The sequence below is a fragment of the Blautia sp. NSJ-175 genome, from assembly GCF_022867815.1.
GTDB lineage: Bacteria > Bacillota > Clostridia > Lachnospirales > Lachnospiraceae > Blautia > Blautia celeris.
In genome coordinates this window covers 57,672-173,014 of record NZ_JALIFQ010000007.1, presented here as the reverse complement: position 1 = coordinate 173,014, position 115,343 = coordinate 57,672, and the positions used below count along the sequence as shown (strand labels likewise).

Sequence of the window (115,343 nt, the reverse complement as noted above, 5' to 3'; positions counted from 1 at the left end):
CCTGTGTATCTGCAGATCCGGGTATCTCCTGATCGGAGAGGTAAAATGGCAGTAATATCTGGCTGCCAGTCCAAAGTGCCCGCTGCAGTCAGTGGTGTATTTTGCCTGCTTCATGGAGCGCAGAAGCAGTCTGGAAAAGAAAGGTTCACAATCCATTCCCTCGATTTCATCCAGAATCCGCTGCACTTCTTTTGGATGGATCTCCTGCTTTGCCTTTTTCACTTTGATCCCCGTTCCGCGTATCATGGAAAGCACTGCCTCCATCTTCTCCGGGTCCGGATTATCGTGCGTTCTGTACACAAAGGGAATCTCCCTGAAATAATACTCCTCCGCAACCGTCTCATTCGCCAGCAGCATAAAATCTTCGATAATTTCTGTTGCCACATTCTGTTCATAGGGATATATCTCTGTAGGCCTGCCGTTTTCATCCAGCTTTATCTTGCTTTCCGGGAAATCAAAGTCAATAGCTCCCCGTTTTCCTCTTTTCTTTCTCAATATCCCTGATAATTCCTGCATAAGGAAAAACATGGGGGCCAGTTCCGCGTATTCCCCGGTAACCTCCTCATCCTCGTGGAGCAGGATTTTTTTCACATTCGTATATGTCATCCTTCTGTCCACATGAATGACAGTCTCTGCGATCTTATGCCCAATCACATTTCCCTTCTTATCAATATCCATGAGACAACTGAGTGCCAGGCGGTCTTCCCCTGCATTCAGGGAACAGATGCCATTGGACAGCTTCTTGGGGAGCATGGGAATGACACGGTCAACCAGGTAGACACTGGTTCCTCTTTTCAGTGCCTCTCTGTCAAGGGCACTGTTGTATTGTACATAATTGCTCACATCGGCAATATGCACGCCCAGATGATAGAACTCTCCCTCTTTCGTAATAGACACCGCATCATCCAGATCCTTTGCATCTTCCCCGTCAATGGTGACCATGGTCCAATCCCTCAAATCCATGCGTCCGTAATAGTCACCCTCATTGAGGGTTTCCCTGATTCTTTCCGCCTGGTTCAGCACCTTTTCCGGAAACTCCATGGGCAGGTCATAGCTTCTGGCCACAGACATGACATCCACGCCCTTTTCACCCAGATGGCCCAGAATCTCCTTCACCTTTCCCTCCGGGTTTCTGCTTCTGCTGCCGTAACTGCGGATAGCCGCCACTACTTTATCACCGCTGACAGCACCCATGGAGTGTTCCATGGGGATAAAAATATCTTTTGAAAATTTTCTGTTGTCAGGAACCAGGAAGCCAAAGCTGTCACTCTTCTCATATGTGCCGACAACCTCTTTCATTCCGTGTTCCAGTACCTTGACCACTGCGCCTTCCCTGCGCCTTCCGTCTCTTTCCTCTCTCAGGATTCTTACCTGTACGGTATCCTTGTGGAGCGCATCACCGGTGTGTTCCTCGGGGATAAAAATATCCTCGTCTTCACCTTCCACCTCCACAAAGCCGAATCCCTTGGCATTGCCCACAAAGGTTCCTGTCAGATAAAATTCACGTTTTGCTTTGTTTTTCTTCTCATATTCACGGGAAGGTTCCTTTTCCTTCTTCCCGCTCTCTTTTCTCACCGCCTCGTAGCGGCCCCGCTTGTTGATGCTTATTTTTCCTTCCTCCAGCAGCATGTCCAGAGTCTTATGAAGCTCCTCTCTTTTTCCTGCCGGAATCTGTAAGAGCACTGCAAGTTCCTTCGCCCGCATAGGCGTATACTCCTTGCAGCACATGATCTCATACAGCATCTTTTTGCGTTTCTTAACCTGCGCATTTTTTTTCAAATATTTACTCCTAACTAAAGGCGTCTTTCGCCTATAAAAATATGACACCCTTGCGTGACTGCAAGAGTGCCATCTCTTAAAATTTCAGATTCAAAACCAGTGCCAGAACAAAGAATAAAATTCCCATGATCTTAGTGGCTTTAACCAGTGCCCCTTCCATAGAACGGCCCTTGTTTTTACCCCAATAGGTATCAGCCATACCAGCAATTGTGCCAAGTCCCTGAGATTTTCCTTCCTGCATCAGAATAATAACGGTCAACCCAATACAATCAATAACGAATAAAATCGTAAGTACAATTCTCAAAATTTCCATGATTACACCTCCTAATCGTCAAACAAAATTAGTGTATCACAGTATTTCCGAGATTTCAACTGTTTTTAGCGATTTTAGCCTGTTTCTGGAAATATTATAGTTACTGTTCACTGCGTGCCCAGTATCACGCTTCGCGATGCACAGATATGGAACATTCTGCTCTGTATCGCGCCGGATGTCTCGGGATTTTATCTCTCAAATGGTGTCTCATAACAAGCCTGCGCGCCAAGAGAATCCTCAATCCTTAAAAGTCTGTTATATTTTGCTGTACGCTCTGAACGGCAGGGAGCACCTGTTTTGATCTGTCCCGCATTCACTGCAACAGCCAGATCCGCAATAAAAGTATCCTCACTCTCACCGGAGCGGTGGGATATCACTGCCCGATATCCTGCTTTCTGGGCCATTTCCACAGCATCCATAGCCTCTGTCAGAGTGCCAATCTGGTTTACTTTCACCAATATGGCATTTCCCGCGTTTAACTTAATACCGCATTTGAGTCGTTTTACGTTCGTGACAAACAGGTCATCTCCCACAAGCTGCACCTTTTCACCAAGCTCCTGCGTCATGAGCTGCCATCCGTCCCAGTCATCCTCGTGTAAGCCGTCCTCTATCGAGACAATCGGAAATTTATCCAGCAGCTCCTGGTAATATTCTACCATTTCCCTGGAATTTCTCTGTACTTCACTGCCGTTCATCTGGGATTCCCCTGGAAAGTAATAACAGTCTTTTTCCTGGTCATACAGTTCGCTTGCCGCAGCATCCATAGCATAGCAGATCTGTTCCCCCGGTGCATAACCGCACTTTTCCACAGCCTGATTCAGGATTTCAAATACTTCCCCGGCACTGCTCAGATTTGGCGCAAAGCCGCCCTCGTCCCCTACTCCTGTGGATAACTCTTTGTCCTTCAGTATCTTTTTCAGAGCCTGATAGATTTCTGTACACATGCGCAGACCTTCATGGAAGCTCTCTGTTCCCACCGGCATGATCATAAATTCCTGGAAGTCTACCGTGTTGTCCGCATGTTTTCCTCCGTTTAATATATTCATCATGGGAACCGGCATTCTCTTTGCGTGACATCCTCCGAGGTACTGATAAAGAGGAAGCTTCAGGGCTTTGGCAGCCGCTCTCGCCACAGCCAGCGACACACCCAGCACCGCATTGGCACCTATATGCTCCTTGTTGTCGGTTCCGTCTGCTTCCAGAAGGAGATTGTCAATATGACTCTGCCTCAGCGCGTTTTCTCCAAGCACAGCGTCTGCCAGCTTCACATTGACATTGTTCACAGCCTTCTGTACACCAAGGCCTCTATACCTTTTTTCTCCGTCTCTCAGCTCAACTGCCTCAAATCTTCCCGTAGATGCGCCGGAGGGTACGATCGCCCTTCCTGTCACCCCGTCTTTTCCCACTATTCCTTCACCGACTGTCACTTCCACTTCCACAGTCGGATTTCCTCTGGAGTCTAATACTTCTCTGGCGTATACCTTTCGTATTGGTAAATAACGATACATGGCATTACCTCCTGCAATTTCTTCATACAAAACTAGTATTGTCTGGCTCCGGTAAAAATATGCCTTGACAAATTATTTTACGCTGTCAGGATTTATTCTGTGTTTCAAAAATTTTCCAGACGTTTGCAGGGTCCGTCACATCCTTCTCCGTAAGATCCGTAGTCTGAATGGCAAAAGCCTTCAGATCAATATCCGTTGCTGCCTCCTCCATGGCAGTTCCATCCGGCATTTTTTCGCCCTCGATCACATTGGCAAAAGTTACGGAACTGAAAAGCTCCGGTGTTGTGATTCCTTTTGCCAGCGCGGTGCAGGCAGACTCTGTGCCGTATACATATTTGTACTCATGGGCTACCACCACATTACTCTCATTTTTAATGTCTGCCGCATTTCCCATCCTTGTCCAACCGCTGTTGACGGTCCAGGAATAAAGTTCCGTAAGTGCCTTTGGATTCCTGCTGCCGTCCTGGTTTGCAGTAATGACATCTGCCACCGGCACCTGTACTGTGACAAAGACAAAAGCGTCATTTATCCCCACATTGGTCACCTTAGGATCTTTGATCAGCTTTTTATTGGGCGTGATATCCTGCTTTTCTTTCTCAGGCACAGCGTCCCACTTCGGTTCTGTCAGGGTAATATCCACTTTACCGATGGTTAAATGGTTTTTCACCTGTTCCCTGTCCGTAAAGTACGCCGCCGCACTTCCGGCCAAAAGTATGGCTGCCAGTGCCAGACATAAAAGAAATGCTTGTTTTTTACTCTTCCGTGTTATGTTTCTCATAATACGTTCCTCCTGAAATTTTCACTGTTTTTAATAAAATAAATAAAATCACACTGCCTGTTAAAAAAAATACGGCAAACTCTTCTGCGTTTTTCATAAACGCCTTTCCCACATACGGGACGCTAAACAAAACCTTACCTTTTATCTGGTGTACTCTCACCAAAGCCGCATCCGGCACCGGATTGGCATCCCCCTTTGTCACTATTCCCGCTTCTGTTCTTCGGACGATCCGGTGCAGGACCAGTTCTCCGTCATTTCTTTCAAAAGCCAGAATGTCCCCCTGCTGCAGGTGATCGGCATCCGCGCGGAGATTTACCCAGGATATACTTCCCGTTTGAATAGCCGGTTCCATTGATCCGCTGACAACAACAAATGGACGAATACCGAAAATACATAAGATTATGTTGGCTATCAAAAGCAGACAAAGTACCCAGTACAAGATTTCCCCTATGCGGTAACATGCTTTTTTCATTGTTTTCTCCATTTCCACACCGCATAGGCCGCAGCCGCAGATCCCAGACACAGAACCGCTGTCAAAAAGAGGGCTGTATCATCACCTGTCTTCGGGGAGCGTACTGTGGCTTTTTCTTTTGTCCAGTCTCCATCTCCCACAGCCTCCACGGTTACAACAATATCCAGGCTGTTCTCCGTGTAGTATTTTATGATATTTCCACTGCTGTCATATTTTGTATCCCACGCAGAAGGAATGGTAAAAGAACGGAAGATGTCTGTTTTCTCACCTTTTTTCAGTTTCTTCTCATAGTAATACCAGCCATCCTCCCGTCGTTTCCATTCTTTTGGCATTCCCTTTATCATATCCTCTGTGACGGGCAGCTTCACCTCCTTTCCCATGGTCACTTCAATCTTAGCCCGAATCTCACATTCATTCTGCAGATTGGTGACTCTGGGAATCTTTATAATCTCCTGTCCGGGCATAACTGCCTCCAGGTCCTTCCAGGGTACTTCCCGGCCGTTTCTATCCAGGGTGAATTCTTCGAGCCTGATATCCACCTTTCCCCTGGCCTTTTCCAGACCTTCGGCCTTTTCTGCCAGGACAGGGACCGGAAGACTCAATCCTACAAACAGGAGGCAGATGCACAACAGCGGATGATATCTCTTTCTTTTCATACATTCCCCTCCTCTTTCCCTGTTTTTTTATTCCTGTCAAAATGTTTCCATGCTTCCTGCCAGGCTTCTTTTAAAAACTGGCCCTGCTGGTAAGATTCCGCATAGACACTCAGGGAAAATCCCCGCTTTAACAATTCTTCCGGTGCATCCTCTGACACGGTGATCTGTCTCAGCAGTTCTGTTGTGATCTCTCCCATCTCCAGTGCGCTTTTGTAATAATAGTATCCATCCTCTGACTTTTCCCAGTTTTCTGAATCAATTCCCAGATGCAGATAGGGCAGGATTTCCTCATCATCCATAAGAAGCCTGCACCGTATAAAACAACTGGATTTGCCTTTGTTGGCAATCTGCACGCTTTTTGCTATGACCTCCCCGGGCTTTAACTCATCCGGGGGATGAAATTCCTCTGTGATCTCCAGATTGCTGTCACCCGGTCTGATTCGGTTGCTGCGCGCGTCCTGGTCACTGAAATAAGCACTCCCCACACCCACAGCCAGACCAGCTGCTGTCAGCAGAAGAATCAGCAGCAGCAGTGCCGCGGCTTCCTTCAGCCGTTCTTTTTTTCTGACTTCACTCATGTTCTTCCTTTTCCCTCTTCAAAATAATATTTTCACAGACAGACGTATCTGACCAGTCCTGCCATTCGTCTTTATGATTGATAAAGACTGCGCGGCCGGCATCGTTTTGGATCAGGTCAAATACCACGGTATCTTCCTTCCTGGTGCCTCCTGTTATTTCTGTAATATCTTCCAGTGAATACCGCATAACTTCCATCTCATATGCCGTGTAGGTACCGGCAGGTAATTCCGAAAATGTGACAGTTTTTCGGATCGTACCATCACTGTTTTTCTCCTGTTCCGTATACTCCCTGGTAAATTCGGCAGTTCTATGCAGAATATGTGTCTTTCCTTCCAGATCCACCCCCTTAACCTCAAACAGAAAAATGGGGTTGCCGTTGGCAAAATTGATCTCATCCGCACGGATCTCTTTTTCCAGAATGAGTTTTACTTTTCTCGGTGTATTCCTGGCCGCAACCTCCAGGGTCTTTCCCGCGGATTCCTTATTTATAGAAAACGCGATCTTCTCATCGGACAGTTCGTATCCCTCCGGCGCAGTCTGCTCAATGAAGAAGTAACTGTTCCATGGTAAATTTTTGACTGTGATACATCCCTTATCATCTGTAGTGTATTCTCCTACTTTTTTGTTTTTACTTGTATAGAGATAAAAAACCGCACCTTTTAAGGTCTTGTCAGACTCTGATGATAATTTCTTCAAAGTCACATTTCCCTTTTTCACAGGCTCCTCTGAGCGGACGCTTTTCCGGTATACGGTCTGATTCAAATCCGTGTTTGTAAAGGTAACCGTATATGTATTTTTATCCAGGTTATATCCTTTTGGCGCGGTAACCTCCCTAACTATATAAGTTCCTGTAGCAAGCGGTACGCTGGTGGCTTTCCCTGATGTATTTGTGGTCATTTTGTCCACCACGGTCCCTGCTTTATTTTTCACTTCATATACCGCACCGGAAAATTCCGCATTGCCCTGTGGTTTTGTTTCTTCGGTATCCTTGTCCGCTTTTTGAAGATCAATGTAGCAGCTTACCGCCTTTTTGGGAATCTGGGCTGTAACTGTCTTTTTATGTGCCGCGGAACCGCCGCCGCCCTCCAGCATGGTCACCATCTGATATTTGGAATTACTGCTTTTATATACCCATCCCGCCAGATACAGGGAATGGTTTCCTGAGATTGTTGCTGTGACCTTGGCCCCTTTTTCCTGCAGCAGCAGATATTGTGTTTTGGGAATCCAGATCCGGAATGCGGACGCATCGCCGCTGTCCTTCCAGATCACGGTGGCACCGTTGTCCGCCGTTCCCTTTTTGGATGTGATGTACTCGCTGCAGTCTGTGAGGCCGTCCGACAGGTTCTGGCTGATCCATTTTGTTGTGAAACCGGCCTTGCCGTTATAATCCTGAGCTGTCCAGGTCACACTGGAGTCAGACAATGCGTAGTCAAAATCTCTCCATCCGTCAGCAAACGGTGTGTAATAGGGGGGATGATTTGCATCATTTACCATCTTGTTGATGATGCTGTAGAATTGTTCTTTTTTAGATCCTTTGAGATGATTATAAAGTGTGTTCAGGGAGAATTCCCCGTTGACTATGTGGACAGCATACTGGGTAGCCAGTGCATCATATTTCCATCCGTATCCTGTCCTGTAATTTGGCCACAGGCTCTCTTGGCCCCAGTAGCGGCAGCCCCAGTACATAAGATAGGCAATAGACGGTGACACACGCCCTGCTCCATCCCAGGTAATCTGCCCCTCCGGCGCATTGTGCTGATACTGCACACAGTAAAGAAGGCGCCACTTTCCCCGCATATCCTGGTTGTCAGAATCGCTGGAGTCCACATACTTGATCGAGACATTATACGGATCGTCCAGGCTTAAAAGGCCGGGGTCAATGGAACCTAAGGATTCCTGCCATCCCACCTGTATGGTACTGGTGGCCGCACTCCTCAGGTACATATCCGAGATTCTGGAATACTGTCCCGGTATCTGTTCCTCCAACAGCGGCCCGGATGTATCCTGTTCCGGCTGCACCTCCTGTTCTGGCTGTTCCTCCTGCCCTGGCTGTTCCTCTTGTTCCGGCTGCGCCTCCTGTTCTGGCTGATTACCCTGTTCCGGCTGTGCCTCCTGCCCCGACTGTTCCTCTTGTTCCGGCTGTTTTTCCTGCTCTGGCTGATTACCCTGTTCCGGCTGCTTTTCCGGGTTTTCCTTTTTGTCCTTTTCACCGGGCGTGCTGACATCCTCCGGCTGCTTCTGCGCAGAAGCAGAACCTGCAGGCTCTTCCAAACCGTCCGTCTTTTTCTGCCTGCCGAACTCTTTTGCACCTCCTTCAGCCATTAGACTGATCTCGGTTTCCTCACAGCTATCCTGCCCGTTTTTCTGTTTATATCCGGGTTCCAGGTCAGAATTTTCCTGCTCTTGTCTCTTTTGTACATATCCTTTGCCGGATATATACTGTGTTTTCGGGTGACCGGCAGCTTTGTATATTCCCCGTGCCTCCACACCTGGATCACAGGACATTTCTTTCTGTACTGCGGATGTACTACAGGCAGGCTTTTCCCCTCGCCCTGTCTCCAGACCGGAAATCTGGCCTGTTCCCGGCATCTGGCCGGATTCCATGTCTTCTTCATAGCCTGATGAGCTCTGATATTCTGTCTTTTCTCCTGTACATCCGTGTAATCCCACTTTCTTGCTGTGATCATTTTCTGCAACCTCCTTCTGAACTGCAGTTTTTTCTGCTCCTATGGACTTCTGTCCATATTCCTGTCCTCCTGACAATTTGGACGGAGGGCCTTTTCCCCCCGCTGCTGTCCCCACAGCCAAACCGTGCGCATCCGTATGCAGCATATCCCTGCCGTTTCCGGCAGAAATCGCCTGTGCACAGACAGCACAGGAAAAAAGGACTGTAAGAAGCCCTGCTGCCAGAACCTTCTTCCATTTTTTCATAAAAACAATGCCCCTTTCCGCTTCAGGGCGCAAAATTCCCCTATAAGGATCTTTTTACCCCTTCTGCTTTTACTTTACATTTGGAAACTTCGGCCGAACGGCCTTTTCAGATTTTCGGAATCGCTCCGAGATTTGATTTGTAGATAAATCATAGCATACGAAATTCATGAAAACAAGACGGAAACTTTCACAAATTCCCGTCTTGTTTTACCCTGCATTTTTGTTGAAATATTATTACCTGTCCCCGTTGAACTCCTTCACAGCCTCAATCATGGCAGCTATATTTTCAATTGGGGTATTGGCCTGTATGTTATGTATGGTATTAAACACATAGCCGCCGTCCTTTGAAAAGATCTCCAGTCTTTCCAGAACCTGTCTGCGCACTTCCTCCGGCCTGCCAAAGGGCAGTACCTGCTGTGTATCCACACCGCCGCCCCAGAATACAATGTCTTTGCCGTATGTATCTTTCAGTGTCTTAGGGTCCATTCCCTCTGCAGAACACTGCACCGGATTGATGGCGTCGAACCCGCCTTCGATCATATACGGAAGAATGGGGAAAATACCCCCGCAGCAGTGTTTCAGTGTCTTCCACGTTGTGTGCTCATGCACCCAGTCATTCATCTTTTTATAATACGGCATATACAGGTCGCGGAACACTTCCGGGCTCATAAAAGGGCCTCTCTGGGTTCCGAAATCCGTACCGCAGATAAAGAGAATATCAATATCCGAACCAAATGCATCCCAGTATTTCTTAAAACTCTCTATGGCAATATCTGTTCCCTTCTCAAAAACCTCTTCCACGTAATCCGGATAGAGAAGGGGCGCCATATACCATTCCTGAATGCTTCTGATTCCCCTGGGATTCTTCAGATTTGGTCCCGGTATATTATTGGCATCCCCAAGGCCAAAATAGCCTGGGCCTACCTGTATGGCCCTCTGTGAACCTTTCACCTGAGCCAGCACTTTTTTGTGGTAGGCGATCTGTTCATCTGTCACATGGGTATAATCCTCCACGTTGTCATCCGGATTAGCCTCGTCCTCATCAAATTCCGGCGTGCGCGTAAGATTATCAAAGTAAAATCCATTGGCGGGCATGTGGCCGGACGGGGGCAGGGAATCATCTCCCTCCGGATAGACGAAATATCCGCCTTTTCCGTCATCCTTTACCACCGCATTGGAGGGAATCAGCACAGTCTCTCCCCGGTATCTCCACTCTTTCCAGTCTGTATTGATATGTCCGTAAGTGTCCCCATAGTTATAAAGCTGCTGTACATCACATCCCAGGCAGTCTGCCAGATCCGGCTCCACAAAGGCTGTCATGGTGGACATGTCATTGATCTTCGGCGGACGGTACTCCAGCCCGTAATATGCCCGCAGATCCTTCAGCACAATGGCATTGATCATGGAACAGCACATTCCCCCAAAATCCACCGGCACTTTATCCGGCTGCCTGTGTTCAAACGCCGCGCGAACTCTCTCTCTTGATGTCATCCTTACCTCTCCTTTCCCGTACTTCAAAAAGTACGTCCCAACATGCGCAGTTTACCCATAATTAACAAATCGTGCGCATACAAAATAGTTTTCTCCCATGTCTCTGTAATTCCGTCTTGCTTGTTTCTAATTCATAATATATACTATTCTTATAGTTTTTTCACTACTCAATCATGCTCATTAATATACATTTTGTGCTGTCAGGAGGCTGCTTATGATATTGGAAAAAATACACGAGGAAGGCATGATACCGGGGGAACGGGGAATCATGAGCAAAAAAGGGATATACTTTCATTCCCCCTCCCCCTTTGCGAAGGAGCATCTCTTCTGCGTATACTGGGGAGCTGAATATCTCTGTGCACCGCCCTACCAGGTCAGCCGAAAGGGTCTGCACTCTTACCTTTTTTTCTGCATTTTGTCAGGGGAACTGCATTTTACATACAGGGATCACTCTTTCACAGCAGCTACCGGGGATATTGTTCTTTTAGACTGTATGTATCCTCACCACTATTACACACCCAAACAGGTAAGGTTCCAGTTTTTTCACTTTGACGGCAACATCACCTCTGACTACTGTGAATATCTCTACCAAAAAGACGGAGCACTGTTCCGTAATAAATCCGAGGCCGCGTTAACTTTCCAACAGCTTTTGGATCAGCTCCGTCTTCCCCAGCCTGATGACCACCGTCTTTCCGCCCTGGTCCACACCCTGTTCGGTTCTCTGGCTGCCAAAATCCGAAAACCATTAAGCCCCTCCATTCAAAAAGCCTGCCTCTATCTGGAAACCCATTTCCAGGAGCCAGTGACCGTGGAGGACGCTGCCCGCCAGACAGCTCTGAGCAAATACCACTTTTCACGGGTATTCAAGGCCGAAACCGGCTCCTCTCCCCATGAGTACCTGTCCACCCTCCGACTCCGGCGGGCCAGGGAGCTTGTTATGGAGACCACACGCTCCATAGACGCCATCGCCGTGGAATGCGGTTTTTCCAGCACCTCCCACTTTATCCGCGCCTTTAAAAAAGACCTGGATTTCACTCCTGCTGTTTACCGCAAATTCTTCGACCCCTCCGGCTTTCAGAAATCCCCCTGATCTACGTACATCCTGTCCGGAAGACTGTTCCGGTACAGCAAAAAGAGCGCTGTTCCCTCCCGGTTCCTATAACCGTTTTGGGAAACAGCGCCCTTTCTCATTCAGGCATACTGAATCATTTATTTCCTGATCAGCAGAGATTTTCCAGTCATTTCTTTCGGCTGTTCCATCCCCATCATCTCAATCAGTGTAGGTGCAATATCTGCCAGGCATCCGCCTTCTCTCAGACCATAGCAGGGGTCTGCATTGACAAGAATGAACGGCACCGGATTCGTTGTGTGGGCCGTAAAGGTTTCCCCTGTCACATAATCTTTCAACTGCTCTGCATTTCCGTGGTCCGCACAGATGAACATCTGGCCTCCCACTTCCTTCACAGCGTCCACGGCTCTGCCTACGCACTCATCCACGGCTTCCACTGCTTTGATCGCTGCCTCTTCCACTCCTGTATGGCCTACCATATCAGGGTTGGCAAAGTTGATGATGATAACATCATATTTGTCGGAGCGAATGGCCTCTGTCAGCTTGTCGCAGACTTCATAAGCGCTCATCTCCGGTTTCAGGTCATAAGTAGCAACCTTGGGTGATTTCACCAGGATTCTGTCTTCGCCCTCATTAGGCTCTTCCACACCACCGTTAAAGAAGAAGGTCACATGCGCATACTTCTCTGTCTCTGCGATACGTGCCTGTTTCATGCCATGGGCAGCCAGGAATTCACCGAATGTATTGCTGATGGCTACCTTATGGAAAGCCACGTCTTTGTTCGGGATAGTCGGGTCATACTCTGTGAAGCATACATAGGTCAGATCCAGTCTCTTCTCTCTTGCGAAACCTGTAAACTCCTCATCACAGAAGGCTCTCGTGATCTCACGCGCCCTGTCAGGACGGAAATTAAAGAAGATGACAGAATCTTTGTCCCTGATGATTCCTACCGGCTGGCCGTCTTTTACAATGGCTGTAGGCTCTACAAATTCGTCAGTCTTCTCTGCCGCATAGGAGTCCTTGACAGCGCATACAGGGCACTCTGCCTGCTTGCCCTCTCCCTTAGTCATAACATTGTAGGCTCTCTCCACACGATCCCAGCGGTTGTCACGGTCCATAGCATAGTAACGTCCCATAACGGATGCCACCTGGCCAACACCCAGCTCTTTCATCTTGTCATTGAGCTCTTTGATATATTCTTTTCCTGCTGTGGTCGGAGTGTCACGTCCGTCCAGGAAGCAGTGTACAAATACTTTGGAAAGACCTTCTCTCTTAGCCAGCTCCAGAATACCATACACATGGGTATTATGGCTGTGCACACCACCGTCAGAAAGAAGTCCGAATAAATGCAGTGCTGAGCCGTTCTCTTTGGCATTGCGTACTGCCTTCAGCAGTGCTTCGTTCCGGAAGAAATCCCCGTCTTCAATCTCTTTTGTGATTCTCGTCAGCTCCTGGTAGACAATACGTCCTGCACCCATGTTCAGGTGACCCACCTCAGAGTTGCCCATCTGTCCTTCCGGAAGGCCCACGGCCATTCCGCTTGCATTGCCTTTTACAAAGGGGCACTGGGATTTTAACTGGTCCATAACAGGAGTCTTCGCCTCGCATACAGCGTTTGCCTCACAATTATCATTCAGGCCATATCCATCGAGAATCATTAATACGGTTGGTTTTTTACTCATATTTTCTCTCCTTTATATGTCAAATTCCATTTCTGCATCTCATACCTTTTTCATTTTAACAGAAATCCAGAATTTTTCAATCCTAATTGCAAGATTTGGACGGATTTTGTTAAAAAAATGACAGGGCAGGAAGATTTGAATTTATAATACTTTTGACAAAAAGTCCCTTAATCTCTGGTTTTTCGGATTTTCAAAAAATTCCTTTGGTTTGTTTTCCTCCTGGATCTTCCCCTCATCGATGAAGATCACCCTGGAAGCCACCTCTTTGGCAAATCCCATTTCATGAGTCACCACGACCATAGTCATTCCCGACTGTGCCAGTTCCTTCATAAGCTCCAGAACCTCCCCGACCATTTCAGGATCAAGGGCTGATGTAGGCTCGTCAAACAGCATAACATCAGGATTCATTGCCAGAGCTCTTGCGATGGCGATCCTCTGCTTCTGACCTCCGGAGAGCATTTCCGGATATGTGTCAGCCTTCTCCGGCAGCCCAACTCTGGCAAGCAGCTCGTCCGCTTTCTTTGACGCCTCACTCTGTGACATGAGTTTCAGCTTCACAGGCGCAAGCATGATATTTTCCTTCACAGTCATGTTAGGGAAAAGATTAAACTGCTGAAACACCATACCGATTTTCTGGCGATGGCGGTTAATATCCACCTTGGGATCTGTAATATCCGTACCTTCAAAGAGAATCCTTCCCCCTGTAGGCACTTCCAGCAGATTCAGGGAGCGGAGAAAAGTGGATTTACCGGATCCGGAAGGTCCAATGACCGCAACCACTTCACCCTGGCGGATATCCGTGGTTATGCCGTCCAGCACTTTATTATCTCCGAAGGCTTTCTCAAGCCCCTGCACTTCCAGTAAAATGTTGTTATCGCTCATTGGTCCTCAACTTCCTTTCCAGCTTATTCATACATGCTGTTAAAATCATAACCAGTATCAAATAAATCAGCGCTGCTGCCAGCAGAGGCAGGAATGCGTTGTAGGTACGGCTCTGGATCAGCATAGCGCCCTTTGTCAAATCCATCATTCCGATGTAGCCCACAATGGAAGTCTCTTTTAAAAGCACGATCATCTCGTTGACCAGTGCCGGAAGTACATTCTTAAATGCCTGCGGCATGACAATGGACTTCATGGTCTGGGAATAATTAAGTCCCAGAGAACGCCCTGCTTCAAACTGTCCCTGATCCACTGACATAATACCGGAACGGACGATCTCCGCCACATAGGCGCCTGAGTTGATACCAAAAGCCAGGCCGCCCACCAGCACAGGGTCCAGAGAAAGGCTGCCGAAAATAACGAAGTTCATGATCAGCAGCTGGATCATGGTTGGTGTTCCGCGAATCACGGTCAGATAAATCTTAAATACGGCGTTTAAAACACCGAAGGAACCGTTTTTATCATGGCTGGAACGCACAATGGCCACCGCAAATCCGATGATGATACCGATGATCACTGCCAGAAGTGTGATGAGCAGAGTATTTTTCAAACCTTCCAGCAGCCACATATACCGGTCATCCTTGATAAAGTTGTTATAAAGCTGTTGTGAAATCCCTAATACACACATTTTTCCACCTGTCTTACTTTCTCCCGCAAGTAAAGCTGCCGGCAGGATTGTCAGCAGCTTTTCTTTTCATGGGTCATCTTTCAACTTATTTCTTTACTATGATTACCTGGCTTGCGTTTGCATACGTGTCTGTAAAATCAACGCTCTCCAGACGTTCTTCGTTTACTGTCATGCCGGCTGCACCGAAGTCTGCCTTTCCGGACTGTACTGCAGGAAGGATGGCGTCAAACTCCATATCGGACACTTCCAGCTCATAACCCAGCTTATCACAGATTGCCTGCGCGATATCCACATCGATACCTACGATAGCCTCACCGTCATGATACTCCCACGGCTCAAACTCCGCGTTGGTAGCCATCACAAGCTTTCCTTTGGAACGATCCGCATCTGCCGGTGATTCATAAGGATTTTTACCCGCCTCATCACCGATATAATTGTTTACGATATCGGAAAGAACACCTTCCTCCTCCAGCTCGCCCAGAGCTTTATTAAATGCATCTTTCAGCTCTGTGTTGCCTTTTTTCATGCTGATGGCATACTGCTCGTCTTCAAACTGGTTCTCAATCATTTTCAGGTCATCATTCAGCTCAACGAACTTCTTGGCCGGCTCTGTATCGATCACCACACAGTCGATCTGGCCTTTTTTCAGCGCCTGGATTGCCTGAGCGCCTTTGTTATAACGCTTTACCTCTTTTGCGCCGATTGACGCCTCTGATACTGTGGTATCACCTGTTGTTCCAAGCTGAACGCCGATAACGGCATCCTTTAAATCCTCTTTTGACTCAATCTTCTTTGTGCTGCTGCCGCATCCTGCCAAAGACAGTACCATGGCAGCAACTAAAGCTGCTGCTGCTAATTTTTTCATTTTTCTCTCTCCTTACGCATTCATTTTTATGCATTTTTAATGTATATTATGTATTTTTATTCAACTGATTAGCATTATATCAGCTTTGCAGGCAAATTTCAACAGAAAAACTGCAAAAACAAGATACACATTCACACCTTCCCGCGCCGCAGTGATGCTGTTACGCACACAGAGAGCACCAAATATTTCCGGATATAGCTGCGGCCGAAGCTTCCGCTCCGGCCGTCTTTCGTCAGTACACCACAATCGGTGTATTCACCTCAATATTATTATAGATCATCTGCACCGCATCTATGGGTGTATTGACACATCCGTGAGAACCATTGGACAGATAGATATCGCCTCCAAAAGCATCTCTCTTTACAAGGTCATGGATTCCCACGCCTCCGTTAAATGGCAGCCAATAGTTAACCGGCTCTTCATAGTCAATACTTCCGTCCGGTTTTTTGCCCACCAGAGTGAAAGGACTCTTTTTATCTTTCAGATTCCAGACACCCCCTGCCGGTGTTGCATGTCCTGTGTTGGGATTGCCGGTCACGACCGGGGTATCCACAATAAGACTGCCGTTTTTATAGAACCACATATGCTGCTGGGAAATGGATATCTCCACATAAGTACCGTCAATCTCATTGCCATCATGCTTCTGCGCCTTGTACAGCCAGGTCACTTCCAAGGTTGTGCTTTCCCCTGCATTGAGAGTATTCATCAGAGACTCTGTAGTCTTATCCTGCCATAACTGCCAGCCATAGTCGCCTCCGGTAAGATGGACCGTACTTCCGCCTGTAGTAACAAAGTCCCTTGCTTTGCCCTTTGTGTTGTATACTGCGGAAAGATCGATAATATACTGCTTCACAGTAGGTTCATCAAAATAATAATTGCCTGCATCGTCTTTCTTCAGCCAGGATTTCAAAAGGTCCCTTGTGATGGTTTCCTGTCCATGCCCAAAGTCCAAAACGATCTGCATGGTGGTCAATGCATTCAGTTTATCTCTTTCCTGGGTCAGCCCCGGGTCATCCTGCCGCACTGCCGGTGCCTGATAACAGCCTGACTCTTCTAAGGAGACTTCTCCTTTTCGTCCGTTAACGGCATCCTTGATGGCTTTTACTGTCTTTTCCTGATCCAGCGTATTACCTTCCACCTCAGGAACGATCTGATATGCTTCCCCTGTATCCTCCAGATAAGCATCCTGCGGCGCTGTCATATTCTCCGGCTTGAGACAGGCCAGGCTGCTGATGACCGTGTCAAGACTTGCCTCATCATAAGAATTATCCAGACTCACCTCATAATTCTTGTCTTTTGTCAGGCTGAAAATCCACAGCCAGGCGTTCTGGTCCTCCATAAGCTTTTCCAGTTCACCGTCGTCCTTATAAGTCAGCTTAATATCTGCCGCCTGGATCACATCCTGCTTATCCTCTTTCTCTTTGATCGTCAGAGAATATGTCTCCGCCTCTTTTTTAATGATCTCCTTGATGTAGTCCACAGATTTTTCACTGCAGTCATATCCGTTGATGGTAGTGCCGCTGTAGAACTTGTCCTGGTAATAATAGCCCACAGCACAATAGATACCCACCACTGCCAAAAGCAGCACGATCAGAAGCGCCAGCAGTATCCTTTTGACGACCTTGCTTTTTCCCTTATTCTTTTTTTCTGTTTTCTTTTTTTCATTCGTTTTTTTACTCATTTTCACACCCTTAATTATTAGACGCATTTCTCCCCTAAAAAGTTTCACATGAATTATTTTAACGCAAAATACGACAAAAAGGAAGAGGTTTCAGGCACACACTTGAAATTTTAGGAAATTTTCATTATGATGTTAATAAAACGAAACAGTTTTGGAAGAGATTTGAAATGTTTGGAGGAAAATCGCTGATGAACCAGCCTGACGAATATAAAAATTGTTCACTCTGCCCAAGGAACTGCCATGCAGACCGTCATTTGCGTAAAGGTTACTGTCAATGTACCGACAGGCTGACGGCCGCAAGAGCTGCCCTGCACCATTGGGAAGAGCCATGTATCAGCGGCACCAACGGCAGCGGCACTGTATTTTTTACGGGCTGTACGCTCCGCTGCTGTTTCTGCCAGAATTATTCCGTAAGCAGTGAAGGCTTTGGAAAGGAGATCACAGAGGAGAGGCTGTCCGAAATCTTCCTGGAACTGCAGGATGCCGGTGCCCACAATATCAATCTGGTGACAGCCACCCAGTACCTGCCTTCCGTCCTGCCTGCCCTTGACAGGGTAAAGGACCGCCTGCATATTCCCGTTGTGTACAACTGCGGAGGATATGAAAAACCGGAAACCCTGGCACGCCTCAGGGATTATGTGGATATTTATCTGCCGGATCTAAAATATTATGATTCCGCGCTCTCCATGCGCTACTCCATGGCCCCCGATTATTTTTCCGCCGCGTCCAATGCCATACCATATATGATAGAGCAGACAGGTGCTCCCAGATTTGACGATAACGGACTTTTGAAAAGCGGTGTCATCATCCGCCATATGGTCCTCCCCGGCTGTCGAAAAGATTCCATTCGGCTGCTGCACTGGATCAAGGAAAATCTTCCGGACAACCACTATCTCATCAGCCTGCTGAGCCAGTTTACCCCATTCTATAAAAGCAGCGGGTATCCTGAGATCAACCGCAGGATCACAACTTATGAATACGAGAGCGTACTGGAGGAGGCTGTCCGTCTTGGGCTCACAGACGGATATATGCAGGAAAAAAGCAGTGCCAAAGAGGAATACACCCCGCCCTTTAATCTGGAGGGGATATAGACAGCGTCAAAAAAGCCTTCCCCGTGTTTACCGTGGAAGGCTTTCTTTCTGCTGTTACATATTATTTGTAGTTCACAATCTGTCCGAATTCCGGTTTCAGGGAAGCGCCGCCTACTAAGCCGCCGTCAATATCGTTCTGAGCGAACAGTTCCGGAGCTGTCTTGGCATTTACGGATCCGCCGTACTGGATGCGGATAGCTTCTGCAGTCGCCTCGTCATATACTTCAGCGATGCATGCACGGATACCTGCACAAACTTCCTGTGCCTGCTCTGTGGTAGCTGTCTTACCTGTTCCGATAGCCCAGATCGGCTCGTAAGCGATCACTGCTGTCTTAGCCTGGTCTGCTGTTACGCCCTGGAATCCAACTTTCACCTGCTGACGGATGAAGTCCATGGTCACGCCCTGCTCTCTCTGCTCCAGAGTCTCGCCGCAGCACATGATCGGAGTGATTCCATGCTCAAATGCTTTCAGCATTTTTTTATTTACAGTCTCGCTTGTCTCTGCGAAGTATTCTCTTCTCTCAGAGTGGCCTAAAACAACATATTTTACACCGGCATCTGTGAGCATGCCCGGAGCGATCTCACCTGTGTAGGCACCTTTCTCCTCATAGTACATATTCTCAGCGCCAACCTGGATGTTTGTGCCTTTGCAGGCTTCTACAACCGGAAGGATATCAATTGCCGGTACACAGAATACTACGTCAACTTCCTCGTTTGCTACCAGAGGTTTTAATGTGTTTACTAATTCAACAGCTTCGCTGGGAGTCATATTCATCTTCCAGTTACCAGCAACAATTTTTCTTCTTGCCATGACTTTATTTCCTTCTTTCACTTATTCTTTATCTGCAACTGTCCAGTGTTTTCACAGTTACTTTTATTTATCATTAGCTGCTGCCACGCCCGGCAGTTCTTTGCCCTCTAAGAATTCCAGGGAAGCGCCGCCTCCTGTGGAAATGTGGGTCATCTTGTCACCATATCCCAGGATATTGACAGCCGCTGCAGAATCACCGCCGCCGATGATGGTGGTAGCGTCTGTTTCAGCCAGTGCTTTTGCAACTGCTTCTGTACCATGAGCAAAATTCGGCATCTCGAAACATCCCATCGGTCCGTTCCACACAACAGTCTTAGCATCTTTTACAGCGTCACAGAAGATTTTCTCTGTCTCAGGTCCAATATCCATGCCTTCCCAGCCGTCCGGGATCTCGCCGCGTTTTGCAACCTGGATGTTGCAGTCATTGGAGAAATCATCACCAATACGGTTGTCCACCGGCAGTAAAAGTTTCACGCCTTTTTCCTCTGCCTTTTTCATCATATCCAGTGCATACTGCAGATAATCGTCTTCACAGAGAGACACGCCAATGTGTCCGCCCAGAGCTTTTGAGAATGTGTAGGACATTCCGCCGCCGATGATCAGAGTATCTACTTTATCAAGCAGATTGTCGATCACAGAAATCTTACTGGAAACTTTAGCGCCGCCCAGAATTGCAACAAACGGTCTGTTTGGGTTGTCCACGGCATTTCCCAGGAAGTCGATCTCTTTCTGCATCAGATATCCGACAACCGCAGTATCTACAAACTGTGTCACACCGACATTGGAGCAGTGTGCTCTGTGGGCAGTACCAAATGCGTCATTTACAAATACATCGCACAGAGATGCCAGCTCTTTGCTGAATGCTTCTCCGTTCTTTGTCTCTTCTGCACGGTAACGTGTATTTTCCAGTAAAACAACATCTCCGTCTTTCATTGCCTGGACAGCAGCTTTTGCATTCGGTCCGACTACTTCCGGGTCTGCTGCAAATTTTACTTCCTGGCCCAGTAATTCTGACATTCTCTTGGCAACAGGAGCCAGAGATAACTCCGGTTTTGCTTCTCCCTTAGGTTTGCCCAGATGAGAGCACAGAATTACTTTTCCACCGTCAGCAATCAGCTTCTTGATAGTGGGAAGGGCTGCCACCAGACGGTTTTCATCTGTGATCTTACCTTCCTGAAGGGGAACGTTGAAATCACAACGGACTAAAACTTTTTTTCCTTTTACGTTGATGTCATCAACTGATTTCTTGTTGAGCATTGGATGATGCCTCCTTTAATATTTGTTCTTGTTAAATAACAGAATGGACAAAAGGAGCCCGGTCCAAAATAGACCGGACCCCTTAATGAGTCTTTATTTGTAATATTATTTCTCTAATAATTTTCCGAAGTATTTGATTGTTCTTACCATCTGGCTTGTGTAAGAATTCTCATTGTCATACCAGGAAATAACCTGAACCTCAGTTGTGCCATTGTCTAACGGCAGAACCATTGTCTGGGTTGCATCAAACAGAGAACCGTATTTCATACCGATGATATCGCTGGATACGATTTCGTCTGTGTTGTATCCGAAGGACTCTGTAGCCTGCTCTTTCATGATTGCGTTAACCTGATCTACAGTTACAGTTCCGTCAACAACTGCTGTCAGAATTGTAGTAGAACCTGTAGGGGTCGGAACACGCTGAGCAGATCCGATCAGTTTGCCGTTCAGTTCCGGAATAACCAGACCGATTGCCTTTGCAGCACCTGTGCTGTTCGGAACGATATTAACTGCAGCTGCACGAGATCTTCTTAAATCGCCTTTTCTCTGCGGTCCGTCCAGTGTCATCTGATCGCCTGTGTAAGCATGGATTGTGCACATGATACCGGATTTGATCGGAGCCAGGTCGTTTAATGCTTTTGCCATCGGAGCCAGGCAGTTTGTTGTACAGGAAGCTGCGGAGATGATGTTGTCATCTTTTGTCAGTGTCTCATGGTTTACATTGTAAACGATGGTCGGAAGGTCATTTCCAGCCGGAGCGGAGATAACAACTTTCTTAGCACCTGCTTTGATATGAGCTTCTGCTTTTGCTTTGGATGTATAGAAACCTGTACATTCCAGAACAACATCTACACCGATTTCTCCCCAAGGAAGTTCTTCAGCGTTAGCTTTTGCGTAGATTTTGATTTCTTTGCCATCAACTGTGATGGAATCTTCACCTGCTGTTACTGTATCGCCAAGTGCATATCTTCCCTGTGTAGAGTCATATTTCAGTAAGTGAGCTAACATTGTCGGAGATGTTAAGTCATTGATTGCTACAACTTCAAATCCTTCTGCTCCAAACATCTGTCTGAAAGCCAGACGTCCAATACGTCCAAATCCATTGATTGCTACTTTTACTGCCATGTTATTCATTCCTCCTAAAAGTGTTTGTATTCCGTGAGGTTTCTATTAAGATTGTTAAAGAAACATCAACCTATTTGATATTGTACCTAATCTGAGACAAAAATTCAAGCATAAAATGAAAAATCGTACCAGTTTTACATTCTCTTTATGTACAATTCCCTCTCTTTCCTATATAATTAGGGCAGCAAATGAAAAGGAGATGTCATCTATGTACGCAGATTATCACATGCACACATCATTTTCCAGCGACAGCGAAGCTCCTATGGAGCACATGATCCTCGGTGCCATTCACAGAAATGTGCCCCGGGTCTGCTTTACAGAGCATATGGATTTCGATTTTCCCACAGGAGAATTTGATTTTCTTGTGGATATGCCGGCTTACCGGGAAAAACTTCTGGAACTCAGAAAAAAGTATGAAGATAAAATAGAGATAAATTTCGGTATCGAGCTTGGACTCCAGCCCCATCTGACCGGGAAACTGCCGTCCTTCGCAGCCGGTTACCCCTTTGATTTTGTCATCGGCTCCGTGCATGTTGCGGACGGATGTGACCCCTATGACAGGATATTTTTTGAAAACCGCAGCGAGGAGGAGGCATACCGCAGCTATTTTACCTGCCTTTTGGAAAACTTAAAAGTCTTCTCCTGTTTCGATGTATGCGGTCACATTGACTATGTGGTTCGCTACGGCCCCAACCGCAACCTGTATTATACCTATGAAAAATACAGAGATATCCTGGACGAAATTCTCCGCGTTCTGGTGCAGAAGGGCATCGGACTGGAATGCAACACCGCGGGGTTCAAATACGGTCTCGGGCATCCCAATCCCACGGAAAAGATATTGAGCCGCTACCGGGAACTGGGAGGCGAAATCCTCACCCTTGGCTCTGACGCTCATGCGCCGGAACACATTGCCTATGACTTTGAGCGCGCAGGGGCATTGTTAAAGGAATGTGGTTTTCATTATTATACGGTTTTCAGGAACAGAAAACCGGAATTTCTTCCATTGTAATTGTAAGAGAAATTCCGGAATCTTACAGCCAGATCACCTGGCTGCCATATACGATCTTAGGAATGACGGTGCGGTAAATGCTGTCCAATTCCTCCCTGCAGCGTATCTGTATCTCCTCTTTTTCGGCTGCAGCGGAGGACTTTCCTAAAATTCTGTATTCCACCCCAAAGAGGCGGCAGGTGTTCCGGGAATCAAAAAATCCATTCTTTTCGTAAAAGCGGATTCTTCTTCTGCGGACCTGCAGTTCCTCTTCCCGGGCTGCAAAGGATGGGTCTTCGGTCTCTGCCATGATGATATACCCCTCGTTCTCCCGTACGGCTTCTTTATCGCTGTACATGTCTCTTTTATCTAAAATAGACTGAAGTGCCAGAAGACATGCACTCCCATACCCTCTGCCTCTCACAGACGGCAGCACTGCCAGATAATCGATCAGGTATGCCCTCCCGGAGGGTGCCTTTATCAAAAACGCATATCCTGCCAGTGCATTCCCGTCATAGAACCCATACCCATCCCCTCTGCCGCTCTCTGTCAGCGCCAGAATACTTTTCAGAGGTTTGAGTTCTGACCTTGGAAAATCTTTCTTCATGTAGGTTTTATATATGTACCGAATGCTTTCATTATCCAGTCTCTCTGCTCTCACATTCATCTAATCCTTACCTCCCGGTTAAAACCCAATATTTCGGCCGCGTGCTCTGCATACGATCTGTACCGGCCCAAAGAAAAAACTGCCCGGAAAACAGCTTCATGCAAAAACTGTCTCCCGGGCAATTTTATACTCCAAAAAAGTCATAAAATAATGCCGCCTCCGGCTACATATTCTCCGTCATAAAAGACAACTGCCTGTCCCGGAGTGATGGCCCTCTGGGGTTCATCGAAGATTACCCGAATCTTGTCTTCCTCTTCTCTGTGTATGACAGCAGAAGCACCTCTGTGGTTATACCGGATTTTAGCCATAACATGCATGTCCTCTTTCAGGTCAGGAATGGACATAAAGTTAATCCGGTTACAGATCAGTTCTCTTTGGAACAGGTCCTCATTTTCTCCGATCACCACCTCGTTGCTTTCAGGACGAATCTCTGTCACAAAGACAGGATGTCCCATTGCCAGGCCCAGGCCTTTTCTCTGACCAATGGTATAATGGGTGATTCCTTTATGGCGCCCGATCACCGTACCGTCTGCCAGCACGTAGCTGCCCTCTTCTATCTTATGCTCTGTATTCTCCTCGATAAATCCGGCATAGTCCTTGTCCGGCACAAAGCAGATTTCCTGGCTGTCCTTCTTCTTCGCCACGGGAAGGCCAATCTGTTCCGCTATTTTTCTGATCTCATCCTTCTCATAGAATCCAACAGGCATAAGCGTATGTGAAAGCTGGAACTGGGTAAGATTATAAAGGGCATAGGTCTGGTCTTTTCCTGTGGCATCCGACATTTTCAGAGAATACCTGCCGCTGTCTGTCTGCACGATCTTGGCGTAATGGCCTGTGGCAATGTAATCCGCACCGATCTCCATGCTCCTTTTTAGAAGGGATTCCCATTTTACATAACGGTTGCAGGCAATACAGGGGTTGGGTGTGCGGCCTTTTAGATATTCCTGAATGAAATAGTCAATGACATTTTCTCTGAACTCATGTTTGAAGTTCATGACGTAGTAGGGAATCTCCAGCATGTTCGCCACTCTTCTGGCATCGTCCACTGCGCTCAGGCCGCAGCAGCCGCCGTTCTCCTCCTGTGCGGCATTGTCCTCATCCTGCCAGATCTGCATGGTGACTCCAATGACATCATATCCCTGTTCCTTCAGCAGATAGGCCGCCACTGAGGAGTCCACACCGCCGGACATCCCCACAACTACCTTCTTTTTTTCCATTAATACTCTTCCTCTTCTTCCCCTTCAGAAATATCGCTTTTTGGCTTATCCAGACCCTCGATCTTAATTCCGTGCTTTTCCGCATAATCCCAGAGTGCTGCATGGATTGCTTCCTCAGCAAGCAGGGAGCAGTGTACTTTTACCGGGGGAAGGCCGTCAAGAGCCTCCATAACCGCTTTATTTGTCACCTGCAGGGCCTCCTGAATGGTTTTGCCCTTCACAAGCTCTGTAGCCATACTGCTGGTTGCCACTGCGGCGCCGCAGCCGAAGGTTTTGAATTTACAGTCCCGGATGATTCCGTCCTCATCAATATCCAGATACATTCTCATAATGTCTCCGCATTTTGCATTGCCTACGGTTCCGACACCGCTGGCGCCTTCAATCTCTCCTACATTTCTCGGGTTCTGAAAATGGTCCATTACTTTTTCGCTGTACATAATTTATTTTCCTCCATAATTTGTCTTTTTTGATCTTACGCTCTGTTCTGTTTCTGTTTTTTTATGAAATCTTCATATAACGGGGAGAGTTCACGCAGACGGTTTACAATCTCCTTGATCTGGTCCAGTGTGTAGTCCAGATCTTCTTTTGTTGTCTCCTCGCTGATGGTCATTCTGAGGGAACCATGGGCAATCTCATGAGGCAGACCGATGGCCAGCAGTACATGGGACGGGTCCAGGGATCCGGAGGTACATGCAGAACCGCTTGACGCCGCGATTCCCTTCATATCCAGCATAATGAGCAGGGACTCACCCTCAATGAACTGGAAGCTCACATTAATGTTGTTCGGCAGACGTCTTTTGGCGTCACCGTTGAGGCGGACATAGGGAATCTCATTTAAGATTCTGCCGATAAAGTAATCCCTCAGCTCTATCTCTTTCTTCGTACGCTCCTCCATGGTTCTGGCTGCTCGCTCTGCTGCCACACCGTATCCCACAATGGCCGGCACGTTCTCTGTACCTGCTCTTCTCTTTCTCTCCTGAGCACCGCCGTGTACAAAACTGCGGATCTTTACGCCTTTGCGGATATATAAGAAACCAATGCCCTTTGGTCCGTTGATCTTATGTCCGCTGGAGCTTAACATATCAATGTTCATCTCATCCACATGAATCGGGACCTGTCCGAATGCCTGTACCGCATCTGTGTGGAATAATATATTGTGTTCTTTGGCGATCATTCCGATCTCTTTGATGGGCTGGACAGCGCCGATCTCATTGTTTGCAAACATAATGGAGATCAGGATCGTCTCCGGTGTGATGGCTTCTAAGAGATCATCCAGCTTTACGATACCATTCTCATCCACATCCAGATAGGTCACCCTTGCTCCGCGTTTTTCCAGATATTCGCAGGTGTGCAGAATAGCGTGATGCTCTATCTTCGTGGTGATGATATGGTTTCCTTTGCTTTTGTATGCTTCAAATGCCGCTTTCAAAGCCCAGTTATCCGCTTCACTGCCGCCTGCTGTAAAGTAAATTTCCTCTGACTTTGCGCCCAGCACCTCTGCGATCTGTTCTCTGGCTTTTGTGATCGCCTCTTTGCTTCTCTGTCCGATCTCATAGATGCTGGATGGATTTCCGTAGCTCTCTGTGAAGTACGGAAGCATGGCATCTACAACCTCCTGTGCTGTTTTTGTTGTTGCTGCATTATCCAGATATATTGTTGTCTTCATAATTCCTCTCTCCTAATTGTCACATTTTTGCACCTGAATCTGCCCCTTATCCCGCATCCTGCGGCTTTCCTCTACGAGCTGATCCAGCATGATGGAATCTACAGTTTCTTTTATACTATTATTGATACGCTGCCATACATAGCGGGTGACGCACAAATCCGCACCCTGGCAGCTATGTTCTCCTCCTCCATTACAGGTAACGGCATCCAGACTGCCCTCCAGCGCCCGAAGGACATCCCCTACGGATATCTCACCGGCAGGTCTGGCAAGCTTATATCCGCCCTGTGCACCGCGGACGCTCACTACCAACCCGGCACTCTTTAACTTGCGCACCAGCTGTTCCAGATAACTGTCAGAAATGTTCTGGCGTGTGGCAATGCTCTGTATGGAAACAGCCTCAGATTCGCTGTATAAAGCCAAATCGATCAAGGCTCTCAAGCCGTACCTTCCTTTGGTTGATAATTTCAAATCATCACCATCCTTTTCAAATTCCGACTGTTTTACTCGGATTTGATTGTAGAATATCATTCTTATCCTGTTCTGTCAAGATACTTTTTGGAATATATTGTGAAAAAGGCTATAAAAGTTACTATTGCTCTCTCTGCGAATAGTGACTATAAAGGACTTCTTATGGATAACAAACATATTTTGCTGAAAGGAACACTCATCCTGACCCTGGCTGGTTTCCTTACAAAAATCCTTGGGTTTCTCTATAGAATATTCCTGTCGCAGACAATTGGTGCACAGGGGATGGGTATCTACCAGCTTATCTTTCCCATCCACACCCTCTGTTTTGCACTGACAGTCGGAGGAATCCAGACCGCGATCTCCCGCTTCGTGGCTGCCCGGGTAGCTTTAAAGGATGAACAGGGCGCCCGTGATATTTTTCTCATCGCCACTTCCCTGTCCATGGCCATATCTTTTGCCGTCACCTTTTTGCTGTACCGACATGCCTCCTGGTTTGCCGTACATATCCTGCTGGAGGAACAGTGTACAGACCTGCTCCGTGTCTCCTCCCTGTCAATTCCCATGGGAACTTTTCATTCCTGTGCCTACGGCTACTATCTGGCCAGGAAGAAGACAGGAATCCCGGCCTGGTCGCAGCTTGTGGAGCAGACAGCGCGCATGAGCGCAACCTACCTTCTCTACCTGGTGTGGACCGGGGAAGGGCATCCGCTCACACCCATGCTGGCTGTTGTGGGGCTTTTCGCGGGGGAACTGGTCTCCATGCTGTTCTCTCTGTTGTTCATTCTGTGGGATTACAGAAAGTATCATTACCAAATCAGCAATATCCATGCGCCGGGTAAGGATTTAAAGGACATTGTGTCTTTGTCTCTGCCCCTTACAGGAAACCGGCTCTTTATCAATATCCTGCACAGTATGGAGTCTGTGCTGATCCCCGGGCATCTGCGGCTTTTCGGCATGGACAGCGCCTCCGCACTCTCCATCTACGGGGTGTTAAACGGTATGGCACTGCCGCTCATACTGTTTCCCTCCGCGATCACCAACGCTGTCTCAGCCATGCTTCTGCCCTCTGTGGCACAGGACCAGGCAGTGGGGAATTATAAGAATATACGGAGAAGCATTTTTACCACCACCCGCTACTGCCTGCTGCTGGGTTTCCTCTCCACCGCCTTTTTTTATTTTTCCGGTGATTTTCTGGGGCTGTTTTTATTCAAAAATGAGTTCGCAGGGACTTTTATCAAAACGCTTTCCTTTATCTGCCCCTGCCTGTATCTCTCCAGCACGCTGAGCGGAATCTTAAACGGTCTGGGGGAGACGGGAAAATACTTTGCCCAGAACCTGTTAGGCCTCTCCATCCGCCTGCTCTTTGTTTTTTTCGTGATTCCGCGTTTCGGTATTCTGGGGTATCTGTGGGGGCTTTTGATCAGTGAACTGGCAATCACGCTCCTCACTTTATTTTTCTTAAAAGATTACATGAAAACAGCACCGGGTGAATAAACCCGGTGCTTTTCGCATCCGGGAAAAGATCACCCCCACAGACTCCCGTACCATGCAGTTCTAATCTTTACCGCTTAGACGCTTTAAAGCAAAAAATTATCCAAAACTGTCGACAACCGGAAAGTTTTGTATTATAATAATCAACTAGAACGTGTTTGAAAATTGCTTTCGGCAAGATGTGCGGCGTACAGACTGCCGGAATAAATTTTCAAACACGCTCTGGAAAGTCAAACAAAGGAGATAATTATGAGTTTCAAATTCGTAAAACAGCTTCCCTCTCCGGATGAGATCAAAGCACAGGCACCCGTGTCCGAAGAGTTGAAACAGATAAAAGCTAAAAGAGACAAAATGATCAGCGATGTCATCACAGGTGCTTCCGACAAATTCCTTGTCATCATCGGCCCCTGTTCTGCAGACAATGAAGATTCTGTATGTGACTACACTAACCGCCTTGCAAAGCTTCAGGATAAAGTGGAAGACCGTCTGGTGCTGGTTCCGCGTATATACACCAACAAACCGCGTACTACAGGGGAGGGCTATAAGGGTATGCTCCACCAGCCGGACCCTGAGGCAAAGCCGGACGTACTGGCAGGCATTCTGGCCATCCGCCACATGCACATCCGTTCCCTGCAGGAGACAGGGCTCAGCTCCGCGGATGAAATGCTGTACCCGGACAACTACCACTACTTATCTGACCTGCTCTCCTACGTGGCGATCGGAGCGCGTTCTGTGGAGAACCAGGAGCACCGTCTCATGGTAAGCGGCCTTGACGTTCCTGTGGGTATGAAAAATCCCACCAGCGGGGACTTCTCTGTTATGCTCAACTCTGTAGTTGCCGCACAGCAGGGACATGACTTCATCTCCAGAGGATGGGAAGTCAAGACAGAGGGCAATCCACTCACCCACACCATCCTGCGGGGTGCTGTGAACAAACACGGCAACACCCTGCCCAACTACCACTACGAGGATCTGCAGCTTCTTCTGGAAATGTACAATGACCGTGACCTGGAAAATCCGGCAGTCATCATTGACGCCAACCATGCCAACTCCGGCAAAAAATACGAACAGCAGGTCCGCATTGTCAAAGAAGTGCTGCACAGCCGCCTGGTATCCCGTGATATCCGCCATTTGGTAAAAGGTGTCATGATTGAGAGCTACCTGGTATCCGGCTGCCAGAAGATCGGCCCTGACCATATCTATGGAAAATCCATCACAGACCCCTGCCTTGGCTGGGAGGAGACAGAGAAACTCCTCTATACCATCGCGGAACTGTGTTAAATTATCGGAAAGCCACGCTTTTTGAACTTTCCGATGTTCAAAAACAAAAGGCATTTGCTTCCGAACATCACACTCGGAGGCAAATGCCTTTCCTGTTTCTCCTGCCAAAAAGAAAGAACCCGAAAACTCATATCTTTTCAGGTCCTCTATTTTCTCGGATGCGCTTTCAGATACACATCCCTGATTTTATTCACATTCATATTCAGATAAATCTGGGTGGTGGATATATCAGAATGTCCCAGCATTTCCTGTACACTTTTCAGATCCGCACCGTTCTGCACCAGATGGGCTGCAAAGGAATGCCGCAGCGTATGTGGTGTGATATCCTGCTGAATCCCGGCAGAAGAGGCATAGGTCTTCAGCACCTTCCAGAATCCCTGCCGGCTCATAGGTTTTCCGGAACAATTAACAAAGAGGCAGTCGCTTTCCTTATGGCTTAAAAGCTCCTCCCTTGCCTGCTCCAGATACTCCTTCACCGCCTTCTTCGCTGCGTTTCCGAAAGGTATTACCCTCTCCTTCTCGCTGGCCTCGCAGGTGATGTATCCCAGTTTTAAATTTATATTCTCCAGCTTCAGTCCGATCAGCTCACTGACCCGGATTCCTGTGGCATATAAAAGCTCCAGCATGGCTTTATCCCGGACACCCTTGGCTGTATTTTCCTTTGGCTGGTTCAACAACAAATCGACTTCTTCTACAGTAAGAATCCCAGGCATCTTCTTTTCGATCTTAGGCGCCTTCAATATGTCTGCCGGATTCTCCGAAAGCATTCCCTGCTGGCAGCAATACTGAAAAAAAGCGCGCATAGACGCGATACTCCTGGAAATGGTGGAAGCAGCGAACTTCTCCCGCTCCAAATACATCTCATAAGAATTCAGATTCGTGGCAGTCACATCCTGAACCCTGTCCACTCCTTCGTTCCTCAGAAACTGATCCATCTTACGCAAATCCCGCTCATAGGATACTTCTGTATTTTTGGAAGTGCCTTTGGTGTTATGTAAATAGGCTATAAACTCTTCAATCTCGCACTTCATGTATGATTATCCCTCGTTAAGTTAATTGTAAAAGGCCATACCTTTCCAAATCATAATGAAATTATATATCAACTTCCATAGAAAAAGCAAACGGATTTTTCCAAAGTTTTTCTTGTTTTTCAGGCTTTTTTTACATTTCCACAACATATCGAAAAAGCTCTATTTATGTCTACCAGATGTGGTAAATTTGAAATTGTTAATATTTTGTTAATTTTTTATAAAAACCTCTCAATTACAAAACTCAGCACATTTTGGTTGACATAACTTTCCATAAAAAGAGCCAGCAGGAATAATATACCAATCCCGGTCATAAAAAAAAGGTATGCCCTGTAGTCCGCCTTCACCCGAATCCCCTTCCCCCAATACTTCTGGCTCATCTGCACAATGAAGAAGAAAAACAGCAGCACAGAGGGCACATAAAAAAGCCCCTGAGGGAAAAAGCAGGCAAGCGCGGCCCCGATTCCGCGAATCCCATATTCCATCAAAAACACAGTCAGCAGATTCCCGCCCAGAAACCCCAGCCAAAGCAGTCCCCCAAGCACCAGCGGAATCCCAAAAGGCGTCACCCCGCTGATCAGATACAACAAAAACCAGACACCTCTTCTCTCAAACAACCGCAGAAAGATCCCGCTCCCGGAAACACTTCCCGCCGCCCTGTCTGCCAGATAGACCCCCAGCAGACTGGTCTGATACCCCGCATAACTCCTCAAAAAATTACAACAAAGCACCCCCACTACAAATCCTCCTAAGTACAGGAGGAAAAACACATTCAAATATTTTTTCATAATCTCACCCTATATATTCTATGCCCTGCCCCCTGCCATTAGTACGCTCCTGTCTGTCACATCTTTTTTCTTCCGCCGCTGCTCCCGGGCAAACAGGCCCTGCAGCCATCTTTCTCTGCAATAAAAAAGTGCAGAATCTGCAGTGATATATAAAATATCATCGCAGCATTCTGCACATCTTTCCCGGTCCAGCCTACTTTGCGTAATCTACTACGCGGCTCTCCCGAATCACATTAACCTTGATCTGTCCCGGATACTCCAGTTCAGCTTCAATCTGTTTTGAAATATTCCGTGCCAGCAGTACCATATCGGAATCTGTTACGTGTTCCGGTACTACCATCACTCGAATTTCCCTACCTGCCTGAATAGCAAAAGATTTGTCCACTCCTTTGAAAGAGTTTGTTATGTCTTCTAATTGTTTTAATCTGTTGGTATATGTTTCTAAAGTTTCTCTTCTAGCACCAGGTCTTGCCGCGCTGATCGCGTCAGCAGCCTGTACAATGCAAGCCACCAGTGATGTGGGTTCCGTGTCTCCATGATGGGATTCCACGGCATTTATTACCACCTGGGACTCTTTATATTTTCTACATAAGTCAGCACCGATCTGAATATGGGAACCTTCTACTTCATGATCGATGGATTTTCCGATGTCATGTAACAGACCTGCACGTTTAGCCATGCGAATGTCTGTCCCAACTTCACCCGCCAGAAGGCCGGCAAGCTGTGCCACCTCAATAGAATGCTTTAAAGCATTCTGGCCGTAACTGGAGCGGAATTTCATACGTCCCAGCAGACGGATCAATTCCGGATGAATACCGTGTACGCCAACTTCCAGGGCTGCGGATTCACCTTCTTCTCTCATCATGGTCTCTACTTCTTTTTGTGCCTTTTCCACCATCTCTTCGATTCTGGCCGGATGAATTCTTCCGTCCACAATCAGTTTTTCCAGCGCAATACGTGCTACTTCACGCCGGATCGGATCGAAACCGGACAATACGACTGCTTCCGGGGTATCGTCAATAATGAGATCTACGCCCGTAAGTGTTTCCAAAGTTCGGATATTGCGTCCTTCCCTACCGATAATACGGCCCTTCATTTCATCGCTTGGAAGCTGTACAACGGAAATTGTAGCTTCCGATACATGGTCTGCCGCACATTTCTGAATGGCTGTCACCACGTATTCCTTGGCCTTCTTATCGGCTTCCTCTTTTGCTTTGCTCTCCAATTCCTTGTAGAGCTTGGCAGTGTCAATTTTTACTTCGTCCTCAACAGTTTTTAACAAATAATCTTTTGCTTGTTCGGAGGTCAGGCCGGAAATTCTCTCCAGCTCTTGTACTCTCTGGTCATGTAATTCATCGACTTTCTTTTCTTTCTTTTTTAGCTCGGCTTCTTTTGCTGTATAATCTGCTTCTCGTTTTTCCAGGGCATCAGCCTTCTTGTCCACTGCTTCTTCTCTGGATAAAACACGCTTCTCATACTTCTGAAGTTCTGCCCGTCTCTCTTTTGTCTCTTTCTCCAACTCATTTTTAGTACGGAGATTTTCTTCTTTTGCTTCTAAGAGAGCTTCACGTTTCTTCGTTTCCGCAGATTTCAATGCTTCATCTATAATGCTTCTTGCTTTTACTTCTGCCGTTCCGATCGTCTCAGCATCTTTTTCAGTTTTTTTCTTAACTGAAATGTTGGCTGTAACAGGAACTGCAATCAGCAGCGTGATTACCACAGCAACAATTGCAACTATTACATAGATTGCCACAGGAGCACCTCCTTATTTAGTTTTCATTGTACAAATACAACAGTTTAATTTTATACTGTTTTTACTGAAAAGTCAACATAAAACCTATTTTTCTAAAAGACAAGTATGTGAAATCTGTCCAAGATTTTTCAGCAAAAATCCTCTTTTTCTTTTAATACGGACAAAATTTCAGAGGAGGAAAAACCTTTTCTCATTAAATAGCCGTAAATTCTCTGCCGTTCTCTGTCATCCATGGAGCCGCTACCCCTTCTTCTCTTCCTTACCAGTTCCCGGATCGTGTCCCTGCAGTCATCCAGCTCCGCCTCCTCCAGAACCTCCTCTATGATGCTTCTGTCCACACCTTTTTGGGCCAGCTCCATCTTCAGCCTTGCTTTTCCTCTGCCCTCTTTTTTACATTCCACATAATGCCGGGCATATCTTCTGTCATCCAGATATCCAAAAGATTCCACATACGCAAGTGCCGCTTCCACAGCTTCCCTGGGGTACTCACCTGCCTGCAGTTTTCTCTCAAGCTCCGCTCTGGTCCGGTCCATGCTCTCCAAAAGGTGCATGGCGCGCAGTTTGGCCCGTTTGGTGAGGACCTGTCCCACAAGCTCCTGATAAACCGGTCCTGGAATCTCCTGTCCTTCTTTTATTCCATAGCGAGACAGCTCGCCTTTGTAAATAACAAAGGCGGGCTGTCCGTCAAGTTCAATCCTGTATTTTTGTTTTGTTACAGCCTGTATTTTTGTGACAAGCATTATACAACCCCATTTTCCTTTTTCGTGCCCTGCGCTGCAGGTGCCTCCGCGGCCTTCATATCCGGTGCTTTTGTGTCAGAGGCTTTGGCGTCAGCCTTTTTCTCCTCTTTTGCACCTTTCTTGTCTTCTTCTGTATTTCCCTCAACAAGTCCGTAGTGTTCCCTGACTTTTGCTTCCACTTCTGCTGCCACGTCCGGATTTTCTTTCAGGTACTGTTTTGCATTTTCACGTCCCTGGCCGATCTTTCCGTCCTTATATGCATACCATGCGCCGCTTTTATTGATAATGCCCAGATCTGCTGCCAGATCCAGGATATCACCGGCTTTGGAGATTCCCTGGCCGAACATGATATCAAACTCTGCCTCTTTAAAAGGAGGCGCGATCTTATTCTTAACTACTTTGATCCTGGTACGGTTTCCAACGATCTCTCCGGCCTGCTTCAGAGCTTCAATCCTTCTGACATCCAGACGGATGGAGGAATAAAACTTCAGGGCACGGCCGCCTGTGGTGGTCTCCGGGTTGCCGAACATAACTCCGACTTTCTCACGGAGCTGATTGATAAAGATAACGATACAGTTGGATTTGCTGATGACAGCCGTCAGTTTACGGAGAGCCTGTGACATCAGACGCGCCTGCAGACCCACATGGGAATCACCCATATCACCCTCGATCTCCGCTCTCGGAACCAGAGCCGCAACAGAGTCCACGATCACAATGTCCACAGCACCGGAACGCACCATAGTCTCTGTGATCTCCAGGGCCTGCTCCCCGTTATCCGGCTGTGAAATATAGAGATTGTCCACATCCACGCCGATATGCTTGGCATATACCGGGTCCAGAGCATGCTCTGCATCAATAAATCCGGCAATTCCGCCTCTTTTCTGTACCTCAGCCACCATATGCAGCGCCACGGTGGTCTTACCGCTGGATTCCGGACCGTAGACCTCTACGATCCTTCCTTTCGGGATGCCTCCCAGACCCAGTGCAATGTCAAGGCTGAGAGAACCTGTAGGTACTGTCTCCACATTCATATGTACAGAGGAATCGCCCAGTTTCATAACAGAGCCTTTACCAAACTGCTTCTCAATCTGTCCCAGGGCCGCGTCCAGGGCTTTTAATTTATCTTCTTTGACCATTTGAAATCTCCTTTATTCGATTCATCTCAATAATTTCTTCTTCTGTCATTTCTACGAACTTATGTTCGTATTGCTGTTATCATAATAGTACACTTTTCGTTCCTTGTCAACTGTTATTTTCCTGCCTGCAATACGCATCACACCCTTTCTGCGCGTTCTTTTTCTATGGGAATACCGGCGCAGCGGAATGCTGCTTGAACAGATAAAAAAGGCAGAGCTGCCTTTGACGGTATGTGTTCAGTATGTAGCATCTGGCGGGATTTGTCAAGAAAAAAAGGACACCGGATGTATTCCGATGTCCCTGTGCACTGCTGTTTACTCCGTGCCCGGCAGGCCAGCGGTGTGAGATGTGTCTACTGTGCAGATAACTGTGTCAGTACGCTTTTTACATGAGAAATCTCTTCCGGTGTCGCTTTCGCAGCGGGAACGTAATAGCTCTTTGCTCTGGCGATCTGATAGATCTCTTCCTGTGACATTTCACTCTGGTTTCTCATCTGTTTTAAAGCCTGTTTTAACTGGGCATTTTCTGTCTGGGGAATCATTTCACCATAGTGTACCAGTTCACCGTTGATACCAACCAGGGTATCTACTACCATTGTCTTATCTGTCATTTTTCCTACCTCCTACTGTAAATACTGCATAAGCTGCTGTTTGCTCTCCATAGCTGACTGTGCAGCCTTCTGGAAGAACTGTTTCACCTGTGGGTCCTGTGCCTCGTGTGCATAGTCCTGCATTTTGCAGTGGGTAGTCTCAAATCCGCCGATCAGATGGCGCAGATTCTGTAAGTCAAGTACTGAAAGTTCTGTCATGACATTTTCCTCCTATTTCTGTTTTTGGTGGTTCTAACACCGTTTTGTCTACAGAAATAGTATGGCAGGTCCGGGTTTTTCTTATTCTCATTTTCCCTGAATAATTCGTTTGCTGCCCAGATATGTGGTAAGGAAATATCCGCCGTAAATAACCAGCAGAACGGCCGCTGTGGTGACAATAGAGCCGAAACGGTTCACTTCTCCTATGGTGATCATCATCTTCCTAACAAACTGCAGACCAAAGACGGAATGCACCACTGCCAAACTGAGCGGCATGAGGAAAAATATCCCAATTTGTTTGAACAGGGAGCGGTTTATCATGCTCTCATCCGCACCGATCTTGCGCAGCACATCATACCGTTCACGGTTGTCTGAACTCTCTGAAAGCTCTTTCAGGGCCAGAATGGCTGCCCCTGAGATCAGGAATATGATTCCCAGGTATATGGCTACAAATGTAATGATCGTGGAAAGCCCCATGCTGGCAGACACAATATCTGTCCTGGTATTGCTGTAAATCCCGCTCTCTCTTCGCACAGCGTTGATCTTGATATCTGTCTCCTCCACGCCCTTTTTATCCTGCACGGCATAATTGGCTGCCAGAAATCCGCCTGTCCTCCAGGCTTCCTTCACCGCATGGTCCGGAAGTATATAGATTCCCGGATTAATACGGTTGGTCATCATCATGAGAAAACCGTCCTGGCATTCCTCGTATCTGGGTGAATAGGACACGCCGTCCAGCCGGATCTTCTCCCCCTTTTTCAGCATTTTGTCTCTCTGCAGTTTCACATCATCTATATTGCAGAGCACCAGATATTCCCCATCCCCAAGCTCATACTGTTCCCTGCCGTAAAGCTTTGCAAGGCGGTTGTAATCTGACAGTTTTACAATGTCCTCCGGCAGATTCGCGTCAAGGAACATAAAATTCTTTGTCACCTCGTCTATGTTTTCCCCAATAGTCATGCCCATGGTGAGCTGGTCTGTGGCATAGATACCCATATCCACATAGTCATCCTGAAAAGCAGTAAGGTCAAATCCTTCCTCCTGCAGTTTATCCGAAACAGAAATCCCTGCGCTCTCCCCTTCAGGCGGCATATATTCCGTATTCACATCCACCGGAGTCATTTCCTCTAAAGATACCCGGAAAGAGTGGTTTATTCCGAGACCGCTTGACAGCACTGTGATCGTCATAAAAAGCATAATGCAGATGACTGTCATGGCAAACACCGTGGTATTGACCTTGCTGTTGATCTGTCTGAGAACAAAAGCGTTTAAATCCTTCAGATAATATTTTTTATTCCGCTTCACCATGTGCAGAAGAAATCCTGACAGAGACCAGAAGATCAGGAATGTAGCCAGGCAGCCCAGTAAAATGATGATCCCGTAGGAACCGGTATCCAGCTTATCCGGTGTAACAGCTACCAGATAGTAGAGCACTCCCAGAAGCGCAGCGGAAGCAAGGAACAGCAGTATGCAGACTGCCGGCTTTTTCATTTTGATCTGCTCTGTCTTCTTCCCGGCAGATAAAAGGTCTATGAGGCTGCATTTTGAGATGCTGACAGTATTGAAGACCAGGACAGCCAGGTACATGATCCCAAAGTATAAAATCGTTTTGAAGAAGGCCGTTTTGGAAAATACGAAGACATAGGACTCCATATCCACCTCAAACATTTTCACCACCAGCACGGACATGAACTGCGCTCCCAAAACACCGATGAACAGTCCAACTGCCAGGGACAGAAGACCGATGAGAAAGGTCTCTCCCACAAGGATCCTGGATATCTGCCCTTTTCCCATTCCCAGTGTCATATATACCCCAAATTCTTTTTTCCTTCTCCTGATCAGGAAATTGTTGGCGTAAACGATGAGAAACGCCAGGATACAGGAAACAAACACGGAGACCCCGCCTAACATGGTGATCATGAGCCGTATGATCTCTTTTGTGGAGGAGGACAGATCCGTCATGGCCTGCTGGGAATCCAGGGAGTTGAAAATATAAAAAATGGCAACCCCCAGTATCAGTGTCATGAAATAGATAGCATAGTCCTTCAGGCTCTTTCTGATATTCTTGACCGAAAGCTTAAATAACATCGTTCAGCTCACCTCCCAGGAGAGTAACCACCTCGATGATGCGGTTGAAAAATTCTTTTCTCGTGTCCCTTCCCCTTACCAGTTCATTGAACAGCTTTCCGTCCTTGATAAACAGAATCCTGTTGGCATAACTGGCGGTAAAGGCGTCGTGCGTGACCATAAGGATCGTGGCAGCCATCTGTTGGTTCAGATACTGGAAGCTCTCCAGCAGCATCCTGGCAGACTTGGAATCCAGAGCGCCTGTGGGCTCATCGGCCATTACGATCTGCGGATTTGTTATCATGGCTCTTGCGCAGGCCACACGCTGCTTCTGGCCTCCTGACATCTGATAGGGATATTTCTCTAAAATGTCCTCAATTCCCAGCTTATCTGCGATCTCTTTTACCGACTTATGGATTTTCGCCGGGCTGATGCGCTGAATCGTGAGTGCCAGGGAAATATTCTCATAGGCGGTCAATGTATCCAGAAGGTTGAAATCCTGGAAAATAAAACCCAGCTCCTCTCTTCTGAACTGATTAAGGTGATTTCCCCTGAGTCTTGTCACATCTATATCATTGACGATGATCTTTCCGCTGGTCACACGGTCAATCGTAGAGACACAGTTGAGCAGCGTTGTCTTACCGCTTCCCGACGCTCCCATGATCCCCACAAATTCACCCTCCTCCACGGAAAAGCTGATTCCGTCCAGGGCTTTTGTCAGGTTACTTTTATTTCCATAATATTTTTCCACATTTGCTACTTCCAATACTGTATTCATGATGGTAACTCCTTCCTTGATTGATGATTCTATCATACAACCGTTTAAAAATCCATCCCATCGATTTGACTTACATTTATCTTTCAGATTTGTAAGGTTTTCCATGCGTTTTTGATAAAAATTAGCGTTTTACTGAAAAATGTCATGTTTTTTTAAGTTTTTTTATGTATTTTCGACATATTTGTTATATAATGATATTACAAAACTTATTTGTGACAGGACAAACGTCCACGCCGGGTGAAACTCCTCCGCACCCCTGCGCAGCCAAATGTCCTCACAGGGAAAGGAAGGGAATTATATTATGGAACAACTGCTTTATCTCGTCCCTGTTATAGGGATACTGGGACTTCTCTTCGCCTTCTTTCTGACCTGCACCATAAAAAAACAGCAGGCCGGAAATGACAGGATGAAGGAGATCGCCTCCTACATTCATGAGGGGGCACAGGCTTTTTTAACGGCTGAGTACAAGATACTGATCATTTTCGTTGTGGTGTTCTTCCTGATTTTAGGTATCGCTCTGAAAAGCTGGATGACTGCAGCCGCGTTTCTTATGGGAGCGGTCTTCTCCTCCGTATCCGGCTACTGCGGCATGCAGGTTGCCACAAAGGCCAATGTGCGCACAGCAGGCGCTGCAAAGGAATCCGGCATGAAACAGGCACTTTCTATTGCCTTCTCAGGCGGTTCTGTTATGGGTATGTGTGTAACCGGCCTGGGCCTTCTGGGTGTAAGCCTGGTTTATCTTGTGACAAAGGATGCCGGAATCATCTCCGGTTTCGGCCTGGGCGCTTCCTCTATCGCGCTTTTTGCCCGTGTGGGCGGCGGTATCTATACAAAAGCGGCTGATGTGGGCGCCGATCTGGTTGGAAAGGTGGAGGCGGGGATTCCTGAGGATGACCCCAGAAATCCGGCTGTTATTGCCGATAATGTAGGTGACAATGTAGGTGATGTGGCCGGTATGGGGGCTGACCTGTTTGAATCTTATGTGGGTTCCCTGGTATCTGCCATCACGCTGGGGCTGATCTATTTTCAGGGTTCCGGTGCCGTATTCCCGCTGGTGCTGGCAGGTGTGGGGATTCTGGCTTCCATGGCTGGCACTTTCCTGGTGAAAGCCAGCAGCAGCGCAGACCCCGGTAAAGCACTGAAGGTTGGAACTTACGGTTCCAGTGTGGTGGTGCTGGTGCTCTCCCTTGTGTTAAGTCATATGTTCTTTGGAAATTTTAAGGCGGCTGTCGCCATTATCAGCGGACTGATCGTGGGACTGCTGATCGGTATCACCACAGAGTATTATACTTCCGGGGATTTTAAGCCGGTTCAGAAGATTGCATCCCAGTCTGAGACAGGTGCTGCCACTACTATTATCAGCGGACTGTCTGTGGGTATGCGTTCCACTATGCTCCCGATCCTTTTTATTGCTGTCGGAATCCTGGCTGCTTATCATTTCAGCGGACTGTACGGGATTGCTCTTTCCGCAGTGGGAATGCTTTCCACAGCCGGTATCACCATCGCCATCGATGCCTATGGGCCGATTGCGGATAATGCAGGCGGTATCGCGGAGATGGCAGGGCTTGATGAATCTGTACGGAATATTACGGATAAGCTGGATTCTGTGGGAAATACCACTGCTGCCATGGGCAAAGGATTTGCCATTGGCTCCGCGGCGTTAACGGCTTTGGCATTGTTTGTGTCTTACGCGGAGGCGGTGAATCTGGATACCATCGATATTCTGAATCCGCAGGTTATTGTGGGGCTGTTTATTGGCGGTATGCTGCCGTTTTTATTCTCTGCGCTTACCATGGATTCTGTTTCCAAGGCGGCAAATAAAATGATCGAGGAGGTGCGGAGGCAGTTTAAGACGATTCCGGGTATTATGGAAGGGACAGGGAAGCCGGATTACTCTTCCTGCGTGCAGATTTCTACCCAGGCAGCGTTAAGAGAGATGCTGGTTCCAGGTATTATGGCTGTTGTGGCTCCACTGTTTGTGGGGCTGGTTCTGGGGCCGGCAGCGCTTGGCGGGTTATTGGCCGGGGCATTGGTCACAGGAGTGCTGATGGCTGTTTTTATGGCAAATTCCGGCGGGGCATGGGATAATGCCAAGAAGTTTATTGAGGAGGGGGCTCACGGCGGTAAGGGCAGCGAGGCGCATAAGGCGGCGGTTGTCGGTGATACAGTGGGGGATCCGTTTAAGGATACTTCGGGGCCTTCGATCAATATTTTGATTAAGTTGATGACGATTGTGGCGGTGGTGTTTACGCCTTTGTTTCTTTGATGTGATATAAGGGACAGTGAAAGTGGTAGAAAAAAAGAAGTTTCCACGGTTGATATTTAAAACCGTGGAAGCTTCTTTTCTTTATGCAGAAAAATTATTTTTATTTGTTTAGGATTCGTTTTATGGTGTTGAGGTCTGCAAGATTTACGGTTTCAAAGTTTCCTTTGTAGAATATGGCCCAGTTGTTGAATACACAGGGGAGGGTTTTTGCTTTTTGTAGTGTGTCTACCTGGATGAAGGCGGAGGGGGTATTGGTGGATTCGCAGTATTTTTTTATGGTTTCTATGGTTTGGTAGGTGTAGGGGCATTGATGGTCGTAGTAGATGGTGAGGATTTTGTTCTCGATTGTTTGGGCTTTGGCGCTTTTGGTAAATTGAGGGGTGGTTCCGTCGAAGGAGAGGGCAAGAAGGTCGTAGCCGGAGTCTGTGGTGTCGACAACTTCAAAGCCGAACTTTTTGGCAAATGCCTGGTCGGAAAGCCAGGCTTTTTGTTTTTTGGAGCCGAGCATACAGATGCCGGACTTTCCTTTTGCTTTGGCGTCGGCTATGCAGTATTCCATCAGTGATCTGCCGTAACCGTTTCCTTTGTGGGCACCCGTGACCCACAGGCAGTATATATAATAGTAATTATAGCCGGTTATGGGGACCCAGGCGGTTTCCAGAGGAGCGTATTCTATGAAGACCACTGCTTTTTCGTTTAATTTTCTGAAGACATGGCCCTCTTTCAGTCGGTCAGAAAGCCATTGCCGCTTTGCCTCAACGCCGGGATGGGGCTTTTTGCTGCGGATGATGCAGCATAAATGCTCAGCGGGAAGGTTTTCGGTTGTCAGGTTAATAAAATTTGTATTCATATTTATCCTCGCTTATATATCTATCGGTTTTCCGGTCAACATTATTCTTATATCATGCGTCTTAAACTCATGTGCCGTAAAATAACACAATAATTTAACAGGCAGACGATTCATCCTCCATTGTTGTCTATTTTTCTAAGTATATAAAAGTAAGTTCATTCGAAACTTCCTGTTGTTTAAAAATTTCATATCCAACCTGTTCATACAGCTGTAAATTTTTTGCACTTTTTGAACTTGTAAACAATTCACATCGGTTATGTGGGCAAGTGTGTTCAATTTCTTTTAATAATTTTGTGCCTATCCCTTTTCCTTGCCAAAATGGGTGTACGAATAATTTTCCAATGTATAGAGTACCATTTTCTATATACCCACGTACTGAACCGATAATTCTGTTATTATCATCAAGAACTTTTAATATTGTCCCATTATCATATTCGTTTTGAACCTCTTGTAATGTCTGCTTTAGTGGCGGAATATCAAAATTATTTAATAGTTTTGCCTCGCTTTGATAAGACAAATATTGCAGTTGTAGAATTTCTGATAAGTCCTCTTTTGTAGCTTTTGTAATAATCATCAAAACACCGTCCTTTGTTCATATTAGTAGCTGCCCCTAAAATTTTTGAAATGGATTGGTGCTGCTTTTTCAGGGCTGAATTTAGTTATAGTATACAGGATTAGCAGGAGTATGACAATGTTTTTCGAACATACTTTCTGTTCTTGTATGTAAAAATATTCTGCTGAAGCTGAGGATTCCCGCACGCCAAATTCAGGTGATTCCGGAGGACAAAGAGAAACGTCCGACTCTGTAAAAAACAGATGCCGGACGTTTTGCTTATACAAACAGATTTACGTTGGACTGCTCCGCGTCGCCCAGGTAGGAGGCTACACCGGCCAGTTCTACGCCGTCTATGAGTTCCTCCGGGGTAATGCCCATGACATCCATGGACATGGTGCAGGCTACCAGCTTTACGCCGTTTTCCTGGGCCTGCCTGATGAGTTCTTCCAGAGAGGAGACATTTTTGGATTTCATGACTTTTTTCATCATTTTGGTGCCCATGCCCATCATGTTCATTTTGGAAAGCTTCAGTTTTGTGGTGCCCCGGGGCATCATGAAACCGAACATTTTCTCAATAAAAGGCTTTTTGACATGGACTTTTTCCGGTTTTCTAAGAGCGTTCAGGCCCCAGAAGGTAAAGAACATGGTGACCGGGCGGCCCATGGCAGCAGCGCCGTTGGCTATGATGAAGGAGGCCAGAACTTTGTCTAAATCACCGTCGAAGACGATAATTGTCTTTCCCTGGTCATCCCGGTCATGGGACGGCCAGGAGGCTGCGCTCAAATCATCCCGGTTGTGGGACGGGCAGGAGGCTGCGCTCAAATCATCCCGGTTGTGGGACGGACAGGAGGCTGCGTCTACAGCTGAGGAGGGCGCAGTGCCTTTTTGAATAGTCACAATGTTTTCTCTGCCCTGGCGTTCTGTGGACAATAGAGTGTTGCCGGTTCTCCGGCACCAGGCGTCTATATCCCGGGCAAATCCCATGTCTGTGGCGGACACCTGAAGTCTGGAGCCTTCGGGCATCTTCTTCAGGGTCTCATTTACTTTCATGATGGGACCGGGGCACTGAAGGCCGCTGCAGTCCAGAATCTGAAGCTTCTGCGGTGAGTCTTTGGCAGGCTCCGGCGCCGCAGGGCTTTTTTCAGCGGAAGTTAAAACCGGCGGTGTCTCACCGGATGCAGTGTGGTGATATGATTTGTAGAAGGATGTACCGCCGGCCAGGACACTTACCTTTTGAAATCCGCTCTGCATAAGGATGCGGGCCGCATTGTAGGAACGCACGCCTATGGAACAATACGCTACAATCCTCTTATCCGGATTCAGCTCCCTGAGACGGCTCCGCAGGGTGCCGAGAGGCATGTGGACAGAACCGGGAATGGAAAATACCATGCGTTCAGCCTCCTCTGTAACATCCAGGACGGTAACGCCCTCATGTTCTGCCTGCAGAAGCAGATCCAGTTCCGCGGGGGTGACAAAGGATACCATGTTGTTCCGAATATTCTCCGCCACAAAGCCCAGCATATTGACAGGATCCTTGGCTGAGGAAAAGGGCGGGGCATAGGCCAGTTCCAGTTTTGCAAGATTCTCTGTGGTTCCCTGCATGCTCATGACCGTGGCTATGGTATCTATCCTTTTATCCACTTTATCCTGGCCTACTGCCTGGGCCCCCAGTATCTTTCCCTCCTTGTCAAAAAGAAGCTTCAGAGTGATGGGTGTAGCCTGGGGATAGTAGCCGGCATGGGATTTCTGGTTGATGACAACAGTCTCATAATCTGTTCCCTTTTTCCTGCCGGATGCCAGAAGGGCTTTTTCGTTCAGACCCACTGCAGCTGCGGTCAGGTCAAAGACCTGGGCAACAGAGGTTCCCATGGAACCCTCGTATGTTTTTTGGCTGCCCGTAATGTTGTCCGCGCAGATTCTGGCCTGCTTGTTGGCAGGTCCTGCAAGGGGAATCATAGTTTTCTCACCGGTCACCAGATGGTTGACTTCTATGACATCACCTACTGCATAGATATCCGGTTCGGAAGTCCTGAGACAGGCATCCACCTGAATGCCTCCGCGGGCATTTAAGGCAAGGCCTGCGTCTTTTGCAAGTGCACTGTTGGGCCTTACGCCGATGGAGAGGAGCACCAGCTCCGCCTCCACGGTTCTGCCGCTTTTCAGATGGATTTTTGTACTGCCGTTTTGTGTCTCAAAGTGGTCGACACCGTCCTCCAGGATCAGCCTGGTGTTGTTCATGCGGATGTTTTCGTGGAGAAGCTGCGCCATTTCGTAGTCAAGAGGAGCCATGACCTGATTCTGCATCTCTATGATCGTCACGTCAAGACCTGCTCTGTGCAGATTTTCCGCCATCTCAAGGCCGATAAAACCTCCGCCGATCACGGCTGCCCTGCCCGGATGATGCTGTTCCATGTAATGCTTTATATTGTCCGTGTCCGGAATATTCCAGAGGGTGAAAATACCCTGCCCGTCAATGCCGGGGATAGGCGGTTTTAAGGGAGAGGAACCGGTGGCAAGGATAAGGCTGTCGTAGGTTTCCTCGTATTCCTCCCCGGTGGAAAGACTGCGTACCAGAACTTTGTGCTCTTTGGGGTCAATGGCGGCTGCCTCTGCTTTTGTGCGGACATCAATGTTGAATTTTTTCTTCATGGCCTCCGGTGTCTGGAGAAGAAGGGCATCTCTGCTCTTTATCACATCCCCGATATAGTAGGGAAGGCCGCAGTTGGCAAAGGATATATAGTCTCCTTTTTCCAGAACAACAATCTCCATATTCTCATCTCTTCTGCGCAGTCTGGCCGCTGCTGTGGCTCCTCCTGCTACGCCTCCGATTATCACTGTCTTTTTTGGCATATCTGAAACACTCCTTTTTTGTGGTTGGTCTGTTTTCTCATTGCCACTATCATACACAGATTCGGATGGGTTTTCCGTAACAGAGTCACATAGGCAGAAGGGATCACTCCAGAAATCCGGTCATACTGCCTTTTGGAAATTCAATAAAGACTTCACAGCCTTCCCCTTCCCTGGATGTCAGGTAGATTTTGTGTCCCATTTTCTCACAGAGTTTTCTACACAGGTAGAGGCCTATACCCGTGGACTTTTTGCCAAAACGGCCATTGGAGCCGGTAAAACCCTTGTCAAAAACACGGCCTGCATCCATGACCGGAATACCGATGCCCTTGTCCTTCATGCACAGGATGACTTTTTCCTTTTCGGCAGCAGCATACCACTCGATCCCCGCGCTGTCTTCCTTCCGGTATTTGATGCTGTTTGCCAGGATCTGGTTCAGAATAAAGGCCAGCCACTTACTGTCAGAATACACACATACATTCAGGTCATGCAGGGCTATGGAGAATTTTCCGCCTATAAGTGCTTTCTTGTTTTTGCGTATAACCTCGCGTGCCAGCTCCTCCAGATTCAGCTTTTTCAGTATATAGTCCTTTTCCACGTAATTGCTTCTGGCGTAAAAAAGTGCCTGCTCTGCAAAGTCATCGATCTTGTCCAGCTCCTCCGAAAGGCTTTCACTGCAGCTGTCCCTGTTGTTTTCCAGAATCATTTTCCCGGTGGCTATGGGGAGCTTCACCTCATGAACCCACAGTTCAATGTATTCCTTGTACTCATCGCTTTTGTGTCTGTACTCTCCCACCCGCCAGTTCATGGATTCCGCCATTTCCTGCAGGGTTTCATACATGAATTTCCCTTCCAGAAAACCCGGGCATTCCAGCAGCTCGGGAAGCAGGTATTTCTGGTCAAGATGTGCCAGATGATTTTCCACTGTCCTGTAAAAACGGCGTTTTCTCATATAATCCGTGCACCACACCGCGAACCAGATGCTGACAAAAGAGACCCCTACCAGCAGCAGGTAAAAGTTCGGTATCATGACCAGCACACCGAAAAGGATCACCACCGTGAGAACTGCCAGCAGCATAATAAACTGCAGCCATCGCTCCTTTATATATTCTCTCAGATTCATTCTAACAGATACCCCTGCCCTCTCTTGGTATGGATCACGCCCTTTCGTCCGATAGATTCCAGTTTTGCCCGAAGCCTTGTGATATTCACAGTCAGGGTATTGTCATCTACAAACAGTTCACTGTCCCACAGATCATTGATGATCACATCCCTGGACACGATCTTTCCCCTGTTTTTCGCAAGGCAGTACAGTATCCTGCTCTCTTTTTTCGTCAGGTCCGCCTCCTGCTCCCCTGCTTTTGCCACGCTCCGGGAAATATCCAGAATAAAGTCACCGCAGGATATCTCCTCTGTCTCTTGCAGGCTTCCCTGGCTTCTCTTCAGCACTGCCTCCACATGGGCCAAAAGGATCTGGGGATTAAACGGCTTCGCTATAAAATCATCTGCCCCGTAATTAAGACACAGAAGCTCATTCATCTCCGTATTCTGGCTGGTTATGATGACAATGGGAATCGCCAGACGTTTTCTCAGCTCCTTACAGATGTATTTTCCGTCTGCGTCCGGCAGGGAGAGGTCTAAAAGCAGAATATCGCCCCCTGCACGGCAGATCTCCTCCACTGCATTTTTGTAATCCGTGATCTCCCCGGTATCATATCCGTGCATTTTAAAAAACAGCGCCAGCTCTGTGCGCAGTTTGTCATCGTCTTCCGTCAAAAGAATTTTCATTTCTATCCCTTCTTTCTTCTGCAGCCGGGTAAGTGATCTTTTCTCTGCGCGGCTGCACAACCAGAAAACCGGACGCAGCCTCTGCCGCATCCGGTTCACTATCAGCTTTTTACAAGAATCCTTCCTGTCATGATCCAATCAGCCAGTTGTACATTTCTTCATACTGGTTCGCAGAATTGGACCAGGAATAATCCTTGGCCATTGCGCGGTCAATCAGTTTGTTCCACTCGCGCTTCCTATCGTAGTATACAGACTCTGCATAGCGAATCGTACTCAGCATCTCATGAGCATTGTAGTTCGTAAAGCTGAAGCCTGTTCCTGTACTTTCAAATTCATTGTATGGTTCTACTGTGTCTTTCAAACCGCCAGTCTCACGCACAATGGGAATGGTTCCGTAACGAAGGCTCATCAACTGACTCAGGCCGCATGGCTCAAACAGTGACGGCATCAGGAACGCATCACATGATGCATAGATTCTGTGAGATAACGCATTGTCATAGAAAATATTGGCGGACACCTTGCCTTGATATTTCCATGCGAAATGGCGGAACATATTCTCGTATCGTTCTTCACCAGTGCCCAGCACTACAAGCTGGATCGCATCCTGGCACAGCTCATCCATTACATAAGCGATCAAATCAAGGCCCTTCTGGTCTGTCAGACGTGACACAATACCAATCATCATAGCCTTCGGATCCTGGTTCAATCCCAGTTCGCTCTGCAGAGCTGTCTTGTTCTTTATTTTTTCTTTGCGGAACGTCTTCGCATTGTAGTTCTTCGCGATCATACGGTCAGTTTCGGGGTTGTATTCATCATAGTCAATTCCATTTACGATACCGCGCAGGTCATGGGCGCGGGCGCGAAGCAGTCCGTCCAGTTTTTCTCCGTAAAATTCAGTCTTAATCTCTTCTGCATAGGTATTACTCACAGTTGTAATGGCATCCGCATACACCAGTCCGCCTTTTAAGAGGTTGCCGTCCTTGAATGACTCCAGCTTGTCAGGGGTAAAATAATATGCCGGAAGTCCGGTCAGTTCTCGGATCGTCTTAATATCCCAGGTACCCTGGAATTTCAGGTTATGTATGGTCATGATTGTCTTAATACCCTGATAAAAGGCACCTTCCTGGAACCTGTCCTTTAAGTAAACCGGTACCAGTCCTGTCTGCCAGTCATGGCAGTGGATCACATCAGGCCTGAAATCAATTACAGGCAGGATGGACAGTGCGGCTTTTGAGAAAAACGCAAATTTCTCAATGTCAAAACGGATATCACCATATGGCTGGTATCCTGAAAAATAGTATTCGTTATCAATGAAATAGAACTGAACACCGTCATATTCCATCTGCATGATGCCCACATATTCTCTGCGGTAGCCTATGTCCATATAAAAATGTGTAACATACTGAAGCTGGTTCTTGAACTCTTCCTTCATGCACATGTATTTGGGGATAATCACCCGCACATCAAAATAATTCTTATCAAAGCACTTGGGCAGCGCGCCGACAACATCTGCCAGCCCTCCTGTTTTAATAAACGGTACGGCCTCTGAAGCCACAAACAATATCTTCTTCACTGAAATACCCTCCTTCAGCCAGGCACCTTCCTCACAAACCTCCCAAGTCTGCCATGCCTGCATATTTTAGACAGTATCTCAACCTGCCTATTATAATGATTATACCCTATTTTCAGTGCAATGAAAAGTGCTTTTTTGGCGGTGATTTTTATTTCTTGTATTCTAATCTGATTTTATCTGCAATTAAGGCAATAAATTCCGAATTGGTGGGTTTGCCTTTTCCTGTACTTACGGTATAGCCAAACAGCTCGTCGATGGTATCCATCTTTCCTCTGCTCCATGCCACTTCAATGGCGTGGCGGATTGCCCGTTCTACGCGGCTGGGTGTTGTCTGGTGTTTTTTTGCTATGGTTGGATATAAGATCTTCGTAATAGAATTGAGCATTTCCATGTCATTGACAGAGAGTATGATCGCATCTCTCAGATACTGATAGCCCTTGATGTGTGCAGGAACACCAATCTCGTGGATGATGTTGGTCACATCTGCTTCCAGATTTCTCTCGAAATAAGTACCCTTATCCTCATATGCATTGACCTTGCGCAGTTCCTTCACTCTCGTGTCCCTGGACTGCCTGATATGCTTGATGCGGGACAGAAGCATCTTGTTGTCAAACGGTTTCATAATATAATAATTTGCCCCCAGATTAAAGGCATCTTCTGTGATCTGCTCCTGTCCGACAGCGGATACCACGATAAAAGCGGGATGTTTTTTCAGATTGCCGTCCCTTCCGACACGTTCCATCACGCTCAATCCGTCCACTTTCGGCATTATGATATCTAAAAGTACTACGTCAGGTTCTTTTTCTCTGATTATATCGTATATATCGGCGCCATTGTTGGCATGACCTACCAATTCCAGCTCTTTATCTTCATTGATGAGATTCCCCAGTAAATCCAACATTTTCTCATTATCATCTGCTATAGCGACATTTAACTTTTCCATAACTCGTCCTCCATGTCATGTTGCTCTTTTTCTTCAGTAAATGACGGGCGCCCTGTTGAATCGTCATTTCTGAAGACTACTTGTATTATATTATCAGTTGTTTTCATAATCAAGCTAAATCATCTTACAACTTTCACCGTATTCTGCCACATTCATCATTTTTTCGACATCTAACCTGATTTTGCAGATATTTTTTCGCCTAATCCTCCAGCATTTTTTCAATAAAAATGCCGTAGCCTTTGGTAGAATCCTGTACAAAAACATGTGTCACAGCGCCGATCAGTTTTCCGTTCTGTACAATAGGACTTCCGCTCATGCCCTGCACGATCCCGCCTGTTGCCGCAAGCAGCTCCGGATCTGTCACCTGTATGGCAAAAGCTTTGTTCGTGTCCGCCTGGTCCCTGTAAATATCCGTGATATTTACCTGGTAAGCCTTTACCTCACCTTCCAGTTCTGCCAGTATCTGGGCTTCCCCTGTCTCCACCTCCTGTTTGTAGCCCACCTCTATGGAAGTAAGCGGAAGCTTATACATGCAGCCATCGCCCACAGAACCGAATATGCCCTTTTCCGTGTTGCTGTCAATGGTGCCGATCCTTTTGCTGTCATCATAATCAATATAGCCCGAGAGTTCCCCCGGATTTCCCTTTGTCCCTTTTAAGACAGATACGATCTGTGCCTGATACAGTTCCCCGCCGGCTATATCAAGAAGCTCACCTGTATCCGTATCGCTGATCCCATGGCCCAGCGCACCATAGCTTCCATCCTCCTCCACATAAGTGAGGGTACCGATACCCTGGGTATTGTCCCTGACCCAGATGCCCAGTTTATACTCCTGATCCTCCCCCATGACCGGGTCGATGGAGATGGGAACTTCCTCCTCGCCGCGCTTTACAAGAAGGGTGACAGGCTTTCCCCCGCAGTCATGGATCCTTGAGATCAGATCTTTTTTGGAATTGACAGCTTCTCCGTCAACCTGCAGGATGTAATCTCCTGATTTGGCAATGTTAGCGGCCGGCTCACAGGGAATTCCATCGCTGCCAATGATTTCCCCTGTATCCACGATCAAAACTCCCTGTGTGTCCATATAGAGGCCTATGGGCATGCCGCACACAGATACCCATTTCTCCTCCACAGTCTCCACTTTCACATCCTTAAGCGGAACTACTCCAAGCAGGCTGCAGGGAATCCGGTAGGTGCCGCTGTCTGCCACGTTCAGGGTTTCCGGGTAAGTGACCAGGGGATTATCCAGCATTTTGCTGATCCCATCCTCATTTCCTGAACGGACATACAGGGTGTCCGGTATGGAGTCTTTAACCTCCTTATATCCCATTGTGCCGGCTGCAATAATATCTGCTATTAAGAATACGAAAAGAAGGCGCCGATAATTACGCTTTTTCGACAAAAAATCACATCCTTTCATAATTTTTTTAAAAAGAAAAAAGGATACACTCTTGTGTACCCTTTTTAGTATGTGATGATTCATCTATTTCAATCTTGTATTTTTTTGTTGACGTGCCAAATCTTTCATTTCGGAAGCATTGGATAATACGGCGTCTGTGATCCTGTCACCGCCCAGCATCCTTGCCAGTTCTCTTACGGAGTCCTGCTTTCCAAGCTTCAATATCCTGGTCCGCGTCCCCTTATTTTCCACATTTTTTTCAATAAGGAAATGGAAATCCGCCTGGGCCGCGATCTGGGGCAGATGGGTGATGCAGAGCACCTGATGCTGCCTGCCGATGACTGCCATCTTCTCAGACACCTTCCAAGCTGTCCTGCCGCTGATTCCTGTGTCGATCTCATCGAAGATCAGGGTCTCCTTCTCATCCTTGTCAGCCAGAATAGTCTTGATGGCAAGCATGATTCTGGACAGCTCACCGCCGGATACCACTTTTGTCAGATCCTTCACCGGTTCGCCCGGATTTGTGGAGATCATAAAGCAGATACGGTCCACACCGTTTTCTCCAAAAGCTTCCTTTCTTGCAAAGTCGATACGAAATACCACTTCCAGAAAATTCAAATCCTTCAGTGCCTGGGTGATCTCACGCTCCAGCTTCTCTGCCCAGGTCTTTCTGGCTTTGGTCAGGACATCGCTTTTCCCGGTGAGTGCCTCCGCTTTCACGGACAGCTCTTTTTTCAGCCGTTCCCTGTAAAGCTCAAAGTTCTCAAGACGTTCCAGTTCTTTTTCTTTCTCTTCTTTATAAGAGAGGATATCCAGGATGGTCCTTCCATATTTTGCCTTCAGGTGGTTGATCAGGTTCAGCCTCTCCTCAAGCTGCAGAAACTCTTCCTGGGAAAAAGAAAAATCATTCAAATAGGAGGACAGTTCCCTGTTAAAATCGCTCAGAAGTGCATCCACATCACTCAGTGACGCGTACAGCCCGGACAGGTTCTCATCAAATTCTGTCACCTGGGCAAGACGCCGCACAGATCTTCCGATTCGGTCGGCGCTTCCATCCCTCTCATATCCGGTCTGCTCATGGATCTCATTTAACGCTTCCGTGATCTTTTTGCCATTGATCAGGCGGCGGTACTCTGTCTCCAGAGTTTCATCCTCGCCTTCCTTTAACTGGGCATCTTCTATCTCACCAATCTCAAATGCAAGAAAGTCCATCTCCCGCTTCCGTTGTTCCTCGTCAAGCTGGTAGGTGGAAAGTTCTTTTTTCATATCTGCATATTCTCTGTAAAGTCTGCTCACCTGTTCCCTGCAGGGAAGAATATCCTCTCTGCCGTATGCATCCAGAATATCCATTTGTTTTTCCGGATATAATAAGGACTGGTGTTCATGCTGTCCGTGGATATCAAGCAGATAGGACGCTGCTTCCTTCACAGCGGACACGGTGCAGGTCTCACCGTTAATTTTGCAGATACTTCTGCTCCCGGTAATTTTCCTGCTGATAATAATCTGCCCATCTTCAGGAAAAATATCCATGGCCTTCAAATGTGCCGCTGTTTTTTCATTCACTTCAAAGACCAGCTCCACAAAAGCAAATTCGGCGCCTTCCCGGATCATTTCTCTGGAAGCCTTCTGTCCCAGCGCCAGATTGACAGAGCCGATGAGTACGGATTTACCTGCGCCTGTCTCACCTGTAAGGATATTCAGGCCTTCCGCAAAGTCCACTTCTATCTCATCGATCAGCGCCAGATTTTTTACATGTAAATGTACCAGCATACTCTCTACCTTGTACTCTCTTCATAAGCATTGATTATTTTTTTAATTTTATCCATCAGGATGATCGTGTCATCTGTACTTCTGTTGATGCAAGCAATGGTGTCATCCCCTGCGATGCAGCCCACCACTTCACTGTAGTTCATGTTGTCCAGGGCTGCACCTGCTGCATTTGCCATACCGGAAACCGTTTTGATCACCAGAATATTCTGTGCCATCTCCATGGATAGAAAGGCATCTTTCAGAACCCTTATGTACTTCTCGCTGTTCTGGCTGTCACGCTGCCCCATAACGGTGTACCTGGAGCCGCCGTCCGGCTTGGCGATCTTCATCAGCTTCAGCTCCCGGATATCGCGTGAAACGGTGGCCTGCGTTACCGCAAAGCCGGCCTCCTGCAGTTTTGCAGCCAGTTCTTCCTGTGTCTCAATGTCATACTGGTTGATCAAATCTATGATTTTTGAATGTCTGGCAATCTTCATGGTTCCCTCCTTGTGTGAAATTTCGATTCAAGCCATTGTCAGTTCTTCATCTTCCGCCGCAGCACTTCCAGAAAGCTGATGTTGCTGATCTTCACGATCTGGGTATCCCTGACGGAGCGTCTGATGACAATCCTGTCTCCTGTGGTCATGGTCACATTGGTATCCCCGTCAAAAGATGCCACTGCCCGGGCCATACCCTTCTGCCTGCCCTCACCGATCTCCACGGTGATCTCATCATCCGCCGGGAAGATCACGCTTCTCGTATTCAGGGTATGCGGCGCTACCGGTGTCATGATCAGAATATTCGTCTCCGGGGATACGATAGGCCCTCCTGCGGAGAGGCTGTATCCTGTGGAACCTGTTGCCGTGGAAATGATAATGCCGTCTGCTGTGTAGGAATTCAGAAATTCCCCGTTTACAAAATTATGAAACCGTGTGACGCGAAGAGGTCCTTCTCTTCCGATGACGATATCATTGAGTGCCACGTCCCTGGCCATAAGCTCTCCCTGATGGAATACCCTGCCGCTGAGCATCATGCGTTTTTCAATGGTATATTCATCCAGCATCAGGTGGTTCAGGGCTGACTCAATATTTGAATGGTCAATCTCCGCCAGATATCCCAGGGTTCCCAGGTTAATGCCCAGCAGGGGAATCTGCCGGTCCACCACATCCCTGGCCGCGTGGAGCAGTGTGCCGTCCCCGCCCAGGACAATGACGCACTCCACCCCTTCCGGTATGGCAGACGCGTCCGTGTAATGGTTGTCGGCATCTCTTTCGCAGGATTTCTCTGCCCCGATGGTACACATTTTTCCTTTGCTTTTGAGATAGGCCTCCGCTTTTCTGGAAATTTTCAGTCCTTCGTCTTTTTCACAGTTGGCTATGATAAAAAATTTTTCCATTTGTCTATTTGTCCAGCTCTTTGTGCGCCTCGCTTACCACTGTATGAACATCCAGAGCGGCATCTTCTGCTGGCTCTTCTCCATCTTTTTTCTTTAAGTGCAACAGGTACTCAATATTACCTTCGGGCCCTTTGATCGGTGAAAAGTCCAGGTGCAGGGCGGCAAATCCGATGCTCTTTGCATATGCCATCACTTTTTCAATGACTTCCTCATGTACTCCCGGGTCACGGACCACGCCTTTTTTCCCCACCTTTTCTCTCCCCGCCTCAAACTGGGGCTTGATCAGGCAGACGATCTCGCCGCCTTCCAGCAGCAGCTCCCGCACAGGCAGAAGCACTTTTGTCAGGGAGATAAAGGATACGTCTATGGACGAAAATCCGGCTCTCTCCCCCAAATCCTCCGGCACCACATAGCGGATATTGGTACGCTCCATGCAGACCACACGCGCATCATTTCTGAGCTTCCAGTCAAGCTGTCCGTGCCCCACATCAATGGCATAGACTTTCACAGCTCCGTTCTGCAGCATGCAGTCCGTAAACCCTCCTGTGGAGGAGCCCACATCCATGCACACTTTGCCTTCCAGAGTTACACCGAAGCGCTCCATAGCCTTTTCAAGCTTCAGCCCGCCACGGCTTACATACTTAAGGGTACTGCCCCTTACCTCTATCTTCACGGTATCGGCGAACATAGAGCCCGCCTTATCCTCTTTCTGGTTGTCCACATAGACATTGCCTGACATAATTATAGCCTTAGCCTTCTCCCTGGAAGGCGCAAGCCCCTGTTTAACCAGCATCACATCCAGACGCTCTTTCATCCTTCGTATGCCTCCTTGATTTTCTTGTATACTGACAGAGCATCCATGCCCGCTTCTTTTTTCAGCACTTCCGGATTGCCGTGGGAAATGAATGCGTCCGGAATGGCCACAATCTCCACCCTTACCTCAGGATGGTTCTCATGCATATAGGAGAGCACAGCACTTCCGAAACCTCCGGATTTCACATTCTCCTCCATGGTCACCAGCACTTTATGGGCCTTTGCCAGGCTATCCAGCATCCTGGTATCCAGAGGCTTCACAAACCTGGCATTTACCAGAGTGGGGTCTTTGCCCTCCTCTTTCAGCATATTGTAAACTTCCTCTGCTGTCCTGACCATGCTGCCCACAGGCACCAGCGCAATGTCGCGCCCTTTATAGATCAGCTCACTTTTCCCGTACACCATAGGCTCCCTGTACTCTTCCAGGCCGTCATAGGCTTCCCCGCGGGGATAGCGCACTGCGATAGGGCCGCTGTAGCGCACCGCGAATTTCATCATATCGGAAAGCTCCCATTTGTTTTTCGGAGCCATCACGGTCATGTTGGGAATCATGGACAGATAAGATAAGTCAAAACAGCCCTGATGGGTCTCCCCATCGCTTCCCACAATGCCTGCCCGGTCCACTGCGAATATCACATGCAGATTCTGGAGGCACACATCCTCGATCACCTGGTCCACTGCCCTCTGCAGAAAAGTGGAATAAATCGCCACCACGGGAATCAATCCCCCCAGGGCAAGGCCTGCCGCAAAGGTCACGGCGTGTTCCTCGGCAATGCCCACATCAAAAAAACGTTCCGGGAACATATTGCGGAACCGTTTCAGCCCTGTTCCGTCCGGCATAGCCGCTGTGACTGCTACCACGCGTTCCTCCCTGTCGCCGAATTTCCTCATGACTGTGGAAAAAATATCCGTGTAGTTGGCCTTCCCGCTGTTGGCAAGGGGAATTCCGTGTTCCAGGTCAAATGCCGCTGTGCCGTGGAATCTGGCGGGATGCCGCATGGCAGGCTCGTATCCCCTGCCTTTTTCCGTGAGCACATGGACCAGCACCGGCCCCTCCACTTTCCTGGCCTCATTGAGTACCTGGATCATACGCCCGCAGTCGTGGCCGCTGATGGGTCCCAGATATTTGATGCCCATATCTTCAAAGAACATACCGGGAATGATCAGTTGTTTGATACTGTCCTTTGTCTTGTGTATCCTCTGCACCATGGCAGGGCCGATCCCCGGCACCTTGTTCAGCGTGCGCTTCACCTCTGTCTTGAGCCCTGTGTAGGATTCCGCTGTGCGCAGATTGCTCAGGTACTGGGAGATGCCGCCCACATTCTCGGAAATGGACATTTTATTGTCATTTAAGACAATGATAAAATTCTTTTTTAACTGCGCCGCGTTGTTGAGTGCTTCGTAGGCCAGGCCGCCTGTCAGGGCACCGTCCCCAATCACGGAGACCACCCGGTAATCCTCTTTTTTCAGATCACGCGCGCTGACATAGCCCACCCCTGCGGAAATGGAAGTGGAGCTGTGTCCTGTATCATAAGCGTCACATGAGCTCTCCGACCTTTTGGGGAAACCGCTCAGTCCGCCGAATTTTCTAAGTTCATCAAAGCCTTCCTTCCGCCCGGTCAGGATTTTATGGGTATAGGACTGATGCCCCACATCCCAGATGATCTTATCCTTGGGCAGGTCAAAGACATAGTGCAGAGCCATGGTAAGCTCCACAGCTCCCAGATTGGAAGCCAGATGTCCCCCTGTTCTGCTCAGATGTTCCAGCAGAAATTCCCTGATCTCCTGTGCAAGCTGCGGGAAATTCTCAGGCGGGATCTTCTTGATATCATTTTCTTTTTCTATCTGCTCTAACAGCATTTCTTACTGCACCTCTATTTTCTGCGGGTGCAAAGTGAGATCAGCAATTCTGTGAGAAATTCTTTTTCTCCGGGAAGCTCCTGCAGAAGCCCGATGGCTTCATCTGTCAGAATCCTGACCTTCTCTCCCGCTTTTTCGATTCCTTCCAGGGTCACGTATGTGGTTTTATGGTTTTTCTCGTCGCTGCCCACAGCTTTTCCAAGCTCCTTTGAGCTGCCTGTCACATCCAGTATATCATCCTGGATCTGGAAGGCAATGCCGATACGGCTTGCTGCCTGTTCTATTTTTTCTGTCTCTTCCCCGGATGCCCCTGCCAGCACGGCACCTATCATCATGGCACACTCGATCAGGGCTGAAGTCTTGTTCTCATAAATGTAATCAAGCATTTCCCTGGAAAGAGGTTTTCCGTCATTTTCCACGTCCACGCCCTGACCGCCCAGCATTCCGTGAATGCCTGTTTTCCTTCCCAGGATCTGAAGGGCCCGGGCGATCTCTGCCTGTCTGCCTTCCCCGCGCGCGCTTTCCATATCAAACGCGGTAAATGCCGTCTCATAGGCATAATTCAGCAAAGCATCCCCTGCCAGTATAGCCGCGGATTCCCCGTAGACCACATGTGTGGTCTTCCTTCCTCTGCGGTACTCGTCATTGTCAAGGGCCGGCAGGTCGTCATGGATCAGGGAATGTGTGTGCACCATCTCCATGGCTGCCATAAACGGTTCCACCAGTTTCTCAGTGCCTCCGAACATGCGGTATGTCTCATACATAAAGACAGGACGCAGTCTCTTTCCGCCTGCCAGCATGCTATAGTTCACCGCCTCAGCCATCTTTTTTGAAAATCCGGACTCCCGGGGCAGGTATTTTCTGATGACCTGTTCCGCCAGTTCCGTCCTCATTTGTAATTCTTCTTTAAAATTCACTTAATTCACCATTCTCATTCATCTTGAGCATCTTTTTTTCCACAGTATCAATTTTATTGCTGCACTGTTTTAAAAGCTCCATGCCCTGCTGGTACATGGTAAAGGAGTCCTCCAGGGAAATCTCCCGGCTCTCCAGCTTTTCCACAATGGTGTCCAGTTCTTTTAAGGATTCCTCGATCGTCTTTTCTTCTGCTTCTTTTTTCGCTGCCAAATGTCACACCTCTCTTAGCGTTTTCCTTCTTTGTCACGTCTGCTTTCGGTTCGATGTCGGGTCCGCCTACTGTCCGGCCTGCTTTCAGATCACTGTCCCATCTGTGCGCTGTCGGAACTGACGGGTCTGCTTTCGGTTCACTGTCCCATCTGCGCACTGTCGGAACTGACGGGTCTGCTTTCGGTTCACTGTCCCATCTGCGCGCTGTCGGAACTGCCGGGACGGTCATTTCTGCTCACAGCCTGCACGCCTGTCACTCGTGACAGTATGCAGCCGTCACTGACCTGGATACGCAGAATATCGTCTGTCTTCACATGCTCTATACTGGTCACCGCATGATGTCTTTCATCTTCCACATAAGAAAATCCCTGATTCAGCTTTTCAAGAGGTGACAGACCCTTCATCCTCTCAATATAGATGTCCAGGCTTCTTCTTGCCATATAGATCTGATTCTTCATGGCAGCCTCCATCTTATCCTCCAAATCCATCAGGTGCTGACGTTTTTCCCGAATCTGATTCTCCGGGCTTAAGAACCTAAGCTTGTTCTGATACAGGCGCAAATGCTGGCGAAGCAGTAAAATTCTGTTCTCCACGCTTCTTGACAGCTTATCCCTGTAATCCTCAAAGGTCTTCAGCAGCATGCGCACATCGCCCACTGCCAGCTCTGCCGCGGCGGAGGGCGTGGGAGCCCGCAGATCTGCTACATAGTCCGCAATGGTGGTATCTGTCTCATGCCCTACGGCTGAGATCACAGGCGTCCTGCAGTTGAAAATGGCACGTGCCACTTCCTCCTCATTAAAGGCCCACAGATCTTCAATGGAGCCTCCGCCTCTTCCCACGATCATCACGTCCACACCATAGTCATCCAGCATCTGAATCCCTTTCACAATGCTCTCCTTCGCACCTTCTCCCTGTACAAGGGCAGGGTAGAGAATGATCTGCACATAGGGATTTCTTCTGCCGGCCACATTCCTGATATCCTGCACGGCAGCCCCGGTTGGAGCTGTGACCACACCCAGGGTGCGGATGTGTTTTGGTATGGGCTGTTTATAATCCTGGGCAAACATTCCCATCTCCTCCAGCTCACGTTTCAGAGCCAGATAACGCTCATACAGAAGGCCGGCCCCTTCCAGGGTGATCTCCTTTGCGTAGAGCTGGTATTTGCCGTCTCTTTCGTATACATTCACACTGCCGCCCACGATCACCTTATCCCCGTTCTTCATCTGGAAGGCCAGGCCTTTTCTGGCTCCTGCAAACATAACGCAGGCCATGGCTCCTGTCTCGTCCTTCAGGGAAAAATAAATATGGCCGGAAGTGTGGTATTTACAATTGGATACTTCCCCTTTTATATAGATTTTATTTAGAAGGAAGTCCTGTGTGAACATATTTTTAATGTAGGTGTTCACCTGGCCTACAGAGTAGACGCTGTTCATGACAGCTCCTTGGCAATCTTTCCTAAAATACCGTTGACAAAGGAGGAGGAATCATCGCCGCCGAATTTCTTCGCCAGCTCCACTGCCTCGTTGATCGCCACCTTCACAGGCACATCCTCATCATATTTCATCTCATAGACCGCAAGACGCAGGATATTCACATCCACCTTGCTCATGCGGCTCACTTTCCATCCGGAGGATGCCTGATTCAGGACTTCGTCAATCTCAGCGAGATGTTCCAGAATCTTTCCGTATTTGTCCTGCATATAGACCTCATTCATCGGGGTCAGTTCCTCCAGAGATTCAAAATACATCCGAATCTGCTCCGGCATCTCCTCTGAAGGATTAAATTCTCTCAAAAACAGGAGCTTGAAAATGTGCTCCCTCATTTCTCTTCTACCCATGGTTATCCTCCGTTTGTGTTTGTAATCCATTCCATCTTCTATAAAGAAAAGGTGCCCTTTTTGTAAAAGACACCTTTTCATTTTTTCATTTCTAAAATGCTGTGCTTCACTTGTCAGGGTACTCTAACGGCTTTACACCTTATTTGGTCTTTTCCATCTCCACACTGGCAATCCGCACATTCACATCGGAAACATTCAGACCTGTCATATTTTCAATCGCAGATTTTACTCTTTCCTGCACCTTTTTGCTGGTTTCCAGGATATTGAAACCATATTCAATATTCAGGGCCAAATCCACACATACAACGTCCTCAAGCACGTCCACTTTGACGCCCTTGGAAAGGTTCTTCATGCCCAGCTTGCCTACCAGTTCATTGGTGATATTTCCTGCCATGGAGCCGACACCGTCAACTTCTGTAGCAGCCAGTCCGGCGATGATGGCAACCACTTCATCAGCAATCTGCACTTCACCAAGCGAACCGTTATCATGTATCTTATACGTATTTCTGTCTTCCGCCATAGTTTCAACCTCCTATAGGAAAATCTCCTGGTTGTTATTATACCAAATTCCTATAGAAAATAAAAGAGAAATTTTTTTTGTGGGAGGGGGAGGGCGGACGGAAGGGGTGAGAGGGCGGAGGAGCCGGGGGTGTGGGAAAGGTTTGGGGGAAGCGTTCCGCTGCCAGGGAGCTAACCTGCTCCCAGTTACTAAATTCATCGGCAACGGCCTCTTCATTAAGTAACTGGGGCAGGTGGATCTCCCCGGCGCTCCACTATACATCCCCCAAACCTTTCCCACACCCCCGGCCCCTCCGCCCTCTCACCCCTTCCTGTTCTCCATCCTCCCACAAGTCTGTGAAATGAAGTGAAACAAAAAACATAAACTCCCGGCTTACAGTTCTCTCATTACCTATCGGCTGAGAAAGCCAGGGCTGGCGGGGGAGGTTGTTGTGGTCTTCTGGCAGACATTGCGGTAGAGAGCCTGAAAATCCAGCGCTTACTAAGACTTAGGCGCGAAGCCTCTGCTGAGCGTCTTAGTCGCAGTTAGCGCTTAGTTGAAGGGGAACGAAGCTGGCTGCCAGAAGACCACAACAGCCTCCCCCGCCAGCCCGTCCCCCCTGCCAACTAACTAATCTTTAAATATCCCGTGCCAAACGATAAGCCGCCCGCGCCGCCTCCAACACTCTTCCTCCCGAAAAGCTGTCTCCAATATTATAAAGCTCCTTCGCCGCATGCATCCGAAGCCCTTCCAGATACAGACTCTCATCCGGCCTGCCTCCCATGGCAAATACCACCAGATCGGCGGGAAGCTCCTGTACCTCTGTCTCCGGGCCGATTTTTTTAGCCAGGGGATTGGCAATGTTTTCAGGAAGCTGTGGCTGCCAGGTATTGTAGGGGTCCGGAACCCCTTTTGAGATGTTCTTTTCTATCTGTACACTGTCCTTAGTAAATCCCGTGACTTTTGCACAGTTTAACAGCTTCACTCCCGCCTTCTCCATGTAATGGATCAGATGGTAACGGTTGGCTGTGCAGGCGCCGCTCATAATGTAGGGGAGCATCTCCACAACGGTCACGTCGCAGCCCTTTTCGTATTTGAGCCAGTATGCCGTCTCACATCCCACAACGCCGCCGCCGATGACCACGGTTCTTCTGGCATCTCCCAGTTTCTCGGGTTCGCAGAGAAGGTCTGTGGCCTGCACCCAGTCTGCCTGGTCCACGCCGGGGATTCTGGGGACTACGCTGGTGGTTCCGATGTTGTAGACAATGGCGTCAAAGTTCTGTTCTTTCAGCCACTGTGTGTCTGCCTCCACACCGGTCTGCAGGATAATGCCGCCTTTTTCCTCTGCCAGCCGGACTTCCCTTATGAGGTAATCCAGATAGTTTTTAAAGTCAAATTTTATCTTCGGTCTGCTGCCGGGAACCACCTTGCCGCCAAGCACCTTTTCCCGCTCGATCAGAGTCACCTCATGGCCGCGGGCAGATGCGGTCAGGGCAAACTGCATGCCTGAGGGGCCGGCTCCCACAACTGCGATCTTCTTTTTCTTCTCCGCTTTTGGCAGAGTCTCCGGTATCACATCCTCAAAGCCGGTTCTCGGGTTTACTGCACACTGGGGATGGCCACCCTCCACAAACTCGTTGATGCAGCCCTCCTGGCATCCGATGCAGGGACGGATCCTGTCCACCTCCCCGGCATATGCCTTTTTGCACCAGTCCGGGTCAGCCAGAAGGGGACGCCCCAGCATGACAAGGTCGCACATGCCGTCTCTTATAGCCTTTTCCGCCAGATCCGGGTATCCCAGTTTTCCCACTGCCACGATTGGTACCTCCAGGCCGGCATTGGATCTCACTTCCCTGGTCTTGAAATATTTCTTTGCGATCCTGGAAATTTCCAAAAAACAGCCTGCCGGCATACCTGCCGGGGGATGGGGCAGCCACCAGTTGTCATAGCAGCCCAGATCCACGTCAAACATATCCACGCCGGCTTTTACCAGATTTTCCATGTAGCGCAGGGTATCGTAGATGGTTCTTCCGTTTCCGAATTTCTTCAGGGATTTTACGCTCTCCATCCGCTCCTTGTACGTCTCATTGAGAGCCAGGGACAGATCGATCCTGTACATGATAGGATAAGCGTCTCCCACTCGTTTTCTGATTTCCCTTACCAGGTCCAGGCCGAAGTTCTGCCAGTAAGCATATCTCCCTGCTTTTCTCCTGTTGAACGCAGGGTTTGTGAGCTGATCCAGCAGATAACCCTCATGGCCGTGGAGGTAAACGCCGTCAAGTCCCGCTGTCTTGGCGTCGGAGGCGGCCTGGCCGCCGTTTTTAATGATTTTATGGAGAGCCAGGTCTGTCAGCGGCAGACAGGGAAGCTCCGGAATGTAGAAATTAGGGTTCAGAGAGGCGGAACAGGGCAGCTTCATCTCATTGATGACACACTGGGGCGGTCCTACCCTTCCGAGCCCCGGGGTGAGCTGGATAAAAATGCGGCTCCCGTATGCATGTACTCCCTGAGCCAGATCTCTCCACCCGGAGAAAACCGTCCGGCTTCTGTCGATCCTGGGGAAAAAGCTCAGCTTCCCGGGCTCGGTAACGGTATTGTCAATCCCGTGGCTGATGGGGATCAGGCCGGTTGTAAGAAGGCCGGTCCCTCCTTTTGCCCTGGCAAAAAAATACTGGAGCATCTTGTCATTTGGCCGTCCGTTCTCCTCACACATGTTCAGATTGCCCATGGGGGCCATGACCACCCTGTTTTTCAATGTCATGCGGTTGACCCGTATAGGTGAAAAGATCGCGTCGTAGGGGTAAAGCTTACTGCTCATGACAGCAGAGTGTCCGGGACAGTTTTCCTTCTCCTCCTGTACCCAGCTTCCGTAGCTGTCTACCAGCTTCTGAACGATTTTATCAGTTTTCAAACATGTCACCTCTTTCTGTTCTGGAAATGCAGTTTCCGAAGCCCTTCCACCTCATCGCAGATTTCCTTTAATCCGCAGGTGCTGCACTCTTTGTCTGCTTTTTCCATGATTTTATTCAGTGCTTTTGTTATCATTTTATTCTTCTCTGCCAGCCGCTTAAGCGACAAAATATCTGCTGACTCCTCGGTTATGAACAGTACCTGCACAGCTTTTACACCGGGGTATTCCAGATATTTATTTATATACAGACTGCCTACCCGGGCAAAGGACAGCCCTTCCTTAACGGCTTTTTTTCCTACTCTGACCTGTTCCCGCTCCTCCATAGAGGAGGCTCTTACCATAAATCCTTCGGGGTAGACACTGTATTTGATCAGGTCAATGTCCTTACAGATGTGATACGCCCTGTCGTCCTCCCCAATCTCCTCCGTCTCCGCAAATGTGATTCTGGCATAGGAAAGAGGCCCCCTGATCTGCCCAAGATCCGGCCCGTACAGCAGGGTTTTGCTTTCCCCCACTATGCCCGGCGTGGAGGAAACACAGGTATACGCTGCGCTCTTTTTCTCTCTGCCGCCAAGCTCAAAGGCCGTCTCTTTTAGAAGCAGCACCTGGCTGTCCTTCCGGGCGGGTGCGCAGTCCTGTGCATTATAGGGAAAACAGGCGGCAGGGATCTGCTGCAGCAGAGAACGGGTATCCCGGATGATCTGATCCTGTATATCCATTACAGTTTTCTCTCCCTGTCCATATCGTCGTAATGTTTGCCAAGCAGCTTATAGACAAAGCCGATCAGCTTCACATCCAGGTTAAAGATATATATGATGAAAAGCAGGACGGCTGCGATTCCGCTTACTGCCAGTATCTTTTTCAGGATGCATCCGTGCTTTTTGATACAGCATGTCTTTACACAGCATTCTTTCTTCATAGGGATTCCTCCTTTATCTTCTGCCCTTCTGGCGGGCATATTCCGCTGCGCCCAGGGCGCCCATAAGCTGCGGGTCCACATCCAGATCGATCACTTTTACCTTCAGAACATGCTCAATGGCCTTTTTCAGTCCTGCATTCTTGGCGCAGCCTCCGGTCAGGGTGATCCTGTCCGTGACACCGGCTTTCTTTGCCATGACAAAACAGCGTTTTGCCACTGCCAGCTCAATGCCGGCTGCGATCTCGTCCCTTGCCTTTCCCTCGCCTACCAGTGTGATCACTTCACTCTCCGCAAATACGGTGCACTGGGCAGTGATGGGAATGACATTTTTCGCGCTCAGAGACAGATTTGAAAAATCCTCCAGGGACATTTCAAAGGCATTTGCCATGGTCTCGAAAAAGCGTCCCGTTCCGGCGGCACACTTGTCATTCATGGCAAAGTTCTTGACGGTGCCGTCTGTGTCTATGGCAATTCCCTTTACATCCTGTCCGCCGATATCAATGATGGCGCGCACTTCCGGGTTCGTCACATGGACACCCATGGCATGGCAGCTTATCTCCGAGATATTTTCGTCCGCAAAGGGTACCTTGTTTCTTCCGTAGCCGGTGCCGATGAGATAAGCCAGGTCCTCCGGGCTTTTTAACTCCTCCACCTGTTTTACGGTTTCATCCATGGCGATCACGGAGCTTTCCGATGGATTGATCTTACTTTTTATTGTTGTGTGGGCAGCTATATTTCCCTCCTCATCCAGTATCACGCATTTGGTATAGGTGGAGCCCACGTCACAACCCCCATAATATTTTTTCATTGTCTGCAACCTCCTTTTCCCGGATATCTACCATTCTTTCTCATCGTCAAAATCTTCCAAAGACGGGTCCACGGGTTCCTCATGCATGACTGTGCGCATGTAGCGGTTCACGGACTCTCTCATATGGCGCCTGGAGACCGTTCTGGGGTCCATCAGATCGTGTTCCACCCAGATAAAACGGATTCCCCGCTCCCTTGCCTGATCGTCAAACAGTCCCTGAAGCCCTGCCATGGTCTTGCAGGAAATGTGGCTGTACATGATGACCATATCCGCATGGAATTCCTCACAGACCTTCCAGAGTTCATCCAGCACATTGGCATAGCCGCCGTTGGTGTGTTTTCTCATGGCCATTCGCTCATAGGTCCATGCAATATCCTTTAAAGATTCCTCTTTGTCCTCCGTATTGATGAATTTCATGGACATCATGCTCTCCATATCAATGAGCACATCAATCCCCCAGCACTGTTCTGCCCAATTTCCGAAGTTGGCGTAATAGTGGGCCGGACAGGACCATACCACAGCCCGGTGCCGCATCTCTTTTGCACAGGGGTTCTTCTCCCTGTAGGCCTTCATCATAATCTTGTTCACTCTCTCATCTGTCTTCAAAAATCTGGGATCCCGGCCTGCGTCTGCCATATAGCTCAGCTCCCGGTAGATAGCCAGGATGGAGCCTGTGATCTGCGGATACGCGGTCTGGTTTACATCCCATTTCTCCTGCTCATACTCTGTCTCCTTATTGTATCTTTCCATGGCTTCAAAATAAGCGTCCCAGTCAAATGTCTCCCCTGTATTCTCCTCGATAAAGCGGATCATACCCTTGATCTCCTCCACCGCATAGTCCACGGCCTGCTCATCCAGATAGCGCACCGGAAGAGTCAGCGGATAGGTGGGGAGCTTAAAATATCTGTCCTGGAATATATTTGTCATAACGCTTCCGTCGCAGGGCATGCTGCTGGTTATATAGCATTTTCCGAATATGGGATAATCCCCGGCGATGCCGCATCCTGCCTCCGCGGAGGGAAGGGGACATACGTCTGCCGGAAGCCCGTAGTTTTCCGTCTCATCCAGATAATGTACCTGCATCTGCTGATCCAGAAGGGAAGTGATGTACACAGGGGCCATCTGGGACGGCATGCCTATGAGGTTCGGAAAACCTGCCATGATATGTATGGGCATCATCTCGTCAAAAAGTACGATTTTATCGCTTAAGGCATTGGGTCCGTTCAGGTTCTCATCTGCCTTGAAGGTGTTTTCCAGAAGGCGGGTACAGAACCGCACGATCATCCTCATATGCTCCCTGGCAATACGGAGCTGCGGCCCGCGCAGTCCTGTGAGCTGGGCGTCAATGAACATGGGGGTCTGCAGATAGGAACTGAACCATCTGTATTTCCACAGTCCCTTTACGGAACCCACAGGATTTTTCATGATCATAAGGCTCATATCTCCCCACACCTGCAGCCATTTTGCAAAGTCGTAGGCTGTGTCCTTTACACCTCTCCACTCTCTGAAGGCGGTTGTCAGCTCACCGGTGTGGACATCTCCCTTGTGATGGTCCATGTCTTTCCAGGCATGAAAGGCTCTGGAGACTGTTTTTTTCTCCTTTTTCAGAATCTCACTGCCCTGTGTTTTCAGTTCTTTTCCCTTTTCCAGCAGTTCTTCTATTTTTTTATCCATGGAGGGCGCCTCCTCTCTGGTTCTGGATCTTCTTAATTTCCATCCGTTCCACAAAAGCCTGGATCCTGGTACGCATCTGCCCGGAGGAGCCGGCCCTGTAAGGTCTGTCCACGGACAGTACCGGAAGTTCGTATTCCTCCTGCATGATATGACTGACTAAGGCTCTTTCATATCCCCAGTAGTCACAGAATTTTAACTGCTCATATATAATGCCGTCCGCATGGTAATCCTCATAGAGTTTTCTCACAAAATCACGTCTTGCCTGGATCTTCTCGTGGCTCATATAACGGGCACACTGGCTGTCCTCCATATATCTGCGGCATACTGCCTTCAGTGCGTCCTCCTCTTCTCCAATGTGTATCTCCTGTCTTCCCGGAAAGGAGCCAAAGCAGAAACGGTCTGCTACCACAAGGGCACCGGCCTCCTCCACCAGCTTCGTAAAATCAGGGTCATCGATCTCACTGCCCGCAATGACCACCCTGGCCCGGTAATTCTTTTTTTCATCCGGTTCTCTGTTTCTGATCTCCTCCAGCGTCTCCTGCAGCCTGTCCAGGATCAGATATTTCGGACAGACATAGGTGACCAGGTTCAGAATATGGAATTCGTAGCCTGTAATGCGGGGATTCTCTTCCTTGCGGTATTCCCCGATCTCTGTGATGATACGGCAGATTTTATTGTGCTCCTCCACGGCCTTTCTGATGGCATCATCCGAAGTGTCCACCCCGTAGTTTTCCTCAAGTTTTTTAAAGACCTTTGTCCGAATCTGTTCTGCCTGGTGCTCCACCCCATGTTCCGTCACCTTATAGGGCACATCCACATGGGACATGAAAAATTTGTCTCCCGGTATCAGCTTCTGCACCAGGATATTTTCCATGGAACGGTTCATCTGGGCACAGGCATCAACCGCTGCTATACCGTCCAGGAAATTGTAGCCGCCCTCCACTGCCCGCTCCAAAAGGGCGCGGCAATACTCACAGGTATAGTTTGACATGTAATATGTGGCAATCTCCAGGGAACCTGTCCTGGGCGCCCTCATCCTGAGGGAAAAACAGTTGTCCACATTGAGCAGAACCTCCGGCATATGGAAACAGGTATATCCAATCGCCAGTTTTCCCTCCTTTTTTGCCTGCTGTACCAGTTCATTGTTAGCCTCCTGAAGCAGGTTTTCAAAGTAAAACAAGTGCTTTAAATCTTTCACCCGGTTCACACCTCCTTATACAATATGCAGTTTTTCCAGTGCCTCTCCCACGCCTGCTGCCAGCAGGGAACTGTCAGGCAGGTCTAAAATGTTCTCCCCCTTCAGATCAAACTCTGTCAGACTGCTGTCCTGTCCGATGGACCCGAGAAAAGGAATCTTCTCAAAATCCAGAAACCTCAGCATTTCCGTATCCGGCAGACGGTTCACAAGCGCACCGCAGGCTTCATACATGACCAGCTCATCCGCCACTTTTTTTATGGTTTTGATGACCTGCAGCCCTTTCTGGCTGGGATCTGTGATGAGAATCAAATGGGTCACGCGCTCCATAACACGGCGGTTGATCTGTTCAATCCCGGCCTCACCGTCAATCACCACATAGTCAAACTGCTCTGCCATCATGGTGATGACTTCCTTCAGATATGCGTTTACCGCACAGTAACATCCTGCAGCCTCCGGGCGTCCGATCGCCAGAAACGCAAATCCCTCCTGCTCTTTCAGAGCATCAAACATTAAATTTCTGGCCTCCCCCAGGCACTCCACCGCTTCCTTTTTCTGACCTTTTTGAACATTTTCAACAATTGCCTTCCGTATGTCATCCATGGTGCTCTCCACAGTAACCCCAAGTGCTGTGGCAAGCCCTACAGCCGGGTCCGCGTCGATGGCCAGGATCCTGGCATCCGGATATTTCCGTGTCAGGATACGAACGATCATGGCGGAAACCGATGTCTTTCCCACACCTCCTTTACCTGCAACGGCAATGATTTTTGCTTCTCCCATACGCCTATCCACCTCCTGTGTTCACGCTGCACTGTTACCTTTATTATAGAGATTCGACCGATTATAGTCAATGCAATTTGTTTATTTTTATTATATTTTTCTGTAAATTATATCCACATTACTTTGTATTTCAAAATATTATTTGTATCTCCGGAACAAGAATGTATTTTCATGCAATTCATCCGATAAATATCCATAATTTTTCGTAAAATACAAAAGGCAAAGCTATTTGACAGCTTTGCCTTTGCAATCATTACTTATTTTGTTAAAATGGATTTTCGGCTCAATCACGGCTCCATAACAAAATGGAACGCTCTTTCAGCCACTGTTTCCATACCTGAAAATCCGGCATGAGCTGTTCCACCAGTCTGATGGTCAGAAAAGGATAATTTTTCACACGGGCCAGTGTGAGGATGACCACATAGTCCAGCACCTCCTCCGGTGCAAGGATCAGTCTCCAGTTAAAAAAGAGCCTGCCGTCCTTTGTGCATTTTCCCCATTGACCATATTTTTCCATAACCTGGATCTGCTCATAAGAAACTCCCATAAGTGACGCATAGTAATCTGCTTTCACAGCGAAGATTTCCAGTGCAGAATCAAGGTACTGGGCCTTTTCTTCCTTCTGATATGGCTGGGCATTGATATACCAGGCATCGGTTTTCCCGGCCTCTGCCTTTTTATGTATCCATTCTTTTTTCATTCGTACAAACTGTTTGATTTTTCGCTTAGGATAATGCTTTGGCGCCCGGACTACCACATTCCCTTCCGGTGTGATCTGGATTCCCACTGTAGTCCTGCTGCCGTAAATTATTTGGTATTCCATTTTATTACCCCCGTTGCTGTGCACTCCCCTCTCTGTTTGACGAAACTTTCTGCCGCTTTTTTATTATACTGTATTTTTCCTCCTTTGAAAACAGGCAATTAAAAAAGAGCCCTGTCGGACTCTTTTTCTCAGTTTCTGCTGAATTCCGCAAGCTCCAGGCCTTCGTTCCTGTCCAGCGTCATGCCCACACTCCAGGCATTGACAAACAGAAGCAGCGGATTTCCTCTCATATCTTTTACTTTCTTCATATCTGAGGTTCCTGTCAGCTTTTCAATATCCACGGATTCCTTGTTGGCAATCCAGCGGATATGTTCGTACGGCAGGTTCTCCAGACGGATTTCCACATTATACTCATTCTCCAGTCTGTATTTCAGCACGTCAAACTGCAGGACACCTACTACGCCTACAATGATCTCCTCCATGCCGCCCATAAATTCCTGGAAGATCTGGATCGCACCTTCCTGGGCAATCTGGTTGACACCTTTGACAAACTGTTTTCTCTTCATGCTGTCCATAAGACGGACCCTTGCAAAATGCTCCGGCGCGAAGGTTGGGATACCTTCATAGGCATATTTTTTTCCCGGTGAACACACTGTGTCGCCGATGGAGAAAATGCCCGGGTCAAAGACACCGATAATGTCACCTGCATAGGCCTCCTCCACCACATGACGGTCTGAAGCCATCATCTGCTGAGGCTGGGAAAGACGCATCTTTTTATTTCCCTGGACATGGTACACTTCCTGGGATGCATCAAATTTTCCGGAACAGATACGCATAAACGCGATTCGGTCTCTGTGGTTTTTATTCATATTTGCCTGAATCTTAAATACAAAAGCAGAGAATTCTTCCTTCATAGGGTCAATGACTCCTATATCCGCAGTTCTTGGCAGCGGTGAGGATGTCATTTTCAGGAAATGCTCAAGGAATGTCTCTACACCAAAGTTGGTGAGGGCGGAGCCGAAAAATACGGGAGACAGTTTTCCCTGGTTGACCAGATCCTGGTCAAATTCCGCACTGGCACCATCCAGCAGTTCGATCTCTTCCAGAAGCTGTTCCTTCTGTTCTGCATCCAGCACCTGATCGAGGCGCGGTTCGTCAATGCCGATCTCTTCCTCAATCCCTTCTTTTGTACCTTTCATGGTATCAGAGAAGGTGAGTACCTTCCCGGTATCTCTGTCATACACACCTCTGAACTTCTTGCCGGAACCAATGGGCCAGTTGATGGGGCAGGTGGGAATTCCCAGCTCCTTCTCAATGTCGTCCAGCAGATCAAAGGTATCGTTTGCATCCCTATCCAGCTTGTTGATAAAGGTAAAAATAGGGATATGACGCATGGCACAGACTTTGAACAGCTTTCTGGTCTGTGCCTCCACACCTTTTGAGGCGTCAATGACCATGACCGCAGAATCTGCTGCCATCAGGGTACGATATGTGTCCTCCGAGAAATCCTGATGTCCCGGAGTATCCAATATGTTAATGCAATAACCATCATAGTTAATCTGCAGCACAGAGGAAGTAACGGAAATACCTCTCTCTTTTTCAATTTCCATCCAGTCAGAAACCGCATGGCGTGAGGTTGCCTTGCCCTTCACACTTCCTGCCAGATTGATGGCTCCTCCGTAGAGAAGGAACTTTTCCGTCAGTGTGGTCTTACCGGCATCGGGATGGGATATGATCGCAAATGTACGTCTTTTCGTAATTTCTTTCGTATAGTCAGCCACTTGAGGGACCTCCTTATTCTTTTAACACGCTTAAAACATTTTAGTATACCGGGAATATGGTGTCAAGGACTTCTTAAACTTTCTCTTATCTCATTATTCCCCGTCGGAGGTTCCTTCATCCATTGGTGTGATCACGATATTCTCTACCGGAACGCTTGTTTTTCGTTTTACGATGTCCTCGATCTGGGCGCGTTTATCATCTGCCATGTACTCCTGGGGAACGATCACGTCCGCGGAGTCATTGGTCAGATTCACTACCACGTTCTCAAATCCCTTGGCATCCAGCAGCAGCTCCGCAGCTTCCTCCTGCTCAGCCAGATCTGTCATTTTCACCATGGAGGCAATGGCTTCCTGTTTCTGCTCGTCTCCAATGTTCTCATTGTTGATGATCTCAAGAAGGGTCTCTTTGTTGGCGGAGCGCACCTGTTCCCTGCTGACCTTTGCCTGTGCCACAAAATTGGATGCTCCTGTCAGAACTGCCTCACCTGGTGTCTCAGCGGACGCGTCTTTGCTGTCTGCATTGTTGTCCGTGGTGTTTCCGTCCTCCCCAGTGGCTGTGCCGTCTGTGGATGAGGAGCTCTGATCCTGTGTTGTATTATTGTCCTCTGTGGTGCCGGTATCCCCGTTTTCCGCCGCTGCATTCTCTTCAAGTAAAGCGGACTCGTCTGTAAGGTCGTAATCCAGGCTGTCAATATCCTCCACGATTCCGTCTGCGTCCGCTGTCTCTTTGCTCTTATCATCCGCTGTGTTTGTGCTGGCTTTCTTCAGTGTCTTGTCAATCCCCAGATGGTTATCTGAATAATTGATGTACCCGGCAACCGCGATCATGATTGCCAGTGCGGTGATAATGACCTGATTCTTCTTAAAGATTTTTTTCATGCGAGCTACTCCTTTAATTCATTTTAGCAACTGTCCTGCCGAAAGAACGCCTTTTTGGGCGTCAGCGGTCAGTCACCATCTTCATTACTTTAATTTTATGGGCTTCTACCTGAAATAATGCCTGCACAGCCTCCTGAATATTCTGAATTACATGGGGATCTTCCCCGCCCTCGGCCACAACCACTACGCCGCTTATTTTCGGGTAACGCTCATTTGACAGATACGGCTCCTGGTTGCCCTTGGAATCCTTGGAATATACGGTGTCTGTGCCGTCCTTTTCCACCACCCTCTCTCCTGTGTCCTCAAATGTGACGAAGACGTCTGTCTTTCCGATTCCCTTTACCTCAGCCAGCACCTCCTTAAGCCGCTGCTGAAGCTGGTCCTCATAATTGGTTTTCTGGCTTGCTTCGCTTGTGGGTGTACTCTTGGCAGTCTGTTCCTCGGTATCCTTTTTCTTCACAGGCATGGCAATGATAAGCAGCAGGATGCCTGCCAGCAGCACTACCACAATCTGCTCCTTTTTCAGCATTTCCGGAAATGGCTTCATGGTCCCACCGCTCCTTCCTGCAGGGAATCTTCCTCATCCTGCGGCTGTGTATCCCCGGTATCCTCACTTTTTTTATTCCAGCCGTACTCCTCCTCAATCTCCCTTGCATAGTTCTCCCATTCCTCCCGGTCCCGCTCCTCCTCTTCCATGTACCGGTCCACACCCGCGTCGATTTTATTCTCAAGCTGCAGGAAATCCAGCACAGGCGAGAGCAATAGGAGTATCAGAAGCAGTCCCATATAAAACTGAATGTACTTTTTATAATTGTTGTCCGGCAGAAAATGCATCACTGCGGATAAAAAAATAAAGTAGCACGCCAGGTTCCGCATCCAGCCGTAAAGGGTATCTGTCATATTGCCGGCCTCCTAATGTCCGATAAATGAAATGGTGAGTACTGCAATGGTGATCAAAAACAGCAGTTCCATGGTGAGCAGCACCTTTAAAAGCAGCATACAGCCGTCCCCGATGGTAGCCAGAGCCCCCACCATTCTTTTGTCCGAAATAGGCTGGACAATGGCTGCCAAAAGCTTGTAGAGCAGAGTCGTCATCCCCAGCCGGATGACAGGGGGAAGTCCCACACACAGGATGACTATGATCCCGATAACTCCCAGCCCGTTCCTCACCAGGACAGCGGTTCCGAGGGCTACCTCTGTCACGCCGTTTATGGCGTTTCCGATGCCCGGGATAGCTGCCGCCGTCTTGCCGATGACGTCCCGCTTCAGCGTGTCTATGGCAGGGCTTATCATGTTCTGGATGATCTGCATTCCGATCACAACTGCTATACAGGTCCGCATGACCCATTCCACTATGGTCCTCACAAGCTCTGCCATTTTGGAGAGGAAATCCTCACTGTGCAGAAAGTTTACAAGCTGAAGCAGCACGTATATATGGATACCCGGCAGAACACCTTTTAAAAAGATAACCTGTACCACATACACCAGCACCAGGACCACTTCATAGAAGACCATGGCTGTGGCACTCCCCGTAGCCGCAGTGACTGCCAGGAAGTAGGAGGGCATCAGCGCTTTCATAAAAGTGACAAAGCCTGTCAGCCCCTCACTTATCTCTATGCTGAGTGTACCGAAGGAATGCACCAAAGCTGCCAGAAGAAGCATGTATACAATGTAAAAACTGATCTCCCCCATCTGTCCGTTGTTGAATACATTGGAAAAATTGGAAAACAGAGAAGCCAGCAGCACCAGCAGCACCACATGGATCATGGTATCCCTCTCCGCCGCCAGGTTTTCCAGCAGAAAATTCTTGGCCAGCGCAAAAAAATACTCTTTTGAGAACAGCTTCTCTCCGCTTAAAATCTTATGCAGGGCGTCCTCCAGACTGAAGCTTTCCTCCCCCAGAAGCTCATTGATGGCATCCTGCATCTGCTCTAACTCCATGTCATCCATGAGTTTTTCCTCTGTGGCACTCTGTGTGTCCTGACGGATCTCTTCCTCTGACTTTTCATCTGCTGCATCTTTGTTCTCTGCCGTATTCCCGTTCTCCGCCGCATTCCCGTTCTCTGCCGCATTCCCATTCTCTGCCGCATTCCCGTTCTCTGCCGCATTCCCGTTCTCTGCCGCATTCCCGTTCTCTGCCGCATTCCCCTTCTCCGCCGCATTCCCCTTCTCCGCCGCATTTCCGTCCCCGTTATCTTTTGGCTGCCCATCCTGCGTTACAGTATTCTGCGGCTGGTTTTTTATCACATCTTGTCCTGCATTTGCCGAAAAAAAAGAGGCTCTCACCTCCACTGCCGCAGCCAATACCAGAAACAGCACTGCCAGCACGCATCCTGCTGCCCTGACTCTTTTTCCTATCCCCCCTTTCATACCAGAAACCCGTAGATGGCCTCCATCAGTGCAAGCAGCACCGGCATGGACAATACCATGATATAAAGTTTGACAAAGATCTCAATCTGGTTCCCAATAGCCCCGTATCCCGCGTCTTTGCAGATGCTGGCGGAAAACTGACCGATGTAGGCAGCCCCTATCATTTTCAGCAGTATGGTCAGATATTTTGTATCCACAGGCACATACTCCTGGATCTTCAGCACAGAGTCCAGCAGGTAGGAGAGCTTCTGCGCCATGAAGGTAAAGATGCAGATTCCCACTGCCAGGCTCAGATACAGAGAATACTCCGGCTTTGTCTCTTTTAAAAACAGCGCCAGCACCACTCCTGTCATGCCCAGCATGACGATTTTCACCACTTCCATCCAAAGCCCTCCTTTCCTCTACAGCGCAAATAACTCCTGTATGGTCTGGAATAAATCGTTGATGTAAGGCAGCACCCAGAACAGCACCAGTAAAAGTCCGGCAAGGCTTGTCAAAAAAGCCAGTTCTTCCCGCTGGCTGTGTTTTAAAATCTGGCACAGCACAGAGACCAGAATCCCCACTGCGCCGATTTTGAATAAAATTGTTACCTCCACTTATCTTCCTCCCTTCCTCCTGGATCTCATGTCCCGCGTGCCCTGCCTTTTTTCAGATCAGCGTAATGGCAAGAAATATTCCTCCCAGCACCCCCAGACTCTGATAAAGTCTTTTTTTCACAGGAATCTCAGCCTGCACTGCCTGAATTTTCCGCTCCAATTCCTGCTGAAACAAAGCCATGGCATTTTCCTGCTGGGAAATATCCAGATAGCCCAGATACTGGCCCAGCTGTCTTAGCTCCTCCTTGTCTTCTTTTGTAAGCGCACTGTCTCCGAACGCGGTTTCCGCCTCCTGCATAAAAATATCGGCAAACAAGATTCCGTCATAGGCATCCGCCCGCTCTGCCACATTTCTCAAAAAATCGGAAAACGGCGGGGTCAGTCTGCCTGCTGCCCGGATAAGAGCCTCCGGAAGCGCCTCCTTGCGGTAGCTGATCTCTCCTTTTATAAGCAGGACCATCCGCTGAAGCTCCCGAAGACCGGAAAGTCTTCTGGTAAGCTTCAGGCTTCTCTCAAAACCCAGAGCCGTACAGGAGAGCACCACAAGACAGACTCCCAGCACTTTCAGCATAAAGTTCCTCTCCTCCTTGTTTCATCAAACAGGCAGGTGCCCCTCTCATCAAACACGGCCTTCACTTTTCCTGCCTTGTCCTTATTGTGGAGAATAATATACCTCTCAAATATCTTTTCCTGCACCAGACGCTGCATCAGGGGCTTCCTCTTGATATCCTCAATGGAGCTTCCGTGAACCGTGGCAAACAGCTTGCATCCGCAGTGGATAACGGATTCAATGGCATGAATGTCCTCATAATCCCCCAGCTCATCCACGGCCACCACTTCCGGTGACATGGAGCGGATCAGCATCATCATACCCTCCGCCTTTGGACAGCAATCCAAAATATCCGTGCGGATTCCCAAGTCATTCTGCGGAATCCCCTGATAGGAACCGGCGATCTCGGAACGCTCATCCACCACCCCCACTGACATGCCCGGCAGATAGGTATTGCCGTCACTGACCTGTCGAATCAGGTCGCGCAGCAGGGTGGTCTTCCCGCACATGGGCGGGGAAATGATCAGGGTGTGGCAGACATTCCCCTTGTTGACCACATAGGGAAGGATCTGGTTGGCACATCCTTTTATCTGGTGTGAAAGTCTCAGATTTATATAAGATATGTATTTCAGGCTTTTGATCTTTGCTCCGTCCAGTACCGTTTTACCGGCAATTCCCACACGGTGGCCTCCCTGAATGGTGATGAATCCCTGCCGGATCTCTTCCTCAAATGCGTACATGGAATAATTGCTCACATACTCCATGGTCTCCCGCAGGTCCTTTGCCTCTACCTGGCAGACGCCCTGCATCTGCTTGGTCAGTTTTCCTTCTTTTGTAAGAAAATACTCATTCCCTTTGTAAATTAAGATCAGCGGCGCGTTGACCCTCAGCCTGATTTCATACAAGTGCTCCATATCAAACTCCGCATGCTCCAGGGCTGCCCTGATCTTCTGGGGAAATAACCGTATAATATCCCTTTCTCTCATTGTCTCACCTCTTTAAGATAATATATGAGGACAATCCCTGTTTCATACGAAAAATATCTCGACGCAGAGTATATATGGTTTTGCGCAGATTTCTGTTGACCTTTTTTTCTTCTTATCTTATGCTGATACTATCTCCGCAAGTCCTGAAACTGCATTTTTTTGCCGCAGTTCATGTAAGCGCTTGAAAATTTTCCAATACGCTTTTGGACGCGGTTCATTTTAAAAAGGAGAGAGAGATCATGAAAGAAACCATAGACGCCTATCTGGCTTTTATGAAAGAGACGGAACTGCTGAAATCCGTGACAAGGACAGCCTGGACCGGTTCCGGGAAACAGGAAAGTACCGCGGAACATTCCTGGCACCTGGCGCTCTTTGCCGCGGTCATGCTGGAAAAGTACCCCGGGCTGGACATCCGAAAAACGCTGCTCATGTGTCTTCTCCACGACATAGGGGAAATCTATGAAGGCGATATCTCCGCCGCACTCCACCCGGACAGCTCCCGCAAGTACCAGGAGGAGTACCGTGCTGCCAGCCGTGTCTTCTCCCTGCTGCCCGAAAAACAAAAAGAAGATTTCATGGCCGTCTGGCAGGAGTATGAGGACGGCCAAACGCCCGAAGCCCGTCTGGTAAAGGCTCTGGATAAGGCGGAGACGATCATCCAGCATAATACAGGAAAAAATCCGCCGGACTTTGACTACGACTTTAATCTTCAGTACGGAAAACCGTATTTTACCGATGATACCCTGCTGGAGGAAATGCGGAATGTGCTGGACAGTGAGACGAAAGCCCACTCCAAAGGGCAGTGAATCAGGAAACGCCGGACCCCGGGATAACAATCCTCCCACGCAGTCCGGCGTTTCCTATTCATGGTCTCTGTCTGTATCTCAAATTCTCACCCACACAAGCATCTCTCCCACTGTCCTGTTTGTCCAGGTATAGTATGGAATGAATTTCAGCGTCTGGCGCTCAAATTTTCTTCCCGCATAGGATTTATATAGTGTTTTCTCGTCCCACTCATCTTCTGAGAGGCGTTTTCCCTCTGTAGTCAGTGTCACAACCCCTTTCAGCAGATCTTTCTCATATTTCACTGTAAACTGTGGATTCTCATCCAAATATAATTCCTGGAGCTGGTCCCCGTTGTCCGCCTCTTCTAGGCAATACACAACCGGACCGCGCATCACTGCCACCTTACCGACATCCTCCCTGACTTTTGGATTGGCTGCCACCAGTTCCACCGGCATTTCCATGGAAAATACAAGCACGTCCCCGTTCTTCCAGCAGCGGTCTAAAAGCAGATATCCGTTCTCCACAGGACAATCCACCGCTTCCCCATTGAGTTTCAGGCTATAGCTGCGGCACCAGCCCGGCACGCGGATGGCATATGTAAACGCCGTATCCGCCTCATTTTCCACCTGTATCTTCACATCACCGCTCCACGGATAATCAGTCTCCACTCGGAACTGATTCTTTTTCCCGTTCAGAACAGCCTGCATACTGCCGCCGATAAACAGATTCATATAGATCTCTTTCTCATTGTACTCATAAGCATATCCCCCGATGGAGGAGAGGAGACGGGCCACATTGGGAGGGCAGCAGGCGCATCCGAACCATTTCTGACGCTCCACTTTCACATGTTTTTTGTGATAATCTTTCTCGGAAGCCTCCGGCACGGCCTCCAGAGGATTTACATAGAAGAATTTCTTACCGTCCAGGGACATGCCGCTGATCACTCCGTTGTAGAGACAGCGCTCCATCACATCTGTGTACCGGCTGTCCTTTGTGATCTCAAACATCCTTCTGGCAAAGAAAATAAATCCGATGGCAGCACAGGTTTCCGCGTAAACCGTATCGTTTGGCAGATCATAGTCAAAGGTAAATGCCTCACCGTACTGCGAGGAACCGATAGAACCGGTTACATACATCTGCTTTTCCACAATATTATTCCAGATTTTCCGGCAGGCTTCAAATAACTCCCGGTCTTCGGCTGCACTGGCCACTTCAGCCATTCCCGTATAGAGATATACGGCACGTACCGCATGGCCTTCTGCCCTGTCCTGCTGGCGGACCGGCTTGCCGGCCTGATAATACTGGTCTTGGAAATAACTGTCTTTCCAGAAGAAATCATTGCCGTTTTTTTCCCTCTCCTCTGCAAAATACAGCGGTGCCTGCCCCCTCTGGTCAATGAAATATTTGGCAAGCTCCAGATGTTTTTCATCCTTTGTCACCTCATAGAGTCCCACAAGGGCCATCTCCGCTACCTCATGACCGGGATATCCGGGTTTCTTACCAGGCGCATTTCCTATATTTTCATAAACACAATTTACATAGCCAATGGCTGTGTCCAGAAATTTCCGTTTTCCGGTTGCCTTATAATAGGCTACAGCACCTTCCACCATATGACCCAGGCAGTAGAGCTCGTGGTGATCCATAAGGTTTGTAAAGCGTTTTTCCAGACCATTCAGGATATAATAGGTGTCCAGATACCCGTCCGGCTGCTGTGCCGCACAGATGATATCAATGGCCTCATCCGCCGTTGCCTCCAGCTCCTTGTCCGGATGCCACATGAGAGAGTAGGCCACAGCCTCCAGCCACTTATAGGCATCACTGTCCTGAAATACCATTCCCTGAAAACAGCCTTCCTCCATACCAGCGGCAACACGGAAATTCTGCATACAGTAACTGGGCTCCGCCCCCTCGATCCTGTCATTTAATGCCTCCCACTGGTAAGGGATCACATGGTTTCTCACCAGCTCCATATACTCTTTCCAGAAATCATCCTGAATCGATACATCGCCCAGCGGCATCATTTTCACTTTCTTTTCTAACATGCCATACCTCCTAAATTTCATGTTGAATTCCAAGATTCCCCGTGCTACCATAAAGATATGGAAAACTTTGTAAGGCAACAGCCGGATTCCTGTTTTTCCCTTTGTTTATCAGGTTTTATCTTATGAAATGATTGTATCATCTACAGTTTCGGAAACAACATATAAATCAAAAGAAAAGGTGGTCATATCCCAGATGTTGCATTGTATTTGTGATGCCTCAAAGCCGGCAGAATACCTGACCTGCGGCAACCTTATAAGTGAAAACGGATTTATGCATTTAAGCAGGACCCTGGACTTCTTTGTTCTGATCCTGGTGCAGGAGGGAACACTGCACATCTGCCAGGACGACAGGACCTGCGATGTGGGCCCGGGGGAATTCTTCGTCCTGTTTCCCGGCATCACCCATTATGGTTATAAGCCCTCCCATGGATATCTCTCCTACTGCTGGGCGCATTTTGCACTGCCGGGCACTCCTGCGGATACGGTCAAAAATCTGCCTCATTCTGTCGGAATCTATCAGCAGGCCCGGGGCCTTCCCCTCACAGATGCCTTCTCTGCCGAGCAGGTTTTTCTTCCGGAGCACGGCAGAATCTCCATGGAAAAACGTTCCCAGCTCCTGTTTCTCCAGCTTCTGGATCTGGCTAAGCGCAGCAGCTATCAGAGGACTTGGAGCTGCCGCCATGCGCTGAATCTGCTGCTTCTGGAGATCAGCCGTGAGTATCTGCAGGCAGAGCACTTTGGACAGGATCTTCTGCCGACTGCCGTGCAGGATATCATAGAATGGGTGCAGAGCCATTTTGACCAGCCCCTTACAGTCAGCGGCCTGGCGGAAAAATTCGGGTACCACCCTACCTATCTGTCTGCACTGATCAAACAGTACACCGGTTATCCCCTTGTCACCTATATCAACCGCACACGCATCAGCGTATCAAAAAATCTGCTGAACAGCCATTCCCTGACCATTCGGCAGATTTCTTCCATGTGTGGATTCGCGGATGAAAAGCATTTCATGAAACTGTTCCGGCAGTTTGAAGGCATGACTCCCACCCAGTACCGGAAAGCCTTTGACCAGAAAAAGATCAACACACTCTGATACGCACCCGGAAGCAGCGGCAGGGAGAGCTGTTTTTCGGTCATGAGAAGACTCACACGCTATGACGCGCATTCGGAAGCAGCGGCAGCCTTTTTTAGTAGTCACCCCAGAAAGGATATGCACTCCCGCTGTCCATGGACGCCTTAATGTCACTGTAATATCTCAGTTTACGGTTTATCTGCTTTCTGGCAGACTGCAGTTTCTCAATCTGCTCTGCCACATGCCGGTCCTGCTCCTTTAGCAGAGCGAGGATTTTCTCGATATGCTCCTGTTCCTCCTCCTCGTATGTAAAAAACTCCAGAAGCTTTGCCATGGACATGCCCGTCTCCTTAAAACAGCGTATGGCGCCCAGACGGCCGATATGCTCTTCGGTATAAATGCGCTGATTTGCCTTTGTCTTTTCCACTGCAGGCAAAAGACCGATCTCCTCGTAGTACCTGAGCGTGGATGCCGGCAGCCCAAACATCTGGGAAACCTGTTTTATTGTGTATGTTGTCATAATACCCTCCTTATTTTCGGCGTATATAACAAAGTTAAGGTCCTTTATTGACTTCAAGTATACTTGAAGTGCTAAACTTTGTAAAGAAACAAAAAAAGATGACAATTATTCAGCAGGTCTGCGCATTTACTGCGCTGACCGTAAGAAAACGTTTCACAGCCAAGCAAAAATCCCATCGCCAAAGGCGATTTTGTATGGATTTTTGCCTGTAACTGTGAGGACACTGAACAGTTACAAAAGGAGATCACTTATGTACAGAGCAGATGACAAACGATATGAAACCATGACATACAACCGCTGCGGATACAGCGGCCTAAAGCTTCCTGCAGTCTCCCTGGGACTATGGCACAATTTTGGTGACACCGCAGTCTATGACAACATGAAAAAGCTGTGCTTTACTGCCTTTGACAACGGCATCACCCACTTTGACCTGGCAAACAATTACGGTCCCGAACCGGGAAGCGCGGAGAAAAATTTCGGCAGGATCGTAAAAGAAAATCTATCCGCCTACAGGGATGAGATAATCGTCAGCACCAAGGCAGGCTATGATATGTGGCCGGGTCCTTACGGGGACTGGGGCAGCAGAAAATATCTGACTGCCAGCCTGGACCAGAGTCTTATGCGCATGGGCCTTGCATATGTGGATATTTTCTACCATCACAGAATGGACCCGGAAACTCCCCTTGAGGAAACCATGGGTGCCCTGGATCAGGCAGTGAGAAGCGGAAAAGCCCTGTATGTGGGACTGTCCAACTACGACGGGGAGACTATGAAGAGAGCAGCTGCTATTTTAAAGGAACTGAAATGCCCCTTTGTCATTAACCAGAACTCCTACAACATCTTCAACCGCACCATAGAGAACAACGGTCTGAAGAAAGCCTGCGCGGAGGAGAAAAAAGGGATCATCTCCTTCAGCCCGCTGGCCCAGGGCATGCTGACGGACCGCTATCTAAAAGGAATCCCTTCGGACAGCCGGGTAGTCACAGACGGACGTTTCCTAAACGCAGAACAGCTCACAGACAGCCGTCTTGACTGCATCCGGGGTCTGAACCGGATTGCATCCGAGAGAGGAGAAAGTCTTGCGCAGATGGCGCTGAAATGGGTATTGAAAGATGACGTAGTGACCAGTGTACTTGTAGGTGCTTCCAAGGCAGAACAGATTCTTGATAACCTGAAAGTACTCAAAAGTGCTCCGTTTACGGAAGAAGAGCTGAAAAAGATTGACGAGCTTTCTATGGCACTTTAAGCTGTTTTAATCCATCCCCTGTACTTTCACAAAGTATGGCCATATTTGAAAAAAGTCCTGCCGGCCGGGGTTCTGCGTCGAAACGCAGCCGCCTTCTGCCCGCAGGACTTTTTCATACAGTAATTCAGGATTCCACGCCGCAGTCTTCCTACGCCGAAGCGTGCCGCCTGCGGCTGTCTTTTGCTGAACGGACTTTCCTTTCTTCAAAGCTGTAACGGTAATTCTATTTTTTCAAAGGAAAACGGAACTGCCGTACAGACCTGACAGACGTATCCCTCTTCCACCGGAATTTCCTCCATGACAGCATCTTCCATGGACAGTTTTGAAAGGTCCCTGGTGATTCCCTCCCCGCTCCATTTGAGATAACTCTCCTTCCTGGCCCAGAAAAACGCAAATGCCATTTCCGGGTCTTTGGCGTTTTGGATCACTTCCTGTTCCAGGGCATTCATAGTCCGCTCCAGAAGCCTTTTTCCTCTCACCGGCTGACGGATCTGAATGTCAATCCCTACCGGAATCCCTGCCAGAGCGCAGACCGCATATGCGCCGGAATGGCTGATATTAAAATGGATCTCAGGATATCCGTGGAGATATGGCTTTCCGTTTTCTCCTTTTGCAAGCATCTTTTCAAGCTGGGCTGCCCCTTCCTCTCCATCCGGAACGGACAGTCCGTACAGCTTTTTTAAGGCATGGGCAAGAAGAACACGTCCGGCCCGTGTTTCCAGCCTTCCTTTTTCACCTTTTACTTCTGCTCTGCCTGTCAGTCTCTCTGTTTTTCCGTAAAAAATCCAAACCTTTTCCACAGCCACTACTCCTTCTTCTCCGGTACAAGCCCGCTCTCCTTGAGAAATCTTGACACTTCCAAATCCTTGTCATGCCTGCATTTTGCATAAAGTATGTAAAGCTCTTTTCTGGCCCTTGTCATGCCCACATAGAAGAGCCGCCGCTCCTCCTCTATGCTGCTGTCTGAAACGGCTTTATGATAGGGAATGGTCCCTTCATTCACATCCATGAGAAACACCCGGTCAAATTCCAGACCTTTGATGCTGTGCAGAGTGGACACTGTGACGCCTTTTTTCTCAATATCCTGTTTCTTTGCCTGTTCCTTTAACTTGTCCGTGTAGTCTGAAATATGCGCAAACCATTCACCGAAGCTTTTATATCCTTTTGCACTCTCTTCCAGCTCCTCCATGACTTCGTACAGGTCATCCACTTTGATCTTACGGTAAGAGGCGTAATCCTTCAGATACTCTTCATACCCGATGCCGTACCGGATGTAATTGATGGCCCCATAGGGTGTCATGCGCTTCAGTGTTGTCAGGTCTTCCTCCATCTTGTCGATCCTGTCGCACATCCAGTCCTTTCCCTCATAAAACCAGCGCAGCCCCTCAAAGGACACTGTGGCATCGTCCAGCGCATCCCTGGATATATAACGGTTGGGACGGTTCATAACCTGCAGGAATTCCCGGCGGCTTCTGTCGCCCTGGGCCAGCTTTATATAGGAAATGATATTTCTGGATATCCAGTGCTCATACAGATTCGGCAGGGCATCCCGCATCTGAAAAGGGATCTGGTATTCCATCAATGTCTCCACCAGGAATCTGGCTCCCAGATTGGTGCGGTAGAGAATGGCTGTCTCCTCGTAGGATTCTCCCTCCTGTACTGCCTTTTTTATGCAATCCTTTACAAAAAGCTCCTCCTCCTTGCCGTCCTCAAACGCACGCACAACCACCGGTTTTCCCTCCCCGTTTTCCGTAAAAAACTCCTTGGGATAGCGGTTCTTGTTTCTCCCGATCACACGTTTGGAAGCCTCCACGATCTGCTTTGTGGAGCGGTAATTACAGGCCAGCAGTTCTGTCTCTGCATCCGGAAAATCCTTTGGAAAATGGAGCATGATCTCCGGCTTTGCCCCTCTGAACGCGTAGATGGACTGGTCATCATCCCCCACGATAAAGAGGTTATTCTGGGGCGCTGCCAGCAGCTTTATAATGTCATACTGAAGCTGATTGATGTCCTGGAACTCATCCACAAGCACATACCGGAACTTATTCTGCCAACCGGCCAGGATATCTTTTCTTCCTGTCAGAAGGTCATAACAGTACAGCAGCATGTCATCGAAATCCAGAAGCCTGGATTGTCTGCAGGCGTCCACATAGGAGCGGTAAATCTTTCTGAACGTGTCATCCGGGCAGTTGGCGGAATAATAATGCTCTATGGGCATCCTTCCGTTTTTTACAATGGAGATTTCCTGTACCAGCCCCTCAAAAAACTCCTTCTCGTCATCGATCCGCATTCTCTGGCGGTAGACGATTTCCTTTAAAATATCGTATTTCCGCTCTTCACTCAGAATATTCTTTGCGGACAGACGATAGGCATGGCGCAGGATTCCGTAAAAAATGCCATGGAACGTGCCAAAGGTCACCTCCCTGTAAGGGCCTGCCATACCTTCCTTATCACACAGGCGTAAAAAACGCTCCTTCATCTCCCTGGCAGCCGCTTTTGTAAACGTCACCACCAGAATGGATGAAGGAGTTACCTGGTATTCCTTTATTAAGTTAGCCACCCTTCTGGTGATGGTGGTGGTTTTCCCGGAACCGGGGCCTGCAAGAAGCATCATGGGGCCCCGGTTGTGGGATACTGCTCGTTCCTGTGAGGAATTTTTCTGCATATATGAGTTACTCCAATAGTGTTTGTTTATGCCTGCTCCAGTTTTTCCACTGCAGTATGCAGACGTTTCATGGACTCCTCTTTTCCCAGCACTTCCAGGATCTCTGTAGCACCGGCAGGTGTCATCTGCTTGCCGGAAAGGGCGGTGCGCACAGGCCAGAGGATCTGTCCGTTTTTATATCCGTTTTCCTTTGCAAAACCGCAGAGCAGTTCATACAGCGCATCGTTTGTATAATTGTCAAAACCTTCCAGAACCGGTATGACCTTTTTCAGAACCTCCAGTGAGATTTCCGGGTTGGTTTTCATTTTCTTGTGTGTGTACATGGACACATCGTACTCCGGTACTGCCTCAAAGAAATCAATGAGAGCCGGAATATCCGGGAAAACTTCAATCCTTGTCTTTACCATGCCGGCTATTTTCTCAAGGTTCAGATCTTTTTTGACTGCCTCTTTCACAAACGGAAGCGCCATGTCATAGAACTTGTCAAAGTCCATCGCTTTGATGTACTCCCCGTTCATCCATTTCAGCTTTGTCATATCAAACACAGCCGGGGATTTGCTCATATGATGATAGTCAAATTCTTTCACCAACTCTTCCAGGCTGAAAATCTCACGGTTGTCCTCCGGGCACCATCCAAGCAGCGCCACGTAATTTACGATTGCCTCTGTGAGAAATCCCTGGTCCAGCAAATCCTCATAGGAGGAGTGGCCGGAGCGTTTGCTCAGCTTTTTGTGCTCCTCATTGGTGATCAGCGGACAGTGTACATAAGTGGGAATCTCCCAGCCAAATGCCTCGTAGATCCTGTTATATTTCGGTGAGGAGGACAGGTATTCATTTCCGCGCACCACATGGGTGATCCCCATGAGATGATCGTCGATCACGTTTGCAAAGTTATAGGTGGGATAACCGTCTGACTTGATCAGGATCAGGTCATCCAGTTCATTGTTCGGCACGGTGATGTCACCGTAAATATCATCATGGAAGGTTGTGGTTCCCTCTGCCGGCATATTGAAGCGGATCACATGGGGTTCTCCTGCTGCAAGCTTTGCCTCCACTTCCTCTTTGCTTAGATGCAGACAATGCTTGTCATAGACCGCAATCTCCTTGCCGTCCTCTCCCACGCTGGCTTTCAGGGAATCCAGGCGCTCTTTTGTACAGAAACAGTAATATGCATCTCCCTGTTCGATCAGTTGTTTGGCGTATTTCAGATAAATGCCCTGTGCGTTTCTCTCACTCTGGACATAAGGGCCGTAGCCGCCGTCCTTATCCGGGCCTTCGTCATGAACCAGTCCCGTCTTTGCCAGTGTGCGGTAAATGATCTCCAGTGCGCCGTCCACAAAACGTTCCTGGTCTGTATCCTCAATACGGAGCATAAAGCTTCCGTTCTCATGCTTTGCGATCAAATACGCATATAAAGCAGTTCTCAAATTTCCCACATGCATTTTTCCTGTGGGGCTTGGGGCAAATCTTGTTCTTACGGTACTCATATCATCAATCTCCTTATCGGTTCCATTTTTCTCCTGGTTTTTCCACGAAAAAGGGGTACATGGACATTGTCGGCCAAATACCCCATATCATTGAAATTATACCGTAAGGTTTTCTACTTTTCAAGTGGGAAACAGAATTTTCCCCCTTCAGCGGAAAATAAGTATTACTCTTCCCGCGGGACAGCGACCTGGGAAAGTCTCTTTTATTCCCGATTTACCGTCCGGTAAGTCTCCTCCACAATCCTTTCCATGGCATTCAGAATATTCTCATACCCTGTACAGCGGCACAGATGTCCGGAGATCAGTTTTTTCAGTTCTTCTCTGCTGTATCTCTTCCCTGTGCCCACAATCTCCACTGCGCTCATAATAAGACCCGGTGTGCAGAAGCCGCACTGGACTGCAGCCTCCTCCACAAAAGCTGTCTGGATAGGGGAAAGTTCCCCGTTTCTGCCCTTTAAGCCCTCCACGGTCATGATGTGTTTTCCCTCCGCCCACATGGTCAGATAGATACACGAATCAATGGCTTCGCCGTCCACAAGGACCGTACAGGCGCCGCATTCCCCTACCTCACAGCCGCGTTTCACACTGGTAAGTCCCAGGCGGTTTCTTAAAGTATCAAGCAGGGCTTCCCTGTCATCCACTGCCAGTTCTGTCTCTTTTCCATTGACGGTCATGGTTATGATCTTAAACATCTGCCTCACCTCCTGAAGCTTTTTCTATGGCTTCTTTTGCAGTTCGCACGGACAGCTCCCGCACCAGCTGAAGACGGAATTCCCTGGATGCACGCCAACTGGAACGGGGTGTCACTTCAGAGACTGCTCCCTCTTGTATCTTCTCATACAGTTCCGGGTCTGTGACCGCCATTCCTTTTACCGTTTCCTCTGTTTTAAAACAGCGTATGGGGGTAGGTGCAGCCACGCCGAATCCCAGCCGGAACTCCGAAATCCGCATGTTGTCAGCACTTAATTTCACATGTACCGCACAGCCGAGAGTGGCAATCTCCATAGCGTTTCTTTTCCCGTATTTTGTATAATGTCCGTAAAATCCCCGGTAATTCTCCCTGGTGATCTTTATGGCAGTCAGAATCTCTGCATGTTCCCGCAGGGTCCGGCCCGGACCTGTGTAAAACTCAGCAACAGGTATCTCTCTTGTGCCTTTTGGACCTGTCAGCTCCAGCACCGCATTCAGAGTAAAAAGCAGAGCCGCGCTGTCTGCACTCGTCACGCCATTACAGACATTTCCCCCGATGGTTCCTATGTTGCGGATCTGGGGGCCTCCCACCTGATCTACTGCCCATCCCAGTGCAGGGATATATTTTTGTATCACAGGGTCATAGGTGATGTGTGAAAATGTAGTGGCAGGACCTATGACAATGGTGCCGTCCGCCTCCATCCTGACTCCTTCAAGAGCCGGTATCCCATGTATGCTTACCAGGGAACAGCCGGCAAGCTTCCCTTCCCTGATCTTGATCAGCACATCACTTCCTCCGGAGATCACCACCGCATCCGCGTCTTCCTCCAGTGCTCTCACAGCGTCTTCCACATCTTTGGCCTGATAATATTTTTCAATGTCATACATGTGTTTCACCCCCTTTTAACTTCCCGCTTTTGGCTCCGATCATTCCCTCTTTCATAAAACGCTCCACCAGTTTCTGCGGTGACAGCGGAAGGGAATCAAAAGCAATTCCGGTGGCGTGCAGCACGGCATTTCTGATAGCCGGAGCCACAGGAATAGTGGGAGGTTCTCCCAGCGCTTTGTTGCCGAAAGGACCTGTGGGGTCATCCATCTCCACAAAATCCGTATGCAGATCCGGTGTGTCCATAGCTGTGGGGATCTTATAGTCAAGGAGGTTGGCATTCAGCGGCCTTCCTGTCTTTTCATCCACCAGCAGTTCTTCACTCAGCGCATAGCCGATGCCCATGCTCATGCCCCCGTGCACCTGCGCTTTGGCAAGGCTGGGATTAATCAGTTTTCCGCTGTCATGGACATTGATGATATCCAGTATGCGGATCTTACCCACCGGCATATCCACCTCCACCTCTGCAAAGCAGACACCTGAGGCAAAGGAGTTTTCCTTACAGTGGCTGGTCGTCTCAGCAGTGATATGCACAGATTTTTCCAGGCTGTACAATGCCTCCTCCGCAAGGGCTGCCAGGGAAAGAAGCACCTCCCCTGAGGCCTTGTCGATCACCTGATTCTCTTTGATATCCAGCCTCTTCCACGCTGACGATTCAGCACATGCTTCCGCAACTTCAGAAGCACCTGCGCCTGCCTCTGCATTTTTTCCCTCTCCCAAAGGCATATCCCCGCAGGGCAGCTTCAGCTTAAATGCCGCATACTCCAGAATCCTCTGCTTAAACAATTCTCCTGTCTTTTTCACAGCTTTTCCGCTCACATAAGTCTGCCTGGAAGCATAGGCTCCTGTGTCAAAAGGCGTGGTATCTGTATCCTGTACGGTCTCTATATGTATCCTGTCCTCCGTTATGCCTGTGATCTCTGCTGCCATCTGGGTAAACACCGTGTCAGCTCCCTGGCCGATCTCAGTTGCCCCCATAAAGAGCTGCATGGAGCCGTCCTGATTCAGAACCATACGGCAGGATGACGTCTCAAGAGAAATGGGATAAACCCCTGTCTTATAGTTGAAGATTGCCATACCCACGCCTCTTCTCACGGGCCCGGACTGGTTCTCATATGCCTTTCGTTTTTCCTCCCAGCGGATATATTCCCTCCCTTTTTCTATACAGGCTTTCAGCCCGTAAGAGTGGAAGGCAATGCCCAGATGCGGATCTTTATACCCTTCCTTCACACAGTTTTTCAACCGGAACTCAAGGGGGTCCATACCCACAGCGCGGGCCAGATCGTCAGCCACGCACTCTGTCACAAAATCCCCCTGGGGAATCCCATATCCGCGCATGGCACCGCCTGTCATCAGGTTCGTATAAACCGTGTAGCTGTCCGACTCCAGAACCTTCTCATCCTGGTAAAGCTGTTTGAAAATATTGGCTGCGTTGGCTGCAATGGCGTGAGCATGGGAAGCATAAGCGCCCTGGTTGGAGTAGGCTTCATATTTCCTCGCCACCAGTGTGCCGTCCTCCCTGACTGCCCCTTTGATCTTCCAGGTAAACGCATGGCGCACACGGGTACAGCCAAGAGTCTCCTCCCTGGACAGCTCCAGCCTGACGCCGTGACCGCCTGCCCGGGTACATAAAAACGCGTTTAACGGCTCATACAGCACATCCTGCTTGTTGCCGAATCCGCCGCCGATATACGGCTTGATCACCCGGATCTGCCCAATGGGAATCCCCAGAGCCTGGCTGACCACACGCCTCACAATATGGGGGATCTGAGTGGAGGTCACTATGACGATCCTTCCCTTCTCCATATAGGCATAGGAAACCGGCACCTCAATGTGACAGTGCTGGACCGGCTGTGTCCTGTACTCCTTCTCAATCACGGCCAGCCCTTCCTCACAGGCCGCCTCCTCAAAACTTCCGTCCCCCAGCACAAAACTGGTGTGCGCAATCACATTTCCCGGCTTTTCCTCATGCAGAAGAGGTGCTCCCTCCTTCATGGATGCCTCCGGGTCCAGTATCACCGGGTATTCCTCATACTCCACTTTAATCTTATCTGCCGCGCGTCTGGCCGCGATATCATCCTCCGCGATCACGGCTGCAATGTCATCCCCATACATGCGTACCCGCCGGTTCAGAAGCTTTCTGTCCTTAATATCCTGATGTGCCTTTTCCACTGACCAGGGGTGCCCCGGTGTCGGAAACTGAATATCAGGCACATCAAAACAGGTGACGATCTTCACCACGCCGGGAACCTTTAATGCCTCTTCCAGATCAAAACTTTTTACCCATCCGTTTGCTATGGTGCTGTGTACCACTTTTGCCGTATACAAATTCTGCGGCATCAGATCCGCCGTGTATTTTGCCTGCCCCGTTACTTTTTCCCAGGCATCCACACGATTCTTTGAACTGCCAACTCCCATAAATCATCCCTCTTTTCCATCGGTGAACAGCCGCTGCTGCCACTCTTGTGCACGGTCTGTGCAGCAAATGCGCAGACCTGACTAAATAGCTGCAAAGATTTTTCTGCCTGCCACATATTTTCCTATCACATCCCTGTCATCTGACAGGTATACCACACGTTCCAGACGTTCTTTCAATGTCAGCTTTCTGGGTGTTTTCAGTCTGGAGTCATCCATGATCACCGCATCAAATTCATACCCTTTTTCAAAGCTGCCCACCTGCCCGAAGAAGGCGCCGCCTCCCTTTGTGCCCAGGTAGAACACCTCATCCACAGTGAGCGGCTTCTGCGAATCATCCTCCAGACGCCAGCGAAGTTTGGATGCCTGCACAGCGCCCACCATCACCTGAAACAGGGAGAGTACATGGCCTCCTGCAATATCACTTCCCAAGCCTACATGGATACCCTCATCCAGATATCTCCTTATCGGTGCCACCCCTGAGGATAAATCGGTGTTAGAGTGAGGACAGTGGGCTGCAAAGACCCCGTTTTTCCTCATCAATACAATCTCTTCCTCTGTGGGATGTACGCAGTGCGCCATAACTGCCGGATAATTTCCCCCGAACATGCCGAACTGCTCATAGGCATCCCCGTAAAAAGAGGACCAGGGGCACAGTTCCTTCACCCAGGCAATCTCCCCTTTATTCTCAGAGAGATGAGACTGGATGGGAAGATCATACTCCTTTCGGATTTCACTGAGCATTTTCATAAGATCATCTGAACAGCTTGGGATAAACCGCGGTGTGAGGATGGGCCTGACATTTTTGTATCTTCCGTTTACCTCCTTCAGCCACAGGCGGGTGTCCAGAGCTGATTTTTCCGCACTTTCCTCACAGAGATAATCCGGCGCGTTCCGGTCCATATTTACTTTTCCCACCATAGTTTTAAGGCCCGATCCTTCCAGCATATCCATCAGGAGAATGGTTGCCGGCACATGGCGTGTGGCAAAGATGCACGCCCTGGTGGTTGCGCTGTTTTTCAGGTCTTCTGTAAATATGCCATATGCCTTTTCCGCGTATGCCATATCCCCGTACTTTCCCTCCTCGGGAAATGTCCGTGTATCCAGCCACTCCAGAAGCTCCATATCCATGCCAAGGCCCGTAAATGCGTACTGAGGCGCGTGCAGATGCAGATCCACCAATCCCGGCAGGATCAGGGCATTCCCACAGTCTGTCAACGGGAAGTCCCTCCATTCTTCCGGAAGTTCCTCAAACACCCCCTGGCAGATGCCCTCCCGGCATACCAGGTAAGCATTCGGAACGGTCCGGACCGTCTCTGCCGTCTCACTGTAGCAGATGTTTCCCTTCAATATAAAGGTATCTGCTCTGTTTTCTTCTTTTCTCATGTTTTACCTCCTATACAAGGAGCGATTGCTGAATCCGGCCGCCGTACTTTTCAGAATCCTTCTGAAAATAAAAAAACAGCCACCGGAACCAGACTGCAAAGCCCCCAATTATCAGGGGACTTATAGTCAGCTATTTCGGTAGCTGGTAGAAACGTTCAACCCGCATTATGAACATATATAAGTCCTGTTTTTCACCGTATTACTACAGCGAATTACTATTCTTAGTATAGTATACACAGGTCGAAAAGTCAATATTCACGGAACTGGAAACACAATATAGATTTTGTACTGTCTGCCCACATGCCAGTTTCCTGCCAGGTGTTTTCAGACTGAGGGCATGAAAATCCCGAGGCAGAATACTTCAGACAGTCTCTTATTTATTTAATGGCCGCCGACTGCTTTCCAGACCAGTTCCAGAACACCGGCCAGCACCATGACAAGGATGGGATTCCATTTCTTCAGCCTCAGCGCCGCCACGGCCAGAATAAAGATGATTATCGCATCCCAGCGCATAGCTGACAATTTCACGACTCCCTCTTCACCAAAGAAGGCAGTAATCAGAATTGCCATGCCGGCAGTGGCGATCATGGAGACCACGGCAGGCCGCAGAGTGTTCAGGATACCCTGCATCATGTCCAGTTTTCTGTACTTCATATACATATAAGCCAGCAGGGACACGATAATACAGGAAGGCAGGATACAGCCTATAGTAGCTGCCAAAGAGCCTCCCGTTCCTGCAATTTTAGAGCCTACAAAAGTAGCGGAATTAATGGCGATCGGTCCGGGTGTCATCTGGGAAATGGTGACCAGGTCGGTAAACTCTCTCTGGGTCAGCCAGCCATGGACAGCCACTACCTGATTCTGAATCAGGGGCATAGCCGCATAGCCGCCTCCAAAACTAAATAATCCTATCTGGAGAAAACTCCAGAATAACTGCAGATAAATCATGACTTCTCACCTCTTCTTCCCCACAGGACCCTCAACACCCCAAGTCCGATACATATGAGCACTACATAGACCACATTCATCTGAAAGAAAAAAGTGACAGTAAAGGCAGCCGCCATGATCAGATTGGACACCAGACTCTTCCCCTCTATCACACCTTTTCCCATGTCATAAACTACAGAGGCGATGACTGCAGCCACCCCGCACTGCATGCCGTCCAGTATGGTTTTTACATAGAAATTAGACTGGAAAGCTTCATAAAAGAAAGAAACAACCGTGAGAATCACAAATGGAGGCAGTACCGTTCCCAGAATGGAGACCAGAACGCCCGCCATGCCCGCCAGCTTATACCCCACTACAATGGCTCCGTTTACTGCAATGGGTCCGGGTGAAGACTGGGCGATAGCCACCAGATCCAGCATCTCCTCCTCTTCAATCCAGCGGTACTCATCTACAAATTTTTTCTTCATCAGGGTAATGATCACATATCCTCCCCCAAAGGTAAAAGCACTCAGGTACAATGTAGAATAAAACAACTTCCACAAAATCCGCATCTTTTCTTTTCTCTCCATAAAAACACCAGCTTTCATTCTATGATTTTATCATAGTATAGTCTCTTTTCTCATGGCTGTAAAATAGTTTTATCATAACAATGATCATAGTCTTTTACCTATGCTTTTTACATTATTATTCTGGTGCATCTTTATTGTTTTATCCGTGCTGCTGAAGTTTCTTTCGTGCTGAAGTTTCTTTCGTTGACTCCTCCCTAAAACTCCTTTACAATAAAAGGACACCGGAATAAGTTTGAAGAGTAAGAAAAGGAGATCACTTATGGAAATTTTTAATCTTGCACATATAGACCCGTCTCTGATGACCGGAGCCTTATCCGCTGCGGAATATCTGGAAAGAGATATGACCGGGGACCGCTGCATAGAAATCACTTCGGAAAAAAGCGGCAGCGGCCTGTCTGTCCGTCTGGACGGGGATAGAGCCTGCATTACATACAGCAGAACCTCTGAATTTTTCCGCGGCCTCGGGATCATCAAGGAATGGATCACCCAAAACCGCCAAAGCGCTGCCAAAGAAGAACAGGCAGTTTTTGAGCATCTCACCTACATGGCTGACTGTTCCCGCAACGCTGTGTGCAGCCCTGATTTTGTGAGGAGGCTTATTATCAAACTCTCCCTCATGGGATATGACCGGCTCATGCTCTACACAGAGGACACGTATGAAGTGGAGGGATACCCTTATTTCGGACATTTCAGGGGCCGGTACAGCAGACAGGAGCTGCAGGAGCTGGACAGATTCGCGGCAGCCCTCGGTATAGAGATGGTGCCCTGCATCCAGACCCTGGCCCATTTAAACGCGATTTTCCGCTGGCCTGCCTTTGAGCCGGTACATGACACGGGAGATATTCTGTTGTGCGGAAGCGAGGATACTTACAGTCTGATAGAAGCCATGGTACGCACCTGGTCAGAGACCTTTCAAAGCCGCACCATCAACATCGGAATGGATGAAGCGGAGATGATCGGCCGTGGCGCTTACCTGAACCGTTTCGGCTATGAGGAACGCATTGATATTATGGAACGCCATCTGCACCGCGTCCTGGAAATCTGTGAAAAATACGGATACACCGCTATGATGTGGAGTGATATGTTTTTTAAAATGATTTCCGGAGGCGAATACTACGGCAGAGAATTCCATATTACAGAGGAGATCAGGAAGAAGATTCCGGCAAATGTAGAGCTTCTCTACTGGGATTACTATTCCCGAGACGAAGAGACCTATGACCAGATGATGAAATACCACAGGGAACTGGCCGGAAATGTGGGGTTTGCCGGAGGTGCCTGGAAATGGAACGGGTATGCCCCTCTTATCAGCCACAGCATGCAGGTATCCCGTCTTGCCCTGAGACAATGTGAAAAACATGGCATCACCAATGTACTTGTGACCGGATGGGGGGATGACGGCGGTGAAGCTTCCCAGTCCGCCGTACTTCCCGTACTCTCACTCTTCGCAGAATTTAACTATACCCGGGCCGCCGGCGACCGGGATCTGGCGCCCCGTCTTCTGGCCTGCACCGGCGCTGTGCTGGAAGATTTTCTGAAGCTGGACAACCCGAACCTGACCCCTGATAATCCTATGCCCGGTAAAATGAGTGCCGCCCCCGCCAGATATCTGCTGTATCAGGATGTCCTCATGGGCATCTATGACTGCCATGTGGATGCACAGACCTATCCGGAGCATTACAGACGCTGTGCAAAAGAGCTTCGGGCCATTGCCGAAAAGGGCGGGGAGTATGCCCCTGTTTTTGGCACGCTTGCGCTTCTGAGTGAAGTGCTCGCCAGAAAAGTGACCCTGGGCCTTGATGCGAAAGCTGCCTACGACGCGGAAGACAGAGCCGCTCTTCTGGCGACTGCCGAATCCTGCATCAAAACCGCAGGGCTTGTGGAACAGTTTAAACATGCCCTGAAGGAACAGTGGTTTGCGGAAAATAAATGTTTCGGATATGAAGTCCTGGATATCCGGCTGGGCGGTCTGATGGAACGCCTTAAAAGCTGTGCTGCCCGCATGACAGACTACGCGGAGGGAAAGATTGCCTGCCTGGAAGAGCTGGAAGAGACACGCCTGCCGGTTCTCACAGATAAGGACGGTCATCCTATCTCTCCGGTCTGTGACAATATCTGGCGTCAAATGGTATCTGCCTCTGTAGTATAAAATCAAACGAATCCTGTTATACTATTAAATTTTTAGAAAATATGATTTTTCTTCCATTTAATCATTGACTATTTTTATCAAAAGAATTAAAATAAAGATAACAAGTAAAACGTGGAAAGGGGTGTTCATAATGTTGGAAAGATTGATAGTCACTTTAATTTTTGCCGCTGGATTCCTGTTAGTCTGCTGGACTTTGATGGAATACTGGCTTCGTTCTTCCAGACGCACAACAGAAACGGGGTTACGGGATAAAACCATTTTTGTGATCGGCAGATTCTGCCAGGCTATTCAGCAGAAAAAGAACTTCCGCCACATCTGGATGGAAGAAGAATTCGGCAGTGCACATCTGAATGATTTCCACAGTGTCCAAAACACCGGGACTGTAAATGAGCACACCGAAGGCAGAGAACAGGGAAGCAGATATCAGGAGAAAAAATACAAAATGAAGGTCAACATGTAAAGCCTTCATAAAATAAATCCTCTTTTAGGGAGGCCCGGCCGAATCATTCGGCCGGGCCTCTTAAAACACAAAAAGCTGCCCTCTCCGCGGTTTCCCGCAGATATCAGCAGCTTTTCTTTTCATTTCTTATCCCGGCACCTTCTCATTTCAGCCAAGCTCTTTCATGATATCTTCCACTTTTTCAATCTTATGGGAGCGGCAGGCATTGGAGCCGCAGAACAGAAGCGCGTCCTCCACTCTTCCCTCCGCTGCATTCACCAGTGCCTGTGTGATACAATACGGTATCTCTGCGGGCCTGCAGGTGACGATGCAGTGATAGCAGTGTTCGATTCTGCACTTTTCCGTCTTCACCCTGTCCATAAAAGCATTTTTGATCGCTCTTCCCGGCATTCCCACAGGACTCTGCACAATACAGATATCCTCTTTTTCAGCCCGGATGTATGCCTGTTTGTATTCCGGCGCGGCGTCGCACTCCTCCGTCGTCACGAACCGGGTCCCCATCTGTACTCCGTCTGCGCCCAGCGAAAGCGCATGGTCCATATCCGCTCTGTCATAAATGCCGCCTGCCACTACCACAGGAATCTTTTTGCTGAACTTCTCACCGTATTCCTTTACCTTTTCAATAATGGAGCGAATCACGCCGTCATAAGACTCATCTGTAAAGGTATCCAGCTCTTCCCTGGAAAATCCCAGATGGCCTCCTGCCTTTGGTCCCTCAATGACCACCAGATCCGGCGCCTTCTTATACTTTCTCTCCCACATACGGCAGATGACGTTCAGGGACTTCAGGGAGGATACAATAGGGGCGATCTTTGTCTTCGTGCCCTCCACATATTTCGGAAGGTCAATGGGCAGTCCAGCGCCTGAGATGATCAGATCCACGCCTGCCTTCACCGCAGTTTTCACATATTCCTCATATCTCTGGGTAGCTACCATAATGTTCACGCCGATAATGCCGCCCTCTGCGATCTCCCTGGCCTTTTGGATCTCTTTCCCTATGGCTCTGTAGTTGGCCTCAAAGGGATGTTCCCGAAAATCCGGCTCCCGCCAGCCGATCTGCGCGGTGGATATGACGCCTACACCGCCGCAGGCAGCCACACTGCCCGCCAGACGGGAAAGGCTGATCCCCACTCCCATGCCGCCCTGTATCACAGGTATCTTAGCTGTCAAATCACCTATCATCAATGGTTTTCTCATACTCTAACTCTTTCTGGCTCACATTTTTCTGAATCGCTCATACCGGAGGGCCGCCAGCTCTTCCGGTGTCTTTCCTTCCATCTCTGAAAGGAACTGGTGCATACGGTTTTTCATATCCTCGGCAATCTCCGGCAGGTTCTGGGCACAGGCAGGAATATCCTCCGGTATCACATGTTCGATGATTCCCAGATTCTTCAAGTCCCTGGCTGTGATCTTCATGACCTCTGCCGCTTCTTTTGCCCTCTTGCTGTCCTTCCAGAGAATGGAGGCAAATCCCTCCGGTGAGAGCACAGAATATGTGGCATTTTCCATCATCCAGACCTCATTGCCCACACCCAGGGCCAGCGCACCGCCGCTTCCGCCTTCGCCGATAACGATACTCAGCACAGGCACCTTCAGGTCAGACATTTCCAGCAGGTTTCTGGCTATGGCCTCCCCCTGCCCTCTCTCCTCTGCCTCGATGCCGCAGAATGCACCCGGGGTGTCAATGAAATTGATGACAGGCCGGTTGAATTTTTCTGCCTGCTTCATAAGGCGCAGGGCTTTTCGGTAGCCTTCCGGGGAGGGCATGCCGAAGTTTCTTAAAATGTTATCCTTGGTATTTCTCCCCTTCTGCACACCGATCACGGTCACCGGCTGCCCGTCCAGCACAGCCAGACCTCCCACAATGGCACCGTCATCCCGAAATGCCCGGTCTCCGTGCAGTTCCATAAATTCTTCAAAAACAGTCTCTATATAGTCAAGGCTGGTGGGGCGTTTGGAATCCCTTGCCGTCTCCACCCGCTCCCAGGCAGTCATGTTCTTATCCCGGTTTCTGCGTCTGTGTTTCTTCTCCCCTTCCTCCGCCATTTCCGGCAGAGTAATCCTGGTGAACTGGCAGTAGCCGTTCTTTCTTTCATGAAACTTCACGAGCCCTGATAAGGTTTTTTTCAACAGGTTCCTTGTGACGATTCCGTCAATAATGCCGTGCTCTACCAGAAATTCCGCTTTCTGGAACCCTTCCGGCAGCTTCTGTCCAATGGTCTGCGCAATAACTCTCGGGCCGGCAAAACCGATCAGCGCTCCCGGCTCGGCCAGGATAATATCTCCCAGCATGGCAAAGCTGGCTGTCACCCCGCCTGTGGTGGGGTCTGTGAGCACAGGAATATAGAGAAGCCCTGCCTCACTGTGCCTTTTAATGGCTGCGGAAGTCTTTGCCATCTGCATCAGGGATACCATGCCTTCCTGCATTCTGGCTCCGCCGGAACAGCAGAACAGGATAACCGGCAGTTTTTCCTCTGTGGCCCGCTCAAAGGAGCGGGTGATCTTCTCCCCCACCACGTATCCCATGCTCCCCATGAGAAAACGGGCGTCGCAGACACCCAGCACCACCCTGGTGCCGTCAATCCTGGCCTCACCAATGCGGATAGCCTCTTCCAGGTGTGTCTTTTCCTGCTGTTTTGCAATCTTCTCCTCATACTCCGGATAGTCCAGGGGATTAAAGGTATGAAGCCCTGTACACCATTCCTGGAAAGATCCCTTGTCCGCGACCATACGGATTCTGGTCTTGGCCTTGATCCGGAAATATCCCTTGCATTTCGGACATACATAATCATTTTTTACAACGTCTTCCTTGTAGAGGAGTTCCCCGCATTTGGGACATTTGACCCATAAACCTTCCGGGACGGAGGGGGTGTTTTCACTGCCGGGTGTCTCTTCCCCGGGCACTTTACTCTCCTCGGTCTCCGGCTCCTGTACATTGGTAGTCTTCTTGAATAAATCCTTTAATCTGGACATATCTGCCTGCTCCTTACTCGTAATGATAACTGTTCAGATGCCTAAACGGTTACTCGTAATGCTCTTCTATAAAATGTGTAGTCACATTCCCATCCAGAAAATCCTTCTGGTTCAATATATCATATTGGAAATCCAGGTTTGTCTGCACCCCTTCAATGATCACTTCACCCAGCGTACTCCTCATTTTCGCAATGGCAGACGCTCTGTCCTTGTCGTGGACAATGACCTTCATGATCATGGAATCATAGTTTGGCGGTATCTGATAGCCGTTATACACTGCTGTGTCAATGCGGACACCGTTTCCGCCCGGGACATGCAGATTCTCAATCACGCCGGGACAGGGCATGAAATTCTTTGCCGGGTTCTCCGCGTTGATCCTGCACTCAATGGCATGGCCTCTCATGCAGATATCTTCCTGCTTCACAGACAGGGGAAGTCCCGCCGCCACCCGGATCTGCTCCTTCACCAGGTCCACGCCGGAGACAAATTCCGTTACCGGATGCTCCACCTGAATTCTGGTATTCATTTCCATGAAGAAAAATTCACCGCTTTTGTCAAGCAGAAACTCTATGGTCCCAGCACTCTCGTAACCTACCGCTTTTGCGGCACGCACCGCTGTCTCCCCCATTTTCCTGCGAAGCTCTTCTGAGATGGCACAGGAAGGGGACTCCTCGATCATTTTCTGATGGCGGCGCTGGATGGAGCAGTCACGCTCCCCTAACTGTACCACCTGACCGAACCGGTCTGCGATGATCTGTACTTCGATGTGGCGCGGCCTGCCCACGTAACGTTCCAGATACATGGTATTGTCAGCAAATGCATTGACAGACTCCCTCTGGGCCGTACTGAAATTTTCTTCAAAGTCTTCTCTGCTCTCAGATATGCGCATGCCTTTACCGCCGCCGCCTGAGGATGCCTTGATCATTATGGGAAAGCCTATCTTTTCTGCTTCCTTCAGTGCTTCCTCCACAGTGTACACCGGCTCTTTGGTGCCGGGGACCACAGGGACGCCTGCCTCCATCATAGTCCTTCTGGCCTCTGATTTATTCCCCATCTTGTTGATGACTGCTGCGGAGGGGCCGATAAAGGTCACATTGCATTTTTCACACATCTCCACAAACTTGCTGTTCTCAGACAAAAAGCCGAATCCCGGATGGATGGCTTCCGCCTTTGTGGCGATGGTGGCGCTTAAGATGCGCTCCATGTTCAGATAGCTCTCCTGTGCAGCCGCCGGGCCAATGCAGACCGCCTCATCCGCAAGCTGCGCGTGAAGGGCATCCCTGTCCGCCTCTGAATAGACTGCCACCGTCTTAATTCCCATCTCTCTGCAGGCACGGATGATGCGGACTGCAATTTCTCCTCTGTTTGCGATTAATATCTTCTGAAACATATCCGATCTCCTATCCGATTGCAAATGTCATCTCAGCGGATGTGGTTATTTTGCCGTCCTGATTCCTGGCAACTGCTTTTCCCACGCCGATAGGCCCTTTTTCCCTGATGATCTCCAGCTCCAGGGTCAGTACATCACCCGGCACTACTTTTGTCTTGAATTTCGCGGAGCTGATGCCTCCGAAATACGCTGTCTTTCCCTTATTCTCCGGTTTGCTCAGAATTGCCACTGCACCTACCTGAGCCAGGGCCTCAAGCTGAAGCACGCCGGGCATGACCGGTTCCTTCGGGAAATGTCCTGCAAAGTACGGTTCATTGTAGCTCACACACTTTTTCCCCACCGCGCGGACACCGGGTTCCAGCTCCTCAATAGTGTCAATCAGCAGAAACGGCTGTCTGTGAGGGATAATCTCCATAATTTCCTTTGTATTCAGTTTCATATCTACGCCTCCTAACGGATTACGAACAGGGGCTGTCCGTACTCTACAACTTCTTCATTCTCCACCAGAATCTGTTCCACGGTTCCGTCAAATTCAGACTCAATCTCATTCATCAGCTTCATGGCTTCCACGATTCCAAGAACCTGGCCTTTTTTTACAGTATCTCCAACTTTTACAAATGCCTCCGCATCCGGTGAGGACGCATTATAAAAAGTGCCTACCAGCGGGGATTTCACCACATTTCCGGAGAGGATGGTCTCCTCAGCTTCCTGGAATGTAACCTCTGTCTGGGCCGGGCCTGCCTGTGCCTGGAAGTTCTGCATCGCAGGGCTGCCTGCTGCCGGGCCCATATCCGGTCCGGCAGCAGGTGCCATCATGGGTGCTGCAATGATCTTGGTCTGTTTGTTGGTCTTCATGGAGATTTTCAGACTGCCCTCCTCCATAGAAAACTGGGTCAGGTTTGAGTCACTGACTGTCTTAATTAACTGAATGATCTTATCAAATTCCATTTGCGGCCTCCTAGTCTTCGTACTTTTTGATCAACAGGCTGGCATTGTGTCCGCCAAAACCCAGTGAGTTGGTAAGTGCATAGGGGATTTCCATCTCCACACCGTTTCCTGTCACATAATCCAGGTCGCACTCCTCGTCCGGTACCTGGTATCCTGCGGTTACGTGTACGAAATTATGTTCCATCTCTTTCACACAGGCGATAAATTCCACGGCTCCTGCTGCTCCCAACAGGTGTCCGATCATGGATTTTGTGGAATTCACTTTCATTTTATATGCATGTTCCCCGAACAGCTTCTTGATGGCTCTTGTCTCAAACAGGTCGTTGTGGTGTGTGCTGGTGCCGTGGGCATTGATGTAAGTCACATCTTCCAGGGAGATATCGGCCTCATCCACAGCATTCTTCATGGCTCTCGCCGCACCTTCCCCGTCCTCAGCCGGAGAGGTGATGTGGTAGGCGTCACTGGTTGCACCGTATCCCACAACCTCAGCCAGGATCTTTGCGCCGCGTTTCTTTGCGTGCTCCAGCTCCTCCAGAACAACAATACCTGCACCTTCTCCCATGACAAATCCGTCTCTCTCTTTGTCAAAAGGAATGGAGCAGCGTTCCGGGTCTGTAGATTTTGAAAGGGCAGTCAGAGCCGCAAAACCGCTGACACCCACCGGGGTAATACAGGACTCCGCGCCGCCTGCCACCATAATATCCGCATCACCGAACTGAATGGTTCTGTAAGCTTCACCGATACAATGTGTGCCGGACGCGCAGGCTGTCACCACATTGATGCTCTTTCCCTTTAAACCGAACTGGATGGACACATTTCCTGCTGCCATATTGGAGATCATCATGGGAACCATAAGGGGATTCACACGGTTCGGTCCCTTTTCTAGCAGTTTCTTGTGCTCTCTCTCAACAGTCTGCAGACTTCCGATGCCGGAACCAATGGAGCATCCCACTCTGTACGGGTCCTCCTCTTCCAGGGAATATCCTGACTGGGCAATGGCCTCTTTTGCTGCAGCCACTGCGTACTGGCAGAACAGTTCCATACGTTTTGCCGCTTTTACATCCATGTATTCTTTGCCCACGAAGCCTTTTACTTCGCCTGCAAGGTGCGCCTTATATTCGGAAGCATCGAATTTGGTGATCTCCCCAAACCCGTGCTTTCCTTCCTTTATGCCATTCCAGAATTCATCCACATTTAATCCCAGCGGGGTAATGGCCCCCATCCCTGTCACTACTACTCTTTTCATGAAATCCTCCTATATGTTCATACCGCCGTCTACACTGATGACCTGGCCGGTAATGTAATCTGCTTTTTCTGATGCCAGAAATACCACCATCTCAGCAATATCTTCCGGCTTTCCGAATTTTCCAAGCGGAATCTGACTGCAGGCTGCCTCTTTGATCTCCTCGCTGAGTACATCTGTCATCTCCGTTGCCACAAAACCGGGTGCCACTGCGTTGACTGTGATCCCTCTGCTTGCCAGTTCTCTTGCCATGGTCTTTGTAAGCCCGATGACACCTGCCTTGCTGGCCGCGTAATTCGCCTGGCCCGCGTTCCCCAGGATTCCGGACACAGATGATATATTGATGATCTTTCCGCTTCTCTGCTTTAACATCTGGCGTGAAACATGGCGGATGGTATTGAAAGCGCCTTTCAGGTTCGTCTCAATGACCGCGTCAAAATCCTCTTCCTTCATTTTCATGATCAGGCTGTCTCTTGTGATCCCCGCATTGTTTACGAGTATGTCCAGATGCCCGTATTCTTTGATCACGTGCTGGATCATCTCCTGGCAGGCCTGAAAGTCTCCGACGCTGCACCGGTACAAAGATGCCCGGCCGCCCCGGCTCTTGATGGCGTCGGCTGTTTCCCGGGCGCGTTCTTCTGAACCGTTATAATTGATCACCACGGCGGCTCCCTGCACCGCAAGGGCAATGGCAATGGCTCTGCCGATGCCGCGGCTCGCTCCGGTGACTAAAGCTACTTTATTTTCCAACATACTTTATTCCCTCACTTTTCCGGTTATTTACATCTCGCTTATACTTCTGTACTCTGTTTTTTCAATGTTTCCACTGCCTTTATGAAATCTTCCGTTGTCTGGATGTTCAGCATTCTCACATCGCGGCAGATCTTCCGCATGAATCCGCTCAGTGTCTTTCCGGGTCCGATCTCCACGAAAGTGTCCACTCCGTCCGCGATCATTGTCTCCACACACTGCTGCCATTTCACGGAGGAGGATACCTGTCTGATCAGCAAATCCTTTGCCTGGGAGGCCTCTGTCACATACTGGGCAGTCACGTTGGCAGCGTAGGGAATCTTTGGCTCCCCGACTGTCACATGTTCCAGAACTTCTGCCAGCTTTTCCCCGGCTCCTGTCAGCATGGCAGAATGAAACGGCCCTGACACGTTCAGGGGAACGATTCTTCTGGCACCAAGCTCTTTTAGTTTTTCGGAAGCCTCTGCCACTGCCCTCTCCTCCCCGGTAATGACAATCTGTCCCGGGCAGTTATAGTTGGCTATGGAGACAATGCCTTCTGTCTCCTGACAGGCCTGTTCGATCACTGCCGCATCTGTTCCCATGACTGCGGACATGGCGCCGCCTGACGGAACAGCCTCCTGCATGAAAATTCCGCGCTTGCGCACAACAAAGAAGGCATCCTCCAAAGAGAGCACCCCCGAAGCGATGCAGGCTCCGTACTCGCCCAGGCTCAGACCCGCGCTCACGTCAGGTACAAGCCCCTCCTGCTCAAGCGCCTTTAATATGGCTGCCTCCACACTCAGCATGGCAATCTGTGTATACTCAGTAATATGGATCTCCTCATTTTCTGTAAAACATATTTTCGGAATATCCAGACCGGTAACTTCACCGGCTTTATCCATCACCTGTCTGCAGACAGGCATTTTATCGTAAAAATCCTGGCCCATTCCCACATACTGTGCTCCCTGGCCCGGAAATATAAATGCTGTTTTTCCCATATCGTCCCAAACTCCTTTGGCTGTAGAATATTTTGTATTTCAAAGTAATTATTTTAAAAAATAGAACCTGCCATGGCAGTGCCAACCGCCGCGGCAGATTCCATTCATCTGCACTTTCTTTGTTTCCATCCACACTCGAAACTTCTCAGAGTGTGGACCTATCTGATGTAACTGTCCAATCTCTTCGCAGTTACATGCACAGACCGGCTGAACAGTTATTATTCTTCAACGCCTTTATTTTTCAGATAATCCATAACAGCGCCCACAGTTGTCAGCTCCTGTAATTCCTCAGCAGGAATTTCTACAGAATACTCATCCTCAAGTGCCATAACCAGTTCGAATAAATCCAGAGAATCTGCTCCTAAATCATCCTTGAAATTTGTTTCCGGATTGATTTCGCTTTCTTCACAATTTAACTGCTCTGCAATGATTTCTCTCATTTTTTCTAACATGATTTCTTATTCTCCTTTAAAATACATCTTATTCAAATCCATCTTGTGAATTTGTTTTTCTGATTTGATTTTTTTGAAATACTTTGATGACCAAAGTATATCTTCTTTACCACCATTTGTCAACCCTTTTCTATGTGCAGCCGTTCATGTCTTGCGATCAAAGTCAAAATCCATGTGTCCTCACCTTTGCGATAGGATTTTGCCGGGTACTCCTAGGTTTCAAACTTTATCTGTTTTGATACGCTCAGAGCAATTCCCATTTCTATCATAAGAAAGAGAATGGATGTACCTCCGTAACTGACAAACGGCAGTGTGATTCCGGTGGTGGGAATCAGGTTGATGACTACGCAGATATTCAAGATGACCTGAAGGGCAATGTGGAAGAAGATTCCGCTCACAATCATGGAACCGTACAGGTCCGGCGCATTCTGCGCAATAAAAAACAGCCTGTATAAAAGATATCCGAACAATGCCAGTACGATCATCCCCCCAAACACTCCCAGCTCCTCACAGATGATCGAGAAGATCATATCATTCTGTGCCTCCGGAACAGGCCCCAGCTTCTGCACACTGTTGCCCAGCCCTTTTCCGAAAAATCCTCCGGAACCGATGGCATACAGTGCCTGCATAATTTGATAGCCGCCGTCCTTGGAATAATGCTCAGGCTGCAGCCACACCATAATACGGCGGAGACGGAAATCCTCAATGTTTCCCACACCGCTTCCCAGCGTCATATGCAGGATGACGATCACAGTCACCAGCACACCGCCCAGTATGGCTCCTCCGATGAGAAACGGTTTCATTTTGGGATGCGCCATAAAGATCAGCAGTACAGTGATAGCTCCGATTATAATACCTGTACTCAGGTTATCTGTCAAGAGGAAAGCGCCCAGGGCCAGCACGCCGCCCACCGCCAGAAGCAGTACCATGGACTGCCACTGCTTTATCTTCCGCCCTATCTTGATGATCAGACAGGGAATGAAGGTGATAACAGCTATCTTCGCAATCTCAGAAGGCTGGAACTGTGTCCACGACGGGCCGAACTTCAGCCACCGCTTCGCACCGTTGACCGTAACACCCAGAGGTGTAGGCACCAGACACATTAAAAACATGGCCGCCACATAGATAAAGGGTGACAGGTGAAACAGCACATGATAGTCAAACCTTGACAGCCACAGCGCGAATCCTATGCTGACTGCGCTGATGAGTGCCTGTTTCCCAAAGTAAGCCATGTCACTGCCCCTCTTTACCTGTGCCAGATAGGAACTGGTACTGTAAAGCATTACCAGACCGAAGCAGGTGAGAAGCAGTACCACTGCCACCAGATTAAAATCATAGTAGCGCACTCTGTTTGCAAACCTGCCTACAGGCTGGCCTCTTTTTCTCTTTTTCGCTGTTCCGGCTTTTTTAGCCATATTTAATGCCATCTGTTTCCTCCGCTTGAGCTGTCTTATATTCTCAGGGCATACTTCATAAGCTCCCAGAAGCCAGTCTCCGTCTCACTTTCCCGGTTCATTACCTTACGCACCAGCACCGGATTATCAGTGATGATATTGTCCGCTCCCACATCGATCATCCGCTTGATGTCACCGCGGTAATTGACGGTCCAGGCATGGACTTCTTTACCTAAGGAATGGGCCTCCCTGACAAATTCTTCATCAATGTATGTGTATTTCACACTGAAAAAATCTGCCGCTGTGATCCGTGAAATACTTCCGTAAGTCATTGTCATGATGTAGCCGGTACGGATATTGGGGTTTGCCTTTTTCACCTGCTGCAGAAATCCGTAATTCATGGAAGTTATGACACAGTGGTCCTCAAATCCATTCTGTTCAATGACCCTGACCACTTTTTTTACAATGCCCTTATTTTTACCATTATACTTAATCTCTATATTTAAGTCCAGTCTTCCTTTACAAAATTTTAAAACCTCGTCCAGTGTGGGGATTTTTTCACCCCGGAACTTTTTGTGGAAACTGGAACCGGCATCCAGTTTCTCTATCTCCGCATAGTCCATCTCCCACACATTTTTATTGACACCGGCTGTCCGCTTCAGGGAATTGTCATGAAGCAGCACCAATTCCCCGTCCTTTGTCTCCTGCACGTCAATCTCCGCGAAGTCTGCGCCGCTGTCTATGGTGTATCCCAGAGAACTTATGGTATTCTCCGGTGCCATCAGCGCGCCTCCCCGGTGAGCCGTGACGCCCATGGTGGTGAGCAGGCTGTTCACCGCGCTGTCGTGCGAGGAGGCCAGGACTACAAGATACGTCCCCTCTCCCAGAAGCAGCAGCAGGGTAAGGGCTGCCGCGATCTTCCGCCTGCCCACTTTTAAAAACCAGATATGGTTACGGATAATGGCTTCCATGGCAGCCTCTGTCCGGGGCTGCACATGAAATCTGGCATATACCACGTACACAAATGCCAGGCTGCAGATCAACTGCACCGCACCGGCAAAGATTCCAAGCCCCATGTCGATCCAACTGCTGTATATGAGCACTGAGCTGACTACCGAAGAACCGGATTTTGTCAGCATGGCGATGCCCGTCATGCCTGCCAGTACCAACACATAGACCAGGGCAATAAACACCAGCATTCCAATATGAAGCAGGACAAATCCCAGAAGCGTCTTTTTCCACTGCCTTTTCAGCAGTTTCAGGCCGTCTTTCATTCCCTTCCGACTCTTCTGCTCTTCCAAAAGGCAATAGGGCAGAGAAAAGATGAATAAGAAGGAGAAGAGAAGTATAATTCCTATAAGACCGTATAAAATCCAGTGGGGACTGACTATTTTATAAATCTGTCTGGCCGTAAATTCCAGGACTCTGATATAGGAAATTTCCCGGATAAGAAAATATATGGACAAAAAGGGGGCGGCCAGAATAATACACCAGAACCAGGATACATGGCTGTTTTTCAGAAAATCCCAGGACCGTTTCACACCTTCAATTAGCATGTCGCTGGTATAAATTTTCCGTCCCTGGTAGGAATGCCTGAAACAGGATAAAAGGGCGGAAATCTCTATAAGAAACAGCAGTAAGATAAGTATCAGAATCCCCAGAAGCAGCACAACAGACAGGGGGCTTGCAAGAAATTTCAGATAGTTTTCAGCCGTCAGATAACTGAAGTTCTGCGCTTTCAAAGAGTAATCGACCGCAGCGGAGACAGCATGCATTACCAGCAGAAAGGAAGCCGTTCTGTAACCTGTCTCAAAAAGCAAAAGACTGACCATATTCTTTTTTACTGCTCTCCACATACTTCTGAAAATCTGTTTCATGCCTGTCACTTCCCGCCTCTGATTCTGTCAGCCCACAGATGCCGCGCTGGCTGTTTCTTTTATTTTAACAAATATTATACCCATAACACAAGTATACAAATAATTCTTTTCACCTTGACTTTCTCAACCTCTATATTATAATAAATTTAGGTAGTTAAAAACATGTAGTGGAGGGTAACGTTATGACACCAGATGAATTGTATACACAGGCCAAGGAATCTCCTGTCCTGTCAAAGGAAGTAACCGATACTTTGTTGGAATCACTGGAGTACAGCAGTATTTCTTTTTTAAACCAGGCCGTTGAAATTCTGGGGATTTTCCGTGCGCGTCTGGAACGGGGCGACAGAATTACTGTGGAGGCTTCCGGAGATGTTTTAAATCTCAAAAGTTTCCGAAAATTTGTAGAAAATACATTTTCCGACTATATTTACGGCCATGTATTTACAGAGGACAGTGAACAGAAGAGGAGCTATTTCCATCTGGATGCCTGTGAGGGCGGTTACTCCCTTGTACTGGCTGAGGATGGGAAACAGAATCTCTTTGAATGGATTTCCTCACCTAACGAAAGATTTTCCTTTGTCTATATGAAAGCCACCAAGATCGTGTACATAAAGAATATCCGCACCGGGGATTATTTTCCATTCATATCAGAAAACGGAAAATACTGCCGGTACGACAAGGTACAGGGAATGCTTGTGGAAGTATAGAAAGAATGCCGCTGATCACTTTTTCGGTGATTCAGCGGCATCTTTTTTTCGCAGAAGCATGTCCTATGCAGACAGTTTCCGGGTGCAGCAGACTTTTTTATCTGTACAGCTCATCCAGATCGTCCTGGCAGAGAGGTTTTACACCATTTTTCGTCAGGGCTTCAATGGCTTTTTCATTGTCCCCTACCCTTAAGATCATGCATGCCTTGTCTTTCACGCCTGCGGTGAAGGCATAAGTGTATTCCACATTGATCTGGTTGTCTCCCAGGATCTGCATGACTTTTCCAAGGCTTCCCGGTTGATTGGAAATGGCGATTGCCAGTACCTTTGTGATGGAGCATACATATCCGCAGTCTTTCAATACTCTGACTGCATTGAAGGGATCATCCAGGATTAGGCGGATAATACCGAAATCCTTTGTCTCGGCCAGAGACAATGCCCTCATATTGATCTTATTCTCATTCAGCGCATTTGCCAGCTCTGCCAGCATACCCGGTTTATTTTCCACAAATACGGAAATCTGTTTTACTGTCATAAAAATCCCCCCTTTTTCTAGTAAAGATTACGGTTATCGATCACGCGTTTTGCCTTGCCTTCGCTTCGTGCGATGGTCTTCGGCGCAACCAGTTTCACTACTGCATAAATGCCCAGCATGGACTTCAGAGCCTCAATCAGCTCGCGCTCTCTCACTTCAATCTCGCGGATGGAGTCAGAGAACATTTCCGGTGTCATCTCCACCTGAACCTCCAGCTTGTCACTGTTCTTCTCGCGGCTTACGATGATCTGGTAGTTAGCCGGGTAGCCCTTATTGAGAAGCACCGTTTCAATCTGGCTCGGGAATACATTGACGCCCTTGACGATGAGCATATCATCACTTCTGCCCATTGGTTTGGACATGCGCACATGCGTTCTGCCGCAGGAGCATTTTTCACGGTTCAGTACGCAGATATCTCTTGTCCTGTAACGGAGAAGCGGGAATGCCTCTTTTGTAATGCTGGTAAATACCAGTTCGCCCTTCTCTCCGTCCGGCAGCACTTCGCCTGTGGCCGGGTCAATGATCTCAGCTATAAAATGGTCCTCATTGATATGCATGCCGCCCTGGGCGCTGCACTCAAAGGAGACACCGGGACCGGAAATCTCGGTAAGGCCATAAATGTCATACGCACGGATTCCAAGCTTCTCCTCCACATCACGGCGCATCTCTTCACTCCATGCCTCAGCGCCGAAGATACCTGCTTTCAGCTTAATCTTGTCCCTGAGACCTCTCTCGCAGATGGTCTCCGCCAGGTATGCCGCATAAGAAGGGGTACAGCAGAGGATCGTGGAGCCGAGGTCGCACATAAACTGGATCTGTCTGTCTGTATTACCGGAAGACATGGGCAGTGTCAGGGAACCCACTTTGTGGGAACCGCCGTTGAGTCCCGGACCTCCTGTAAACAGTCCGTATCCGTAACACACATGTACCACATCGTCCTTCGTTCCGCCTGCTGCCATGATAGCTCTGGCGCAGCAGTCATCCCACAGATCCAGATCGTGCTGTGTATAAAATGCCACCACTCTTCTGCCCGTGGTGCCGCTTGTAGACTGAATACGCACACAGTCAGAAAGGGGGACTGCCAGCAGTCCGTAGGGATACGCTTCACGCAGATCTTCTTTTGTCAAGAAGGGAAGCTTATGTAGGTCGTCCACGGATTTGATATCCTCAGGCACAATGCCCTTTTCCTCCATTTTTGCTCTGTAATAGGGCACGTTGTCATATACGTGCTTTACCTGTTTTGCCAGGCGCTCGTCCTGCCACTTGCGAATCTGCTCTCTTGAGGCACATTCGACTTCCGGCTGATAATAATTCTCCATTGCTGTAAATTCCTTTCCATCCATTTTACTCTAAAACGGCATTCCGGACCTTTCCATACCTTTGCCCCGAAACACCTGCCGCCGGGTTCTGCCCCGCATCGGCCCGTTTTTGTTATTATACCATTTTAGCGCTTCAGCGTAAAGAATATTTAACATTTTATGCAGTCTTTCATAAGATATTACTGTATAAGTAAATATAAAGGAAAACCAGATATGGAAAAATGTCGAATGAATTATCAGGGCGTCCGTCCGTATTCTCCGCCGAACAGGGAAATGCCGGCACGGAACAACTGCGGCCGCCGTACACCCTGCGGCTGTAACTGCGATATGGTAGACAACACCTCAATCTACGAACATGCTGATAAGCTGCCGCTTACCATGGCATATGTGCCAATGCAGAAATTTAAAACCACCTTTGAACTGTGTAAAGCACTGCAGATGGGAACCATCTTCCCTGAACTGTGCAAACCATTCTGTGGAAAGAGAGGTGGCTGTCGATGAAAGAATGCAGACGCAGCAAAGCGCAGTTAATGCAGCTGATCAATGAGGTCAGCTTCGCTGTCAACGATATGAACCTCTACCTCGACACCCATCCGGATGACAAATGTGCCATGGAATTTATGACAGATAAGATTCGCATCCGTGAAGAAGCACTGAAAGAATACGCCATGTATTATGGCCCGCTTACCATTGCAACTGCTGATGATGACTGCAGTACCTCATGGGACTGGGTGATGCAGCCGTGGCCTTGGGAATAGAAAGGAGGGAGTCAGAGTATGTGGAATTATGAGAAGAGATTACAGTATCCGATAAATATTAAAACGCCGAATGCCAAGGCTGCTTTGTTTATTATGAGTCAGTATGGTGGACCGGATGGCGAAATCGCCGCTTCCATGCGTTACCTGTCACAGCGTTTTGCCATGCCGAACCGCATTGCCATGGGTACCCTGAATGATATAGGTATATCGTAACCGCTATTACCCCCTCCGTTTTCTGTCCTCATCTTCTCATATCCCTGCTCTCACTTCCCCACCAAAACCGACTCTAAAATTTCCGTTTGATAACGGTCACGTCTTCCACAGCTATGAATCCTCATCTGTATCCCAAACGGTATGTATTTCAGCCATACACACACGATCTGACCGGGATATACAATAATCTCATCCACTAATTCCCGGTAAAGAGACTCTTCCTCCACATTAAAATGCAATATCTTATCAACCGCCCCCACATATCTCTCAAAGCAGGACCTTCTCTTCTTCTCTGTCTCTTCTTCCTTTCTGGCTCTCAGAAGTTTTCTCTCCAGTCTCTCCTTCTGCCCGTCATACCATTCCTTCTGCTCTGTCAGTTCATCGGCACTTAAAATCCCCTCCAAAGCCAGATCAACACATTTTTTCTTTTTTGTCTGGATTTCCTCTATTTTTTTCTCAATCACGGCAGTATCCTCTGCATATGTATCTGCCTGCCTCAAATTTTTAATGCGCCAGAGAATTTCTGTTTCCACGGCATCCCAGTCAAAGTCCACCTGTTTTACTGCATAACGCACACAGGTGCGCAGCGCCAGATCACTGACCGCAGTGTTGTCACATCCGTATTCTGCCCCTTCCCCAACTTCCTTCCTCTTTCCATAGTTCGCATGATGATAACATCTCCATGCCCTGTAGATACTTCCATCCCTTCGTTTTTTTGTGCGGACCACAAAGCCGGCCCCGCATTCACCACACTTCACCATTCCACTGCACCAATAACGGCTGCACTTTGAAGCCTTGTGATAGGATAAAGACCTTCTTTCCAGCTCCTTCTGGGTTCTTTCCCACAGCACTCTGTCAATTATAGGGGTATGATGGTTTTTCAGGTAAACCATTTCCTCCTCACCCTCATTCTTCTTTTTCCTGTGGGACAGGTAATCCGGAGTGATCGTCTTTTTCTGACACAAGTCACCTGCGTATTTTTCATTTTTCAATACTTTCAGGATCATAGTATTTGACCACATAGTGCCCCGTTTCGGCTGTATTCCTTCTTCCTGCAGTTCCCTTGCAATGATATGGGTACCTTTTTGCTCATTTGTATATTTATGAAATATGCTTCTGACAATCTCTGCCTCCTCCTCATTCACAAACATCCTGCCCTGCTTCACCGTATATCCGAGAAGGTCCCTTCCGAATACCACACCCTGCTCCATTCTGCGTTTCTGTCCCCACTTTACACGTTCGGAAGTCTTCCTGCTTTCATCCTGGGCAAGGGTAGCCATGATGGACAGACGCAGTTCCCCATCTCCGTCCATTGTATCAATATTATCTATCGTAAAAATAACCCGGACGCCTTTTGCCTTCAACTTTCTGACAAAAGACAGGGTATCCACCGTATTTCTGGCAAACCTGGACACTTCTTTTGTGAGGATCAAATCTATCCTGCCTGCCATGGCATCCTGGATCATTTGATTGAACCCTTTTCGTTTTGCAGTCTGGGTTCCGCTGATTCCCTCATCATAATAAATACCTGTCAGCTCCCAGTCCTCATGCTGACTGATGTAATCGGAAAAATATTTTCGCTGGCTTTTAAGGGAATTTGCCTGATCATCCTTCTCCGTCGATACTCTTCCGTACGCAGCCGCCCTCACTTTATTTCCCACCTGTAAAGCCTCCAACTTCTATATTAAAATTCCTGTATGCCGGACTTATACGCCAAAACAGGAAATAAAAATATAAGGCCGCCGGAAACATATTCCAACAGCCATATACTCTCATTCTTCCAGCTCATTCAGCAATATGCCGAGCTGCTCATCTGTCAGCAGACTCTGCGCATGGAGTTCCCTGCAGATTCCCCGCTTCAGCTGCCTGCTGAAATTCTTCTGCTGCTCCTTAGTCAACGCAATCCTATGTACATTTTCCTGCTGCAAAGAACTGCTCTTTTCCATACTGTTTCCCACATAACATCCCCTGATGACTCCTTATAATAGAGTATGCGGAAACAGAAATTTTGTTATGCCGGAAATAATTTTCCTTTATAAAAATACCCGGAAGCCGCATTTATTCTGTCTGCCGCTTCCGGGTACTTCTAAACTTTCTATTACTTCTCTTCTTTTTCCGTCTTCAGAGGTTCCACTTCCTCCGCCTGAAATACATATCCGCAGGAACAACTGGTCTCCTCCACAACTCTGCCTCTTACAGTAAAAACTTCCACTTCCTCACCGCATTTTGGACATATCCGGTCTTCCGATACCGGGGTTCTGTATTTGCTTTCACATCCGTCTAAAACTGCCATATTTTTCACCTCCTGATACACATGCTTTCTGATATAAGTTTTCATCTTCTATTGTATCCCCTATTTTTCTTTAAAACAAGACATTCTTCCTTATCAGAAAATTTATCAGGACAATGTAATACAGCCGTTCATCCTTTTGCTCACCCCCCCCCTGACATCACAGCATACTTCTCCTGTATTTTATTTTACAAGATATCCTCCGTCTACGGGAATAATGGCTCCGCCCAGATAATCACTGGCATGGGAGGCCAGGAAAATACAGGCTCCTTTCATATCATCCCCTGTTCCCCAGCGGTTTGCAGGAATCCTGTCTGTAATCTGCTGATATCTGGGATTTTCCTTGTCCAGAAGGGCAGCATTCATCTCTGTTGCCATATATCCCGGTGCAATGGCGTTTACGTTAATTCCTCTTGCGATCCAGTCATTACTCAATTCCTTTGTAAGCTGTGTCACTCCGCCTTTTGCCGCTGTATAGGCAGGAACGGTCTGTCCTCCAAACCAGGATACCATGGAGGCAATATTGATGATCTTCCCATATCCTTTTTCCAGCATGATTTTAGCTGCCTCCTGGCAGAGGATAAATACGGAATTCAGATTCACATTCAGGACCTCATCCCATTCCTCAACAGGGAACACTTCCGCGCTGTGGCGCCTCTGAATGCCATGGGCAGTCACAAGAATGTCCAGATCATTTCCCAGCTTTTCCACACATTCCTGAAAACAGCGGTACACTTCCTCACGCACTGCCAGATTGGCTTTTACGCCATGACACTTGTAGCCTCTTTCCTGAAACTGTTTCGCTGTTTCATGGACCTTATGGGATGTTCCCACAATGACCACCTCACAGCCGGCCTCCATAAGGCCTTCTGCCATTCCGTATCCAAGACCTCTTGTTCCGCCTGTCACGATTGCTTTTTTTCCTTCTATGTTAAATAATTCATTTCCCTTCATGTCTGTGCTGCAGGATACCGGATCCTGCCCTCCTTTCAAAAACCTGAATGTATGCTGTAGCTAAAACATAATTACCATTTTCTTTACCGACGGTTCCGGATTATCCATATAATGAAATACTTTTTCAATCTCACTGAATTTTATAAATGTAGTAGCGATTCCTTCTGTGTTAAACTGCTTCTTCTCCATGCACGCAATGGTCGGTTCAAATTTATAACAGGACATCCTGGTTCCTATAATGTCCAGTTCCCTTTGATTGATCATGGCCTGTGTGATCTCCTCCGGTTTCGTACAAAATCCCAGCGGGACCACACGCCCTGCGTTGCAGACGATCCCCGGCTGCATGATCATTGTGAGGGAACCGGGAAAGCAGGCTGAATCAAACGCGATGGTGACTCCATGGCCGTCTGTGATGTTCTGGACTGCTTCCGCCAGATTTTCTTTCTTTGTATTGATCACATAATCTGCGCCATATCCCTTTGCGCGTTCCAGGGAGCTGTCGCTGATGTCACAGCAGATCACTGTTTTGCACCCCTTTGCTTTACAGGTCTGCAGGATTATGGCACCGATGGTTCCTGTTCCCAGAATCAGGACAGTATCTTCCGGTACTACACGTCCTCTGGCTGTACAGTGCGCACCGATAGCGTAGGGTTCCACAAGAGCCGCGTCCTCCCATGACACGCTGTCATCAATCTTATAAACTTCATTTGCCGGTGCCGTAAAATATTCTCTCCAGCCGCCGTCCATCCCGGAGCCTCTGACCATTACCTTTTCACATACATTTTTTCTGCCGATCCTGCACTGATAACATTCTCCGCATGTGTGGATCAGGTCTACGATCACATGGTCTCCTTCTTTTACATTTGCTGCATTTTTTCCTGCCTTCACAACAATCCCCGCATTTTCATGGCCCGGGATACGAGGATATGTAGAACAGGGATTTGCGCCGTGATAAATGTGATGGTCACTTCCGCATACGCCTGCTGCCTTCATC

At 48.5% G+C, this 115,343-nt stretch carries 109 protein-coding genes, 1 pseudogene and 1 riboswitch (2 of these 111 cut by a window edge); of the genes and pseudogenes, 15 read left to right on the top strand and 95 right to left on the bottom strand.

Annotation, left to right across the window (positions count from 1 at the left end; genetic code table 11):
* The 9 genes from rnr to MUB35_RS13170 form a co-directional block, all read right to left on the bottom strand.
* Positions 1–1,743, bottom strand: the 5' portion of a protein-coding gene (gene rnr, locus MUB35_RS13210; RefSeq protein WP_103731384.1) for a ribonuclease R. Its footprint begins 450 nt before the window's first position; the window shows 1,743 of its 2,193 coding nt (coding positions 1–1,743); the start codon lies at positions 1,741–1,743; its stop codon lies beyond the left edge, outside the window.
* 112 nt (positions 1,744–1,855) lie between these two features.
* A complete protein-coding gene (gene secG / locus MUB35_RS13205; RefSeq protein WP_018596465.1) occupies positions 1,856–2,092 on the bottom strand; it encodes a preprotein translocase subunit SecG in 237 nt (78 codons plus the stop codon).
* Positions 2,093–2,280: 188 nt separating this feature from the next.
* Complete coding sequence (gene eno / locus MUB35_RS13200; RefSeq protein WP_033141141.1) at positions 2,281–3,600, bottom strand: phosphopyruvate hydratase; 1,320 nt, start codon at positions 3,598–3,600, stop codon at positions 2,281–2,283.
* A gap of 85 nt (positions 3,601–3,685) precedes the next feature.
* Positions 3,686–4,378, bottom strand: coding sequence for a TasA family protein (locus tag MUB35_RS13195; RefSeq protein ID WP_052099417.1), 693 nt, complete (start codon positions 4,376–4,378; stop codon positions 3,686–3,688).
* Positions 4,353–4,850, bottom strand: coding sequence for a signal peptidase I (locus tag MUB35_RS13190; RefSeq protein WP_227243709.1), 498 nt, complete (start codon positions 4,848–4,850; stop codon positions 4,353–4,355). The genes MUB35_RS13195 and MUB35_RS13190 overlap by 26 nt, the downstream gene beginning before the upstream one ends.
* Positions 4,847–5,506, bottom strand: coding sequence for a hypothetical protein (locus MUB35_RS13185; protein WP_227243711.1), 660 nt, complete (start codon positions 5,504–5,506; stop codon positions 4,847–4,849). The genes MUB35_RS13190 and MUB35_RS13185 overlap by 4 nt, the downstream gene beginning before the upstream one ends.
* Complete coding sequence (locus tag MUB35_RS13180; RefSeq protein ID WP_244806354.1) at positions 5,503–6,084, bottom strand: hypothetical protein; 582 nt, start codon at positions 6,082–6,084, stop codon at positions 5,503–5,505. The genes MUB35_RS13185 and MUB35_RS13180 overlap by 4 nt, the downstream gene beginning before the upstream one ends.
* Positions 6,077–9,016 (bottom strand): MSCRAMM family protein, encoded by a 2,940-nt coding sequence (locus MUB35_RS13175; RefSeq protein WP_244806353.1) that lies wholly within the window; start codon positions 9,014–9,016, stop codon positions 6,077–6,079. Before MUB35_RS13175 ends, MUB35_RS13180 begins: the two co-directional genes overlap by 8 nt.
* 234 nt (positions 9,017–9,250) lie before the next feature.
* On the bottom strand, positions 9,251–10,507 hold the full coding sequence (locus MUB35_RS13170; protein ID WP_033141146.1) for a uroporphyrinogen decarboxylase family protein: 1,257 nt from the start codon (positions 10,505–10,507) through the stop codon (positions 9,251–9,253).
* A 214-nt stretch (positions 10,508–10,721) separates the two neighbouring features.
* On the opposite strand from MUB35_RS13170, the gene MUB35_RS13165 reads away from it, so the two are divergent.
* Positions 10,722–11,597, top strand: coding sequence for a helix-turn-helix domain-containing protein (locus tag MUB35_RS13165; protein ID WP_033141147.1), 876 nt, complete (start codon positions 10,722–10,724; stop codon positions 11,595–11,597).
* Positions 11,598–11,716: 119 nt separating this feature from the next.
* On the opposite strand, the gene gpmI is transcribed toward MUB35_RS13165, so the two are convergent.
* From gpmI to MUB35_RS13140, 5 genes are all read right to left on the bottom strand, one after another.
* On the bottom strand, positions 11,717–13,258 hold the full coding sequence (gene gpmI, locus MUB35_RS13160; RefSeq protein ID WP_033141148.1) for a 2,3-bisphosphoglycerate-independent phosphoglycerate mutase: 1,542 nt from the start codon (positions 13,256–13,258) through the stop codon (positions 11,717–11,719).
* A gap of 141 nt (positions 13,259–13,399) precedes the next feature.
* Positions 13,400–14,140: an amino acid ABC transporter ATP-binding protein gene (locus MUB35_RS13155; RefSeq protein ID WP_033141149.1), complete on the bottom strand. Its 741-nt coding sequence runs from the start codon at positions 14,138–14,140 to the stop codon at positions 13,400–13,402.
* Complete coding sequence (locus tag MUB35_RS13150; protein WP_033141150.1) at positions 14,130–14,825, bottom strand: amino acid ABC transporter permease; 696 nt, start codon at positions 14,823–14,825, stop codon at positions 14,130–14,132. The genes MUB35_RS13155 and MUB35_RS13150 overlap by 11 nt, the downstream gene beginning before the upstream one ends.
* 85 nt (positions 14,826–14,910) lie before the next feature.
* Complete coding sequence (locus MUB35_RS13145) at positions 14,911–15,690, bottom strand: transporter substrate-binding domain-containing protein (RefSeq protein ID WP_033141151.1); 780 nt, start codon at positions 15,688–15,690, stop codon at positions 14,911–14,913.
* A 232-nt stretch (positions 15,691–15,922) separates the two neighbouring features.
* Positions 15,923–17,371, bottom strand: coding sequence for a L,D-transpeptidase family protein (locus MUB35_RS13140; protein WP_148392965.1), 1,449 nt, complete (start codon positions 17,369–17,371; stop codon positions 15,923–15,925).
* Positions 17,372–17,559: 188 nt separating this feature from the next.
* Between MUB35_RS13140 and MUB35_RS13135 the strand changes: the two genes are divergently transcribed.
* A complete protein-coding gene (locus tag MUB35_RS13135) occupies positions 17,560–18,462 on the top strand; it encodes a radical SAM protein (RefSeq protein ID WP_412240407.1) in 903 nt (300 codons plus the stop codon).
* Between the two features lie 61 nt (positions 18,463–18,523).
* Here MUB35_RS13135 and tpiA read toward each other — a convergent pair whose 3' ends face one another.
* The 3 genes from tpiA to gap form a co-directional block, all read right to left on the bottom strand.
* Entirely contained in the window at positions 18,524–19,273 is a 750-nt protein-coding gene (tpiA, locus tag MUB35_RS13130; RefSeq protein ID WP_033141154.1) for a triose-phosphate isomerase, read from the bottom strand.
* A 63-nt stretch (positions 19,274–19,336) separates the two neighbouring features.
* Complete coding sequence (locus tag MUB35_RS13125) at positions 19,337–20,530, bottom strand: phosphoglycerate kinase (RefSeq protein WP_033141155.1); 1,194 nt, start codon at positions 20,528–20,530, stop codon at positions 19,337–19,339.
* Positions 20,531–20,635: 105 nt separating this feature from the next.
* Positions 20,636–21,655: a type I glyceraldehyde-3-phosphate dehydrogenase gene (gene gap, locus MUB35_RS13120; protein ID WP_033141156.1), complete on the bottom strand. Its 1,020-nt coding sequence runs from the start codon at positions 21,653–21,655 to the stop codon at positions 20,636–20,638.
* A gap of 208 nt (positions 21,656–21,863) precedes the next feature.
* On the opposite strand from gap, the gene MUB35_RS13115 reads away from it, so the two are divergent.
* Positions 21,864–22,664, top strand: coding sequence for a histidinol-phosphatase HisJ family protein (locus MUB35_RS13115; protein ID WP_033141157.1), 801 nt, complete (start codon positions 21,864–21,866; stop codon positions 22,662–22,664).
* A 22-nt stretch (positions 22,665–22,686) separates the two neighbouring features.
* Here the strand turns inward: MUB35_RS13115 and MUB35_RS13110 are convergent, their stop codons facing one another.
* The 5 genes from MUB35_RS13110 to MUB35_RS13090 form a co-directional block, all read right to left on the bottom strand.
* Positions 22,687–23,310: a GNAT family N-acetyltransferase gene (locus MUB35_RS13110; protein WP_033141158.1), complete on the bottom strand. Its 624-nt coding sequence runs from the start codon at positions 23,308–23,310 to the stop codon at positions 22,687–22,689.
* A gap of 140 nt (positions 23,311–23,450) precedes the next feature.
* Positions 23,451–24,527 carry a tRNA 2-thiouridine(34) synthase MnmA gene (gene mnmA / locus MUB35_RS13105; protein WP_033141159.1) on the bottom strand — a complete coding sequence of 359 codons (1,077 nt, stop codon included), beginning with the start codon at positions 24,525–24,527 and terminating at the stop codon, positions 23,451–23,453.
* Positions 24,527–24,964 (bottom strand): Fe-S cluster assembly scaffold protein NifU, encoded by a 438-nt coding sequence (gene nifU / locus MUB35_RS13100; protein ID WP_033141160.1) that lies wholly within the window; start codon positions 24,962–24,964, stop codon positions 24,527–24,529. The genes mnmA and nifU overlap by 1 nt, the downstream gene beginning before the upstream one ends.
* Before the next feature lie 35 nt (positions 24,965–24,999).
* On the bottom strand, positions 25,000–26,193 hold the full coding sequence (gene nifS / locus MUB35_RS13095; protein ID WP_033141161.1) for a cysteine desulfurase NifS: 1,194 nt from the start codon (positions 26,191–26,193) through the stop codon (positions 25,000–25,002).
* 12 nt (positions 26,194–26,205) lie between these two features.
* Entirely contained in the window at positions 26,206–26,661 is a 456-nt protein-coding gene (locus tag MUB35_RS13090; RefSeq protein WP_033141180.1) for an RrF2 family transcriptional regulator, read from the bottom strand.
* A 162-nt stretch (positions 26,662–26,823) separates the two neighbouring features.
* On the opposite strand from MUB35_RS13090, the gene MUB35_RS13085 reads away from it, so the two are divergent.
* Positions 26,824–28,155 (top strand): polysaccharide biosynthesis protein, encoded by a 1,332-nt coding sequence (locus tag MUB35_RS13085; protein WP_033141162.1) that lies wholly within the window; start codon positions 26,824–26,826, stop codon positions 28,153–28,155.
* Between the two features lie 246 nt (positions 28,156–28,401).
* Entirely contained in the window at positions 28,402–29,433 is a 1,032-nt protein-coding gene (locus MUB35_RS13080; protein ID WP_033141163.1) for a 3-deoxy-7-phosphoheptulonate synthase, read from the top strand.
* 146 nt (positions 29,434–29,579) lie between these two features.
* Here MUB35_RS13080 and xerD read toward each other — a convergent pair whose 3' ends face one another.
* The 9 genes from xerD to MUB35_RS13035 all read right to left on the bottom strand — a co-directional run bounded on the left by xerD (position 29,580) and on the right by MUB35_RS13035 (position 38,532).
* Positions 29,580–30,464 carry a site-specific tyrosine recombinase XerD gene (xerD, locus tag MUB35_RS13075; protein ID WP_033141164.1) on the bottom strand — a complete coding sequence of 295 codons (885 nt, stop codon included), beginning with the start codon at positions 30,462–30,464 and terminating at the stop codon, positions 29,580–29,582.
* A 215-nt stretch (positions 30,465–30,679) separates the two neighbouring features.
* Entirely contained in the window at positions 30,680–31,249 is a 570-nt protein-coding gene (locus MUB35_RS13070) for a stage II sporulation protein M (protein WP_033141165.1), read from the bottom strand.
* Positions 31,250–31,442: 193 nt separating this feature from the next.
* Positions 31,443–33,002, bottom strand: a complete 1,560-nt coding sequence (gene rny / locus MUB35_RS13065) for a ribonuclease Y (RefSeq protein WP_033141166.1) — start codon at positions 33,000–33,002, stop codon at positions 31,443–31,445.
* 128 nt (positions 33,003–33,130) lie between these two features.
* Positions 33,131–33,742 carry a regulatory protein RecX gene (locus MUB35_RS13060; RefSeq protein WP_033141167.1) on the bottom strand — a complete coding sequence of 204 codons (612 nt, stop codon included), beginning with the start codon at positions 33,740–33,742 and terminating at the stop codon, positions 33,131–33,133.
* Positions 33,742–34,878, bottom strand: coding sequence for a recombinase RecA (gene recA, locus MUB35_RS13055; RefSeq protein ID WP_033141168.1), 1,137 nt, complete (start codon positions 34,876–34,878; stop codon positions 33,742–33,744). The genes MUB35_RS13060 and recA overlap by 1 nt, the downstream gene beginning before the upstream one ends.
* A gap of 353 nt (positions 34,879–35,231) precedes the next feature.
* The gene (locus MUB35_RS13050) at positions 35,232–35,489 is read right to left on the bottom strand and encodes a spore coat protein (RefSeq protein ID WP_033141169.1); all 258 of its coding nucleotides are present in this window, start codon (positions 35,487–35,489) and stop codon (positions 35,232–35,234) included.
* 12 nt (positions 35,490–35,501) lie between these two features.
* Positions 35,502–35,687 (bottom strand): hypothetical protein, encoded by a 186-nt coding sequence (locus MUB35_RS13045; protein ID WP_033141170.1) that lies wholly within the window; start codon positions 35,685–35,687, stop codon positions 35,502–35,504.
* Positions 35,688–35,774: 87 nt separating this feature from the next.
* The gene (locus MUB35_RS13040; protein WP_033141171.1) at positions 35,775–37,775 is read right to left on the bottom strand and encodes an ABC transporter permease; all 2,001 of its coding nucleotides are present in this window, start codon (positions 37,773–37,775) and stop codon (positions 35,775–35,777) included.
* A complete protein-coding gene (locus MUB35_RS13035) occupies positions 37,765–38,532 on the bottom strand; it encodes an ABC transporter ATP-binding protein (protein ID WP_033141172.1) in 768 nt (255 codons plus the stop codon). The genes MUB35_RS13040 and MUB35_RS13035 overlap by 11 nt, the downstream gene beginning before the upstream one ends.
* A 301-nt stretch (positions 38,533–38,833) precedes the next feature.
* Here MUB35_RS13035 and MUB35_RS13030 point away from each other — a divergent pair, with 301 nt between their 5' ends.
* Positions 38,834–40,798 (top strand): sodium-translocating pyrophosphatase, encoded by a 1,965-nt coding sequence (locus MUB35_RS13030; RefSeq protein WP_033141173.1) that lies wholly within the window; start codon positions 38,834–38,836, stop codon positions 40,796–40,798.
* Between the two features lie 100 nt (positions 40,799–40,898).
* Here MUB35_RS13030 and MUB35_RS13025 read toward each other — a convergent pair whose 3' ends face one another.
* The 35 genes from MUB35_RS13025 to spoIIIAA all read right to left on the bottom strand — a co-directional run bounded on the left by MUB35_RS13025 (position 40,899) and on the right by spoIIIAA (position 76,248).
* On the bottom strand, positions 40,899–41,648 hold the full coding sequence (locus tag MUB35_RS13025; protein ID WP_244806351.1) for a GNAT family N-acetyltransferase: 750 nt from the start codon (positions 41,646–41,648) through the stop codon (positions 40,899–40,901).
* A gap of 127 nt (positions 41,649–41,775) precedes the next feature.
* Entirely contained in the window at positions 41,776–42,222 is a 447-nt protein-coding gene (locus MUB35_RS13020) for a GNAT family N-acetyltransferase (RefSeq protein WP_033141182.1), read from the bottom strand.
* Between the two features lie 258 nt (positions 42,223–42,480).
* A complete protein-coding gene (locus tag MUB35_RS13015; protein WP_244806350.1) occupies positions 42,481–45,054 on the bottom strand; it encodes a DsrE/DsrF/DrsH-like family protein in 2,574 nt (857 codons plus the stop codon).
* Positions 45,055–45,157: 103 nt separating this feature from the next.
* A complete protein-coding gene (locus MUB35_RS13010) occupies positions 45,158–46,174 on the bottom strand; it encodes a sensor histidine kinase (RefSeq protein WP_244806349.1) in 1,017 nt (338 codons plus the stop codon).
* The gene (locus tag MUB35_RS13005; protein ID WP_244806348.1) at positions 46,171–46,839 is read right to left on the bottom strand and encodes a response regulator transcription factor; all 669 of its coding nucleotides are present in this window, start codon (positions 46,837–46,839) and stop codon (positions 46,171–46,173) included. The genes MUB35_RS13010 and MUB35_RS13005 overlap by 4 nt, the downstream gene beginning before the upstream one ends.
* A 127-nt stretch (positions 46,840–46,966) precedes the next feature.
* The gene (gene glgA / locus MUB35_RS13000; RefSeq protein WP_033141221.1) at positions 46,967–48,412 is read right to left on the bottom strand and encodes a glycogen synthase GlgA; all 1,446 of its coding nucleotides are present in this window, start codon (positions 48,410–48,412) and stop codon (positions 46,967–46,969) included.
* 148 nt (positions 48,413–48,560) lie between these two features.
* Positions 48,561–49,355: a sporulation transcription factor Spo0A gene (gene spo0A, locus MUB35_RS12995; RefSeq protein WP_033141185.1), complete on the bottom strand. Its 795-nt coding sequence runs from the start codon at positions 49,353–49,355 to the stop codon at positions 48,561–48,563.
* Positions 49,356–49,554: 199 nt separating this feature from the next.
* Positions 49,555–50,757, bottom strand: coding sequence for a SpoIVB peptidase (gene spoIVB / locus MUB35_RS12990; RefSeq protein WP_244806347.1), 1,203 nt, complete (start codon positions 50,755–50,757; stop codon positions 49,555–49,557).
* 81 nt (positions 50,758–50,838) lie between these two features.
* Positions 50,839–52,524 (bottom strand): DNA repair protein RecN, encoded by a 1,686-nt coding sequence (recN, locus tag MUB35_RS12985; protein ID WP_244806346.1) that lies wholly within the window; start codon positions 52,522–52,524, stop codon positions 50,839–50,841.
* A gap of 5 nt (positions 52,525–52,529) precedes the next feature.
* Positions 52,530–53,000, bottom strand: coding sequence for an arginine repressor (gene argR, locus MUB35_RS12980; RefSeq protein ID WP_033141187.1), 471 nt, complete (start codon positions 52,998–53,000; stop codon positions 52,530–52,532).
* A 38-nt stretch (positions 53,001–53,038) separates the two neighbouring features.
* Positions 53,039–53,899: an NAD(+)/NADH kinase gene (locus MUB35_RS12975; protein WP_033141188.1), complete on the bottom strand. Its 861-nt coding sequence runs from the start codon at positions 53,897–53,899 to the stop codon at positions 53,039–53,041.
* 4 nt (positions 53,900–53,903) lie between these two features.
* Complete coding sequence (locus MUB35_RS12970; protein ID WP_054352340.1) at positions 53,904–54,713, bottom strand: TlyA family RNA methyltransferase; 810 nt, start codon at positions 54,711–54,713, stop codon at positions 53,904–53,906.
* On the bottom strand, positions 54,710–56,572 hold the full coding sequence (gene dxs / locus MUB35_RS12965) for a 1-deoxy-D-xylulose-5-phosphate synthase (RefSeq protein WP_033141190.1): 1,863 nt from the start codon (positions 56,570–56,572) through the stop codon (positions 54,710–54,712). Before dxs ends, MUB35_RS12970 begins: the two co-directional genes overlap by 4 nt.
* A 14-nt stretch (positions 56,573–56,586) precedes the next feature.
* Entirely contained in the window at positions 56,587–57,489 is a 903-nt protein-coding gene (locus MUB35_RS12960; protein WP_103732525.1) for a polyprenyl synthetase family protein, read from the bottom strand.
* On the bottom strand, positions 57,479–57,700 hold the full coding sequence (gene xseB, locus MUB35_RS12955; RefSeq protein ID WP_018596512.1) for an exodeoxyribonuclease VII small subunit: 222 nt from the start codon (positions 57,698–57,700) through the stop codon (positions 57,479–57,481). Before xseB ends, MUB35_RS12960 begins: the two co-directional genes overlap by 11 nt.
* 185 nt (positions 57,701–57,885) lie before the next feature.
* Positions 57,886–59,133: an exodeoxyribonuclease VII large subunit gene (gene xseA, locus MUB35_RS12950; protein WP_103732524.1), complete on the bottom strand. Its 1,248-nt coding sequence runs from the start codon at positions 59,131–59,133 to the stop codon at positions 57,886–57,888.
* Positions 59,130–59,537, bottom strand: a complete 408-nt coding sequence (gene nusB / locus MUB35_RS12945) for a transcription antitermination factor NusB (protein ID WP_033141193.1) — start codon at positions 59,535–59,537, stop codon at positions 59,130–59,132. Before nusB ends, xseA begins: the two co-directional genes overlap by 4 nt.
* 139 nt (positions 59,538–59,676) lie before the next feature.
* Entirely contained in the window at positions 59,677–60,057 is a 381-nt protein-coding gene (locus tag MUB35_RS12940; protein ID WP_018596515.1) for an Asp23/Gls24 family envelope stress response protein, read from the bottom strand.
* A gap of 616 nt (positions 60,058–60,673) precedes the next feature.
* Positions 60,674–62,956, bottom strand: coding sequence for an oxidoreductase (locus MUB35_RS12935; RefSeq protein ID WP_244806345.1), 2,283 nt, complete (start codon positions 62,954–62,956; stop codon positions 60,674–60,676).
* Entirely contained in the window at positions 62,953–63,666 is a 714-nt protein-coding gene (locus MUB35_RS12930; protein WP_103732580.1) for a hypothetical protein, read from the bottom strand. The genes MUB35_RS12935 and MUB35_RS12930 overlap by 4 nt, the downstream gene beginning before the upstream one ends.
* Positions 63,666–63,866 (bottom strand): hypothetical protein, encoded by a 201-nt coding sequence (locus MUB35_RS12925; protein ID WP_033141196.1) that lies wholly within the window; start codon positions 63,864–63,866, stop codon positions 63,666–63,668. The genes MUB35_RS12930 and MUB35_RS12925 overlap by 1 nt, the downstream gene beginning before the upstream one ends.
* Before the next feature lie 13 nt (positions 63,867–63,879).
* Positions 63,880–64,674 (bottom strand): acyl-CoA dehydratase activase, encoded by a 795-nt coding sequence (locus tag MUB35_RS12920; protein WP_103732581.1) that lies wholly within the window; start codon positions 64,672–64,674, stop codon positions 63,880–63,882.
* Between the two features lie 27 nt (positions 64,675–64,701).
* Positions 64,702–66,348, bottom strand: a complete 1,647-nt coding sequence (locus MUB35_RS12915) for a 2-hydroxyacyl-CoA dehydratase family protein (protein ID WP_052099418.1) — start codon at positions 66,346–66,348, stop codon at positions 64,702–64,704.
* Positions 66,341–67,546 carry a 2-hydroxyacyl-CoA dehydratase family protein gene (locus MUB35_RS12910; RefSeq protein ID WP_033141198.1) on the bottom strand — a complete coding sequence of 402 codons (1,206 nt, stop codon included), beginning with the start codon at positions 67,544–67,546 and terminating at the stop codon, positions 66,341–66,343. The genes MUB35_RS12915 and MUB35_RS12910 overlap by 8 nt, the downstream gene beginning before the upstream one ends.
* 15 nt (positions 67,547–67,561) lie before the next feature.
* The gene (locus tag MUB35_RS12905) at positions 67,562–68,323 is read right to left on the bottom strand and encodes an ATP-binding protein (RefSeq protein WP_244806344.1); all 762 of its coding nucleotides are present in this window, start codon (positions 68,321–68,323) and stop codon (positions 67,562–67,564) included.
* Between the two features lie 283 nt (positions 68,324–68,606).
* A complete protein-coding gene (locus MUB35_RS12900; protein WP_244806343.1) occupies positions 68,607–69,146 on the bottom strand; it encodes a M48 family metallopeptidase in 540 nt (179 codons plus the stop codon).
* 128 nt (positions 69,147–69,274) lie between these two features.
* Positions 69,275–70,867: a peptide chain release factor 3 gene (locus tag MUB35_RS12895; protein WP_244806342.1), complete on the bottom strand. Its 1,593-nt coding sequence runs from the start codon at positions 70,865–70,867 to the stop codon at positions 69,275–69,277.
* A gap of 93 nt (positions 70,868–70,960) precedes the next feature.
* Positions 70,961–71,746 (bottom strand): SpoIIIAH-like family protein, encoded by a 786-nt coding sequence (locus MUB35_RS12890; RefSeq protein ID WP_033141202.1) that lies wholly within the window; start codon positions 71,744–71,746, stop codon positions 70,961–70,963.
* Positions 71,747–71,807: 61 nt separating this feature from the next.
* Complete coding sequence (locus tag MUB35_RS12885) at positions 71,808–72,293, bottom strand: stage III sporulation protein AG (protein WP_033141203.1); 486 nt, start codon at positions 72,291–72,293, stop codon at positions 71,808–71,810.
* Positions 72,290–72,646, bottom strand: coding sequence for a stage III sporulation protein AF (locus MUB35_RS12880; protein ID WP_052099419.1), 357 nt, complete (start codon positions 72,644–72,646; stop codon positions 72,290–72,292). The genes MUB35_RS12885 and MUB35_RS12880 overlap by 4 nt, the downstream gene beginning before the upstream one ends.
* A 12-nt stretch (positions 72,647–72,658) precedes the next feature.
* Positions 72,659–74,116, bottom strand: a complete 1,458-nt coding sequence (locus tag MUB35_RS12875) for a stage III sporulation protein AE (protein ID WP_244806341.1) — start codon at positions 74,114–74,116, stop codon at positions 72,659–72,661.
* Positions 74,113–74,499 (bottom strand): stage III sporulation AC/AD family protein, encoded by a 387-nt coding sequence (locus tag MUB35_RS12870; RefSeq protein WP_018596529.1) that lies wholly within the window; start codon positions 74,497–74,499, stop codon positions 74,113–74,115. The genes MUB35_RS12875 and MUB35_RS12870 overlap by 4 nt, the downstream gene beginning before the upstream one ends.
* Positions 74,500–74,517: 18 nt before the next feature.
* Positions 74,518–74,712: a stage III sporulation protein AC gene (gene spoIIIAC / locus MUB35_RS12865; protein WP_026255597.1), complete on the bottom strand. Its 195-nt coding sequence runs from the start codon at positions 74,710–74,712 to the stop codon at positions 74,518–74,520.
* Positions 74,713–74,764: 52 nt separating this feature from the next.
* Complete coding sequence (locus MUB35_RS12860) at positions 74,765–75,283, bottom strand: stage III sporulation protein AB (RefSeq protein ID WP_103731194.1); 519 nt, start codon at positions 75,281–75,283, stop codon at positions 74,765–74,767.
* Complete coding sequence (spoIIIAA, locus tag MUB35_RS12855) at positions 75,277–76,248, bottom strand: stage III sporulation protein AA (protein ID WP_033141206.1); 972 nt, start codon at positions 76,246–76,248, stop codon at positions 75,277–75,279. Before spoIIIAA ends, MUB35_RS12860 begins: the two co-directional genes overlap by 7 nt.
* Before the next feature lie 239 nt (positions 76,249–76,487).
* Here spoIIIAA and MUB35_RS12850 point away from each other — a divergent pair, with 239 nt between their 5' ends.
* Entirely contained in the window at positions 76,488–77,054 is a 567-nt protein-coding gene (locus MUB35_RS12850; RefSeq protein ID WP_244806340.1) for an HD domain-containing protein, read from the top strand.
* Positions 77,055–77,132: 78 nt separating this feature from the next.
* Here MUB35_RS12850 and MUB35_RS12845 read toward each other — a convergent pair whose 3' ends face one another.
* A complete protein-coding gene (locus tag MUB35_RS12845; protein WP_244806339.1) occupies positions 77,133–79,076 on the bottom strand; it encodes a glycoside hydrolase family 127 protein in 1,944 nt (647 codons plus the stop codon).
* A 193-nt stretch (positions 79,077–79,269) separates the two neighbouring features.
* Here MUB35_RS12845 and MUB35_RS12840 point away from each other — a divergent pair, with 193 nt between their 5' ends.
* Positions 79,270–80,169: an AraC family transcriptional regulator gene (locus MUB35_RS12840; protein WP_244806338.1), complete on the top strand. Its 900-nt coding sequence runs from the start codon at positions 79,270–79,272 to the stop codon at positions 80,167–80,169.
* 94 nt (positions 80,170–80,263) lie between these two features.
* Here the strand turns inward: MUB35_RS12840 and MUB35_RS12835 are convergent, their stop codons facing one another.
* On the bottom strand, positions 80,264–80,668 hold the full coding sequence (locus MUB35_RS12835; protein ID WP_244806337.1) for a MerR family transcriptional regulator: 405 nt from the start codon (positions 80,666–80,668) through the stop codon (positions 80,264–80,266).
* Positions 80,669–80,918: 250 nt separating this feature from the next.
* Here MUB35_RS12835 and MUB35_RS12830 point away from each other — a divergent pair, with 250 nt between their 5' ends.
* Positions 80,919–81,914: an aldo/keto reductase gene (locus MUB35_RS12830; RefSeq protein ID WP_033141210.1), complete on the top strand. Its 996-nt coding sequence runs from the start codon at positions 80,919–80,921 to the stop codon at positions 81,912–81,914.
* Positions 81,915–82,117: 203 nt separating this feature from the next.
* Here MUB35_RS12830 and MUB35_RS12825 read toward each other — a convergent pair whose 3' ends face one another.
* The 9 genes from MUB35_RS12825 to MUB35_RS12785 all read right to left on the bottom strand — a co-directional run bounded on the left by MUB35_RS12825 (position 82,118) and on the right by MUB35_RS12785 (position 92,960).
* Positions 82,118–82,714, bottom strand: a complete 597-nt coding sequence (locus MUB35_RS12825) for a 4'-phosphopantetheinyl transferase family protein (protein WP_244806336.1) — start codon at positions 82,712–82,714, stop codon at positions 82,118–82,120.
* A 5-nt stretch (positions 82,715–82,719) separates the two neighbouring features.
* The gene (locus tag MUB35_RS12820; RefSeq protein WP_244806335.1) at positions 82,720–84,579 is read right to left on the bottom strand and encodes an ATP-dependent helicase; all 1,860 of its coding nucleotides are present in this window, start codon (positions 84,577–84,579) and stop codon (positions 82,720–82,722) included.
* A gap of 26 nt (positions 84,580–84,605) precedes the next feature.
* Positions 84,606–86,066: a glutamate--tRNA ligase gene (gltX, locus tag MUB35_RS12815; protein ID WP_244806334.1), complete on the bottom strand. Its 1,461-nt coding sequence runs from the start codon at positions 86,064–86,066 to the stop codon at positions 84,606–84,608.
* A 203-nt stretch (positions 86,067–86,269) separates the two neighbouring features.
* Positions 86,270–86,758 (bottom strand): xanthine dehydrogenase subunit XdhC, encoded by a 489-nt coding sequence (gene xdhC, locus MUB35_RS12810; protein ID WP_244806333.1) that lies wholly within the window; start codon positions 86,756–86,758, stop codon positions 86,270–86,272.
* A complete protein-coding gene (gene xdhB, locus MUB35_RS12805; protein WP_244806332.1) occupies positions 86,751–87,644 on the bottom strand; it encodes a xanthine dehydrogenase subunit XdhB in 894 nt (297 codons plus the stop codon). The genes xdhC and xdhB overlap by 8 nt, the downstream gene beginning before the upstream one ends.
* Positions 87,637–90,060, bottom strand: a complete 2,424-nt coding sequence (xdhA, locus tag MUB35_RS12800; protein WP_244806331.1) for a xanthine dehydrogenase subunit XdhA — start codon at positions 90,058–90,060, stop codon at positions 87,637–87,639. The genes xdhB and xdhA overlap by 8 nt, the downstream gene beginning before the upstream one ends.
* 81 nt (positions 90,061–90,141) lie before the next feature.
* On the bottom strand, positions 90,142–91,443 hold the full coding sequence (locus MUB35_RS12795) for an amidohydrolase family protein (protein WP_033141216.1): 1,302 nt from the start codon (positions 91,441–91,443) through the stop codon (positions 90,142–90,144).
* A 103-nt stretch (positions 91,444–91,546) separates the two neighbouring features.
* A riboswitch (purine riboswitch) is annotated at positions 91,547–91,644 on the bottom strand.
* Positions 91,645–91,824: 180 nt separating this feature from the next.
* Positions 91,825–92,391, bottom strand: coding sequence for a chromate transporter (locus MUB35_RS12790; protein ID WP_227243765.1), 567 nt, complete (start codon positions 92,389–92,391; stop codon positions 91,825–91,827).
* A complete protein-coding gene (locus tag MUB35_RS12785) occupies positions 92,388–92,960 on the bottom strand; it encodes a chromate transporter (protein ID WP_033141227.1) in 573 nt (190 codons plus the stop codon). The genes MUB35_RS12790 and MUB35_RS12785 overlap by 4 nt, the downstream gene beginning before the upstream one ends.
* A 259-nt stretch (positions 92,961–93,219) precedes the next feature.
* Here MUB35_RS12785 and MUB35_RS12780 point away from each other — a divergent pair, with 259 nt between their 5' ends.
* Entirely contained in the window at positions 93,220–95,106 is a 1,887-nt protein-coding gene (locus MUB35_RS12780) for a beta-N-acetylhexosaminidase (protein ID WP_244806330.1), read from the top strand.
* A 130-nt stretch (positions 95,107–95,236) separates the two neighbouring features.
* Positions 95,237–95,566: a hypothetical protein gene (locus tag MUB35_RS12775; protein ID WP_033141218.1), complete on the top strand. Its 330-nt coding sequence runs from the start codon at positions 95,237–95,239 to the stop codon at positions 95,564–95,566.
* 147 nt (positions 95,567–95,713) lie between these two features.
* Here the strand turns inward: MUB35_RS12775 and MUB35_RS12770 are convergent, their stop codons facing one another.
* The 11 genes from MUB35_RS12770 to MUB35_RS12720 all read right to left on the bottom strand — a co-directional run bounded on the left by MUB35_RS12770 (position 95,714) and on the right by MUB35_RS12720 (position 107,573).
* Positions 95,714–96,763, bottom strand: a complete 1,050-nt coding sequence (locus MUB35_RS12770; RefSeq protein WP_054352322.1) for an NAD(P)H-dependent flavin oxidoreductase — start codon at positions 96,761–96,763, stop codon at positions 95,714–95,716.
* A gap of 18 nt (positions 96,764–96,781) precedes the next feature.
* The gene (locus MUB35_RS12765; RefSeq protein WP_227210108.1) at positions 96,782–98,539 is read right to left on the bottom strand and encodes an acetyl-CoA carboxylase carboxyltransferase subunit alpha; all 1,758 of its coding nucleotides are present in this window, start codon (positions 98,537–98,539) and stop codon (positions 96,782–96,784) included.
* Positions 98,540–98,588: 49 nt separating this feature from the next.
* Positions 98,589–99,929 carry an acetyl-CoA carboxylase biotin carboxylase subunit gene (locus MUB35_RS12760; protein ID WP_033142219.1) on the bottom strand — a complete coding sequence of 447 codons (1,341 nt, stop codon included), beginning with the start codon at positions 99,927–99,929 and terminating at the stop codon, positions 98,589–98,591.
* A 10-nt stretch (positions 99,930–99,939) separates the two neighbouring features.
* Positions 99,940–100,368, bottom strand: coding sequence for a 3-hydroxyacyl-ACP dehydratase FabZ (gene fabZ / locus MUB35_RS12755; RefSeq protein ID WP_033142220.1), 429 nt, complete (start codon positions 100,366–100,368; stop codon positions 99,940–99,942).
* Positions 100,369–100,379: 11 nt separating this feature from the next.
* On the bottom strand, positions 100,380–100,877 hold the full coding sequence (gene accB, locus MUB35_RS12750; RefSeq protein WP_244806329.1) for an acetyl-CoA carboxylase biotin carboxyl carrier protein: 498 nt from the start codon (positions 100,875–100,877) through the stop codon (positions 100,380–100,382).
* Positions 100,878–100,887: 10 nt separating this feature from the next.
* A complete protein-coding gene (gene fabF, locus MUB35_RS12745) occupies positions 100,888–102,123 on the bottom strand; it encodes a beta-ketoacyl-ACP synthase II (RefSeq protein WP_033142222.1) in 1,236 nt (411 codons plus the stop codon).
* A 9-nt stretch (positions 102,124–102,132) separates the two neighbouring features.
* Positions 102,133–102,873: a 3-oxoacyl-[acyl-carrier-protein] reductase gene (fabG, locus tag MUB35_RS12740; RefSeq protein ID WP_244806328.1), complete on the bottom strand. Its 741-nt coding sequence runs from the start codon at positions 102,871–102,873 to the stop codon at positions 102,133–102,135.
* 38 nt (positions 102,874–102,911) lie between these two features.
* Positions 102,912–103,850 carry an ACP S-malonyltransferase gene (fabD, locus tag MUB35_RS12735; protein WP_244806327.1) on the bottom strand — a complete coding sequence of 313 codons (939 nt, stop codon included), beginning with the start codon at positions 103,848–103,850 and terminating at the stop codon, positions 102,912–102,914.
* A gap of 218 nt (positions 103,851–104,068) precedes the next feature.
* A complete protein-coding gene (acpP, locus tag MUB35_RS12730) occupies positions 104,069–104,302 on the bottom strand; it encodes an acyl carrier protein (RefSeq protein ID WP_033142225.1) in 234 nt (77 codons plus the stop codon).
* 212 nt (positions 104,303–104,514) lie between these two features.
* On the bottom strand, positions 104,515–105,729 hold the full coding sequence (locus MUB35_RS12725; protein ID WP_181014481.1) for an FtsW/RodA/SpoVE family cell cycle protein: 1,215 nt from the start codon (positions 105,727–105,729) through the stop codon (positions 104,515–104,517).
* A gap of 23 nt (positions 105,730–105,752) precedes the next feature.
* Positions 105,753–107,573 carry a glycerophosphodiester phosphodiesterase gene (locus MUB35_RS12720; RefSeq protein ID WP_244806326.1) on the bottom strand — a complete coding sequence of 607 codons (1,821 nt, stop codon included), beginning with the start codon at positions 107,571–107,573 and terminating at the stop codon, positions 105,753–105,755.
* A gap of 182 nt (positions 107,574–107,755) precedes the next feature.
* Here MUB35_RS12720 and MUB35_RS12715 point away from each other — a divergent pair, with 182 nt between their 5' ends.
* Positions 107,756–108,280 (top strand): hypothetical protein, encoded by a 525-nt coding sequence (locus MUB35_RS12715; protein ID WP_033142227.1) that lies wholly within the window; start codon positions 107,756–107,758, stop codon positions 108,278–108,280.
* Positions 108,281–108,377: 97 nt separating this feature from the next.
* On the opposite strand, the gene MUB35_RS12710 is transcribed toward MUB35_RS12715, so the two are convergent.
* Together MUB35_RS12710 and MUB35_RS12705 are read right to left on the bottom strand one after the other, a co-directional pair.
* On the bottom strand, positions 108,378–108,815 hold the full coding sequence (locus tag MUB35_RS12710; protein WP_033142228.1) for an ACT domain-containing protein: 438 nt from the start codon (positions 108,813–108,815) through the stop codon (positions 108,378–108,380).
* 17 nt (positions 108,816–108,832) lie between these two features.
* Positions 108,833–110,134, bottom strand: a complete 1,302-nt coding sequence (locus MUB35_RS12705) for a phenylacetate--CoA ligase family protein (protein WP_033142251.1) — start codon at positions 110,132–110,134, stop codon at positions 108,833–108,835.
* 213 nt (positions 110,135–110,347) lie between these two features.
* On the opposite strand from MUB35_RS12705, the gene MUB35_RS12700 reads away from it, so the two are divergent.
* From MUB35_RS12700 to MUB35_RS12690, 3 genes and pseudogenes are all read left to right on the top strand, one after another.
* Positions 110,348–110,635, top strand: a complete 288-nt coding sequence (locus MUB35_RS12700; protein WP_225305288.1) for a spore coat associated protein CotJA — start codon at positions 110,348–110,350, stop codon at positions 110,633–110,635.
* Positions 110,632–110,892, top strand: a complete 261-nt coding sequence (locus MUB35_RS12695) for a spore coat protein CotJB (protein ID WP_033142230.1) — start codon at positions 110,632–110,634, stop codon at positions 110,890–110,892. Before MUB35_RS12700 ends, MUB35_RS12695 begins: the two co-directional genes overlap by 4 nt.
* A gap of 18 nt (positions 110,893–110,910) precedes the next feature.
* A pseudogene (locus MUB35_RS12690) lies at positions 110,911–111,096 on the top strand (manganese catalase family protein); the annotation flags it as partial.
* A gap of 59 nt (positions 111,097–111,155) precedes the next feature.
* Here MUB35_RS12690 and MUB35_RS12685 read toward each other — a convergent pair.
* From MUB35_RS12685 to MUB35_RS12665, 5 genes are all read right to left on the bottom strand, one after another.
* Positions 111,156–112,766 (bottom strand): recombinase family protein, encoded by a 1,611-nt coding sequence (locus tag MUB35_RS12685; RefSeq protein ID WP_244806325.1) that lies wholly within the window; start codon positions 112,764–112,766, stop codon positions 111,156–111,158.
* 111 nt (positions 112,767–112,877) lie between these two features.
* On the bottom strand, positions 112,878–113,063 hold the full coding sequence (locus MUB35_RS12680; protein WP_033142233.1) for a hypothetical protein: 186 nt from the start codon (positions 113,061–113,063) through the stop codon (positions 112,878–112,880).
* A gap of 140 nt (positions 113,064–113,203) precedes the next feature.
* On the bottom strand, positions 113,204–113,398 hold the full coding sequence (locus tag MUB35_RS12675) for a hypothetical protein (RefSeq protein ID WP_033142252.1): 195 nt from the start codon (positions 113,396–113,398) through the stop codon (positions 113,204–113,206).
* Positions 113,399–113,578: 180 nt separating this feature from the next.
* Complete coding sequence (locus MUB35_RS12670) at positions 113,579–114,349, bottom strand: SDR family oxidoreductase (RefSeq protein WP_103732174.1); 771 nt, start codon at positions 114,347–114,349, stop codon at positions 113,579–113,581.
* Positions 114,350–114,409: 60 nt separating this feature from the next.
* Positions 114,410–115,343, bottom strand: partial view of an alcohol dehydrogenase catalytic domain-containing protein gene (locus MUB35_RS12665; RefSeq protein WP_244806324.1) — the 3' portion only. Its footprint extends 101 nt past the window's final position; 934 of the gene's 1,035 nt are visible here — the last part of the coding sequence; its start codon lies off the right edge, out of view; its stop codon occupies positions 114,410–114,412.

What these genes read in the sequence shown, in the direction of transcription:
- secG (WP_018596465.1), bottom strand. Translation starts at nt 2,092, where the DNA reads ATGGAAATTTTGAGAATTGTACTTACGATTTTATTCGTTATTGATTGT.
- eno (WP_033141141.1), bottom strand. Translation starts at nt 3,600, where the DNA reads ATGTATCGTTATTTACCAATACGAAAGGTATACGCCAGAGAAGTATTA.
- MUB35_RS13195 (WP_052099417.1), bottom strand. Translation starts at nt 4,378, where the DNA reads ATGAGAAACATAACACGGAAGAGTAAAAAACAAGCATTTCTTTTATGT.
- MUB35_RS13190 (WP_227243709.1), bottom strand. Translation starts at nt 4,850, where the DNA reads ATGAAAAAAGCATGTTACCGCATAGGGGAAATCTTGTACTGGGTACTT.
- MUB35_RS13185 (WP_227243711.1), bottom strand. Translation starts at nt 5,506, where the DNA reads ATGAAAAGAAAGAGATATCATCCGCTGTTGTGCATCTGCCTCCTGTTT.
- MUB35_RS13180 (WP_244806354.1), bottom strand. Translation starts at nt 6,084, where the DNA reads ATGAGTGAAGTCAGAAAAAAAGAACGGCTGAAGGAAGCCGCGGCACTG.
- MUB35_RS13175 (WP_244806353.1), bottom strand. Translation starts at nt 9,016, where the DNA reads ATGAAAAAATGGAAGAAGGTTCTGGCAGCAGGGCTTCTTACAGTCCTT.
- MUB35_RS13170 (WP_033141146.1), bottom strand. Translation starts at nt 10,507, where the DNA reads ATGACATCAAGAGAGAGAGTTCGCGCGGCGTTTGAACACAGGCAGCCG.
- MUB35_RS13165 (WP_033141147.1), top strand. Translation starts at nt 10,722, where the DNA reads ATGATATTGGAAAAAATACACGAGGAAGGCATGATACCGGGGGAACGG.
- gpmI (WP_033141148.1), bottom strand. Translation starts at nt 13,258, where the DNA reads ATGAGTAAAAAACCAACCGTATTAATGATTCTCGATGGATATGGCCTG.
- MUB35_RS13155 (WP_033141149.1), bottom strand. Translation starts at nt 14,140, where the DNA reads ATGAGCGATAACAACATTTTACTGGAAGTGCAGGGGCTTGAGAAAGCC.
- MUB35_RS13150 (WP_033141150.1), bottom strand. Translation starts at nt 14,825, where the DNA reads ATGTGTGTATTAGGGATTTCACAACAGCTTTATAACAACTTTATCAAG.
- MUB35_RS13145 (WP_033141151.1), bottom strand. Translation starts at nt 15,690, where the DNA reads ATGAAAAAATTAGCAGCAGCAGCTTTAGTTGCTGCCATGGTACTGTCT.
- MUB35_RS13140 (WP_148392965.1), bottom strand. Translation starts at nt 17,371, where the DNA reads ATGAGTAAAAAAACGAATGAAAAAAAGAAAACAGAAAAAAAGAATAAG.
- MUB35_RS13135 (WP_412240407.1), top strand. Translation starts at nt 17,560, where the DNA reads ATGAACCAGCCTGACGAATATAAAAATTGTTCACTCTGCCCAAGGAAC.
- tpiA (WP_033141154.1), bottom strand. Translation starts at nt 19,273, where the DNA reads ATGGCAAGAAGAAAAATTGTTGCTGGTAACTGGAAGATGAATATGACT.
- MUB35_RS13125 (WP_033141155.1), bottom strand. Translation starts at nt 20,530, where the DNA reads ATGCTCAACAAGAAATCAGTTGATGACATCAACGTAAAAGGAAAAAAA.
- gap (WP_033141156.1), bottom strand. Translation starts at nt 21,655, where the DNA reads ATGGCAGTAAAAGTAGCAATCAATGGATTTGGACGTATTGGACGTCTG.
- MUB35_RS13115 (WP_033141157.1), top strand. Translation starts at nt 21,864, where the DNA reads ATGTACGCAGATTATCACATGCACACATCATTTTCCAGCGACAGCGAA.
- MUB35_RS13110 (WP_033141158.1), bottom strand. Translation starts at nt 23,310, where the DNA reads ATGAATGTGAGAGCAGAGAGACTGGATAATGAAAGCATTCGGTACATA.
- mnmA (WP_033141159.1), bottom strand. Translation starts at nt 24,527, where the DNA reads ATGGAAAAAAAGAAGGTAGTTGTGGGGATGTCCGGCGGTGTGGACTCC.
- nifU (WP_033141160.1), bottom strand. Translation starts at nt 24,964, where the DNA reads ATGTACAGCGAAAAAGTAATGGACCATTTTCAGAACCCGAGAAATGTA.
- nifS (WP_033141161.1), bottom strand. Translation starts at nt 26,193, where the DNA reads ATGAAGACAACAATATATCTGGATAATGCAGCAACAACAAAAACAGCA.
- MUB35_RS13085 (WP_033141162.1), top strand. Translation starts at nt 26,824, where the DNA reads ATGGATAACAAACATATTTTGCTGAAAGGAACACTCATCCTGACCCTG.
- MUB35_RS13080 (WP_033141163.1), top strand. Translation starts at nt 28,402, where the DNA reads ATGAGTTTCAAATTCGTAAAACAGCTTCCCTCTCCGGATGAGATCAAA.
- xerD (WP_033141164.1), bottom strand. Translation starts at nt 30,464, where the DNA reads ATGAAGTGCGAGATTGAAGAGTTTATAGCCTATTTACATAACACCAAA.
- MUB35_RS13070 (WP_033141165.1), bottom strand. Translation starts at nt 31,249, where the DNA reads ATGAAAAAATATTTGAATGTGTTTTTCCTCCTGTACTTAGGAGGATTT.
- MUB35_RS13060 (WP_033141167.1), bottom strand. Translation starts at nt 33,742, where the DNA reads ATGCTTGTCACAAAAATACAGGCTGTAACAAAACAAAAATACAGGATT.
- recA (WP_033141168.1), bottom strand. Translation starts at nt 34,878, where the DNA reads ATGGTCAAAGAAGATAAATTAAAAGCCCTGGACGCGGCCCTGGGACAG.
- MUB35_RS13050 (WP_033141169.1), bottom strand. Translation starts at nt 35,489, where the DNA reads ATGACAGATAAGACAATGGTAGTAGATACCCTGGTTGGTATCAACGGT.
- MUB35_RS13045 (WP_033141170.1), bottom strand. Translation starts at nt 35,687, where the DNA reads ATGACAGAACTTTCAGTACTTGACTTACAGAATCTGCGCCATCTGATC.
- MUB35_RS13040 (WP_033141171.1), bottom strand. Translation starts at nt 37,775, where the DNA reads ATGTTATTTAAGCTTTCGGTCAAGAATATCAGAAAGAGCCTGAAGGAC.
- MUB35_RS13035 (WP_033141172.1), bottom strand. Translation starts at nt 38,532, where the DNA reads ATGAATACAGTATTGGAAGTAGCAAATGTGGAAAAATATTATGGAAAT.
- MUB35_RS13030 (WP_033141173.1), top strand. Translation starts at nt 38,834, where the DNA reads ATGGAACAACTGCTTTATCTCGTCCCTGTTATAGGGATACTGGGACTT.
- MUB35_RS13025 (WP_244806351.1), bottom strand. Translation starts at nt 41,648, where the DNA reads ATGAATACAAATTTTATTAACCTGACAACCGAAAACCTTCCCGCTGAG.
- MUB35_RS13020 (WP_033141182.1), bottom strand. Translation starts at nt 42,222, where the DNA reads ATGATTATTACAAAAGCTACAAAAGAGGACTTATCAGAAATTCTACAA.
- MUB35_RS13015 (WP_244806350.1), bottom strand. Translation starts at nt 45,054, where the DNA reads ATGCCAAAAAAGACAGTGATAATCGGAGGCGTAGCAGGAGGAGCCACA.
- MUB35_RS13010 (WP_244806349.1), bottom strand. Translation starts at nt 46,174, where the DNA reads ATGAATCTGAGAGAATATATAAAGGAGCGATGGCTGCAGTTTATTATG.
- MUB35_RS13005 (WP_244806348.1), bottom strand. Translation starts at nt 46,839, where the DNA reads ATGAAAATTCTTTTGACGGAAGACGATGACAAACTGCGCACAGAGCTG.
- spo0A (WP_033141185.1), bottom strand. Translation starts at nt 49,355, where the DNA reads ATGGAAAAGTTAAATGTCGCTATAGCAGATGATAATGAGAAAATGTTG.
- recN (WP_244806346.1), bottom strand. Translation starts at nt 52,524, where the DNA reads ATGCTGGTACATTTACATGTAAAAAATCTGGCGCTGATCGATGAGATA.
- argR (WP_033141187.1), bottom strand. Translation starts at nt 53,000, where the DNA reads ATGAAGATTGCCAGACATTCAAAAATCATAGATTTGATCAACCAGTAT.
- MUB35_RS12975 (WP_033141188.1), bottom strand. Translation starts at nt 53,899, where the DNA reads ATGGAAAAATTTTTTATCATAGCCAACTGTGAAAAAGACGAAGGACTG.
- MUB35_RS12970 (WP_054352340.1), bottom strand. Translation starts at nt 54,713, where the DNA reads ATGAAAGAGCGTCTGGATGTGATGCTGGTTAAACAGGGGCTTGCGCCT.
- dxs (WP_033141190.1), bottom strand. Translation starts at nt 56,572, where the DNA reads ATGCTGTTAGAGCAGATAGAAAAAGAAAATGATATCAAGAAGATCCCG.
- xseA (WP_103732524.1), bottom strand. Translation starts at nt 59,133, where the DNA reads ATGAACAGCGTCTACTCTGTAGGCCAGGTGAACACCTACATTAAAAAT.
- nusB (WP_033141193.1), bottom strand. Translation starts at nt 59,537, where the DNA reads ATGGGTAGAAGAGAAATGAGGGAGCACATTTTCAAGCTCCTGTTTTTG.
- MUB35_RS12940 (WP_018596515.1), bottom strand. Translation starts at nt 60,057, where the DNA reads ATGGCGGAAGACAGAAATACGTATAAGATACATGATAACGGTTCGCTT.
- MUB35_RS12930 (WP_103732580.1), bottom strand. Translation starts at nt 63,666, where the DNA reads ATGGATATACAGGATCAGATCATCCGGGATACCCGTTCTCTGCTGCAG.
- MUB35_RS12925 (WP_033141196.1), bottom strand. Translation starts at nt 63,866, where the DNA reads ATGAAGAAAGAATGCTGTGTAAAGACATGCTGTATCAAAAAGCACGGA.
- MUB35_RS12920 (WP_103732581.1), bottom strand. Translation starts at nt 64,674, where the DNA reads ATGAAAAAATATTATGGGGGTTGTGACGTGGGCTCCACCTATACCAAA.
- MUB35_RS12915 (WP_052099418.1), bottom strand. Translation starts at nt 66,348, where the DNA reads ATGGATAAAAAAATAGAAGAACTGCTGGAAAAGGGAAAAGAACTGAAA.
- MUB35_RS12905 (WP_244806344.1), bottom strand. Translation starts at nt 68,323, where the DNA reads ATGGGAGAAGCAAAAATCATTGCCGTTGCAGGTAAAGGAGGTGTGGGA.
- MUB35_RS12900 (WP_244806343.1), bottom strand. Translation starts at nt 69,146, where the DNA reads ATGGAATACCAAATAATTTACGGCAGCAGGACTACAGTGGGAATCCAG.
- MUB35_RS12890 (WP_033141202.1), bottom strand. Translation starts at nt 71,746, where the DNA reads ATGAAAAAAATCTTTAAGAAGAATCAGGTCATTATCACCGCACTGGCA.
- MUB35_RS12885 (WP_033141203.1), bottom strand. Translation starts at nt 72,293, where the DNA reads ATGAAGCCATTTCCGGAAATGCTGAAAAAGGAGCAGATTGTGGTAGTG.
- MUB35_RS12880 (WP_052099419.1), bottom strand. Translation starts at nt 72,646, where the DNA reads ATGACAGATACCCTTTACGGCTGGATGCGGAACCTGGCGTGCTACTTT.
- MUB35_RS12875 (WP_244806341.1), bottom strand. Translation starts at nt 74,116, where the DNA reads ATGAAAGGGGGGATAGGAAAAAGAGTCAGGGCAGCAGGATGCGTGCTG.
- MUB35_RS12870 (WP_018596529.1), bottom strand. Translation starts at nt 74,499, where the DNA reads ATGGAAGTGGTGAAAATCGTCATGCTGGGCATGACAGGAGTGGTGCTG.
- MUB35_RS12860 (WP_103731194.1), bottom strand. Translation starts at nt 75,283, where the DNA reads ATGCTGAAAGTGCTGGGAGTCTGTCTTGTGGTGCTCTCCTGTACGGCT.
- spoIIIAA (WP_033141206.1), bottom strand. Translation starts at nt 76,248, where the DNA reads ATGAGAGAAAGGGATATTATACGGTTATTTCCCCAGAAGATCAGGGCA.
- MUB35_RS12850 (WP_244806340.1), top strand. Translation starts at nt 76,488, where the DNA reads ATGAAAGAAACCATAGACGCCTATCTGGCTTTTATGAAAGAGACGGAA.
- MUB35_RS12845 (WP_244806339.1), bottom strand. Translation starts at nt 79,076, where the DNA reads ATGTTAGAAAAGAAAGTGAAAATGATGCCGCTGGGCGATGTATCGATT.
- MUB35_RS12840 (WP_244806338.1), top strand. Translation starts at nt 79,270, where the DNA reads ATGTTGCATTGTATTTGTGATGCCTCAAAGCCGGCAGAATACCTGACC.
- MUB35_RS12835 (WP_244806337.1), bottom strand. Translation starts at nt 80,668, where the DNA reads ATGACAACATACACAATAAAACAGGTTTCCCAGATGTTTGGGCTGCCG.
- MUB35_RS12830 (WP_033141210.1), top strand. Translation starts at nt 80,919, where the DNA reads ATGTACAGAGCAGATGACAAACGATATGAAACCATGACATACAACCGC.
- MUB35_RS12820 (WP_244806335.1), bottom strand. Translation starts at nt 84,579, where the DNA reads ATGCAGAAAAATTCCTCACAGGAACGAGCAGTATCCCACAACCGGGGC.
- gltX (WP_244806334.1), bottom strand. Translation starts at nt 86,066, where the DNA reads ATGAGTACCGTAAGAACAAGATTTGCCCCAAGCCCCACAGGAAAAATG.
- xdhC (WP_244806333.1), bottom strand. Translation starts at nt 86,758, where the DNA reads ATGTTTAAGATCATAACCATGACCGTCAATGGAAAAGAGACAGAACTG.
- xdhB (WP_244806332.1), bottom strand. Translation starts at nt 87,644, where the DNA reads ATGTATGACATTGAAAAATATTATCAGGCCAAAGATGTGGAAGACGCT.
- xdhA (WP_244806331.1), bottom strand. Translation starts at nt 90,060, where the DNA reads ATGGGAGTTGGCAGTTCAAAGAATCGTGTGGATGCCTGGGAAAAAGTA.
- MUB35_RS12795 (WP_033141216.1), bottom strand. Translation starts at nt 91,443, where the DNA reads ATGAGAAAAGAAGAAAACAGAGCAGATACCTTTATATTGAAGGGAAAC.
- MUB35_RS12790 (WP_227243765.1), bottom strand. Translation starts at nt 92,391, where the DNA reads ATGATTTATCTGCAGTTATTCTGGAGTTTTCTCCAGATAGGATTATTT.
- MUB35_RS12785 (WP_033141227.1), bottom strand. Translation starts at nt 92,960, where the DNA reads ATGGAGAGAAAAGAAAAGATGCGGATTTTGTGGAAGTTGTTTTATTCT.
- MUB35_RS12780 (WP_244806330.1), top strand. Translation starts at nt 93,220, where the DNA reads ATGGAAATTTTTAATCTTGCACATATAGACCCGTCTCTGATGACCGGA.
- MUB35_RS12775 (WP_033141218.1), top strand. Translation starts at nt 95,237, where the DNA reads ATGTTGGAAAGATTGATAGTCACTTTAATTTTTGCCGCTGGATTCCTG.
- MUB35_RS12770 (WP_054352322.1), bottom strand. Translation starts at nt 96,763, where the DNA reads ATGAGAAAACCATTGATGATAGGTGATTTGACAGCTAAGATACCTGTG.
- MUB35_RS12765 (WP_227210108.1), bottom strand. Translation starts at nt 98,539, where the DNA reads ATGTCCAGATTAAAGGATTTATTCAAGAAGACTACCAATGTACAGGAG.
- MUB35_RS12760 (WP_033142219.1), bottom strand. Translation starts at nt 99,929, where the DNA reads ATGTTTCAGAAGATATTAATCGCAAACAGAGGAGAAATTGCAGTCCGC.
- fabZ (WP_033142220.1), bottom strand. Translation starts at nt 100,368, where the DNA reads ATGAAACTGAATACAAAGGAAATTATGGAGATTATCCCTCACAGACAG.
- accB (WP_244806329.1), bottom strand. Translation starts at nt 100,877, where the DNA reads ATGGAATTTGATAAGATCATTCAGTTAATTAAGACAGTCAGTGACTCA.
- fabF (WP_033142222.1), bottom strand. Translation starts at nt 102,123, where the DNA reads ATGAAAAGAGTAGTAGTGACAGGGATGGGGGCCATTACCCCGCTGGGA.
- fabG (WP_244806328.1), bottom strand. Translation starts at nt 102,873, where the DNA reads ATGTTGGAAAATAAAGTAGCTTTAGTCACCGGAGCGAGCCGCGGCATC.
- fabD (WP_244806327.1), bottom strand. Translation starts at nt 103,850, where the DNA reads ATGGGAAAAACAGCATTTATATTTCCGGGCCAGGGAGCACAGTATGTG.
- acpP (WP_033142225.1), bottom strand. Translation starts at nt 104,302, where the DNA reads ATGTTAGAAAAAATGAGAGAAATCATTGCAGAGCAGTTAAATTGTGAA.
- MUB35_RS12725 (WP_181014481.1), bottom strand. Translation starts at nt 105,729, where the DNA reads ATGGCATTAAATATGGCTAAAAAAGCCGGAACAGCGAAAAAGAGAAAA.
- MUB35_RS12720 (WP_244806326.1), bottom strand. Translation starts at nt 107,573, where the DNA reads ATGAAACAGATTTTCAGAAGTATGTGGAGAGCAGTAAAAAAGAATATG.
- MUB35_RS12715 (WP_033142227.1), top strand. Translation starts at nt 107,756, where the DNA reads ATGACACCAGATGAATTGTATACACAGGCCAAGGAATCTCCTGTCCTG.
- MUB35_RS12710 (WP_033142228.1), bottom strand. Translation starts at nt 108,815, where the DNA reads ATGACAGTAAAACAGATTTCCGTATTTGTGGAAAATAAACCGGGTATG.
- MUB35_RS12705 (WP_033142251.1), bottom strand. Translation starts at nt 110,134, where the DNA reads ATGGAGAATTATTATCAGCCGGAAGTCGAATGTGCCTCAAGAGAGCAG.
- MUB35_RS12700 (WP_225305288.1), top strand. Translation starts at nt 110,348, where the DNA reads ATGGAAAAATGTCGAATGAATTATCAGGGCGTCCGTCCGTATTCTCCG.
- MUB35_RS12695 (WP_033142230.1), top strand. Translation starts at nt 110,632, where the DNA reads ATGAAAGAATGCAGACGCAGCAAAGCGCAGTTAATGCAGCTGATCAAT.
- MUB35_RS12675 (WP_033142252.1), bottom strand. Translation starts at nt 113,398, where the DNA reads ATGGCAGTTTTAGACGGATGTGAAAGCAAATACAGAACCCCGGTATCG.
- MUB35_RS12670 (WP_103732174.1), bottom strand. Translation starts at nt 114,349, where the DNA reads ATGAAGGGAAATGAATTATTTAACATAGAAGGAAAAAAAGCAATCGTG.